Origin of the sequence: Methanoculleus chikugoensis (assembly GCF_019669965.1) — an archaeon.
Classification (GTDB): Archaea; Halobacteriota; Methanomicrobia; order Methanomicrobiales; family Methanoculleaceae; genus Methanoculleus; species Methanoculleus chikugoensis.
In genome coordinates this window covers 329,629-442,018 of sequence record NZ_AP019781.1, presented here as the reverse complement: position 1 = coordinate 442,018, position 112,390 = coordinate 329,629, and the positions used below count along the sequence as shown (strand labels likewise).

General features: G+C 61.4%; 113 protein-coding genes and 4 tRNA genes (2 of these 117 running past the window's edge). 58 read left to right on the top strand and 59 right to left on the bottom strand.

The window, feature by feature from the left end; all coding sequences use genetic code 11:
• Together MchiMG62_RS02330 and MchiMG62_RS02325 are read right to left on the bottom strand one after the other, a co-directional pair.
• On the bottom strand, positions 1-408 hold the 5' portion of the coding sequence (locus MchiMG62_RS02330; RefSeq protein WP_221057709.1) for a YbhB/YbcL family Raf kinase inhibitor-like protein. It extends 69 nt beyond the left edge of the window; only the first 408 of its 477 coding nucleotides appear in the window; it begins with the start codon at positions 406-408; its stop codon lies off the left edge, out of view.
• Positions 409-426: 18 nt separating this feature from the next.
• A complete protein-coding gene (locus tag MchiMG62_RS02325; protein WP_244987767.1) occupies positions 427-1,131 on the bottom strand; it encodes a phosphoribosyltransferase in 705 nt (234 codons plus the stop codon).
• A gap of 159 nt (positions 1,132-1,290) precedes the next feature.
• Between MchiMG62_RS02325 and MchiMG62_RS02320 the strand changes: the two genes are divergently transcribed.
• Positions 1,291-1,701, top strand: coding sequence for a ribonuclease HI family protein (locus MchiMG62_RS02320; RefSeq protein WP_244987766.1), 411 nt, complete (start codon positions 1,291-1,293; stop codon positions 1,699-1,701).
• A 4-nt stretch (positions 1,702-1,705) separates the two neighbouring features.
• Positions 1,706-2,143 (top strand): tRNA (N6-threonylcarbamoyladenosine(37)-N6)-methyltransferase TrmO, encoded by a 438-nt coding sequence (tsaA, locus tag MchiMG62_RS02315; protein WP_221057708.1) that lies wholly within the window; start codon positions 1,706-1,708, stop codon positions 2,141-2,143.
• A gap of 6 nt (positions 2,144-2,149) precedes the next feature.
• Here tsaA (MchiMG62_RS02315) and MchiMG62_RS02310 read toward each other — a convergent pair whose 3' ends face one another.
• Positions 2,150-3,949, bottom strand: a complete 1,800-nt coding sequence (locus MchiMG62_RS02310; RefSeq protein ID WP_221057707.1) for an aldehyde ferredoxin oxidoreductase family protein — start codon at positions 3,947-3,949, stop codon at positions 2,150-2,152.
• A gap of 164 nt (positions 3,950-4,113) precedes the next feature.
• On the opposite strand from MchiMG62_RS02310, the gene MchiMG62_RS02305 reads away from it, so the two are divergent.
• From MchiMG62_RS02305 to MchiMG62_RS02295, 3 genes are all read left to right on the top strand, one after another.
• The gene (locus MchiMG62_RS02305) at positions 4,114-4,428 is read left to right on the top strand and encodes a ubiquitin-like small modifier protein 1 (RefSeq protein WP_244987765.1); all 315 of its coding nucleotides are present in this window, start codon (positions 4,114-4,116) and stop codon (positions 4,426-4,428) included.
• A 138-nt stretch (positions 4,429-4,566) separates the two neighbouring features.
• On the top strand, positions 4,567-5,469 hold the full coding sequence (locus MchiMG62_RS02300) for an Mrp/NBP35 family ATP-binding protein (RefSeq protein ID WP_221057706.1): 903 nt from the start codon (positions 4,567-4,569) through the stop codon (positions 5,467-5,469).
• Positions 5,470-5,472: 3 nt separating this feature from the next.
• A complete protein-coding gene (locus MchiMG62_RS02295) occupies positions 5,473-5,790 on the top strand; it encodes a hypothetical protein (protein ID WP_221057705.1) in 318 nt (105 codons plus the stop codon).
• An 83-nt stretch (positions 5,791-5,873) separates the two neighbouring features.
• On the opposite strand, the gene glnA is transcribed toward MchiMG62_RS02295, so the two are convergent.
• Positions 5,874-7,202 (bottom strand): type I glutamate--ammonia ligase, encoded by a 1,329-nt coding sequence (glnA, locus tag MchiMG62_RS02290; RefSeq protein ID WP_221057704.1) that lies wholly within the window; start codon positions 7,200-7,202, stop codon positions 5,874-5,876.
• A 101-nt stretch (positions 7,203-7,303) separates the two neighbouring features.
• Here glnA and MchiMG62_RS02285 point away from each other — a divergent pair, with 101 nt between their 5' ends.
• The 7 genes from MchiMG62_RS02285 to MchiMG62_RS02255 all read left to right on the top strand — a co-directional run bounded on the left by MchiMG62_RS02285 (position 7,304) and on the right by MchiMG62_RS02255 (position 14,082).
• Complete coding sequence (locus MchiMG62_RS02285; protein WP_221057703.1) at positions 7,304-8,383, top strand: class II glutamine amidotransferase domain-containing protein; 1,080 nt, start codon at positions 7,304-7,306, stop codon at positions 8,381-8,383.
• Positions 8,380-9,897: a glutamate synthase-related protein gene (locus tag MchiMG62_RS02280; RefSeq protein WP_221057702.1), complete on the top strand. Its 1,518-nt coding sequence runs from the start codon at positions 8,380-8,382 to the stop codon at positions 9,895-9,897. The genes MchiMG62_RS02285 and MchiMG62_RS02280 overlap by 4 nt, the downstream gene beginning before the upstream one ends.
• A gap of 5 nt (positions 9,898-9,902) precedes the next feature.
• Positions 9,903-10,640, top strand: coding sequence for a GltB/FmdC/FwdC-like GXGXG domain-containing protein (locus tag MchiMG62_RS02275; protein ID WP_221057701.1), 738 nt, complete (start codon positions 9,903-9,905; stop codon positions 10,638-10,640).
• 5 nt (positions 10,641-10,645) lie between these two features.
• Entirely contained in the window at positions 10,646-11,665 is a 1,020-nt protein-coding gene (locus MchiMG62_RS02270) for a Coenzyme F420 hydrogenase/dehydrogenase, beta subunit C-terminal domain (protein ID WP_221057700.1), read from the top strand.
• Positions 11,666-12,034: 369 nt separating this feature from the next.
• Complete coding sequence (locus tag MchiMG62_RS02265; RefSeq protein ID WP_054847260.1) at positions 12,035-12,295, top strand: AbrB/MazE/SpoVT family DNA-binding domain-containing protein; 261 nt, start codon at positions 12,035-12,037, stop codon at positions 12,293-12,295.
• A 15-nt stretch (positions 12,296-12,310) separates the two neighbouring features.
• Positions 12,311-13,327, top strand: coding sequence for an efflux ABC transporter ATPase subunit, DrrA-related (locus MchiMG62_RS02260; protein ID WP_221057699.1), 1,017 nt, complete (start codon positions 12,311-12,313; stop codon positions 13,325-13,327).
• A 2-nt stretch (positions 13,328-13,329) separates the two neighbouring features.
• Entirely contained in the window at positions 13,330-14,082 is a 753-nt protein-coding gene (locus tag MchiMG62_RS02255; RefSeq protein WP_221057698.1) for an ABC transporter permease subunit, read from the top strand.
• A gap of 22 nt (positions 14,083-14,104) precedes the next feature.
• On the opposite strand, the gene MchiMG62_RS02250 is transcribed toward MchiMG62_RS02255, so the two are convergent.
• The gene (locus MchiMG62_RS02250) at positions 14,105-14,503 is read right to left on the bottom strand and encodes a hypothetical protein (protein WP_221057697.1); all 399 of its coding nucleotides are present in this window, start codon (positions 14,501-14,503) and stop codon (positions 14,105-14,107) included.
• 305 nt (positions 14,504-14,808) lie between these two features.
• On the opposite strand from MchiMG62_RS02250, the gene MchiMG62_RS02245 reads away from it, so the two are divergent.
• Positions 14,809-15,225 (top strand): hypothetical protein, encoded by a 417-nt coding sequence (locus MchiMG62_RS02245; RefSeq protein ID WP_221057696.1) that lies wholly within the window; start codon positions 14,809-14,811, stop codon positions 15,223-15,225.
• Positions 15,226-15,396: 171 nt separating this feature from the next.
• On the opposite strand, the gene cca is transcribed toward MchiMG62_RS02245, so the two are convergent.
• Together cca and thpR are read right to left on the bottom strand one after the other, a co-directional pair.
• Positions 15,397-16,770 (bottom strand): CCA tRNA nucleotidyltransferase, encoded by a 1,374-nt coding sequence (gene cca / locus MchiMG62_RS02240; RefSeq protein ID WP_221057695.1) that lies wholly within the window; start codon positions 16,768-16,770, stop codon positions 15,397-15,399.
• Positions 16,767-17,306: an RNA 2',3'-cyclic phosphodiesterase gene (thpR, locus tag MchiMG62_RS02235; protein WP_221057694.1), complete on the bottom strand. Its 540-nt coding sequence runs from the start codon at positions 17,304-17,306 to the stop codon at positions 16,767-16,769. Before thpR ends, cca begins: the two co-directional genes overlap by 4 nt.
• Before the next feature lie 342 nt (positions 17,307-17,648).
• Between thpR and MchiMG62_RS13345 the strand changes: the two genes are divergently transcribed.
• From MchiMG62_RS13345 to MchiMG62_RS02200, 7 genes are all read left to right on the top strand, one after another.
• The gene (locus MchiMG62_RS13345; RefSeq protein WP_305954476.1) at positions 17,649-17,810 is read left to right on the top strand and encodes a hypothetical protein; all 162 of its coding nucleotides are present in this window, start codon (positions 17,649-17,651) and stop codon (positions 17,808-17,810) included.
• Entirely contained in the window at positions 17,807-21,436 is a 3,630-nt protein-coding gene (gene nrdD, locus MchiMG62_RS02225) for an anaerobic ribonucleoside-triphosphate reductase (RefSeq protein ID WP_221057693.1), read from the top strand. Before MchiMG62_RS13345 ends, nrdD begins: the two co-directional genes overlap by 4 nt.
• Before the next feature lie 88 nt (positions 21,437-21,524).
• Positions 21,525-22,556, top strand: a complete 1,032-nt coding sequence (locus MchiMG62_RS02220; protein ID WP_221057692.1) for a DUF1786 domain-containing protein — start codon at positions 21,525-21,527, stop codon at positions 22,554-22,556.
• A gap of 273 nt (positions 22,557-22,829) precedes the next feature.
• Entirely contained in the window at positions 22,830-23,216 is a 387-nt protein-coding gene (locus MchiMG62_RS02215) for a hypothetical protein (RefSeq protein ID WP_054847267.1), read from the top strand.
• A gap of 1 nt (position 23,217) precedes the next feature.
• Positions 23,218-25,758, top strand: a complete 2,541-nt coding sequence (locus tag MchiMG62_RS02210; RefSeq protein WP_074369659.1) for an Hsp70 family protein — start codon at positions 23,218-23,220, stop codon at positions 25,756-25,758.
• Positions 25,759-25,767: 9 nt separating this feature from the next.
• A complete protein-coding gene (locus tag MchiMG62_RS02205; RefSeq protein ID WP_221057691.1) occupies positions 25,768-27,390 on the top strand; it encodes an ATP-binding protein in 1,623 nt (540 codons plus the stop codon).
• An 81-nt stretch (positions 27,391-27,471) separates the two neighbouring features.
• A complete protein-coding gene (locus tag MchiMG62_RS02200) occupies positions 27,472-28,599 on the top strand; it encodes an IS256 family transposase (protein WP_221057690.1) in 1,128 nt (375 codons plus the stop codon).
• A gap of 485 nt (positions 28,600-29,084) precedes the next feature.
• Here the strand turns inward: MchiMG62_RS02200 and MchiMG62_RS02195 are convergent, their stop codons facing one another.
• The 12 genes from MchiMG62_RS02195 to MchiMG62_RS02140 all read right to left on the bottom strand — a co-directional run bounded on the left by MchiMG62_RS02195 (position 29,085) and on the right by MchiMG62_RS02140 (position 43,315).
• A complete protein-coding gene (locus MchiMG62_RS02195) occupies positions 29,085-31,532 on the bottom strand; it encodes a tetratricopeptide repeat protein (protein WP_083608829.1) in 2,448 nt (815 codons plus the stop codon).
• Between the two features lie 403 nt (positions 31,533-31,935).
• Positions 31,936-32,451, bottom strand: coding sequence for a GNAT family N-acetyltransferase (locus tag MchiMG62_RS02190; protein WP_074369652.1), 516 nt, complete (start codon positions 32,449-32,451; stop codon positions 31,936-31,938).
• A gap of 15 nt (positions 32,452-32,466) precedes the next feature.
• Positions 32,467-33,051, bottom strand: a complete 585-nt coding sequence (locus MchiMG62_RS02185; protein ID WP_074369651.1) for a GNAT family N-acetyltransferase — start codon at positions 33,049-33,051, stop codon at positions 32,467-32,469.
• Between the two features lie 146 nt (positions 33,052-33,197).
• On the bottom strand, positions 33,198-34,691 hold the full coding sequence (locus tag MchiMG62_RS02180; protein ID WP_221057689.1) for a hypothetical protein: 1,494 nt from the start codon (positions 34,689-34,691) through the stop codon (positions 33,198-33,200).
• 233 nt (positions 34,692-34,924) lie between these two features.
• The gene (locus MchiMG62_RS02175; protein ID WP_221057688.1) at positions 34,925-35,374 is read right to left on the bottom strand and encodes a NusA-like transcription termination signal-binding factor; all 450 of its coding nucleotides are present in this window, start codon (positions 35,372-35,374) and stop codon (positions 34,925-34,927) included.
• 3 nt (positions 35,375-35,377) lie between these two features.
• A complete protein-coding gene (locus MchiMG62_RS02170) occupies positions 35,378-35,665 on the bottom strand; it encodes a 50S ribosomal protein L30e (protein WP_054847278.1) in 288 nt (95 codons plus the stop codon).
• 11 nt (positions 35,666-35,676) lie between these two features.
• A complete protein-coding gene (rpoA2, locus tag MchiMG62_RS02165) occupies positions 35,677-36,837 on the bottom strand; it encodes a DNA-directed RNA polymerase subunit A'' (protein WP_425331901.1) in 1,161 nt (386 codons plus the stop codon).
• Positions 36,838-36,845: 8 nt separating this feature from the next.
• Positions 36,846-39,494 (bottom strand): DNA-directed RNA polymerase subunit A', encoded by a 2,649-nt coding sequence (locus tag MchiMG62_RS02160; RefSeq protein ID WP_221057686.1) that lies wholly within the window; start codon positions 39,492-39,494, stop codon positions 36,846-36,848.
• Positions 39,495-39,515: 21 nt separating this feature from the next.
• The gene (gene rpoB / locus MchiMG62_RS02155) at positions 39,516-41,330 is read right to left on the bottom strand and encodes a DNA-directed RNA polymerase subunit B (RefSeq protein ID WP_221057685.1); all 1,815 of its coding nucleotides are present in this window, start codon (positions 41,328-41,330) and stop codon (positions 39,516-39,518) included.
• The gene (locus MchiMG62_RS02150; protein ID WP_221058592.1) at positions 41,327-42,886 is read right to left on the bottom strand and encodes a DNA-directed RNA polymerase subunit B''; all 1,560 of its coding nucleotides are present in this window, start codon (positions 42,884-42,886) and stop codon (positions 41,327-41,329) included. Before MchiMG62_RS02150 ends, rpoB begins: the two co-directional genes overlap by 4 nt.
• Before the next feature lie 25 nt (positions 42,887-42,911).
• On the bottom strand, positions 42,912-43,163 hold the full coding sequence (locus MchiMG62_RS02145) for a DNA-directed RNA polymerase subunit H (RefSeq protein ID WP_221057684.1): 252 nt from the start codon (positions 43,161-43,163) through the stop codon (positions 42,912-42,914).
• A gap of 78 nt (positions 43,164-43,241) precedes the next feature.
• Positions 43,242-43,315, bottom strand: a tRNA-Lys gene (locus tag MchiMG62_RS02140).
• A gap of 190 nt (positions 43,316-43,505) precedes the next feature.
• On the opposite strand from MchiMG62_RS02140, the gene MchiMG62_RS02135 reads away from it, so the two are divergent.
• Complete coding sequence (locus MchiMG62_RS02135; RefSeq protein WP_221057683.1) at positions 43,506-43,937, top strand: phosphate-starvation-inducible PsiE family protein; 432 nt, start codon at positions 43,506-43,508, stop codon at positions 43,935-43,937.
• 262 nt (positions 43,938-44,199) lie between these two features.
• Here the strand turns inward: MchiMG62_RS02135 and MchiMG62_RS02130 are convergent, their stop codons facing one another.
• Entirely contained in the window at positions 44,200-44,835 is a 636-nt protein-coding gene (locus MchiMG62_RS02130) for a response regulator (protein ID WP_214019676.1), read from the bottom strand.
• On the bottom strand, positions 44,835-45,197 hold the full coding sequence (locus MchiMG62_RS02125; protein WP_244987763.1) for a roadblock/LC7 domain-containing protein: 363 nt from the start codon (positions 45,195-45,197) through the stop codon (positions 44,835-44,837). The genes MchiMG62_RS02130 and MchiMG62_RS02125 overlap by 1 nt, the downstream gene beginning before the upstream one ends.
• Positions 45,198-45,548: 351 nt before the next feature.
• Here MchiMG62_RS02125 and minD point away from each other — a divergent pair, with 351 nt between their 5' ends.
• The 4 genes from minD (at position 45,549) to MchiMG62_RS02105 (ending at position 47,573) form a co-directional block, all read left to right on the top strand.
• Positions 45,549-46,334 (top strand): cell division ATPase MinD, encoded by a 786-nt coding sequence (gene minD / locus MchiMG62_RS02120; protein ID WP_214019673.1) that lies wholly within the window; start codon positions 45,549-45,551, stop codon positions 46,332-46,334.
• Positions 46,335-46,339: 5 nt separating this feature from the next.
• Complete coding sequence (locus tag MchiMG62_RS02115) at positions 46,340-46,537, top strand: hypothetical protein (protein ID WP_244987762.1); 198 nt, start codon at positions 46,340-46,342, stop codon at positions 46,535-46,537.
• Positions 46,538-46,599: 62 nt separating this feature from the next.
• A tRNA-Pro gene (locus MchiMG62_RS02110) sits at positions 46,600-46,673 on the top strand.
• 42 nt (positions 46,674-46,715) lie between these two features.
• Positions 46,716-47,573 (top strand): damage-control phosphatase ARMT1 family protein, encoded by an 858-nt coding sequence (locus MchiMG62_RS02105; protein WP_221057682.1) that lies wholly within the window; start codon positions 46,716-46,718, stop codon positions 47,571-47,573.
• 662 nt (positions 47,574-48,235) lie between these two features.
• Here the strand turns inward: MchiMG62_RS02105 and MchiMG62_RS02100 are convergent.
• The 11 genes from MchiMG62_RS02100 to MchiMG62_RS02050 are packed head-to-tail and all read right to left on the bottom strand — an operon-like array spanning position 48,236 to position 58,279.
• Positions 48,236-49,450, bottom strand: a complete 1,215-nt coding sequence (locus MchiMG62_RS02100) for a phosphoglycerate kinase (RefSeq protein ID WP_425331897.1) — start codon at positions 49,448-49,450, stop codon at positions 48,236-48,238.
• A 20-nt stretch (positions 49,451-49,470) separates the two neighbouring features.
• Entirely contained in the window at positions 49,471-50,097 is a 627-nt protein-coding gene (locus tag MchiMG62_RS02095) for a V-type ATP synthase subunit D (protein WP_074369637.1), read from the bottom strand.
• 6 nt (positions 50,098-50,103) lie between these two features.
• Complete coding sequence (locus MchiMG62_RS02090; protein WP_221057680.1) at positions 50,104-51,489, bottom strand: ATP synthase subunit B; 1,386 nt, start codon at positions 51,487-51,489, stop codon at positions 50,104-50,106.
• A gap of 2 nt (positions 51,490-51,491) precedes the next feature.
• Positions 51,492-53,246 carry an ATP synthase subunit A gene (locus MchiMG62_RS02085; protein WP_221057679.1) on the bottom strand — a complete coding sequence of 585 codons (1,755 nt, stop codon included), beginning with the start codon at positions 53,244-53,246 and terminating at the stop codon, positions 51,492-51,494.
• Positions 53,246-53,548, bottom strand: coding sequence for a V-type ATP synthase subunit F (locus tag MchiMG62_RS02080; RefSeq protein WP_221057678.1), 303 nt, complete (start codon positions 53,546-53,548; stop codon positions 53,246-53,248). The genes MchiMG62_RS02085 and MchiMG62_RS02080 overlap by 1 nt, the downstream gene beginning before the upstream one ends.
• A gap of 2 nt (positions 53,549-53,550) precedes the next feature.
• A complete protein-coding gene (locus tag MchiMG62_RS02075) occupies positions 53,551-54,609 on the bottom strand; it encodes a V-type ATP synthase subunit C (RefSeq protein ID WP_221057677.1) in 1,059 nt (352 codons plus the stop codon).
• 12 nt (positions 54,610-54,621) lie between these two features.
• Positions 54,622-55,200: a V-type ATP synthase subunit E family protein gene (locus MchiMG62_RS02070; protein WP_221057676.1), complete on the bottom strand. Its 579-nt coding sequence runs from the start codon at positions 55,198-55,200 to the stop codon at positions 54,622-54,624.
• Between the two features lie 11 nt (positions 55,201-55,211).
• Positions 55,212-55,460: a V/A-type ATP synthase subunit gene (locus MchiMG62_RS02065; protein WP_054847283.1), complete on the bottom strand. Its 249-nt coding sequence runs from the start codon at positions 55,458-55,460 to the stop codon at positions 55,212-55,214.
• Between the two features lie 4 nt (positions 55,461-55,464).
• On the bottom strand, positions 55,465-57,429 hold the full coding sequence (locus MchiMG62_RS02060) for a V-type ATP synthase subunit I (protein ID WP_221057675.1): 1,965 nt from the start codon (positions 57,427-57,429) through the stop codon (positions 55,465-55,467).
• Positions 57,416-57,745: a V-type ATPase subunit subunit G family protein gene (locus MchiMG62_RS02055; RefSeq protein WP_054848085.1), complete on the bottom strand. Its 330-nt coding sequence runs from the start codon at positions 57,743-57,745 to the stop codon at positions 57,416-57,418. The genes MchiMG62_RS02060 and MchiMG62_RS02055 overlap by 14 nt, the downstream gene beginning before the upstream one ends.
• 51 nt (positions 57,746-57,796) lie before the next feature.
• Entirely contained in the window at positions 57,797-58,279 is a 483-nt protein-coding gene (locus MchiMG62_RS02050) for an alpha/beta hydrolase (protein ID WP_244987761.1), read from the bottom strand.
• Between MchiMG62_RS02050 and MchiMG62_RS02045 the strand changes: the two genes are divergently transcribed.
• Positions 58,272-58,535 (top strand): hypothetical protein, encoded by a 264-nt coding sequence (locus MchiMG62_RS02045; protein WP_221058797.1) that lies wholly within the window; start codon positions 58,272-58,274, stop codon positions 58,533-58,535. The genes MchiMG62_RS02050 and MchiMG62_RS02045 overlap by 8 nt on opposite strands.
• Before the next feature lie 68 nt (positions 58,536-58,603).
• Here the strand turns inward: MchiMG62_RS02045 and MchiMG62_RS02040 are convergent, their stop codons facing one another.
• Positions 58,604-60,529, bottom strand: a complete 1,926-nt coding sequence (locus tag MchiMG62_RS02040) for a type II secretion system F family protein (protein WP_221057673.1) — start codon at positions 60,527-60,529, stop codon at positions 58,604-58,606.
• Positions 60,530-60,543: 14 nt separating this feature from the next.
• Entirely contained in the window at positions 60,544-62,154 is a 1,611-nt protein-coding gene (locus MchiMG62_RS02035; RefSeq protein ID WP_221057672.1) for a type II/IV secretion system ATPase subunit, read from the bottom strand.
• A 271-nt stretch (positions 62,155-62,425) separates the two neighbouring features.
• Here MchiMG62_RS02035 and MchiMG62_RS02030 point away from each other — a divergent pair, with 271 nt between their 5' ends.
• Positions 62,426-63,262: an RAD55 family ATPase gene (locus MchiMG62_RS02030; protein ID WP_221057671.1), complete on the top strand. Its 837-nt coding sequence runs from the start codon at positions 62,426-62,428 to the stop codon at positions 63,260-63,262.
• A gap of 41 nt (positions 63,263-63,303) precedes the next feature.
• Positions 63,304-63,954 carry a KaiC domain-containing protein gene (locus tag MchiMG62_RS02025; protein ID WP_244987837.1) on the top strand — a complete coding sequence of 217 codons (651 nt, stop codon included), beginning with the start codon at positions 63,304-63,306 and terminating at the stop codon, positions 63,952-63,954.
• A 565-nt stretch (positions 63,955-64,519) separates the two neighbouring features.
• Here the strand turns inward: MchiMG62_RS02025 and MchiMG62_RS02020 are convergent.
• The 4 genes from MchiMG62_RS02020 to lonB are packed head-to-tail and all read right to left on the bottom strand — an operon-like array spanning position 64,520 to position 69,345.
• Positions 64,520-64,783, bottom strand: coding sequence for a pro-sigmaK processing inhibitor BofA family protein (locus MchiMG62_RS02020; protein ID WP_221057670.1), 264 nt, complete (start codon positions 64,781-64,783; stop codon positions 64,520-64,522).
• Positions 64,784-66,076, bottom strand: coding sequence for a TldD/PmbA family protein (locus MchiMG62_RS02015; protein ID WP_221057669.1), 1,293 nt, complete (start codon positions 66,074-66,076; stop codon positions 64,784-64,786).
• The gene (locus MchiMG62_RS02010) at positions 66,073-67,401 is read right to left on the bottom strand and encodes a TldD/PmbA family protein (protein WP_221057668.1); all 1,329 of its coding nucleotides are present in this window, start codon (positions 67,399-67,401) and stop codon (positions 66,073-66,075) included. The genes MchiMG62_RS02015 and MchiMG62_RS02010 overlap by 4 nt, the downstream gene beginning before the upstream one ends.
• A 6-nt stretch (positions 67,402-67,407) precedes the next feature.
• Complete coding sequence (gene lonB, locus MchiMG62_RS02005; RefSeq protein ID WP_221057667.1) at positions 67,408-69,345, bottom strand: ATP-dependent protease LonB; 1,938 nt, start codon at positions 69,343-69,345, stop codon at positions 67,408-67,410.
• An 81-nt stretch (positions 69,346-69,426) separates the two neighbouring features.
• Here lonB and MchiMG62_RS02000 point away from each other — a divergent pair, with 81 nt between their 5' ends.
• The 5 genes from MchiMG62_RS02000 to thsA all read left to right on the top strand — a co-directional run bounded on the left by MchiMG62_RS02000 (position 69,427) and on the right by thsA (position 74,141).
• Positions 69,427-70,284 (top strand): ribose-phosphate diphosphokinase, encoded by an 858-nt coding sequence (locus MchiMG62_RS02000; protein WP_221057666.1) that lies wholly within the window; start codon positions 69,427-69,429, stop codon positions 70,282-70,284.
• Positions 70,271-71,251 carry an RNA 3'-terminal phosphate cyclase gene (gene rtcA / locus MchiMG62_RS01995; protein ID WP_221057665.1) on the top strand — a complete coding sequence of 327 codons (981 nt, stop codon included), beginning with the start codon at positions 70,271-70,273 and terminating at the stop codon, positions 71,249-71,251. Before MchiMG62_RS02000 ends, rtcA begins: the two co-directional genes overlap by 14 nt.
• Positions 71,248-71,703: an NOB1 family endonuclease gene (locus tag MchiMG62_RS01990; protein WP_221057664.1), complete on the top strand. Its 456-nt coding sequence runs from the start codon at positions 71,248-71,250 to the stop codon at positions 71,701-71,703. Before rtcA ends, MchiMG62_RS01990 begins: the two co-directional genes overlap by 4 nt.
• A gap of 21 nt (positions 71,704-71,724) precedes the next feature.
• A complete protein-coding gene (locus tag MchiMG62_RS01985) occupies positions 71,725-72,339 on the top strand; it encodes an orotate phosphoribosyltransferase-like protein (RefSeq protein ID WP_221057663.1) in 615 nt (204 codons plus the stop codon).
• Positions 72,340-72,551: 212 nt separating this feature from the next.
• Positions 72,552-74,141 carry a thermosome subunit alpha gene (thsA, locus tag MchiMG62_RS01980; RefSeq protein ID WP_221057662.1) on the top strand — a complete coding sequence of 530 codons (1,590 nt, stop codon included), beginning with the start codon at positions 72,552-72,554 and terminating at the stop codon, positions 74,139-74,141.
• A gap of 1 nt (position 74,142) precedes the next feature.
• Here thsA and MchiMG62_RS01975 read toward each other — a convergent pair whose 3' ends face one another.
• Entirely contained in the window at positions 74,143-74,346 is a 204-nt protein-coding gene (locus tag MchiMG62_RS01975) for a hypothetical protein (RefSeq protein ID WP_054848379.1), read from the bottom strand.
• Positions 74,347-74,397: 51 nt separating this feature from the next.
• Between MchiMG62_RS01975 and MchiMG62_RS01970 the strand changes: the two genes are divergently transcribed.
• The 4 genes from MchiMG62_RS01970 to thiE all read left to right on the top strand — a co-directional run bounded on the left by MchiMG62_RS01970 (position 74,398) and on the right by thiE (position 78,431).
• Positions 74,398-74,482, top strand: a tRNA-Ser gene (locus tag MchiMG62_RS01970).
• Positions 74,483-74,909: 427 nt separating this feature from the next.
• Entirely contained in the window at positions 74,910-76,781 is a 1,872-nt protein-coding gene (locus MchiMG62_RS01965; RefSeq protein WP_221057661.1) for a PAS domain S-box protein, read from the top strand.
• Positions 76,782-76,995: 214 nt separating this feature from the next.
• Positions 76,996-77,796 (top strand): hydroxyethylthiazole kinase, encoded by an 801-nt coding sequence (thiM, locus tag MchiMG62_RS01960; RefSeq protein WP_244987760.1) that lies wholly within the window; start codon positions 76,996-76,998, stop codon positions 77,794-77,796.
• Positions 77,796-78,431: a thiamine phosphate synthase gene (gene thiE, locus MchiMG62_RS01955; protein ID WP_221057659.1), complete on the top strand. Its 636-nt coding sequence runs from the start codon at positions 77,796-77,798 to the stop codon at positions 78,429-78,431. The genes thiM and thiE overlap by 1 nt, the downstream gene beginning before the upstream one ends.
• Here the strand turns inward: thiE and MchiMG62_RS01950 are convergent.
• On the bottom strand, positions 78,428-78,796 hold the full coding sequence (locus MchiMG62_RS01950) for a nuclear transport factor 2 family protein (RefSeq protein ID WP_221057658.1): 369 nt from the start codon (positions 78,794-78,796) through the stop codon (positions 78,428-78,430). The genes thiE and MchiMG62_RS01950 overlap by 4 nt on opposite strands.
• 92 nt (positions 78,797-78,888) lie before the next feature.
• On the opposite strand from MchiMG62_RS01950, the gene tsaA (MchiMG62_RS01945) reads away from it, so the two are divergent.
• The 6 genes from tsaA (MchiMG62_RS01945) to MchiMG62_RS01920 all read left to right on the top strand — a co-directional run bounded on the left by tsaA (MchiMG62_RS01945) (position 78,889) and on the right by MchiMG62_RS01920 (position 83,222).
• Complete coding sequence (tsaA, locus tag MchiMG62_RS01945; protein WP_221057657.1) at positions 78,889-79,371, top strand: tRNA (N6-threonylcarbamoyladenosine(37)-N6)-methyltransferase TrmO; 483 nt, start codon at positions 78,889-78,891, stop codon at positions 79,369-79,371.
• Between the two features lie 113 nt (positions 79,372-79,484).
• Positions 79,485-80,309, top strand: coding sequence for an extracellular solute-binding protein (locus MchiMG62_RS01940; protein WP_221057656.1), 825 nt, complete (start codon positions 79,485-79,487; stop codon positions 80,307-80,309).
• Positions 80,306-80,788 (top strand): tRNA (N6-threonylcarbamoyladenosine(37)-N6)-methyltransferase TrmO, encoded by a 483-nt coding sequence (gene tsaA / locus MchiMG62_RS01935; protein ID WP_221057655.1) that lies wholly within the window; start codon positions 80,306-80,308, stop codon positions 80,786-80,788. The genes MchiMG62_RS01940 and tsaA (MchiMG62_RS01935) overlap by 4 nt, the downstream gene beginning before the upstream one ends.
• Positions 80,789-80,799: 11 nt before the next feature.
• Positions 80,800-81,612, top strand: a complete 813-nt coding sequence (locus MchiMG62_RS01930) for an ABC transporter permease (RefSeq protein ID WP_221057654.1) — start codon at positions 80,800-80,802, stop codon at positions 81,610-81,612.
• A 1-nt stretch (position 81,613) separates the two neighbouring features.
• Entirely contained in the window at positions 81,614-82,663 is a 1,050-nt protein-coding gene (locus MchiMG62_RS01925) for an ABC transporter ATP-binding protein (protein ID WP_221057653.1), read from the top strand.
• A 34-nt stretch (positions 82,664-82,697) separates the two neighbouring features.
• Entirely contained in the window at positions 82,698-83,222 is a 525-nt protein-coding gene (locus tag MchiMG62_RS01920) for a hypothetical protein (protein ID WP_221057652.1), read from the top strand.
• A gap of 83 nt (positions 83,223-83,305) precedes the next feature.
• On the opposite strand, the gene MchiMG62_RS01915 is transcribed toward MchiMG62_RS01920, so the two are convergent.
• The 4 genes from MchiMG62_RS01915 to MchiMG62_RS01900 all read right to left on the bottom strand — a co-directional run bounded on the left by MchiMG62_RS01915 (position 83,306) and on the right by MchiMG62_RS01900 (position 87,069).
• Complete coding sequence (locus MchiMG62_RS01915; RefSeq protein ID WP_425331896.1) at positions 83,306-83,467, bottom strand: rubredoxin; 162 nt, start codon at positions 83,465-83,467, stop codon at positions 83,306-83,308.
• A 265-nt stretch (positions 83,468-83,732) separates the two neighbouring features.
• A complete protein-coding gene (locus MchiMG62_RS01910) occupies positions 83,733-83,891 on the bottom strand; it encodes a rubredoxin (RefSeq protein WP_221057651.1) in 159 nt (52 codons plus the stop codon).
• Positions 83,892-83,976: 85 nt separating this feature from the next.
• Positions 83,977-85,599, bottom strand: a complete 1,623-nt coding sequence (locus MchiMG62_RS01905; protein ID WP_221057650.1) for an ATP-binding protein — start codon at positions 85,597-85,599, stop codon at positions 83,977-83,979.
• Between the two features lie 87 nt (positions 85,600-85,686).
• Positions 85,687-87,069, bottom strand: coding sequence for an MFS transporter (locus tag MchiMG62_RS01900; RefSeq protein WP_244987759.1), 1,383 nt, complete (start codon positions 87,067-87,069; stop codon positions 85,687-85,689).
• A 119-nt stretch (positions 87,070-87,188) separates the two neighbouring features.
• On the opposite strand from MchiMG62_RS01900, the gene MchiMG62_RS01895 reads away from it, so the two are divergent.
• Positions 87,189-87,359: a hypothetical protein gene (locus MchiMG62_RS01895; protein ID WP_221057649.1), complete on the top strand. Its 171-nt coding sequence runs from the start codon at positions 87,189-87,191 to the stop codon at positions 87,357-87,359.
• Positions 87,360-87,411: 52 nt separating this feature from the next.
• On the opposite strand, the gene MchiMG62_RS01890 is transcribed toward MchiMG62_RS01895, so the two are convergent.
• From MchiMG62_RS01890 to MchiMG62_RS01875, 4 genes are all read right to left on the bottom strand, one after another.
• A complete protein-coding gene (locus MchiMG62_RS01890) occupies positions 87,412-87,750 on the bottom strand; it encodes a DUF5518 domain-containing protein (RefSeq protein ID WP_221057648.1) in 339 nt (112 codons plus the stop codon).
• Positions 87,751-87,812: 62 nt separating this feature from the next.
• A complete protein-coding gene (gene arcC, locus MchiMG62_RS01885) occupies positions 87,813-88,757 on the bottom strand; it encodes a carbamate kinase (RefSeq protein ID WP_221057647.1) in 945 nt (314 codons plus the stop codon).
• Between the two features lie 4 nt (positions 88,758-88,761).
• Positions 88,762-90,060, bottom strand: coding sequence for an arginine deiminase family protein (locus MchiMG62_RS01880; RefSeq protein ID WP_221057646.1), 1,299 nt, complete (start codon positions 90,058-90,060; stop codon positions 88,762-88,764).
• A gap of 5 nt (positions 90,061-90,065) precedes the next feature.
• On the bottom strand, positions 90,066-90,230 hold the full coding sequence (locus MchiMG62_RS01875; protein WP_221057645.1) for a hypothetical protein: 165 nt from the start codon (positions 90,228-90,230) through the stop codon (positions 90,066-90,068).
• Between the two features lie 205 nt (positions 90,231-90,435).
• Between MchiMG62_RS01875 and MchiMG62_RS01870 the strand changes: the two genes are divergently transcribed.
• Positions 90,436-90,636: a hypothetical protein gene (locus tag MchiMG62_RS01870; RefSeq protein ID WP_221057644.1), complete on the top strand. Its 201-nt coding sequence runs from the start codon at positions 90,436-90,438 to the stop codon at positions 90,634-90,636.
• A 126-nt stretch (positions 90,637-90,762) separates the two neighbouring features.
• Here the strand turns inward: MchiMG62_RS01870 and MchiMG62_RS01865 are convergent, their stop codons facing one another.
• Positions 90,763-91,257: a hypothetical protein gene (locus MchiMG62_RS01865; RefSeq protein ID WP_221057643.1), complete on the bottom strand. Its 495-nt coding sequence runs from the start codon at positions 91,255-91,257 to the stop codon at positions 90,763-90,765.
• Positions 91,258-91,589: 332 nt separating this feature from the next.
• Between MchiMG62_RS01865 and MchiMG62_RS01860 the strand changes: the two genes are divergently transcribed.
• From MchiMG62_RS01860 to MchiMG62_RS01820, 9 genes are all read left to right on the top strand, one after another.
• Entirely contained in the window at positions 91,590-92,540 is a 951-nt protein-coding gene (locus tag MchiMG62_RS01860; RefSeq protein ID WP_221057642.1) for an efflux ABC transporter ATPase subunit, DrrA-related, read from the top strand.
• A 4-nt stretch (positions 92,541-92,544) separates the two neighbouring features.
• A complete protein-coding gene (locus MchiMG62_RS01855) occupies positions 92,545-93,381 on the top strand; it encodes an ABC transporter permease (RefSeq protein ID WP_221057641.1) in 837 nt (278 codons plus the stop codon).
• A gap of 32 nt (positions 93,382-93,413) precedes the next feature.
• Positions 93,414-94,274 (top strand): DUF4097 family beta strand repeat-containing protein, encoded by an 861-nt coding sequence (locus MchiMG62_RS01850; protein ID WP_221057640.1) that lies wholly within the window; start codon positions 93,414-93,416, stop codon positions 94,272-94,274.
• A 65-nt stretch (positions 94,275-94,339) separates the two neighbouring features.
• Positions 94,340-95,311 carry a chemotaxis protein CheW gene (locus tag MchiMG62_RS01845; RefSeq protein ID WP_221057639.1) on the top strand — a complete coding sequence of 324 codons (972 nt, stop codon included), beginning with the start codon at positions 94,340-94,342 and terminating at the stop codon, positions 95,309-95,311.
• Positions 95,312-95,461: 150 nt separating this feature from the next.
• Complete coding sequence (locus tag MchiMG62_RS01840) at positions 95,462-97,822, top strand: methyl-accepting chemotaxis protein (RefSeq protein WP_244987758.1); 2,361 nt, start codon at positions 95,462-95,464, stop codon at positions 97,820-97,822.
• An 11-nt stretch (positions 97,823-97,833) separates the two neighbouring features.
• Positions 97,834-100,143 carry a hybrid sensor histidine kinase/response regulator gene (locus MchiMG62_RS01835; RefSeq protein WP_221057637.1) on the top strand — a complete coding sequence of 770 codons (2,310 nt, stop codon included), beginning with the start codon at positions 97,834-97,836 and terminating at the stop codon, positions 100,141-100,143.
• 31 nt (positions 100,144-100,174) lie between these two features.
• Positions 100,175-101,467, top strand: coding sequence for an ATP-binding response regulator (locus tag MchiMG62_RS01830; protein ID WP_244987757.1), 1,293 nt, complete (start codon positions 100,175-100,177; stop codon positions 101,465-101,467).
• 28 nt (positions 101,468-101,495) lie between these two features.
• Positions 101,496-102,902, top strand: coding sequence for a PAS domain S-box protein (locus MchiMG62_RS01825; RefSeq protein WP_221057635.1), 1,407 nt, complete (start codon positions 101,496-101,498; stop codon positions 102,900-102,902).
• A gap of 40 nt (positions 102,903-102,942) precedes the next feature.
• Positions 102,943-103,392, top strand: coding sequence for a GNAT family N-acetyltransferase (locus MchiMG62_RS01820; RefSeq protein WP_244987756.1), 450 nt, complete (start codon positions 102,943-102,945; stop codon positions 103,390-103,392).
• Between the two features lie 218 nt (positions 103,393-103,610).
• Here MchiMG62_RS01820 and MchiMG62_RS01815 read toward each other — a convergent pair whose 3' ends face one another.
• The 4 genes from MchiMG62_RS01815 to MchiMG62_RS01800 form a co-directional block, all read right to left on the bottom strand.
• Positions 103,611-103,847, bottom strand: a complete 237-nt coding sequence (locus MchiMG62_RS01815) for a hypothetical protein (RefSeq protein WP_221057633.1) — start codon at positions 103,845-103,847, stop codon at positions 103,611-103,613.
• A 79-nt stretch (positions 103,848-103,926) separates the two neighbouring features.
• Positions 103,927-104,454 carry a ZPR1 zinc finger domain-containing protein gene (locus MchiMG62_RS01810; RefSeq protein ID WP_221057632.1) on the bottom strand — a complete coding sequence of 176 codons (528 nt, stop codon included), beginning with the start codon at positions 104,452-104,454 and terminating at the stop codon, positions 103,927-103,929.
• Entirely contained in the window at positions 104,454-104,831 is a 378-nt protein-coding gene (locus MchiMG62_RS01805) for a cell division protein SepF (protein ID WP_221057631.1), read from the bottom strand. Before MchiMG62_RS01805 ends, MchiMG62_RS01810 begins: the two co-directional genes overlap by 1 nt.
• Positions 104,832-104,881: 50 nt before the next feature.
• The gene (locus MchiMG62_RS01800) at positions 104,882-105,379 is read right to left on the bottom strand and encodes an RNA-binding protein (protein ID WP_221057630.1); all 498 of its coding nucleotides are present in this window, start codon (positions 105,377-105,379) and stop codon (positions 104,882-104,884) included.
• Positions 105,380-105,487: 108 nt separating this feature from the next.
• On the opposite strand from MchiMG62_RS01800, the gene MchiMG62_RS01795 reads away from it, so the two are divergent.
• Genes MchiMG62_RS01795 through purF form a run of 3 tightly spaced genes read left to right on the top strand, consistent with a single transcriptional unit; the run spans position 105,488 to position 107,360 of the window.
• The gene (locus MchiMG62_RS01795) at positions 105,488-105,715 is read left to right on the top strand and encodes an LSM domain-containing protein (protein WP_011843085.1); all 228 of its coding nucleotides are present in this window, start codon (positions 105,488-105,490) and stop codon (positions 105,713-105,715) included.
• A 16-nt stretch (positions 105,716-105,731) separates the two neighbouring features.
• Positions 105,732-105,914 (top strand): 50S ribosomal protein L37e, encoded by a 183-nt coding sequence (locus MchiMG62_RS01790; protein ID WP_221057629.1) that lies wholly within the window; start codon positions 105,732-105,734, stop codon positions 105,912-105,914.
• Between the two features lie 9 nt (positions 105,915-105,923).
• Positions 105,924-107,360, top strand: coding sequence for an amidophosphoribosyltransferase (gene purF, locus MchiMG62_RS01785; protein ID WP_221057628.1), 1,437 nt, complete (start codon positions 105,924-105,926; stop codon positions 107,358-107,360).
• Positions 107,361-107,569: 209 nt separating this feature from the next.
• Here the strand turns inward: purF and MchiMG62_RS01780 are convergent.
• A tRNA-Met gene (locus MchiMG62_RS01780) sits at positions 107,570-107,644 on the bottom strand.
• A gap of 136 nt (positions 107,645-107,780) precedes the next feature.
• Between MchiMG62_RS01780 and trxA the strand changes: the two genes are divergently transcribed.
• The gene (gene trxA, locus MchiMG62_RS01775; RefSeq protein WP_221057627.1) at positions 107,781-108,197 is read left to right on the top strand and encodes a thioredoxin; all 417 of its coding nucleotides are present in this window, start codon (positions 107,781-107,783) and stop codon (positions 108,195-108,197) included.
• Here trxA and MchiMG62_RS01770 read toward each other — a convergent pair.
• The 5 genes from MchiMG62_RS01770 to MchiMG62_RS01750 all read right to left on the bottom strand — a co-directional run.
• Complete coding sequence (locus tag MchiMG62_RS01770; protein WP_221057626.1) at positions 108,194-108,541, bottom strand: 4a-hydroxytetrahydrobiopterin dehydratase; 348 nt, start codon at positions 108,539-108,541, stop codon at positions 108,194-108,196. The genes trxA and MchiMG62_RS01770 overlap by 4 nt on opposite strands.
• A gap of 557 nt (positions 108,542-109,098) precedes the next feature.
• Positions 109,099-109,668, bottom strand: a complete 570-nt coding sequence (locus tag MchiMG62_RS01765) for a flavodoxin family protein (RefSeq protein ID WP_221057625.1) — start codon at positions 109,666-109,668, stop codon at positions 109,099-109,101.
• A 1-nt stretch (position 109,669) separates the two neighbouring features.
• Positions 109,670-110,773, bottom strand: a complete 1,104-nt coding sequence (locus tag MchiMG62_RS01760; protein WP_221057624.1) for a DUF362 domain-containing protein — start codon at positions 110,771-110,773, stop codon at positions 109,670-109,672.
• Between the two features lie 93 nt (positions 110,774-110,866).
• Positions 110,867-111,862: a phosphoribosylformylglycinamidine cyclo-ligase gene (purM, locus tag MchiMG62_RS01755; RefSeq protein WP_221057623.1), complete on the bottom strand. Its 996-nt coding sequence runs from the start codon at positions 111,860-111,862 to the stop codon at positions 110,867-110,869.
• Positions 111,855-112,390 carry the 3' portion of an aspartate kinase gene (locus MchiMG62_RS01750; protein ID WP_221057622.1) on the bottom strand. The gene runs 853 nt beyond the window's last position, so the window shows 536 of its 1,389 coding nt (coding positions 854-1,389); its start codon lies off the right edge, out of view; it ends in the stop codon at positions 111,855-111,857. The genes purM and MchiMG62_RS01750 overlap by 8 nt, the downstream gene beginning before the upstream one ends.

The following is a 112,390-nucleotide window of genomic DNA, read 5'->3' as shown; positions in this document are numbered from 1 at the left end:
GGCGTCCCCGATGGCACGCCCGAACGCAACCCGGTCGGCTCCCGGCGCGAGGTCGAGCGGCCGACTAAACCCGTAGACCCGGAAGAGGAACCGGTGTGACTCACCCCGCAACGGACAGGGTCCCCGGTAGCCTACTGTGCCGAAGTCATTCGTCCCCTGCACCGCCCCGGCCGGTTCCGAAAGCGCCCCTTCGGCCGGCAGGTCTCCCGGGATCTTCTCCGTGACGGGAACGTTCCAGAGGATCCAGTGGGTGAAGATGCCCCCCGGGGCATCGAGATCCTCCATGATGAACGCGAGGTACGGTGCCCTCGCGCCGAAGACGGTGATTGACGGCGATCGATCGGCGCCGTCACAGGTGTGCTCCTGCGGGAAGACGCCGAAGCCCAGTATCACAGTTAACGGCTCCATCTTACGCTCCTATGAGGGTCAGAAGAGCTCCATGTCCCGGGCCTGGATCAGCAGTTCCTGCACCTCCAGGTCGGTGATATCGTGCCACTCCTCGTATGCCTGCGCCACCGCAAAGGTGTGGCTGGTTCGAATGTTCAAGCAGACGACGAGATCCGCCTTCCGGGCTATGAAGTTGACGGCGTGAAGCGATCCGGTGGGGATCGCCGCGATGATCTCGCGGGGAGACCCCGCCCGGGCGGCCTCGATTGCGGCGAGCATCGTGTACCCGGTTGCGAGACCGTCGTCGATCAGGATCGCCGTCCGGTTCTCGATCCCCGGCTCTTCCCGGCCGCCGGCAAACTTCGCGATCCGCTCTTTCACGTTCTTTTTAGCCTTCGCGACGGCGGCGTTCACTTCGGCATCCGAGAGGGCGAGAGCGTTCACGAGCGGGTGATTCAGGAAGACCTGTCCGTTCCAGGTCACGGCGCCGAACCCGGCCTCCGGGTTCCAGGGCACCTGCACCTTCCGCACCACCGCCATCCGGAGCGGGGCCTTCAAGGCCCGCGCCACCTCAAGCCCCGGAGGAATCCCTCCGGCAGGGATTGCGCAGATCACCGGTTCGGCGGCCATCGGGAGCGACGAGAGGGTCGCCGCGAGTCGTCTCCCGCCGTCGGTCCGGTTCTCAAAAACGCTCAGCCTGTCGCGCATCGATCTCTCCTCAATGACCCGGCCCGCATCCAGCATGCGTCCGCCCTTACCGCGCCGGGATATTAACATGTTGCGGTGGGCGGGCCGCCCGCTCCGGGGAACGATACCAATAACTCCCAAAAGATCGATGATCAACCCAGAGATGATCAGGAGAGAGACTGACCGGAGGGGACACCGCTGACAGAGACCGATGCGGTGACGCTGTATACCGACGGCGCTTCACGGGGTAATCCCGGAGACGCCGCCTGGGCATACGTGATCGTGCGTGACGGATCTGTCGTGGCCGGCCGTTCCGGTTACATCGGAACCGCGACCAACAACGTGGCCGAGTATCATGCCGTCATCAACGGTCTTGACGCCGCACGGGAGTTCACGAGCGGCAGGCTCGATGTCAGGTCAGACTCGGAACTGGTCGTGCGCCAGCTCACCGGCCGGTACCGCATCACCAAAGAGCACCTCGCCGGTCTCGCAGAGGAGGTGCGGCGGCGGATGCGCCATTTCACGGAGGTCAGGTTCGAGAGCGTCCCACGGGAGCACCCCTGCATCCAGGTCGCGGACCGCCTCTGCAACGAGACGCTCGATGCAGAGCGACGGGGGAGGCGATAGCGGCATGGCTGCGATCGAGTGCACTCCCATCGGCGTCGTCCGGTCACCCTACCGGGTCCGCGGCGACGCTCCCCGGCAGGGGCGCCTCGCGGATACCGTCGCGGAGATCCGCGTCCTCGAAACCTACGCCGCGGGGCTCGAGGGGATCGAGCGGAGCAGCCACCTCATCGTCCTCTACTGGCTCGACCGGGCGGAGCGCGGGCTGCTCTTCGCGAAACCGCCGGGCGAGACCCGGGAGAGGGGAGTCTTTTCCACCCGCTCACCCGCCCGCCCAAACCCGATCGGCTTCGGGATCGTCGACCTCGTCCGCCGGGAGGGCGACGTCCTGGTGGTCAGGGGGCTCGACGCCCTGGACGGGACCCCGGTGCTGGACATCAAACCCTACTCCCCCGAGATCGACTGCATCCCCGAAGCGACGGGCGGGTGGCACATCAAAAAGTAGATCGGGTTATGGGACAGGGACCGCCTCCTCCCCGATGCCGAGTTCGCGGAGTTTCTCCGGCGTCGGGCGGCCTTCCCGGTCCCATCCCCGGGCGCGGTAGTAGTCGTCGAGGAGCGGCTCCCGTTCCCAGACCCGGCCTTTCGGGGCACCTTCGGTGAGCGGCTCCCGGAGGAGGCGCGGTGGCAGCGTATCGTCCTCCCGGGTGCATCCGGCCTTCAGGTTGAAGACCTTCTGCATGTTCCAGATCCGCTCGCCGATCCTGAGCACCTCGCCGGCATCGATCTCGTAGCCGGTGACCGCCGAGACCATCGCCCCGTAGTCCGCCGCCCCGAGCGGGAACGAGGTGAAGAGACAGCTTCCCGACGAGTCGATGAAGGCCGTGAGGTCCTGGAACGTCTTCGTCCAGACCGCCTTTCCGTCGTTCGAGTAGGGGTCGAGTTTCTCCGGCGACCCGAGCACCTCGGGAGCGATCATGTAGCCGTAGACGTGGTCGCCGCCCCGAACCGATGTTGCGTAGGCAAGCCCGTGCCCCTGCAGCCCCCGGGGGTCGTAGGCAGGGAGTTCCTGACGCTTGACGCTCATCGAGAGTTCGGGGTGCCCGTGCCTCCTCGCGAAGCGGAAGGAGCCTTCGGCGAGTTCGTCGCCGATCCCGTCGCGGTGGCCGATCCGGCGGACGAGGTCGACCATCTGCTCCGCATCGCCGAACCGGACCTCATCGTCGATGTAACCCTTCTCCGAGAGTTCCATGGCGCAGGCGATCGTCGACCCGGTGGAGATGGTGTCGAGGCCGAGGTCGTTACAGAGGGTGTTCGCCTCCGAGACGGCGGCAAGGTCGTCGATCCCGCAGTCCGGCCCGAAGGCCCAGATCGTCTCGTACTCCGGGCCCGCCATCCGCTCCCCCTCGATCTCGACGTCGCGGCCGCACTGGATGATGCAGGTCTGGCACCCCATCTTCCCGGAGAGGATGGTCCCGGCCATCCGCTCCCCCGAGACGTTCTCCGCTGCGGGGAAGTGAGCGGTCTGGAAGTTCCGGGTCGGGAGGATGTAGTTCTCGTTGACGATGTTGACGAGGACCGCCGTCCCGAACCGGGGCAGCCCTCCGCCCGAGATAGCGTTCTCCCGGATCTTCTCCGCGACCTCGCCCTTCAGGGCAAGGAAACGGTCGCGGTCGGCGACGGTGATCCGGCCGCTTCCCCGGGCGGCAACCGCTTTCAGGTTCTTCGACCCCATCACGGCACCGACGCCCCCGCGGCCGGCGGCCCGGGATGTCTCGTTGATGATACCAGCGAATCGGACGAGGCGCTCGCCGGCGGGGCCGATGCAGGCGACGCTTGCGCCGGGGTCGCCGAGGTCTTCCTGGAGAGCCGCCGTCGTCTCGCCCGTCGTCATCCCCCACAGGGGCGAGGCAGCCCGGACCTCCGCGTGCCCGCCGTCGAGGAGGAGGGAGACCGGCCGTTCCGCCCGCCCCAGGATCACGACCGCATCGTACCCGGCACGCTTCATGCTGGTGCCGAACTTCCCGCCGGAGTTCGCGCTGGTCAACGTCCCGGTCAGCGGCGACTTCGTGACGACGTCGTACCGGGAACCCAGGGGAAGGCCGCTCCCGGCAGCCGGCCCGGTGGCGAAGACCAGCACGTTCTCCGCACCGAGAGGATCGATGCCCGGGTTCACCAGGTCCTCGAGGATGCGAACCCCGAGGCCTCTCCCTCCGATGTATGCCCGCCTCCACTCTTCGGGAAACGGCTCCTCCATCGTCCGCTCTCTCGTGAGATCGACGTAGAGGATCTTCTCTGCGTAGCCGTTCATGGTTATCACCATGCCCCCAGGGCCCGGCCAGGGCAATAAGGCTGCCGGAAGGCGCTATCGACTCATTAACTTTCGCGTTGAGGAAACCAGATACGATCCGGGCACGCGCCCGGGAGCGATACCAATAAGACCGGAGGCCCCTATCACCCGGGGTGGAGGAAGAGGTGGCGACGGTTCTGGGCGCGAACGGAGGGGGTGCCATAACGGTGAAGGTCAGGGCATTTGCCATGCTCCGCGACATCATCCCGGCCGAGCGCAATGCGGAGATCCCCGGGGGATCGACCATCGGCGACCTGCTCGCGTACCTCTCCGCCCGGTGCCCCGGGCTCGGCGACGCCCTCTTCACCCCCACCGGGGAGATCCGGGCTTACGTCAATATCTTGAAGAACGGCAGGAATATCCACTTCAGCGGAGGTCTCGAAACGCCCCTCGAAGACGGCGATACCGTCGCCTTTTTCCCTCCCGCAGGCGGAGGGTAACCCGCACACGAAACAGCATCCCGGCGGCTGATCGGGACAATTTGCCATAAACTATACCTTTTTGTGTCGTTTACCGTTAATATATAGTAGCTCCAGATCCTTCTCTAGAAGGATACTATACCGCAGAGGATACTTCCTATGGCTCAGACAAACGAATCCAATACGGAATCCTGCACCGGGAACTGCTCGAACTGCCCGTCTGCAACCAAGTGCGACGACCCGAGAAACGCCGACGCTCCGAAGGGCCTCCCACCGAAGGCCGATGTCAGCGTCAAGCATGTCGTCCTCGTCCTCTCCGGGAAGGGCGGCGTCGGGAAGAGCACGGTCTCAACAAACCTCGCCTACGCCCTCGCCAACCGGGGGTACAACACAGGGCTCATCGACCTCGATATTCACGGCCCGGACATCCCGAAGATGCTCGGGATCGAGGACGCCCGCCTCCAGTCCTACGACGGGAAGATCATCGAACCGGTCCGGGTCACCGGCAATCTCGCGGTCATCTCGATGGCGTTCCTCCTCCCGGAGCGCAACACCCCCGTGATCTGGCGCGGTCCGATGAAGATGACGGTCATCCGGCAGTTCCTCGAGGACGTCAACTGGGGCGATCTCGACTACCTGATCGTCGACCTCCCGCCCGGCACCGGCGACGAGGCGCTCACCGTCGCCCAGCTCGCTCCGAACATCGCCGGCGCGGTCATCGTCACCACCCCGCAGGACGTCGCGGTTCTCGACTCGAGCAAGGCGGCCGAGTTCATCAAGAAACTCGAACTCCGGGTGCTCGGGATCGTCGAGAACATGAGCGGGTTCGTCTGCCCCCACTGCAAGGAGGAGATCGATATCTTCGGCAAGGGCGGCGGCAAGAAAGAGGCGGAGCAACTCGGGGTGCCTTTCCTCGGCTCCATCCCGCTCGACCCGGAGATGCGCGAGGCGGCGGACGAAGGAAGGCCGTTCATCATCCGGCGTGCCGGGGCCGAGGAGAGCCCGACTTGGAAGAGTTTCGACGCCATCATGCAGGCCCTGGTGGATCAGATCGAGGAGTAAAGTATGGATTACTCGAAGATTCTTGCAGGCCGGGAGGAGCACCTCCCGATCTTCGCGCGGGTCGTCGAGGCACTCGAAGAGTTCGAGGAGTTCCCTTTCCTGCTCGAGCCCATCTACCGCGAGGCCTCGGAACTCGGGGACGACGATCTCGACCGCCTGCGGTTCGGCCTCGTCCGCCTGCAGGTCTACGCCGACATCCACCGCTACGAGGATATGGAGGCGGCCCAGCGGATGAAGTACGTGGCCGCGACGATCGAGCGGGTGCTCTTCGGCAGGCTTCTCCTCGAAGGCGAAGAGGGCGGCAAACAGCAGTGCTGCTAGCCCGGCCCACCCGAAAAAAACCATAGATACCCCCTGTTTTTCTTCACACTATAGATGCGGGAGCAATCCGCCAAAAAAAGAGTTCAGTACGTCGCCAGGTACCGGTCGAGTTCCCAGGGGTGGACCGTCGTCCGGTACGCCTCCCACTCGGCCTCGGCAACGCTCGTGAGCGCCTCGACGACATGGGGGCCGAGCGCTCTGCATATGAGATCGTCGGCAAGCAGCGCCCGGTTCGCCTCGTACAGGTCGCCGGGCAATGTCTCGATCCCGGCGCACTCCCGCTCGGCGGGCGTCATATGGTAGATATTCTTATCGACGCCTGCCGGCGGCTCGATCTTCTCCCGGATACCCTCCATTCCGGCCGCGAGCATCGCCGTGAAGGCGAGGTAGGGGTTGCAGGTCGGGTCGGGGCTGCGGAACTCGACCCGGGTACTGTTGCCGCGGGGCGACGGAACCCGCACCAGGGCCGAACGGTTCCCGGCGCTCCAGCTGACGTAGCAGGGCGCTTCATAGCCCGGGACGAGCCGTTTGTAGGAGTTGATCGTCGGGTTCGCGACCCGGGTGATGGCCTTTGCGTGGCGAAGCAGCCCGCCGATGAAGTGCATGCAGGTCCTGGAGAGTTGCCGCGGGGCGTCCGGATCGTAGAAAGCGTTCTTATCGTTCTTTGCGAGCGAACAGTTGGTGTGCATCCCGCTCCCGCAGATGCCGTAGATGGGCTTCGCCATGAAGGATGCGTGCAGGCCGCGCATCAGCGCAATCGTCTTCGCGGCGAACTTGAACGTGATGACGTTGTCGGCCGTGTGGAGCGCGTCGCTGTACTTGAAGTCGATCTCGTGCTGGCTCTCGGCCACCTCGTGATGGGATGCCTCGATCTCGAACCCCATCTCGGTGAGCGCGAGGATGATCTCGCGCCGGACGTCTTCCGCAAGATCGGTCGGCGCGAGGTCGAAGTAGCCGCCGACGTCCTGGAACTGCGTGGTCGGCCGCCCCTCGTGCATCCTGAAGAGGAAGAACTCCAGTTCCGGGCCGGTGTTGAAGACGTAGCCGTCCTTCGCCGCATCCTCCATCGCCCGCCGGAGCACGTAGCGCGGGTCGCCTTCGAACGGCGTGCCGCTGGCCTTGTAGACATCGCATACGAAACGCGCCTCCGCGTACTCCCCCGACCGCCAGGGCAGGAGGCTGTAGGTCGAGAGGTCGGGCTTGAGCACCATATCCGACTCTTCGATCCGGACGAAACCCTGGATCGACGACCCATCGAACCCGATGCCGCTGGTCAGTGCCTTCTCGGCCTGCTCCACCGGGATCGCGACGTTCTTGGGCATTCCGAGGAGGTCCGTAAATTGAAGGCGGAGGAATCGGACGTTATCCTGTTCGATGTGGTCGAGCATCGCAGAAGTGGGGTCGCGGGACATGTGGAAGTCAACTTCTATCCGATGAAATAAATACCTATTGACACAAATATTCCCAGGCAGAGTTCCAGAAACGGCAACTGAGCATACTCACCGAGGTTACCATGTGCGGCATTTTTGGTGTAATGGATAAGAGGCGCCAGATGATGGACGGCTCCGGCATCCGGGAAGCCCTTTCCATGATGAACGAGCGCGGCAGCGGCGAGGGGGCGGGGTACGTCGCTTACGGCATCTACCCCGATTACCGGGACTGCTACGCCCTCCACGTCTTCTTCGACAAAGCCTGCGAGAGCAAAGCGGTTATCGACGCAACACTGGAGCAGTGGGGAACGATCGAGCACGACGAGGCGATCCCGACATGCGACCAGCCCAACCTCCGGGTAAACTGTACCCCCTGGCGTTACTTCTTCAAGCCCGACGCTTCCCTTGCTCCGGGAAGCGCGTCGCCGGAGAAAGACATCGTCACGAATCTCGTGATGCAGATCAACGCGAGCGCGAACGGTGCCGAGGTTGTCTCTTCCGGCAAGAACGTCGGCGTCTTCAAGGCCGGAGGGTCGAGAGGACCCGGGGGATCCGGCGGATGGCCGGAGGACGTGGCGGACTACTACCGTATCCAGGACTACGAGGGCTACATCTGGCTCGCGCACAACCGTTACGCGACGAACCGCCCTGAGTTGTGGGAACGGCCCGACCCGTTCAACCTGCACGACTGGAGCGTCGTCGAGAACGGAAAGACCACCACCTATGGCGCGAACCGGCGTTACGTCGAGAGTTTCGGCTACAACTGCTCGACCGGCACCGACAGCGAGGTGATCGCCTACCTGATCGACCTGTTAGTGCGCAAGCACGGCCTTGACATCAGCCTCGCCATCCGCGCGCTCGCCCCGCCCTACTGGGAGGAGATCGACCGGATGCCCGAAGCCGAGCAGAACCTGAACCGGGCTCTCCGGTTCGCCTACGGCTCCGCGACGATGAACGGGCCGTTCACCGTCGTGGCCGCGAACCCCGACATGATGGTCGGGTTCACCGACCGGGGCAAACTCCGGCCGATGGTCGTCGGCGAGTGCGGCGACCGCCTCTACATCGCAAGCGAGGAGGCGGCGATCCGGGCGATGGAATCCGGCGTCGAGTCGATCGCGAGACCGGCTGCAGGCGAGCCGGTGATCGGGAGGGTTGCCCCATGAGCAGCAACCTTGGGAGCATGCCGCTCCGGTACCGGGTCACGATCGACCGCGAACAGTGCATGGAATGCGAGCGATGCATCGAGAACTGTTCTTACGGCGTCTTCCGGCGGGACGGCGACCGGATCCTGATCAACTCCCGGAAGTGCACCGCCTGCCACCGGTGCCTCGCCTACTGTCCCCGGGACGCCATCATGCTCGAAGAGCAGCCCTGCGACTACCGGAGCCACCCGGTCTGGACCAGGGCGGTCAGGGAGTCGATCTACAACCAGGCCAGGACGGGTAAGATCATCCTCGCCGGGATGGGCAGCGTCGCGAACCTCCCGATCATCTTCGATCACCTGATGCTGGACGCCTGCCAGGTCACCACGCCCCCGACCGACCCGCTCCGCGAGCCCGTCGAACTCCGGACCTACCTCGGGAAGAAACCGTCGAAACTCGAGTTCAGGCAGAAACCGAACGGCGACGTCGAACTCTCCACGGAACTCACGCCGAACCTCATGCTCGAGACACCGATCATGCTCGGGCACATGAGTTACGGTGCAATCAGCCTCAACGCCCACGTGGCGATGGCGCGGGCGGCAAGGGAGACGGGCACCTACATGGGCACCGGCGAGGGCGGACTGCATCCCGGCCTCTACCCCTACCAGGACCGGATGATCGTCCAGGTCGCGTCCGGGCGGTTCGGCGTGAACGTCGACTACCTGGAGCGCGGCGCCGCGATCGAACTCAAACTCGGCCAGGGAGCAAAACCGGGCATCGGCGGGCACCTCACCGGCGAGAAGGTGAGTGCGGACGTCTCCAGGACAAGGATGATCCCGCAGGGTAGCGATGCGATCAGCCCTGCGCCGCACCATGACATCTACGGCATCGAGGACCTCCCCCAGCTCGTCAACTCCGTCAAGGAGGCGACGGAACGGAAGAAACCGGTCTTCGCGAAGATCGCGGCCGTTAACAACAACGCCGAGAACGTGGCGGCCGTCGCCCGTTCCGGGGTGGACGCCATCGCCATCGACGGGTTCCGCGGCGGTACCGGCGCGGCACCGCGGGTCTTCCGCGACCACGTCGGCATCCCGATCGAGGTCGCCATCTCAACCGCCGACCAGGAACTCCGCAACCAGGGTCTCCGGAACGAGGTCTCTCTCATCGCCTGCGGCAGCATCCGTGAGAGCACCGATGTCGTGAAGGCGATCGCCCTCGGGGCGGACGCGGTCTACATCGGCACCGCGGCGCTCGCGGCGATGGGCTGCCGGGTCTGCGGGAACTGTTATCAGGGCCTCTGCCCCTGGGGGATCGCCACCCAGCGCCAGGATCTCGTGGATCGCTTGAACCCCGACGTGGCATCGAAACAGATCGCGAACCTGATCCACGCCTGGACACTCGAGATCACCGAACTGATGGGCGCGGCCGGTATCAACAGCATCGAGAGCCTGCGCGGCAACCGCGACCGGCTCCGGGGCTACATGCTTGACGAGGGGCTCCTCGATATCCTCGACGTCAAGTCGGTGGGAGCGTGAGCACAATGGCAAAACAGGTCACGATCGATGCGAAGGGAGTGCATTACACCCCCTTAAACCAGCAGATCAGGAAGGCTATCGAGGACGGGGCCGACGAGATCGTCGTCGACAACGTCCTCGGGCAGCGGTTCATCGGCGATGGTCTCCGCGGGAACGCCACCATCCGGGTCAACGGCGTCGCAGGCGGGGATCTCGCCATGTTCATGAGCGGCCCGACCGTCATCGTCAGCGGCAACGCGGAGCACGCGCCCGGCAACACGATGGACTCCGGAAAGGTGGTGATCCACGGAAGCGCCGGCGACGCGGTGGCGCACAGCATGCGGGGCGGCAAGGTCTTCGTCCGCGGAGATATCGGTTACCGGGGCGGGATCCACATGAAGCAGTACGAGACGCAGCGGCCGATACTGGTCGTCGGCGGGTCGGCACAGACGTTCCTCGGCGAGTACATGGCGGGCGGCCTCCTGCTCGTCCTCGGTCTCGACGGGGTTATGAAAGCCCGGGAGATCGGGAGCGGGATCCACGGCGGCGAGATCGTCATCCGCGGAGACGTGGACGAAGCCTGCCTCGCTGCAGGCGCAAAGAAACTGCCGCTCACCGATGAGGACCGGGCACGGATCGCCCCGGTCATCCGGGAGTTTGCGGCCGATTTCGGGCTCGATCCGGAGCCGCTCGTGAACGCGGACTACACCCGGATCGTCCCTGCGAGCGCACGGCCCTTTGCCGGGAAGTATACGTGGGAGTGATGGGCATGGAGACAAAGACATTCAAAGACCTGAAGTCGGAGGTCTGGGATACGGAACTCTGCTCCGGGTGCGGGGCGTGCGTGGCGGTCTGTCCGGCGGATGCCCTCCGGTTCGCGCCGGGGAACACCGATGCGCCGGTGAACATCGGCTACTGCAAGGCCGATAACGACGGCGTGCCCTGCGGGGCGTGCTACGCGGCCTGCCCGCGGATCGATATCGCAACGCAGGGGAAGATGCTCGGGTCCTACCAGGATATCGTTGCGGCCCGGTCGGTCTTCCCGGTTGAGCGTAAGCAGAGCGGCGGTGCGGTGACGGCGATCCTCGTCAACGCCCTCGACGAGGGGCTGATCGATGCGGTCGTCACCGTGACGAGAGACCCCTGGACGATGAAGCCGTCGTCTGCGGTGATCACCTCGTCGGACGCACTCATCAAGCATGCCGGGAGCCGCTACTCCTGGTGGGTGCCGCTCCTTGCGTCCCTCAAGGAAGCCGTGGTCACCCGGAAGTACCGCCGCATCGCCGTCGTGGGCGTGCCCTGCGTGGCGCGGGCGACCCAGGCGATCCGGGCGAGCGACCATGAACTCCTCCGGCCCTACGCGAAGGCGATCCGGCTCGTGATCGGCCTCTTCTGCACGGAGACCTTCGACTACGCGAAACTGGTCGAGGGGAAACTGCAGTCGGAGAAGAAGATCGAGCCATGGGAGATCCACCGCCTGGACATCAAGGGCAAACTGGACGTCTACCTGCAGGACGAGCGGCAGATCTCCATCCCGCTCGCCGAGCTGGAGGAGTCCGTCCGCCCCGGGTGCCACGTCTGCACCGACTTTACGGCGGTGAACGCGGACGTCTCCGCGGGTGCCGTCGGGTCGCCGGACGGCTACACGACGCTCGTGATCAGGAACGACATCGGGAGAGGGTTCGTCGACCGTGCGGTCTGGCAGGGGAAACTCGCGACCGGCGGCGCCGTCGACCTCTCCCTCATCAAGCGCCTGGCGGCGAAGAAGGCAGAGCGCCGGCAGGAATAATACTTTTTTTACTGCCACTCCGATATGACGCCGGGTAGCGAGCGGTTAACCTTCCGAAGAGACCAGCAGGCCCGGGCTGGCGCTTACTGATTCTGGGGGTGAGGACGGATCAGGGCCAGTAGGTTCCCTGTCGGCCTGTTGCGAACCATTGCCTGCCGAATCCCGGCGGAGCAAGTATTTTTCTCACTTTTTCCAGCCCCCGGCAACGCCGCAACACTCAAGTCAGGGTCAGGGGTGTACCGGAGCGAGGAGTTTATGATGTATGATAATACATACCAATATGATTTGTGTGAATTATCTGACGGGGTGAGAGGATGCCCGGGATAACCACAAAGACGCAACATGGGATATTTCAACGAGGTAACCTGCATGTTCCACAACCATCACTGCCGCCACGACCATAATGATAAAAAACACATCTTCGGAACGGTCAAAGTCGGTGAACGCGGTCAGATCGTTATCCCGAAAGAGGCCCGGGATATCTTCGACATCAGACCCGGTGATACGCTGATGGTCCTCGGCGACGAGGACCACGGGATCGCCATCGTCAAAGCAGACAGATTCCGCAGGATCGCCGAAAAAATGCTCCAGATCTTCGAGAAAGCTCCGGAAGAGCCGCCCGAAGAATGACGACCAGGTGCTCGAATGCACACGGATACACCACGCTACGGAGCCGGAGCCGTCCCGGCCATACGCGTCAATAACCTGACGAAATCCTTCGACGATTTCGTCGCCGTCGACGGGATCTCGTTCACCATCGAGAGCGGCGAGATCTTCGGGCTGCTCGGCCCGAACGGAGCGGGAAAAACGACGACGATCTCTATGCTCTCGACGATGCTCACACCCACCTCGGGCACGGCGACAGTCAACGGCCATGATATCGTGACCGATGAAGACGGTGTCAGGAAGTCTATCGGGATCGTCTTCCAGGATCAGAGCCTGGACGAAGAACTGACCGCGTACGAGAACATGGACTTCCACGGCCGCCTCTACCGGATCCCCGGGGAGGTGCGCCGGAAGCGTATCGACGAACTCCTGACCCTCGTCGGGCTCGAAGACAGGAAAGATGACCTCGTCAAGACCTATTCCGGCGGCATGCGGCGCCGGCTCGAGATCGCCCGGGGACTGCTCCATGAACCGAAAGTGCTCTTCCTGGACGAGCCCACCCTCGGCCTCGACCCGCAAACACGAAACCACCTCTGGGAGTACATAGAGCAGCTGAACAACGAGAAGGGCATCACCATCATCCTCACCACCCACTACATGGAGGAGGCCGACCGGCTCTGCGACCGGGTGGCGATCATCGATCACGGGACGATCGTAGCGCTCGATACCGCGGAGAACCTGAAATCCTCAATCGGCGGCGATGTCGTCACCATAGCCTCGCCCAACCCCGATGCAGTCATCAATCTCCTGGCCGCCCCGTGGGTTTCGGGAATCGAGGAGCACGACGGCTCGGTGACGGTCCGCCTGCAGGACGCCGACCGGCACATCCCCGGGATCGTGACCGCCATCCACCAGAACGGCATCGATATCACCTCCCTCTCGGTCCGCAAACCAACGCTCGAGGACGTCTTCCTGCACTATACAGGAAGGACGATCAGGGAGGAGACAGGCAGCAGAAAGGCGATGCAGATGTTCCGCTGGGCAGGGAGGCGGTAGGCATGGATATCATTTACACCATCTGGCTGCGGAACATCAAGCGCTACCTGCGGTCGAAGAGCAGGATCGTCGGCAGCCTCGGGATGCCCCTTTTCTTCATGCTGGTGCTCGGATTTGGGCTGAGCTCGGTCGTTCAGATCCCGGGCATGGGAGGAGAAGGGTACATGGGCTTCATCATCCCGGGCATCGTGGCCATGAGCGTTCTCTTCACATCGGTCTTCTCAGGGATCCAGGTCATCTGGGACAAACAGTTCGGATTCCTGAAAGAGACGCTCGTCGCCCCGGTCTCGCGCCTTGAGATCATGCTCGGCCAGACGCTCGGGGGGGCGACGACGGCGGTCATCCAGGGGTTGATCCTCATGGTGCTTGCGCTCTTCATCGGGCTCAAGCCCACCAGCATAACCGGGTTCTTCATCGCCCTCGGGTTCATGGTGCTGATCGGCGTGACCTTCACGGCGTTCGGCATCGCCATCGCATCGAGGATGGAGGATATGCACGGCTTCCAGCTCATCATGAACTTCGTGATCTTCCCGATCTTCGGGCTCTCGGGAGCGCTCTTCCCCATCAACAGCCTGCCCGCATGGCTTCGGCCGCTGACACTCGCCGACCCCCTGACCTACGGCGTCGAGGGGATACGCTACGGCCTCACCGGGACAGCACAGATCCATCCGCTCGCAAGCCTCGCCGTCCTGGGCGGGTGCACCGTACTCATGACCGTTATCGGGGCGTACCTCTTCCGTAAGATCCGTATCTGATGGCAGGACAGGTACCAAGGGATTACCCGGTCCCCCGGACGGCCTGCTCGGCCGCATACCCGATCCCGACCGCGATGATCGGGATACTGAGGTAACGAAGGCCGATCTGCGCCATGTAGGTGCCGGCGTCCATCCCCGAGAGAGGCAGGAGGATGACGGCGTCAAGCGCCCAGTTGATCAGGAGCCACACGCCGCCGAGCAGGGCACCTTCCCGGACGAACCGGGCGTGTACGCCCCTGATGTAGATCAGGATGAGGAAGGTCCCGAGCGCGGTGGAGAAGACGAGCAGGACCGACTTGATCAGGAAGATGTCGTAGAGCGGTTCGCCTCCCTGCGAATAGAAGGGGATTGCAAGGAGAAATGGGAGGAGCCAGGTGAGAAGGCCGAAGCCGAGGAGTTTCACCCCGGATGTCACGTTCATGGAGGTGGATGATACGCCGATGCTGATATACCGACCGGAAATGCACCGGAAGGGAGAGACGATGGTTCCCTCCAGCCGCTACGGGTAGGATGCCTGCCGCAGCCCTGCGGTCATCGCCGCCCACCGCGAAAGTCCGGCAACGGATCCGTCTCCTCTAATCTCAGGATAAGTCAACGTCGTTTTTCCATCGGGCCACAGGAAAGATAGCAACAGACTCGCGTAGCTTTAAGCGTATCGTGCAACACCGCCGGCTCAAAAGAAAGGTTTTTGATATCGTCAAGGAGAGATGCGCCTCGTGAACATCCATGGATGCAAAAAAGATCATTGCAGGGGGGTTCATCGGGGGGATAGCCCTCCTCATCGTGAACTTCGTCATCTCGGCCCTCATAATGCTTATCGCTCCCTACGATGCCCTCGCTCTGGGGGGTATGCGCCCGGCGGGCGATCCGCTGGTGCTGTTCTTCTTCGCCTACCCGTTCATCCTGTCGTTTGCGGCAGCCATCGTGTTCGACCTGGTAAAGGACGCGTTACAAGGCCCGCCGGGCAGCAAAGGGACGGCTTTCGGCGCGATGCTCATCCTGATCTACACAATACCGAGCGTCTTCATCACCGTCACGTCGATGGACTACCCGACCGGGTTCTACCTCGAAGACCTCCTCTTCGGAATTGTAGGGTTTCCCCTCATCGGCACCATCTATGCCATGATCTGGGAGCATCTTTAGCCGGCTCACCCCGGACATGCCTATCCGGGTGCCGGTCTCGGGAGAGACCCCCGACAAAGAACGGCAAGGGTATCGGAAGTCCGGGCCGACCGCGGCGCCGGGACGAGGAACCTGGCGAACGACACAGGCCGGGCAGGACTTTCCAACCGTCACCCGGTGGGCCGGACCCCTCTACCTTCCCGTCATCCTCTTGATCCTCGCAAGCGGCGACGATCGCTCCAGGAACTCCGAGAGGAACCCGGAAAACTCCTCGTCCCAGCACTCGGCACCGGCCTTCACTGTCCAGCCCTGCTTCATCGAGCGGTAGACATGCTTGCCGAGCGCGACCTCAAAGAGGGTCTTCGACCGGAGAAGGTCGCCGGCCCGGGTGAACGGGCGGGCGACCTCCACGACGTAGCGGCCGTCCTCGACGTAGGGGCCGGCGAAGACTTCCTCACCGACGTACTTCGCGAGAAACTTCTCCGCGTTCTCCCGCGACGAGAGCGGCGGGCCGATGTGCCGGCGCATCGCCGGGGCCTCCGCAGCCATCAGCTCGAAGACGAGCATGCACCGCTCTTTTCCCATGCAGACATCGATGCGGTTGGCCGGAAACCCGCTTCGCTCCAGGAGTTCCCGGATCGACTCGGCGGACTTGCGGAGCTGGGGGACCACCGTGTCGGGGGTGTAGTCCGGCGTTGCAAACGTGATGGAGAAGAGGTGCGTCCCCCGCAGAGAGAGGAGACGGGCGAAGACCTCCCGGGTGAGCGGCGGCGACGGCGACCGGCAGAAGAACGCCTCCGACGGCCCGGCGAGGTAGCCGCGGGCGAGCTCCGCGAACTCGAACATCCGCGAGAGCGAGAGCGCCGCCGCCACGTTCCGCTCCGGATCGACCGGATCGATGACGACGAGCGGGTCCTCGAACTCCTTCGTCCCGTGCTCCTCGATATCGATCACCTCCCCGGGCCTCCAGCAGGCGGCGGCCTCGAGAAGCGGGTGGAACCCCCCGTAACGGATCGTCAGGATCTCGCAGAGGTAGCCGGAAAACCCCTCGGTCATATGGTCCGAGCCGTAGACCCCGCCTGCCTTCGCGAACTGCTTCGCAAGGAGGACGTCGTCGGCGTAGTCGTCTATGTGCGCGAGGATGTAGCGGGTGTGAAACGGTGTCCGGTCCACGGCGCTCTTGATCTCGGTGGCGCTCGCAACGGCGTAGCAGGGGACGAGATCGATATCGAGCGAGTCGATCGTCGCGTTGACGTAGGGGTGCTCCGCGTACTTCTCCCGCCAGGTCGCGCCGAACTCCTCCGCGATCCGGTGCGCGAGGGCGAGCCCCTGCTCCTGCAGTTCCTCCCGGGAGAGGGCGGGGTCGAAGAGCATGAATATATCGAGATCCCGGTCGCCCCGGACGAAGGTATCGCGGGCGACCGAACCGACCATCATCGCCTTCGCCTTCCCCGAACGCTCCACCGCCTCGATCAGCCGCTCTCCCATTGCACGGATATAGGTCCGCTCTTCGGGCGTGGGGCGGATCCGCTCAAGCACCTCCTCCTCGCAGGGGCACCGGGTCACAGCGCGACCTCCGCGAGATCCTCGTAGATCGAGCCGCGGGGCGTCAGCGTGCTCTTCTTGAGTTTGATGCTCGCCACCCGGCAGGTCCCGAGCGGTTCGCGCGGGATGGACGCCGCCTCCCGGCACTGCGAGGGATGGAACTCTTTCACCCGGGCAAGGGTCACGTGGGGGCGGAAAGGACGCGTCTCCCGGGAAAACCCGAGAGGCGCGAGGAGATCGTCCACCTGCCGGGCAAGCGCGGCGCTCTCCCCGCCGTCCGTGACGTCGCACCAGATCACCCGCGGCTTTCGTGGCGGGTTGCAGACGGGGTACCCGACCGTCAGGCTGAAGGGAGCGGCCCGGACAGCCCGGAGCGCCTCGACGACCGGATCGACCTGCGCCGGATCGATCTCCCCGAGGAACTTCACCGTGAGATGGAGGTTTGCAGGGTCGACGATGGCGAGCCGTCCGGACGACCGTTTCAGGATCTCCTGGGACTCACGGGCGCGCTCCCGGAGATCCTCCGGCAGATCGATTGCAACGAACGTCCTGACCATACTACCGTACTATCGTGCTTCACCCTACAAAATGGTGATTGTCCGGCGGAGACTTGAGCGCCACAACAGAGCGCAAGGCGGCCGGGGAATCCGCCCGGCAGGAGGTTTTCGGGCATCCGCAACAGGGGTGCGGGAATATGCTCACCGATGAGAAGCAGCGCCCCGCATAGAATGAGATCTGTTATAACCGTGCAAAACGAAAATATAGTGACCGAATAATCCGGGGGTATTATCATTTCAGATACAACGCAATTCACCGTATACACACTGGAATTCTGCCCGAATTGCGAAATACTCAAAGAGTTCCTGAACTCAAAGGAGGTCCCCTTCGTCGAGTGCGACATGGCGTCCGCCGAGGCGCTGACCGAACTCCGCATGAACGGCGTGTTCGTCCAGGAAGCGCCGGTTCTGCAGAAGGGCGACGCATTCTACACCTCCGCCGATCTCTTCAGCGGCGGCGCGTTCCAGGAAAACCTTGTCGCCGACCTGATCGCGGAGGCATGAGGTTGACCCGCAAGTCGACACAGGCGACTCTATTCGGGGAGTTCGTTCCGACGTTCCCGAAGGTCAGGACATCCCGCGGCTTCCTCCTCGACTGGGACCGGAACCGGATCGTCAGGCAGATTCTGGAGGAGACCCGGCTCGTGGAGACCTTCTACGGCTACGAGGGGGCCGACGAGGAGACGGCGAAGGATATCGCCCGGAGAGTCGAGAAGAAGATCCAGATGCTGGGTCTTCAGTCGCTCTCCGGCCCCCTGATTCGCGAGATCGTCAACATGACGCTCCTCGAGCGCGGCCTCGTCCCCTACCGCAACGTCTGCACCCGGGTGGGAACCCCGGTCTTCGATGCGCACCTCATCGACGTCGGGCGCGGGTTCGAGGCGCACGACAACGCGAACCTCCAGGAGAACGCCGAGACATCCCACAAGAAGAAGGCGGACAAGATCAGCAAGGAGCAGTACCTCCTGCAACTCCCCCCGGACCTTGCGGACCACCACCTCCGCGGCGATCTCCACATCCACGACCTGGAATACTTTGGTACTCGCCCGTTCTGTATCGACGGGAGCACGGTTGTGCCCCTGCGGATGGAGAACCGCACCAGGAGTATTCGCCTTGACGAGCTCCCGATCGATGGCGATGCGTGGCTCCCGCAGGACCTCTCTGCACTCACCCCGGGAGGCTGGAGGCGGGTCGCAAAGGTGACTCGCCGGAGGGTGAAGCCGGGCGAGATGCGCCGGATCCGGACGTCCAGCGGACGAACGCTCCGGGTCACCGGCGAGCACCGGATCCCGGTGCGGACCGATGAAGGGATGGCCGTCCGTCGTGCCGACGAGGTCAGGCCCGGGGACGCCTTCTACAGAATCTCCGCGGCCGACGGTCTTCGTGGGGAGACGATCGGAACGATCGATCTCGTCCGGGAACTATCCGCATCGGTTCCGGCCGAACTCCTCGGGAACGTCTACGTCCGCGGTGCCGAAGGGATCTTCAGCCACGTGGTGCAGAGCAGGCAGGCCGCTTCATACGCCGAGATCTCGCGGGAGCTCGGCGTCGAGCACCAGAAGCAGTGGTATACGCGCGGGATCATGCCGGTCGCACTCTTTGCAGCCTTCTCTCGTCGCTACGGCATCGAGGACTACGCCGGGGTCACCATCGGGGCCGCGGGGAGCGAGCACGAACTCCCTGCCCTTCTCACCCTTACGCCGGAACTCGTTCGGCTCCTCGGGTTCTTCGTCTCGGAGGGGAACTATAACGCCGCCCCGGCGGTCGGGCAGTACAACCTCGCGATCACCGAGAACCGGCAGGCGCCCGCGATCCAGGCCGCGGCGTGCGCTGCCCTGAACACCTATGCAACGGTCGCCGGCGGCGCTCCCGACACCACGACCATCTACGGGGTCGAGGTGGAGCGAAACCGGGCGCTGCAGGTCTACTTCGGCGGAAAGGCAGCCTACCTGCTCTTCCGCTACGTCTTTGCCATCCCCGAGGGGGCAGCAGGAAAACGCCTCCCCTGGATCGTCTACCACCTGGACGACGTGCTCCTCCACGAGTTCCTCTCCGCCCTCTTCACCGGGGACGGTTCGGCATACTACCGCCCGGAAAAATCGGACTGCATCGTCAACTACACCACCGCTTCCCCGGCGCTCCGGCAGGAACTCTCGCTCCTGCTCACCTCGCTCGGGATGTCGCCGCATATCGTCGAACTCTACGGCGAAGAAGAGCGGCGGACACTCTACCGGCTCCAGCTCAACGGGAGGAAGAACATCGAGACGTTCGCCCGGTACGCCACATTCCTCGACGAACGGCAGAACCACATCGACAGGTTCCTCTCCGCGGTGAAGGGAACACGGACCGCCGAACGGGAGGAGACGGTTGTCGAGATCGGGTCCGCGGAGCCCACCGGCGAGTACGTCTACGACCTCTTCCTCGACGGCGACGGGAGCGAGGAGAGCCACACGTTCTACGCATCGGACGGCCTCCTCATCCACAACTGCCAGGATTGGGATCTCCGCTACTTCTTCTACTACGGCCTGATGCCCGACGGGAACGGGACGAAGGCCTCGGTCGCCGGCCCCGCGAAGCGGGCCGAGGTGGCGGTCCTCCACGCGGTCAAGGCGCTCGGCTCCGCCCAGACGAACTTCGCCGGCGGCCAGGGCTACTACAACTTCCTCACGTTCATGGCGCCCTTCTTCGAGGGGATGGACTACGAGGAGATCCGGCAGCTGATGCAGATGTTCGTCTACGAGATGACCCAGATGATGGTCGCCCGGGGCGGCCAGGTGGTCTTCTCGTCGGTCCAGCTCTCCCCCGGCGTCCCGACCCTCTGGAAGGACAAGCCCTGCGTCTACCGCGGCAAGGTCTGGAACGGAGAACAGGCGCCGCTCCGGACCTACGGCGAGTTCGAGCGGGAGGTCCGGCTCCTCTTCAAGGCGCTGATGGAGGTGATGCTCGAGGGCGACTACTGGGGCAAGCCCTTCTCCTTCCCGAAACCCGAGATCAGCATCGAGCCCGACTTCCTCACCGAGGACGAGGAGTTCAACCGCGAGCACCCGGATCTCCCGACCTACCAGGATCTCTACCTGATGACGTTCGAGCTCGCGTCCAAGTACGGCAGCCCCTACTACGACAACCAGATCCCCGCCTACCGGGGGGCCGGAGAGGGGATCTCGTGCTATCAATGTTGCGCGTACCAATTTTCCTCCCTCGCCGACGAGGACGACCAGTTCGAGGACAAGCTCTACTTCCGCGAGGGGAAGCACTTCTCGATGGGATCCTGGCAGGTGATGTCGATCAACTGTCCGCGGGCGGCGTACAAGGCGGAGGGCGACCAGGAACGGCTCTTTTCCGAACTGAAATCGCTCATGGACATCGCCGTCGACCTCTACCGTATCAAGCGTCGCTGGATGTCCCTCATCCGGACGAACGGCAGGATGCCGTTTGCGATGCAGCGCCCGAAGGACCCTAACACCGGCGAACGCGGCGCGATTGCCGTGGATCTCGAAGGGCTCGTCTACACCATCGGCGTCGTCGGGGTCAACGAGATGGTGCAGCACTTCACCGGCCACCAGCTCCACGAGTCGAAGGAGGCGTTCCGCCTCGCCGTCCGGGCGATGACCGAACTCGAGATGTACGCGCGCGAACTCTCGAAGAAGCACAACATGACGATCGCCCTCGCCCGCACCCCGGCGGAGACGACCGGCCAGCGGTTCGCGGTCGCCGACCTCCTCGACGAGCGGTTCCGCGACCACGCGATCAAGGTCATCAAGGGCGACGCGGATACGGCGCTCGATATGCTCGGCACGACGCTCGATCTCCCCATCTACTACACGAACGGCACCCACGTCACCCCGGCGGCCCCCGTCCCGCTCACAAAAAGGATCGAGATCGAGCACGTCTTCTTCCCCGTCGTGGACGGCGGCAACATCTTCCATATCTGGCTCGGGGAAGCGCGCCCCGATCCCCGGGGGCTGATGGAAATGGCGATGAACCTCTGCCGGACGACCCAGATCGGCTACTTCGCCTTCACCCGCGACCTGACGGTCTCCCTCAAGGAGTACCGGGAACTGAAACCGGCGCGCCAAGACCGGGCAACCGGTGCCGGCACCTCCCCGGCGGCGGACCGGGCGGATGCCTGACCGGGATCATACCTTTTTTGGTTTGCCGGGAAGACTCAGTTAGGAACTGCCCGGCAGAAGACCGCGGCGCTATGCGAGAGGCATACCCATGATCGACCTGAAAACATCACTCCTCGCCATCGATGTCGGCCGGGGCACCCAGGACATCCTGGTCTACGAGCCCGGCCGATCGATCGAGAACAGCATCAAACTGGTCCTCCCCTCCCCGACCGTGGTGACGGCGGAGAAGATCCGGCAGGCAACCCGCGCCGGGCTCCCGGTCTTCCTGGACGGATACCTGATGGGCGGTGGCGCGAACACCGGCGCAATACGCGAACATCTGGCAGCAGGCCTTCCCGTCTACGCCACAGAGGAGGCCGCTCTCACCCTCCACGACGACCCGGAACGGGTGCGAGCGCTTGGAGTCGAGATCCGCGCCACCCCACCGGGGGACGCGGAAACCGTCCGCACCACCGACTACATGGAGCAGGAACTCAGGCAGGCTCTCTCCCTCTTCGGGGTGGACTACCCCGGGAACGTCGCGGTCGCAGTCCAGGATCACGGCTACTCGCCGCACCGGAGCAACCGCATCCACCGGTTCGAACTGATGCGGGAGCGGCTGGACGCCGGGGACTGGGACCTCCTCTCGCTGGTTACCGACCCGCCGCTCGCCGACATGACCCGGATGCAGGCCGTCCGGAGCCAGGCACCGGACGCGCTCGTCACCGACACCGGCCCCGTCGCCCTCATCGGGACGCTCTGTGACCCGCGGGTGCGGCAGATGGCAAAGGACGGGGTGACCCTCGTCAACGCCGGAAACGGACACACCCTCTGCTTCACCCTGAAAGGGCGGGAGATCCACGGGCTCTTCGAGCACCACACCGGCGCGCTCGACCCCGCGAAACTGCAGGACTACATCCGGCGGCTCGCCGACGGCACCCTGACCTCAGAGGAGGTCTTCGACGACAACGGCCACGGGGCGGCGATCCGAAGACCACTCAAGACCGGTGCCGTCGTCGTCACCGGCCCGAACCGGCTCCGGCTGCTCCCGGAAGCCTACCAGGCGGCGCCCTTCGGGGACATGATGCTCTCGGGATGCTTCGGGCTCGCGTATCTCTGGAAGGAGTTTAGAAAGGCGTAAGGGGAAGCCCCCAGTTTTTAGCCGGGACGTACCTCTATAGTTACATTCCAGTAAAGTATCAGGATAATTACTCCAATTTTTAGTCATGGTGCTTGTTAATATCGCCAGTTGATCGTAACGAATGCAATTATGATCACGCAGTACTCTGTAAGAATCCCTTAAAAGAAGTAAAAAGTTTTTCAGCCACTAACGCAGGAGTGATCTGAGTAATAAGTTATTTATCTAATGTTGTTTTAGAATCACTTAATGTAAATGGTCGGGGGCATTTGTGACGTGAATGTTACCAAGAGAAATACATTCGAAATTGAGAGAAAAAATTTCATTAAATGTGCTGTTGAAGTTTGGCGTCTTCGAAATCACATTGAGCCCATTAAAGAGAAGCAATTTACAGTAATCAGGCATTCAATTTTAAACCTCTTCTATTTGTTTGAAAAAGAAGGCATTTCGTTTGTCGAACTAAAGAATCAAGCATATGATGCTGGGATGGCATTGGAAGTAATTGATATCGAGGAAAATTCGCAACTACCAAAAGGATCAGTTACTATCAAGGAGGTAATTGAACCTCTTGTCTTATTGAATGGCCAGGTTATAAATCAAGGTCAAGTTATTCTCGAAAAAGGTACGCTGGAAGACGTACCAATGTTGATCCACGAGGAGTAAGATGACTGATATGATAAATTATGGTATTGATCTTGGCACGACTAATTCAGCGATAGCAAAATTTGATGGAACAAACATCCGTGTTATTAAGAATCGCGACCAAAATGAATTGACTCCATCTGTTATAAGGATAGACAAAAATAAGCGCATTCTTTGTGGAAAAAGGGCGTATCAGACCCTTATTTTAGACCCAGAAAACGTCGCATCAGAATTCAAACGCCTTATGGGACAAAGCGATAAAATTAATTTTTCAGCAGCCTCGCTTTCCCTATCTCCTGAAGAGTTATCAGCTGAGGTTTTAAAATCTCTACTAGCCGACGTTCGGCTTCAAACTGACGAAAAAGTAGAATGTGCTGTAATTACTGTACCTGCAGCATTCGGTCAACTTCAATGTGAAGCAACGGCTCGTGCAGCAACTCTTGCTGGGCTTGAAGATGCTCCTCTATTGCAGGAACCCCTCGCCGCGTCAATCGCGTATGGCATGAAAGCGGATTCCCGGGATAAAAAATGGCTTGTGTACGATCTTGGCGGTGGAACTTTTGATCTCGCCCTTATTTCCACCAAAGATGGTAACATGTCAATTCTGGCACATCAAGGGAACAACATGCTTGGGGGTAAGGATTTCGATCGATTAATTGTGGAAACAATACTCTGGCCACACCTGGAAACTAATTTCAGATTGCCCAGTCAACAGGAGAATCCAACATTTCATCGAAGGTTGTCTCAAATACTGAGAGTAAAAGCGGAAGAAGCTAAAATAGAATTAAGTTATTCAGACAGAACAATTATCAGTATTTTTGATGTTGGAGATGATCTACAGGGCGCCGTAATTGAGGCGGATATCCCAATTACTAGAATGGACCTGCAACCATTGGTCGAACCATATATTCTAAAAACAATTGAGCTCTGTAAAAGCGCATTGAAAAACGCGAAGTTAACCACAAGTGATATTGAGACAGTAATATTGGTAGGGGGATCTACTTATATGCCAATATTACGAGAAATGCTCAAATCACATTTAGGCATTCGTTTAGAATTCTCAATTGATCCAATGACTGTTGTTGCTCGCGGTGCTGCAATCTATGCATCCACACTACCATTACCAAAACGTACCAATCTTCCTACAACTGAAAATTATTCAGAGTCTGAGGTTGTTCTCAACCTTGCATACGAACCAGTCTGGGCTGAAACAACAACATTAGTTGCTGGAAAGGTTGAGAGAAAACCCAAAGGCACTCAATCAATTGAAATATCAATCCAATCAGAGTCCAACCATTGGGATAGCGGTTGGATTCCCGTAAAAGATGACTACTTCGAGTTTGATGCCTATTTACTAGAAGATACAACAAATAAATTCTGGATCTATGCCAGAGATGAAAAAGGCAATGACCTCACTCCAAATCCAGAAAAAATAATAATCCGTCACGGATTGACTCTTTCAGAGCCACCTCTACCACATACAATTGGTGTAGAAGTTATCAATAATGACAGGAAAAAAGAGATAGATATTATCTTTAGTCGCTCAACCCCACTTCCCGCGTTTAAGAATATCACCTATACAGCGAAAAAGACATTAACCCCTGGCCTAAACGATGATTATCTTGCGATAAAGATCTGGGAGGGTGAAAACCTAGCAGATCCAGAAGCGAATAACATTGTCGGTGCGCTTAAAATCCGCTCTGAAGAGATTCGAAGGCCGATTCCTGAAGGAGCGGACATTGAAATTTCAATTGAGATTTCCACATCCAGGCTCATGAAAGTGCAGGCCTTTGTTCCCGTAATCGGTCAGTATTTTCAGGAACGAGTCTATGTCCCAAAAGAGAGTGAAGATATTGTTGTTGAGAAGGTAAAAGAGGTTGATAGGGAGATTGACAATCATCTTGAAAGAATAGTCAATTTAAATGAGTTTGCCCAAGAAGAAAGCAGTGCCAGTAATATTAAAAAAGAGTTGAATGAAATTAGAATGAAACTAGAAGAACTCACCGAGGAAAATAAAAGATACCAAAACAAAAGTTCAAACGATCCAGATGATGCAAAACGAGTGATTGAGAAGTCAAAAGAAATACGAGGAGATCTTAGCAGAATCGAGAACGATATTTCCGTTAAAAGGAAATTTTCAATCGTTTTACGAGAATTGCGAGAGTATAGAGCGATAACTCAAGAAGTTGTGACCACGTGGGGAACCTCGATAGATAAAAAAGAGTTTGAACTATTGAATTATGAAGCAGATAAAAAAGTTGACGAGGAAAATGAGCGGGCATTAATTAAAATAACCAAGGACATGGATAACTTAAGGTGGAGAATTCTCTTCGAGCAGGATTGGTATATTAGGCAAGTTTTTGAGGAGTTGTGCGAAAACAGAGAGAGTTTTGTTAACATACAAGAATCCCAACGACTGATTGCACTTGGGCAAGGTGCAATTAGTCGTGGAGATGGTGACACCTTAAAAGAGATAATCAAAGGCCTCTGGGAATTACTGCCAAAGAGTACCGTGCAAGCAGAGGAGGAAGAGAGATTTGAACCTGGAATAAAACGAAAATAATGTGTGCACATGATAAAAAACAGACCATCGTTTCCAAAAGGCAAGGAGTTCTTATCATCAGGGTCAATAGGTACTGTACGCTGTTGTTCAGATGGCCTCGAGGTCTATCAACTCGTTCATCCAATCCACAAAAATCTTTTTGGGGTAGTTATTCATTGCGAAACAGATACTGAAGCAGTTGCGACCAGTGAGCTTCACCAAAAATGGTGGATACTCCTCCAGAATATCTCAATTCTGGAAAAAACGAGGATTGCATTTCGTGATCACTTTCTTTTTTTAGCAACAGTTCAGATCGCTCATAATTTTCAAGAGATAAAAAACGGTGGAAAATTACTCACTGAAAACCAATCGATATCTCTCTTAAGAGATCTGATACGGCTATGTAAACATGCAAAAGAAAACAATTTAATTCCGATGGTTGATGAAGGATCGTTTATTCTGGCGACAACTGACGACATATCTATCATCATTCCATTATTCATTGCAAATCGATTTAACTACAAAAATCATGAATACTTACATTCAAACAGATCACTTCTCAAAATTGTATATCGATTTGCAACCGGCATCAACATTGAAGAAGAACCATCGAGATTAAAGGGAAACGATATCCCCCTACCACATAAATGGAACCCAGATATAAGTGAAAGATTTTCCCTTTTTTTGAAAACAGAGCTGCTAAAGAATAATCAAATAGAATCTTCATTAGAAACGCTTGAACATAGTCTAAAAAAGGCATTATTTGACCAGCACATTAGTTTAGAATTACCACATATCCCACAATCGTTAGGAGAAGCAGATGAATGCTGTCTTTCGAAACCACGGGGTCTGGCAAAAGTTGCTGGAATGAAGAAACTTAAGGAACTACTATTAGAAGAGGTAATTCACCCTATCCTGAACCCAGAGATCTACAAGTTATATCAGGTAAACATTCCGAACGGAATTCTTCTCTACGGCCCGCCGGGTTGTGGGAAAACGTTCATTTCAAGACAATTAGCTGAAGAATTGAATCATTACTTTATTGAGATTTCTCCCTCGGAAATAGCAAGTCCGTTCATCCATGATAGCGTCTCGAAAATACGTGACATATTCAATGACGCTGAACAGCATGCTCCATCTATCATCTTTATTGATGAGTTCGAGGCTTTTGTTCCACCTCGTTCGTTGTTAGGGGGTCATCAACAATTCAAATCAGAAGAAGTGAATGAATTTCTCTATCAACTCAATGAATGTTCAAATAAAGGAATAGTTATACTCGCTGCAACAAACGAACCGGATAGGATTGATCCCGCCATATTAAGGACTGGGAGATTTGACAAGTTGATCTATGTCGAACCCCCAGATCTTGAGGCGCGGATAGAACTTCTGAAGGTATATTTAAAGGGCCGACCACAAGATCCGCTCAATTTAGAGGGCATCGCTCTCGAGCTCGACGGATATTCATGTAGTGATGTGAAATATATCCTTGATGATGCAGCGCGAGCTGCAATGAAAGAAGGGTTGCCCATAAATTGTGATCATATAACAGATTCTATCAAGCGTAATCCATCCAGTTTATCAATGGAAATGTCTTCCAGATACGATAACATCCAACAGAGAGGGGTTGCCCCAAGGCCACGATATCCTAAGTAACTGAGGTAGCGTAACGAATCTTCTGTAAAATTGAATTGGCCCTGGATCCAACCTAGATTTGGACAAAGGAGAAACAGGGCCATGGATCCCTTAGCGTTAATCGAAGATTATCTTTCCGATCAGGAGAATGGCATGAAGAACCTCATCACCGGGTTCCTCAACCAGGTGATGCTCGCAGAGGCCCTCCAGCAGGCAGGAGCTGCCCAGTACGAACGCACTGATGCGCGGAAAGCGCATCGGAACGGCTACAAAGACCGATCCCTCAAGACCCGATACGGGGAGACAATCCTCCGGAAACCGCAGTTCCGGGAGCTCCCGTTCGAGACACAGGTCTTCGGGCGCTATGCCCGGGTGGAGAAAGCTCTGGTGAACGCAATTGTCGAATCCTACCTCCAGGGAGTTTCGACGAGAAAGATCCAGGAGATCGTCAGTCATCTGGGGATCGACCAGCTCTCCCCGGCTTCGGTCTCCCGGCTGGCCAAGGACCTCGACGACCAGGTGCAGGCATTCCTCCTGCGGCCGATCGAACAGGCTATCCCGTATCTCTTCGTGGATGCTTCCTACTACAAAATCCGGGACGGAGCACGATACGTCACCAAAGCGGTCCTGGTGGTCGCCGGCGTCCGGGACGACGGCTACCGGGAGATCCTGGGCGCAAGAATCACGGATTGTGAGAACGAAGAATTCTGGTCAGGACTGTTCGAGGAGCTCAAAGAACGGGGACTCACCGGGGTTCAACTGGTCGTCTCGGATGGGCATACCGGCATCCAGAAGGCGGCTGAAGCCGCCTTCCTCGGTGCATCCTGGCAGATGTGTCAGGTTCATTGTACCCGCGCCGTCTTGAGGAATATTCCCCGGAAACACCAGAAGGAGGTTGTAGAGGGGCTGAAGGAAGCGTATGGGAGTGAGCAGAGACTCCAGGATCTTGCCGATGACCTGAATGCCCGGGGATACCGGAAAGCAGCCAACACCATCGAGCGATTTCTCTCGGGGCTCATGAGTTATACGGCATTCCCAAAACCGCACGGGAAACGGCTCAGAACGACGAACATGGTGGAGCGGGTCAATAGGGAACTGAAACGGAGAACCAAGGTTGTAGGCGTGTTCCCGAACGAGGCATCCCTTCTCCGGCTGGTCGGATCCATCCTGATGGACATCAACGAGGAGTGGGTTATCGGCAGAAGGTATTTGACGATGGAGAAGGAATGATCAAGCAAGGAGACAGGGCTCAGGCAAATTACAGAAGATCTGAGACGTTACCGTAACTGAGTCGATTACCCAGGCAACTCATAAAGTGGATGACAATAGTTTATTTGTCCAAATTGTTACCAAACGACCGATTTCCCTTTTTGAAACCCTGTTCCAGTCATGGTGGAAATGGAAACTATATCCCCACGCCCTGACCGGATGGTCGCGCCCCGACTACTAATGGGGGGGAACCGAACCCAGATTTCTTATGCAGTGGAACATAGAGATCACAACAGGGAAAACCTCTCTCCAAAATGCGGTACTCAAAGCCACACTCTATCCAGCCGCATTCGGCCTTCGAGATGATGGGCTTATCTTATCAGAGCAAGCCCTATTCACGGATATCAGAGATTTTAGGGATGACCCCCACAAAAGCAAGTTGGGGATTAAACAAAGCCATTCTCCAGAAACTTTTACTGCGGAATTGTGACCCCGGCCTCATGTGTTTATTGAATACTCGATTGAATTTGATCTCTTATCTCCTTAATGTCTTGATCAAATTCTATTGCTAAACCCCTATCTAATGCACACACAGCATTTTGATAATTCGTGAGTGCTGTAAATGTCATTCCACCATTATTCTGCGTATCAGCGAGTTGTGAATACGCCATTCCCTTATTACACCATACATGAGCGAGTTGTGAATTAATTTCGAGTGCTCTCTCAAAACAATCAAGTGCCTCAACTTCTTTATTTGTCTCAAGTAAAGTTAGGCCTTTGAAATTCCAAGCATCAGGATCATTCGGTACAATCTCTATTAATCGATCAAATGCAGCAAGAGCTTCTTCCAATCGTCCCAAATGCCTTAGTGCTCGCCCTTTCTGCAACCAAGTCATCCAATTATTTGGATCGATCTTAAGGGAATTGTCAAGAGTATTTATTACTTCGGATTGTTCGTCTTTAACAGCAGTGACGCCGGAAATACATTTTTCAATAGATCGGACGAGATTTCCATCTTCATGCATATGATCGAGAAAGTAAGGGAGGTTAACTGCATTCCAGTGGTCACGGGCGCTTAGACTGAACCAAGGACCTTTATCATCAAATATCCTAATTTTTCCATCGGACGTGTTATGTCCCCGATAATTATCCCAGGACAAATGCTTATGTTTTCCCTCTTTCGTCACCAAATCTGTAGTACCTAACAGTTTCGATGATAACGAGATTAGGCCTTTTGATACAGGGTTGTAACTGAAATCCTTATAAAATCCTGTAAAATCAATAGCAATATCAGATATGTATATCCTTCGCCCAGATTCAAAATCCTGAATCATCTTATTAATCAGAGGGATCTGAACTAAATGGAACAGCCTACTAATAATCTCATCAAATCTATTTCGGATTTTATCGATACCAAACCAAGTTTTATCAGCGCATTCAATCATCATAATTCTTTCATCAGAAGAGGAAACACATCTCGATGAGGAGTTAATAGGACAATTGTCACTTCCAAATCTCAACCAAATTGCATAAGAACGAGTCGTTGGAACTCCATTAAAACTTTCTTCGAGTATGCCGTATTTAATGCCAGTGACATCTTGTATTTCATAACATTGGTCTTTAAAAGAGATCTGATTTTTAGAGATATTCAGATCATATTTTCCTATCTTTTCATAATATTCCGCAAATTCTTCGAATTCATGGGCATCGTTTATAACTTTAGATATTACTGCTAAATCTTCATTTATCTTCATTAAAACAGGCATATCTTTAGCATAAACCTTTGCTTCCTCTAAAATAACAGCTGCTAATTCGGAAGATTCAATTTCATTATGATAACATATAGCAATATTCCGAAGACAGAAAGCGATTTTTTCTCGTATATTCTTTGATAAATCAGAACTTTCTCCCGCTAACCGCAACAATTCTTCAGCTTTATTTAATGTGCTCATCTTAAATGATTCTAAAATCCGATCGATACCTGTCTTTTTCTCAGAAATGGAGCATGATGATTCCCAGTTTTCAGAAACTAATCTATTTACCTCATCGAGACTTTCTATCAGTTTCTCTTCCAGAGGTGCGAGAATATCATATTCGATTTCAGAGACTACTCGGGGAGGAATATTAGATGTGCGGATCAACTCAAGATGTCGCTGAAAAATATCCTCTGAGTTCGTAGCTATTGCTCTCTTCATGCAACTGACATTTGGCTTTACTAACATTCCCCAAATGTCGGTTTTTAGTGAGTTAAAATCATCAAGCGTAGCGAGAGGTTCAAAGTCAGACCGTTGTTCGATCTCCTCAAAAAAAACCCAATATCTCTCATCTTTAAAGAGTTTCGCCCATCGCTCAAAAATACGCGCCCATTGTTTAGTATTCTCTGCGTTTATATCCTGTTTAAGATAGTATGCATGACAGAGAATCGCAAGATTGATTGATGCTGACAATTCCTCAGATGTACTCCATACACTTATTGCATCAGTATATTGGCCTTTTTTTAATTTATCAAGAGCTTCAGCATCATTTTGATTAACGTTAATAAACCAAAAAAGCCTCTCACTAATGCGCAACCTTGGTGTTTCAATACAGTTTTGTGCATCACGAAGTGATCTTTCATCCCTTGGAATTCGATTCAGGAAGTCCAGTGGATCAGATATTAGAATCGGAGCGCCTAACTTCGCCCGAGTTTTTGAAGCCTGTTGAGCACTCTTTATTTCTTTTTTATGAGTATTGCTTTCAACTCCAAAAATCCTGAATGCATTAGTGTCATACATTGTTGAAATTTCTTCCTTACTGGTAGGGTGTGTTAACGACGCTGGATTTAATTTCATGGGTTGTTCAGGTCCTCGTTTAACGTCGAAAGCAGCTTCACAATTCTTACAATACAAAGGGGGACTTTCATCCCACTCGTGTGGGATCCCACACTTAGGACATTTTAAAATATGGAATACCATTGAGTGTCTATTGACCTACTTTGCGATAAATATTTAGATAGGGAAAGGTCTTCAAGTAGAGGCGCGCAGATATACACCCTTGATATTCACTCTCAAATAGTGTACTGATCTTCTGGTTCCCTTTTCTTGTTCCCTTTATCTCTACCAGGACGCTTTCGGCGCGGTTTACAATTAGATTCACATTCACTCCCATTTCCATCTTGGAATTTTTCTGGCTTCTCAAACTTCAGGCGCTCTATCCACCGTTGCTCGCATTTAACGATGCAAAAACTCCACCTACCTTGGATATGCGTCGTTACGCGAGGCCATTCAGGTATTCTCATACTCCAGATACCCTTGCTTCTAGGCAGCAAGAACACCAATACGCTCCAAACAAACCGGAGAAACCCGGAGGTACTTCTCATCAAACGATCTCTATCGTCCCCCGGATGCCCTCCAGAGCACCGGGGATCAGTTCTTTTGCCATGCACCACCCGGCCCGGGGGTCGTCTTTATGGAAGATGCCGAACATCCACGATGCGCAAAACCCCAGTCCATGATAGGTCTCGGATTCGCCGCAGAGGAAGACCGCGGTATATCCCATCTCGCGGGCGATCTGGAAAGCCCGGTCCATCATGGCGCGGGCGATGCCCTGCCGGAACCGGTCCGGGCGGACGCTGATCGGGGATAGCACCAGGGAGGTGACCGGGCCGTCGTTCGTGGCAATTACGGTTGCATACAACACAATCTGTCCTACTATGCTACCTTCTGCATCCTCCGCCACCAGCGAGAGTTCGGGGATGAACGTCTCCTTTCCTCTCAGTTCGTTCAGGTAATCCGCTTCGGTTCCATCCGAATGGGCGGTTGTGGCAAACGACCTCTTTACGAGTTGATAGACGTCCTCATAATCCGCCGGCCGCTCCTGCCGTATCGTGTACATACTAATCCCCCGGGATCAGCAGCCGACCTCAAGGACCATGTTTGCGGTCTCCAGTCTACCGTAATCGCCCTCGCCGTACCGCTCCAGGTATGTTCCGTAATAGTCAGCGGGATCAAAGTCATTACGCCGCCGAAAGCCGCACTTCTCGTACGCCCTCACGGCGCGGGAGTTTTTCACCCACGGCCGGATGATGAAGGTTCGGATACCGTGCTCTTCGACCAGCCGGTCTATCAGCATCGCTATCACGGCGGAGCCGATGCCTCTCCCGGTATATTTCTCTGAACGGAGCCACATATCGAGCTCCAGGTTCTCTATCCGCCCATCGTTGTGCGTATGCGAGATCGTCCCGACGATCTCGCCCTGATACCGTATCAGCAGATATTTGCTCTTGCCGGGAACGCTACCGAAGAACTGCTCTTCCTCGTCCCTCAACTCGGACCAATCAAAATCATCCTTCTTCTCGAGCATGGACCGCCAGATACCCGGGTCCTCAAAGGCCATCTCATAGATGAAGCGCCTGTCTGAAGGTTCGGCGTATAGTAGCGTAGTCCCGTCTCTCTCGATGTAGATTCGCCGGTCTATGGTATCCTCTCTTGCCATCGGCTATATCCCTTTGCGGCAGCGGGCGGAATATATCTTGCTACCGGGGCGGGCAGTTCCTCGACTGTTCTGGATACGTGTAGATCTGAATCACTCTTCAACGAGAGGGGAGGGGCGTGTGGCTCCACAAGAGCGCATCCCGCATCCTACGAGGAAGGCGCCCCGCCCAGCAGCCCCTGGAAGAATCCCACGATCAGGTCGAGTATCGACGGCGAGGACGCAGACCGCTCATCCGCCCCGGCGCCCCCTTCCGCAGCATAGAAAGCCGCCACATCTTCTTTCCCGAGACCGCGCAGGGCCTCGAGATGCCCGACCGCCGCGGCGGCGATCGTCTCGTGATCGACGCCCCGCGCCCACGCTCCCATCATCGTCTCCGATGGGCGGAGCGTCGAGTTCTCGACGCCCAGAACTGCGTAGAGGCCGGGAAGCAACGACGCTTCCGCCGTCACCGCATCCCCATCGGGCCGGATGGCGATCACCGGGTCGGAGACGCCCGCCGAAGGCACCTCCTGGCCGCCGGCAAGCGCGTAGGCGTGGAAGGCGAAGAGGTCCGGGTTCGACGTCAGGTTGGTGACCAGCCGCTCCTCGGCAAGGGTGAGGTTTTCAAGCGTCAGTCTCCCGGTGCGGGTAGCGACCGAGAACTCCCAGACACCGCGTTCCCCGTCCCCGAGGGATCGGACCTCACGGGTCCGGGTGATCTCGTAGACCCCGGTCTCGTCCGGCGGCGGCACCAGGACGACGTAGGCCGGGTCATCCTCCGTGATCGTCACGTTCCTCGCCTCCACCGTCACGGTGACGGTGAACGTCTCCCCCTCAAAGACCGCGCGTGGGTGTCGCCCGCCGAGACGCATCGCCGAATCGAGGAGCCAGTCGAGGTTCGCTATCTCCACCCCGCTCCGGGTGAGAGCGACGTCTTCAGGGGTCCGGTCGAGGATCACCCCGATACCCCGGACAAAGAGGCCGTCGCTCGGCACAGCGGCCACGGGCGCTATCCCGGTCTCGTTCTCCCCGGTGGGGGTATACGACGAGGAGGGGTTGACGAGGTTATGGCCGCTCTGGACAAGCGGACGATCGTGGGAGTAGTGCGCTTTCGCCATCGTCGCGCCCGGCCGCGGCGGAGCAAACCGTTCAAGGGTCGGTTCCGGGTTCGTCTCCTCCTCCGCATCTTCATCGTCGGCGAGGTCATCATCGGTCTCGTCCCCCGGGTCGGCGAGGGTATCGTCGGTCTCCGTCCCGGTGGGCTCAGAGATCTCTGTTGTATTCAGGGATGGGCCCTCCGCATCGGCGGTATCGTTGCCGCTTGCAACCGTCTCCCCGGTAAAATCCGACAGGGTCGATGTGTCCGGGGAAGATGTGGAGGTTGCCGGAACCGTTTCCGTCGAATCCGCTGCCCCTTCGGGCGGCGTCGGGGCATCCCCGGTAGCAAGGGAATCGGGCTCCCGCTCCTCGACGGTTTTCTCCTCCCCCTCATCAGGCGCCGGACTCACCGCAGGCGTGACCGGCACTTTATTGACGACGGGCTTCTCGCCCGGTAGATCGACGGTGCCGTTCTCGTCGGACCCGGCGAGAGCGACTGTGAGAAGGGCGGTCATGAGAATACAGAGCACCAGGGCCCCGACGATGAGAAGATATCCTCTCAACGAGACCACCCCGGGCATACGGGAACCCCACGCACCCTCTTCGCCGGCTCTACCGCAGGCGGCACGGGGCACACTATCCGGGCGGGAACTCCGTTCATGGGAGTCTCATGGAGCACACGCCGATATAAATAATTTACTGGCGGGAGCGCGCTCGAAACCCCCCTGCAAATCGCCTGGAGGGAAACTGCCTACCTGCCGGCCGGGATATTGCCGGACGACGGTAAAAAAAGTTTTCAGGCAGAATCGTTCTGCATCAGCTGGACATCGGCGATGTCATGCTGTCGCTGTGCGAGAACTTTCGCCTTGAAGATATTCTTCCCCGCTTTGCCGATAGCAAGGCCCCGGTCCTCGTCCCGGACCTCGATGAGGGCGACCTGCTGATCCTCCTCGTCCGTATCGAAGTCGATGCCGGTGACCTGGGCGGGCAGGAAGCAGTTCCGGAGGAACTGGCTCGGGTCGGCGGAGTATTCCACGACCTCGATACGCTTCCCCATCACGTCGGAGGCCTTCTTGATGCTCGACCCGCCCTTCCCTATAGCGAGTCCCATATCGCCGGGATTGATCACGAAGATGATCCGCTCGTTGCGGTTATCAACGATGCAATCGCGGCTGCCTGCGCCGGTAAGGCTCTCGAACTGGGAGATGAGGCGCATGCACTCCTCAGTCAGCGTGACCTGTGGCATCGTCTACACTCTCGCAGCATTCAGGATATCGGATTCGCCCGGCTCGACCACGGCGAGCGCACTGACGACGTACGGTCTGCCGCAGGCTTTCCCGAGCTGGACACTCGAACCTTCGTAGACGTAGACCGGGATATCGATCTCATTCACCAGATTTTTAACGGATTCCGGGCTGTTCCTGGCCACCACAATAAGTTTGGCCTTGCCTTCTTCGATGGATTCCAGGGTCTTGTTTCGACCCAGGAATACGGTACCAGTCTTCACGGCTTTGCGTAGTGAAGCATTAAAGTCCATTATGATTTCTCCTAGATTTTCAGGTTTATGGGTTTTGCGATGAGTTTCACATCACCGGTGCCAAGTTGGATAGGCTGACCCACGATCACGTTCTCGGTGACGCCGTTTAATTCGTCCACCTCGTTCGCGATTGCAGCATCCAGCAGATGGTTGACCGTCACTTCGAATGCAGCCCGGGAAAGGACACTCTCTTTCTCACCGGCGATACCGTGACGGCCGATCTGCTTGACCTCGCCGTCCATGCACATCATATCCGCGACGAGCATGATATGACGGACATCGACGCTGATACCCTGTTCGTTCAGGGTACTTAAGGCCTCCTGGATGATCGCATTCCGGCCGGCCTCGATACCGAGCACATCGGCGATCTCGCTGATGTTGTTGCTCCGGGTGCGGGAGGTATCGACTCCTTCGACTTCGAAGACATCTTTTAGGTTGGAGCCCTCAGTATAAAGGATATACTCTCCGCCCTCCTTTCTGACGACGACCCGCTCGATATCGTCGATACCCTGGACGATGACATGCCTGACGTGCTCCGCGAGCTGGAAGAGGTTCTGGTAACTCTCCTGGTTCTTCGGAGTGAACGTAAGCGAGACGCTCTTCGGGTCACCTTCAACGTCAAAGTCGCGGAAGTGCCGCTTCTCGCGGATCTTCCTCGGCGCCGCCTCAAGGATCTCGTCGATCGAGATCTTGCGCCGGTCGCAGACCGCCTTGTTTAACAGGACGAGAACCTGCATGTTCTCCATGTCGATGGTGATATCCCCGAACTCGTGAAGCGGCGCGGCCTCGATCTGCCAGCTCACCTCACGGGCGCGGTCGCGGTTGAACGCCCAGTCGTCCAGCAGGTAGACCGCCATCGTGGGGGTGCTCGGCTCGCGCCGGGCGTCCATGATCTCGATCAGGCGGGGGAGACCGAGGGTAACGTTGATCTCGGCCACACCCGCGTAGTGGAAGGTACGCATCGTCATCTGGGTGCCGGGCTCGCCGATAGACTGCGCCGCCACGACACCGACCGCCTCGCAGGGCTCGATCCGGCTCTTCTGATACTCTGAAAAGACCATCGCGAGGATCTGCTCGAACTGCTCCTCGGTGACGTCCCGGTCCGCGAGACTCGCCTTGAGGTCCTCCTGCGTCCGATAAGGCAGATCGAGGGCATCGATCCGCTGCTCCATATCGCTGTTCATTTGACCTCCTCCTTGAGCACGCTCTCAACGATACCCTTCACGTCCACCGGGGCGCCGTAACTGCTCCTTGCGGGGTCGGTTCCGTCCTCGCCGTAGCGGAACTGGATGATCCGGCCGCCCGTCGTCCGGACGGTGCCGTCGTACGCCACCTTGAGGTCCTGCAGGGCGTTGATCATCCGCCGCTGGAGATACCCGCTCTGCGATGTACGAACCGCAGTGTCCACAAGACCTTCACGCCCACCGATGGCGTGGAAGAAGAACTCGGTGGGAGAAAGCCCGCTCTTGTAACTGTTGGCGATGAACCCGTGCGCCTCGGCGCCGCGGTCGTTGCGCCGGAAGTGCGGTAGCGTCCGGTCCTCGTAGCCACGCATGATCCGCTCGCCACGAACCGACTGCTGCCCGAGACACCCGGCCATCTGTGTCAGGTTCAGCATCGAACCCCGGGCGCCCGAGACCGCCATCACCACGGCGCTGTTGTCCATACCGAGGTGCCGGCCGGCGATCTCACCGGTGCGGTCACGGGCCTTGCCGAGCACCTGCATGATCTGCATCTCGAGCGTCTCTTCAAGTGTCCGGCCCGGCATCGGTTCGAGCTGCCCCTCGTTGTAGATCTTGATCCGGCGCTCGACGTCGCTGATGGCGCCCTTGAGCACCTCATCGATCTGACCGTACTCGGTCTTGGTCAGGTCTTCGTCGTCGATACCGAACGAGAACCCTTCGAGCATGATGCCCCGGATCGAGAGTTTGGTCACGTCGTCGATGAACCGGGCAGCCCGCTTCATGCCGTGCTGCCTGATGATCCGGTGCAGGATCTGGCCGTCGAACGCACCGATCCCCTTCTTGTCGATGGTTCCGGAGACCAGGTCTCCGTTGATGATCCGGATGAACGCATCGTTCTCGCACATCTCACGCCGGCAGGTCTCGCAGTTCTGGCACGACGAGGCCCGGAAGACCATGTTCAGGTTGTCGGGGAGAACGAGCGAGAAGACCTGTTTGTTCGTCCAGAGGGGGTTGCCGTTCTCGTCCAACCGGTCCGGCTCAGGCAGGTGCTGGAGATCCAGGTGCTGGGTGAGGTAGAGCACGTCCTCCCTGGTGAAGTGCTGAATCCGGTGCGTCAGGAGGAAGATACCCGAGATATGGTCGTGGATACCCCCGATGATCGGGCCGCCGGTCCTCGGCGAGAGGATGTTCGACGAGACCGAGACCAGGATCTCGGCCTCGGCCCGCGCCTCCTCGGTCTGCGGGATATGCAGGTTCATCTCGTCGCCGTCGAAGTCGGCGTTGTAGGGCGGGCAGACGGCCGGGTTCAGCCGGAAGGTCTTCCCGTCCATCACGACGACCCGGTGGGCCATGATGCTCATCCGGTGCAGCGATGGCTGCCGGTTGAAGAGAACGATATCCCCGGTCTTTAACTGCCGCTCCACCGTCCAGCCCGGCTCGATCATCTCGGCAACCGTCTCCAGGTTCGCATCCGAGAGACGCATCCTCCGGTTGTCCGGCCGGATGGCGTAGTTTGCACCGCAGGGCGACCGGATGGTGGGGCGCTCGGGGCCGTTCAGGACGTACTGCCGCATCTCCTCGAGGTTGAACTGGGTCACCCGGATCGGAAGCGTCATCTCGTTTGCGATGGCAAGCGGGATGCCGACTTCGCCGATGGAGAGGTTCGGGTCGGGGGAGATGACCGTACGGGCGGAGAAGTTGACACGCTTACCGGAGAGCGAGCCGCGGAACCGCCCTTCCTTCCCCTTGAGACGCTGCGAGAGGGTCTTTAAGGGGCGGCCGCTCCGGTGCCGGGCGGGCGGACATCCCGCCACCTCGTTGTCGAGGTAGGTGGTGACGTGGTACTGCAGGAGTTCCCAGAGATCCTCGATGATCAGCTGGGGCGCGCCGGCGTCCTGGTTCTCCTTGAACCGCTGGTTGATCCTGATGATGTCCACGAGCTTGTGGGTCAGGTCGTCCTCGGATCGCTGCCCGTTCTCCAGGATGATCGAGGGGCGCATCGTGACCGGCGGAACCGGGAGAACCGTGAGGATCGTCCATTCCGGGCGCGCGACGTCCGGGTTGACCCCGAGAGCCCGGAGGTCTTCGTCCGGGATTCTCTCGAGGCGCGCCCGGATGTCTGCCGGGGTCAGCTTATGCTCGACTTTGCGCCCCTCCTCCACGAAGACCTCGGAGAAGGTGGTGGGTTTCTCGAAGTTGATCTTGAGCTGCTGCTCTCCGCAGTGGGGGCAGACCCGCTCTTTCTTGATGTCCTTCTCGGAGACGATCTCACCCGCGAGCTCGTTGTCCTCGGGGCCGATGATCTTCTCGACCTCCTCGGTCGTCATCAGCAGCCGGGAGCACGATCTGCAGGTCACCCGGAGCAGTTTCCGGATCAGCCGGGTGTACCCGACGTGGATGACGGGCTTTGCGAGCTCGATGTGCCCGAAGTGGCCCGGACAGTCGGCTGCCTTCTGGTCGCAGGTCTTGCACCGGAGACCGGGGTCGATGACACCCAGGTTCAGGTCCATCAGGCCCTGCGGGTAGGGAAACCCGTCGTCGTCGTAGGTGTCCGCCCAGATGATCTTTCGAACGCTCATCTTGCGGATCTCCTTCGGGGAGAAGAGCCCGAACTCGATCCTTCCAACACGTTTTGGACTGGTCATAGTTTGATTGTGCCCCCTCTCTTACACCATATCGTCGAGTCTCAGGCGGGGAGCAATGCCCATACTCTTCATCTCGTCGAGGAGGAGCTTGAAGGCATAGCTCATCTCGACGGGGTAGATATCGGTCTCGCTGCCGCAGGCAAGGCACCGCGTCACCTTCCGCTTCCGGTCGACCATCGCCACCATACCGCACTTCGCGCAGACCCACTGGGTCACCTTGTCCGACTCGTCGAGGAGACGCTCTTTCAAGGCCATGGCCGCACCGTGGCCGATCATCACGTCCCGCTCCATCTCACCGAACCGGAGACCGCCCTCGCGGGCACGTCCTTCGGTCGGCTGGCGGGTGAGCACCTGCACGGGACCGCGCGACCGCGCGTGCATCTTGCTCGATACCATGTGATAGAGTTTCTGGTAGTAGATGACACCGACGTAGATATCGGCCGCGAACTGCCGGCCGGTGGTGCCGTCATACATGACTTCACGGCCGTTGTGCGCAAACCCGAGCTCCTTGAGCGAATTCCGGAGGTTTGCCTCGCGCTCGCCGCGGAACGCGGTCGCGTTGATCCGGCGGCCCTCGAGCGAGCCGACCTTGCCGCCCAGCATCTCGAGCATGTGCCCGATGGTCATACGGCTCGGGACGGCGTGGGGATTGATGATCAGGTCGGGCGTCATGCCCGACTCGGTGAACGGCATATCCGCCGATGGCTGGATGAGCCCGATGACGCCCTTCTGACCGTGCCGGGAAGCGAACTTGTCGCCGACCTCCGGCACCCGGAGGTCACGGGTCCTGACCTTCACCAGCCGCGAAGAGTTCTCGCCCTCGGTGATGATGACGGTGTCCACGATACCGTGCTCGTTGCTCCGCATCGTGACCGAAGTGTCGCGCCGCTTCTCGACGGCGATGAGCTCGCTCGTCGGCTCTTCGAGGAACCGCGGCGGGGAAGTCTTCCCGATCAGCACGTCTTTCTCGCGGACGACCGTCTCGGGATTGATGACGCCGTCGACGTCCAGGTTCGCGTAGAACTCGGCGCCGTGCGCACCGGAGACCTCTTCGTCCGGGATCTCGATCCGGTCGACCTGGCCGCCGGGATAGCGCCGCTCTTCGCCGTCGTAAGTGCGGAAGAAGTGCGACCGCCCGAGGCCGCGGTCGATGGAGGCCTTGTTGATGATCAGCGCATCTTCAATGTTGAACCCTTCATACGAGATGATGGCAACGACGAAGTTCTGGCCTGCGGGCCGGTCGTCAGAGCCGATCGCGTCCGAAGTCTGGGTGAAGGTGAGCGGCTTCTGGCCGTAGTGGAGCATGTGCCCCCGGGTATCGGGCCGGAGTTTCATGTTCGCTGTCCCGAACCCGAGCGCCTGCTTGACCATCCCGGCGCCCATGGTGACACGGGGACTGGCGTTGTGCTCGGGGAACGGGACGTGCGCCGCACCGATCCCGAGGATGAGCGAGGGGTCGATCTCGAGATGCGTGTGCTCGGGAGTGAGATCCCCCTCGTTGATGGCGATGAAGAGGTCCTCCTCCTCTTCGGCATCGACGAACTCGATCGCGCCCTTCCGCACCACATCCTCGAAGACGATCTCGCCGTTCCGGAGACGCTCGATGTCGTCGTCGCTCACCTGCGGAACGCCGTCCTTGACCACGATCAGCGGCCGGCGCGCCCTGCCGCGGTCGGTATGGATGATGACGTCGTTGTTGAATTCCTTGTAGGATACGTTGACCTCGGAGGAGATCTCGCCGCGCCGGCGCATCTCGCGCATCCGCCCGACCAGTTCCCGCGGGTCGTCCACGAGCCCGATAAGGGCTCCGTCAACGAAGACACGTGACTGTCTCATGCCGTCTCTCTCCGGAGGGCGATGACGCCCATATCATACAGAATGTTCTTCACTTCCTCTTCGTTCATGACGCCCTTGCTGATCTCGACCATCTGGGCGAAGTTCTTCACCAGTCCACAGTTCGGGCCCTCAGGCGTCTCACTCGGGCAGATCCGGCCCCACTGGGTGGGGTGCAGGTCACGGGCCTCGAAGTGAGGCTGCGAGCGGGAGAGCGGGGAGATCACGCGCCGGAGATGCGAGAGCACCGCCATGTGATCCACCCGGTCGAGGAGCTGCGAGACACCGGTGCGCCCGCCCACCCAGTTGCCGGTGGCAAGCGGGTGCAGCAGCCGTTCGGTCAGGACGTCCGCGCGCACGGCGGTCCCGATCGAGAGGTCGCGGTGGCGCATGCTCGCCCGCTCGAGCTGGTACTTCACGTCGCGCGTCAGGCGGTTGAGCGAGATCCGGAAGAGATCTTCCATCAGGTCGCCGGCAAGTTTCAGCCTCTTGTTCGAGTAATGGTCCTTGTCGTCGATCCGGCGCCGGTCAAGCACCAGGTCGAAACAGGCCTCGGCCATGCGACCGAGGAAGTGCGCCTTTGCGAGACGGACACCCTCGACCGCCGACCGGTAGCCGGGGTCCTCCTCTTTCAGGCCCACCGGCATCAGGTAATTCAGGTGCGGGAGGAGGTAGTTGTCAAGGACAAACTCCGCCCGCTTGCGCTGGTAATCGCGGGTCTGGTTGGGGGCGAGTTTCTTGCCGACGTACATGACGCCTTCGTCGACGGTGTCGCACTCGCTCTCCTCCAGGTTCTGCATCATGAAGGTGAGGATCTCCTCGTCGGTCGAGACCGCCTCCACGATGTCGTGGTCGCCCTGCAGCCCCAGCGCCCGCATCAGGTCGATGAAACGAAGGTGCCCGGCGACCGAGGGGAACGAGACCTCAAGCAGGTTTTTGCGGTTCCGCTCGACGATCACGAGCGCGCGGTAGCCCCGGTACTGCGAGAAGACCTTCGCTACGTAGATCCGCTCGTTGTAGCGCTCGGTGAACTCGGTCATGATCTTGTTCGAGGCGAGATCCTCGAGCGTCATCAGCACCCGTTCCGTGCCGTTGACGACGAAGTAGCCGCCGGGATCGAGGGGGTCTTCACCGTGCTCGATCCGCTCGGGATCGCTCATGTTGTAGAGGTTGCAGGCGGCCGAACCCACCATCACCGGCAACTGCCCGATGGTGGTGACGATCGGGTCCTGCGCTTCTTCGCCCTGGACAAGCGTCATCTCGAGTTGAATGGGTGCCGCATACGTGAGGTTTCGAAGACGCGCCTCGCTCGGGAAGAGCTCGGACTGCGACCCGTCCGCCTCACGGACAAGAGGCTTTTTCACCTCGATCCTGCCCAGTTCGACCCAGACGGCCTCCTTCCCTTTCCCGCGGGTCTCGATATCGGTCTCGATGACGCGCTGCTCATCGACGACTTTCTGAAGGTTGTGCAGGAGGAAGTTGTTATAGGAGTCCAGCTGGTGGCGTGCTACGTGCTCCCGCGCAAAATATGCTCTCGACAAAACACTTCTATCTAACAGATGGATCAGCTCCCGGCCTTTGAATTTATTTCTTCGGTCTCTTCACAACGAGCCTGTAGGCTTCGGCTCTGCCTGCGGTGCGGCTGTCGCGAATGATCCGGATGACGTTCCCGACCTCGCCCCCAATAGCCTTCGCTGCAGGATCGTCGTGGTAGATTTTCGGTAATTGCTCTAGAGTTATATGGTACGTCGCAAGAAGGTCGGCGACCTCTTCCTCGCCCATAATCTGATGGTCCGGAACCATCTCGTGGCTGCGTACGTCAAGTGAAGTGCCCATCACCTACACCTCACCGACGAAAAAGTTGCGTATCAGATACATCACCTTGTTAAAACCCATAGACATCGCCCATGGCAACGGGCCCAAGGGGATTTGAACCCCCGACCACCTGGTTAAAAGCCAGGCGCTCTACCTAACTGAGCTATAGGCCCCGCGCGTACTGCCATCCAGCATTATTACAATGCGAGAATAGTATAAATAACTTACTTGCGGGCGTATCATATCATTCGCAGTCTAACGATATAAACCTTTCAATTATCAACCCGCTGCAGACCTACCGGAATGTTTAATGCTCCTCAAAGATTCTGTTTACATACATATTCCCGCAAATCAGGGTGCCCCATGATCTCCGCTAAAAATCGCCTGGAAAAGGCCATATCCGCCATATCATGGGTAACGCTGAGCATATACCTGCTCATCGCCGCTTCGCTCTCCCTGCTCGCGATATTCTCGTTCTACGACGTCATCATTCAGGTAGCGGCGCTTATCCATACCGATAATATGACGCAGGGCATACTCGAGGTTCTGCACGCGCTCCTTCTGACCCTCATCATCGTGGAGATCCTGGAGACGGTGACGGCGTATTTCAGGACCAACAGGGTACTCGTGACGCCGATCCTGATTGCAGGCATCACCGCAATGGTGCGGCGGGTGCTGACCTTCGGGGTCGAACACCTCGACCCCGTCGATATCGGGATGACGCTCGCGGCGATTCTCGTGCTGACGATCGCGATCGTCTACATCGGGAAGCAGGAACGCGCGGATAGTTACTAGTGCCGGGTCAATCATTAAACGTCGAATAGACCCATAATAGCGCTTGTTGCCGCCTAAATCTATAAACCCCACACTGTCACCTTTCACATCCTTCGCCCTCTTTTGCGTGAGGCGTTGCTCTCTATCACTCCTCACGCGAAGAGCGACGGATATTCCTAAAATACGATGGCACGATGCACCAGGGGCAACAGAAGGGAACCCTAATCAGGCTTAAAATCGATTTATCTGGGGGCAGAGCCGTCAAACCGGAGAGCGAGGTCGATCAACGCGCCTCAAAAAGACCTTCAAACTGGGTGCGAACCTGATTCAGCCGCTCTTCCTGGATCTTGATGCTCGCCGCCATGCTCTTGATCGCCCTCGTGATGTCTTCACCCATGCCCGCCCGGGTATCTTTGATGCTGTAGGTTGTCTCAAGGATCTTTAAGAGGCGGCGATTGATATCGACGCTCTTTGCGAGACGTTCGTACTCGTCGACGAGTTTTTGGTCCACGCCGGCTTCGCGCGCCCGCTCGATATTGGTGGCGATTGAGTGCCGGCGTGCCAGCACGTGCTCGATGGCCTCGTAGAGCTGGTGATGGGTGGTTGGCTTGAGGATGTAGTCCTCGATGTAGGGGCCGTATTCGTTCGCCTCTTCGGGCGTGAGGGGTTTTGCGGTCAGCATGAGGACGGGGATATGCCGCAACGCGGGGCTGGTCTTGATCCGCTCGAGCGTCTCCCAGCCGTCCATCGGCTCCATCATGATGTCCAGAAGGACCAGGTCAGGGGGGGTCGCATTCAGGACCTCAAGACACTCCCCGCCACTGAAGGCGGTGATCGGCCGATAGCCACCACGCTCCAGCATGGTGACAAAAACATCGACGATCATGGGGCTATCGTCGACAACCAATATCGTATACATCATGCCTCCTCCTCTCCGATCCTGGCTGCTATGTCCAATAACTGTCTCTGTACTGTTGGGAGATCTGCCGACTTATCAATTACCGCCGTGATCAGAGTGGCCTCCCCGACGCTCACGATGAGGATTGCAGCGTCGGCTGAGGAAACGGCGACCAGGCACGGCCGCTCTACGTCAACGCTGCCGCAGGCAGCCTCCGCCGACGCGAGGACCGTTGCGCACATTGCCGCGAAAAGCGACGATGTAAGGTCACCTTCCGGGAAGTGTTTACCCAGAATTCTGCCCTCACTGGATACGAGAGCGCATGCGGTAACACCGACGACCGACTGGATCTCATCGATGTACCTCCGGGCACTCTCTCCCATAAAGGGATGACGGCTCATCATACTGACCCCAAAATATCTCAGTGAGATATCTTCTTCGCATCATATATGAATATCGAATCTGCATTGCATCAAATCGCCTTGCTAACTCGCTTTTGCCACGCATAACGCGGGGTCGCGGTCTCCGAGGGGGAAAACTCTGTTGTCGCGGAGCCGACCATCTCCGCGGCATGTGAAACCAGGTCGTGAAGGTGTTCCGGACCGTTTCCAGTCAGAATGACCCCATAAAAAGTACCTCTGCCTTCAAAAACGATATTTGTGCTCTCCAATCTTACGAGGCAAATAAATAAGTTTATGTTTTGGAACTACGATCTATCCTTGAGACGGTTTTGGATGATCAGGGCCTACGCTATCGCCTCCGGAAAAGGCGGAACCGGAAAGACGACCGTCACCGCAAATCTGGGAATAGCACTGGCACAGCACGGCAGGGAGACGTGTATCGTCGACACGGATGTCGGGATGGCCAATCTCGGACTGATATTGGGGCTTGCAGAAACCCCGATCACGCTCCACGAGGTTCTGGCAGGAGAGGCGTCCATCCGGGATGCGATCTACGAGGGGCCGTACGGCCTCAAGGTAGTACCCTCGGGTCTCTCGCTCCAGGGGTTCCAGAACGCGAACCCCGAACGGCTCAGGGACGTGATCTGCGATCTCACCGACCGTTGTGATTTTCTGCTTCTCGATGCACCCGCCGGAATCGGCACGGATGGCGTCATACCGCTCACCGTGGCAGACGAGGTTCTGCTGGTCGTGAACCCCGAACTCTCATCGATCGTGGATGCTCTGAAGATCAAGATCCTGACGGAGACGGTCGGCGGCACCATGGGAGGGGCTATCCTCAACCGGGCGACACTGGAAGAGACCGACATGAACCGGAGGAAGATCGAGAAGACGCTCGGCGTACCGATCATCGACACGGTGCCCGAAGACGCAAACGTCCGAAGGGCGGCGGCGGCAAAGACACCGGTCGTCATCAGTTCACCAGGCTCCGAATCATCGAAAGCGTTCAGAAGAATTGCAGCCACGTTGGCGGGCATCCCCGTTCTGGAGGAGCCGCACAAGGTGCAGGAAGGATTTGTCGAGCGGCTCGCCCGCGCACTATTCAGGAGGGAACCATGATACCTATGGATATTAACGCAGTCATGATAGTCCTGCTCTCGGTAACCATCGTCTGTCTGCTGTTTATCATGTACGTGATGTACGTGCGCATCCAGCAACTTCTCAAAGAGGTCGAAGCATTGACCGGCAGAATGGAGATCACCGGCACCGAACTGGAACAACTGACAAAGAGCGTCGAGGAGTACAAGAAAGCGCGCGGATAGAGGATCACTCCTCCCCCGCAAAGCGAAGATATATCTGTAATTCGAGCATATGTAGTAGGGAAGGGGCCATAGGGTAGCCTGGCCATCCTAGGAGACTGGGGGTCTTCTGACCTGCGTTCAAATCGCAGTGGCCCCATCTGACCATTTTTTCTCTGTCCCCGACAGAATTATCCGTAGCATGAAGTTGACTGCAGACTGCACGGATTGCCTGATCAGCCGGGTCGAGTACGAGAGCCGGCTCTGCATCGACGATTCCCTGCGCGTCTCCGAGATCGTCGATGCGTGCCGGAACCTTCTTGAGCGCATCGCTGCCGATCCGGTGCCCGCACCCGTCATCGCGAGCCGGGTACACCGGCTCGCCTACCGGATGATCGGCGATCCCGACCCCTACCGGTCGTTGAAGAAGGGCAACAACGCCGATGCGGCGGCTGTCTGCCGGGCGGTGCGCGGGGAACTTGCGACGTTCCGCGACCTTGCGCTTGCGTCGGTCATCGGCAACACGCTGGATTACGGTTCACAGGCGCATACCGTCACGGATAACTTCGTCGAGTTCTTCCGCCGGGAGTTTGCGGCGGGGCTGACCGTCGACGACACCGCCGCGATCGAGAGGCTCGCCTCCCGGGTGGTCTACCTCGCCGACAACTGTGGAGAGATCGTCTTTGACGCCCTGTTCGCCGATTATCTCAAGAGGAACGGTGCGCACGTCGCGTTCGCCGTCCGGGGAGCCCCGATCTTAAACGACGCAACGATGGAGGATGCCGTGGCGCTCGGGCTCGACCGCCGGGTCGACCTGCTCACCCCCACCACGGACGGCATTGCCGAACTCGGGCTCAACCGCGAACACGCCCCGCCGGCGCTCGCCGACGCTCTCGACCGCGCGACGCTCGTCATTGCGAAAGGCATGGCGAACTACGAGTCGCTCTCCGACGGCCGCGATCTCCCTCCCGTCGCCTACCTGATGTCGGTGAAATGCGGCCCGATCGGCGCGGATATCGGCATCCCGGTCGGCTCCCGGGTCGCCCTCCTCCGGGAGTGAACGCCGGCACCCGCACCGGATCCGGGCGTCACCCGACAGTCGCCTATATAAACACCCACGCAAATTTTTTCCGGGATAATGACAGCTCTTCCGGTTAACGATGCCTTATAGCATCCCCATTTAATATTTTGAGACATATATTCGTCCCAATATTTACTGGAAAATAATATATATTCCCCATGATAATACTGAAGCGGGGAACTACCACACCCAGCATTCACCAGTCAATCAATTCCATCAGCAATCACCACAACCATCTGCACAATCAAACTCTACAACCAACGATGCAAGGGTTCGGTTCAGGGGCGCCCGTGCCCCTGAACCAGCGTTCAGCAATCACAAGCAAGATTACACCGGGCTACGAAACGTTCGGGTGTGGCCCCCCACCCCCATATTATAGGTCGATTCCACTTCCCTTTTCTCATCACCCCGATTGCAAAAACTCGCTCCGAAGTTGTTGTGTCGGAAACGTCCCCAATGAGCCGGAGCATTCACAGTTTCGCATGCTCCGGCGGTGAAGAGAGGAATGCAACCTCACGTAACGATACAACGGAAGAACAACAGAAAACCGGAGAAAAGATAGGGCCGACCTGCACCGCCGGTGCTTCTGCTCCGGCTCCGGCGACCCGTCGCAGTTCGCACCCCGGCGGTGCTCGTGCCTCTCAGCCGAAGATCTTCCGGGACATCTCCAGCGCCTCGATGGCCGGCATCTTCTTCCCGGTCAGGAACTCGATCGCCGCCCCTCCGCCGGTGGAGATGTGCGTAAACTCGCTCTCGAGGCCGAGCCGCTCGATGGCCGCGCCGGAATGCCCGCCGCCCACCACCGAGAACTCCACGGTCGACGCCGCCCTCAGGAGCTCGAAGGTGCCGACGGCGAACTGCTCCTCCTCGAAGAGGCCCGCCGGTCCGTTCACCACGACCGTTCCCGAGTCCGAGATCGTCCTGGTGAGGCTCCCGATCGAGTCGCTCCCGATGTCGAGCACCTGGGCCTCCTCCGGGACGGCGTCCAGGGGGTACTCGACCCGCTCGCCGTCTTCGCGGACGGCGACCGAGTGCGGCAGAGAGAGCCGGTCGCGGTAGGACTCGAGGAGGTCTTTCGCCTTATCGATCTCAGCCCGGTAGCCGAGGTCGTCGATCAGCCGGGCCGACGGGCGCCCGATATCGTGGCCCGCCGCAAGCAAAAAGACGTTTCCCACCACGCCGACGACGATCACCCGGTCGGCCGTTCCTCGCGCGAGGACGTTCTCTGCGACCGCTATCGAGTCGTCCACCTTCGTCCCGCCGAGCACGAAGGTGACGGGACGCGGGGCGCCGGAAAATACCCGGGAGAGGTTCGCGACCTCCTTCTCCATCAGGAGACCGGCCACCGACGGGAGCACGAGCGGCAGCCCCACGATCGACGGCTGCGACCGGTGCGCCGTGCCGAACGCATCGTTGACGTACACATCGGCCATCGATGCCAGCCGCCGGACGAGGAGGGTCTTCTTCGCCTCCTCGGGCTTCAGGGTCAGGTTCTCCTCGGCGGCAAACCGAAGGTTCTCGAGCATCAGGACATCCCCGCGCTTCGCGCTCCGGATTGCATCCCGGGCGCACCGCCCGAAGATGTCCTCCACATACGTCACCGGGCGGCCGAGCAGCCGCTCCAGTTTCGCCGCATGCGCCTCAAGCGTCGTGAAATCCTTCTTGCCGGGCCTGCTCTGGTGGGTGAGGACGACAAGCCGCGCGTCCTCGAGCGCCTGTACCGTCGGCAGGTGTTCCCGAAACCGTTTGTCGTCCAGGATCTGGTTCGAGGAGGGATCGATGGGCGAGTTGAAATCAACCCGCAACATCACCGTTCCCGTCAACTTCCCAGTATCTGCGAGCGTACCGATCTCCACCGGGTATCACCAGTCTCTCTTCAGGCACTCCGTGCCTTAATCTTTTTCAGGCGGAAGAGCTCCTCACGTTCCATCTCGTCGAGCCGCATCTTGATGAAGTCCCGGGCCTCGGAGAGTTCGGGGATCACCTTGAACTCGAGCGCGTTCACGCGCCGCTTGGTGCTCTCGATCTCGTCGAGCAGCCGCTTCATCGTCGTCTCGATCTCGGCGGCCTCGATGATCGCCTCGAGCAGATCCTCGAACGCCTCCGCGGTCTCGTCGATGACGGCGGAGGTGCCGAGCATCCCGTAGCCGCGGTCGAGCACGCCCTTCCTGACGGACGACGCCTGGATCTCCGGGACGACGACACCCATGATGTTCTTGCTTTTAAGGGAGATGGCGGGGCTTTCCGCTGCCGAGAAGGCGGCGGCCTTCACCCCGATCGCGCCCTCGACGGTCTCCGCAAGGGCGATCATCTCCATTGCATGCTCGTAACGCTCCAGGAGAGCGCCGCGGCTGTCTTTCGCCTGTTGCAGCACCTTGAAGAACTCCAGGATCAGCCCATCGCGCTTCATCTTGAGGATGTTATAGCCGCGCTCCGAGAGTTTGATCCGTCGCTTGACGTTGATCAGCTCAGATCGGGTCGGCTTGATATCTCGCAGCGCCATGGATACTTACCCCTGTGCCTTCTTCCGGTACTTCGGGTGGTACTTCTGGATCAGTTCGCGGTCGATACGGACGAGCTGCTCTTCGGGCAGCGTCGCAAGGAGTTCCCAGCCGAGATCGAGCGTCTCCTCGATCGACCGGTCTTCGTAGAGGCCCTGCCTGACGAACCGGTCCTCGAAGAGGTCGGCGAACTCAAGGAACATCCGGTCGCGCTCCGAGAGCGCGTCTTTCCCGACGATGGCGACCAGGCCCCGGAGATCGTTACCCTCCGCGTACGCCGCGTAGAGCTGGTCCGAGACCTTCTTGTGGTCTTCGCGGGTGTGCCCCTGTCCGATACCGAGGTTCATCAGACGCGACAGCGACGGCAGCACGTTGATCGGCGGGTAGATACCCTTCCGGTGCAGATCACGGTTGACCACGATCTGGCCTTCGGTGATGTAGCCGGTCAGGTCAGGGATCGGGTGAGTGATATCGTCGCCCGGCATCGTCAGGATCGGGATCTGGGTCACCGAGCCCTTGACGCCCTTGATGATACCCGCACGCTCGTAGATGCTTGCAAGGTCGGTGTACATGTAACCCGGGTAACCGCGCCGGCCGGGCACTTCCTCACGGGCCGCGCCGATCTGACGGAGCGCCTCGCAGTAGTTGGTCATATCCGTCAGGATGACCAGCACGTGGTAGCCGAGGTCGAACGCCAGGTACTCGGCGGTCGTGAGCGCGAGACGCGGCGTGATCGTCCGCTCGACGGCCGGGTCGTCCGCGAGGTTCAGGAAGACGACCGAGCGCTCGAGAGCGCCGGTCTTCTCGAAGTCGGCCATGAAGTAGTTGGCCTCTTCCCGGGTGATACCCATCGCCGCAAAGACCACGGCGAACTCTTCGGTCGAGCCGGGCACCTTCGCCTGCCGGGCGATCTGGAGCGCCACGTCGTTGTGGGGCAGACCCGATGCCGAGAAGATCGGGAGTTTCTGACCGCGGACGAGGGTGTTCGTCCCGTCGATCGTCGAAATACCTGTCTGGATGAAATCCTCAGGCGACGACCGGGCGTAGGGGTTGATGGCCGCACCGGTGATCTCGAGCCTCTTTTCGGGCACGATCTCCGGGCCGCCGTCGATCGGTTTGCCGCCGCCGGAGAGGATACGGCCGAGCATGTCCTTTCCGACCGGCATCTTGATCGTCTCGCCGGTGAACCGGATGCCCGAGTCCCTGCCGATGCCGGCAGTGGTCTCGAAGACCTGGACGACCACGATCTCGTCGCTCGTATCCAGCACCTGGCCGCGCTTGACCGTGCCGTCGGCGGTCACGATGTTGACGAGTTCGCTGTAGCCGACCGGCTCCGTCTTCTCGACGAATACCAGCGGCCCCGCAATCTGTGCAACCGTTCTGTACTCCTTCATGGTCACACCGCCCTCAGCGCGTCGAATTCAGCTTCCATCTGTTTCATGATCTTCTCAAGCTCGGGCTCGTAGTCCCTGATGAACTTGATCTGGGGGAGCTCGTTCTTGCTCTTCACGCCGATGACCTGCTGCGGGGTCGCGCCGCCCGCCTGGGCGGTACGCGCGAGGTCGGCGTAGTGCTTGATCGCCTTCATCATGTCGTACTGCTTGGACATCGGGCAGAACGTGTCCACCGCATCGTAGGCGTTCTGCTGCAGGAAGATCTCACGGATCATCCTCGCAACCTCGATGGTGACCTGCTCCTCGTCGGGCAGGGCATCGGAACCGACCAGCTGGACGATCTCCTGGAGTTCGGCCTCCTTCTGGAGGACGCCCATCGCCCACGCCCGGAGCGGGTTCCACTCGGGCGAGACCTCCTTGTCGTACCACTCGCTGAGCGCGTCGAGGTAGAGCGAGTAAGAGTTCAGCCAGTTGATCGCCGGGAAGTGCCGGCGCTGCGAGAGCTTCGCGTCCAGCGCCCAGAAGACCTTGACGATACGCAGGGTGTTCTGGGTGACCGGCTCGGAGAAGTCGCCGCCGGGCGGCGAAACCGCGCCGATGACGGAGACGGACCCGCCCTCACCGTTCAGGGAGGTGACACGGCCCGCACGCTCGTAGAACTCCGAGAGGCGTGCCGCAAGGTACGCGGGATACCCTTCCTCACCGGGCATCTCCTCAAGACGGCTCGAGATCTCACGCATCGCCTCCGCCCACCGGGAGGTGGAGTCGGCCATCAGCGAGACGTCGTAGCCCATGTCGCGGAAGTACTCGGCGATCGTGATCCCCGTGTACACGGACGCTTCACGGGCCGCAACCGGCATGTTCGAGGTGTTCGCGATCAGCACCGTCCGCTCCATCAGCGGCTTGCCGGTCTGCGGGTCCTCGAGTTCCGGGAACTCCGTCAGAACCTCGGTCATCTCGTTGCCGCGCTCCCCGCAGCCGATGTAGACGACGATCTCGGCGTCCGACCACTTCGCGAGCTGCTGCTGGGTAACCGTCTTGCCGCTCCCGAACGGGCCGGGAATGGCTGCCGTTCCGCCCTTCGCGATGGGGAAGAGACCGTCCAGGATCCGCTGACCGGTGATCAGCGGGACGTCGGGGTTCAACTTCTCCTTCACGGGACGGGGCACACGGACCGGCCAGCGCTGGAGCATCGCGATCTCGGTGCCGTCCTCGAGGACGCAGACGGTCTCGTCGACCGTGAAACTGCCGCCCGAGATCTTCTTGACCTTACCGCCCTTCGACCGGGGCGGGACCATGACCTTATGGACGATGTTCGTCTCCTGGACCGTGCCGATGATATCGCCGGCCTTGACTTCGTCGCCCTTCTTCACCGTGGGCACGAACTCCCACTTCTTCTCGTGGGAGAGGCCGGGTGCCGAGACGCCGCGCTCGATGAAGTTGCCCATCTTGTCCACGAGCACCTCGAGCGGCCGCTGGATCCCGTCGTAGATACTGGTCAGCAGCCCGGGCCCGAGTTCAACAGCGAGCGAGAGACCGGTGTTTCCCACCGGCTCACCGGGTCTGATGCCGGCGGTATCTTCGTAGACCTGGATGATGATGTTCTCACCCTGGATCTTGATGACCTCCCCCATCAGTTCTTCATTGCCGACCTTCACCACGTCGTACATGTGTGCGTCGAGACCGACAGCAGTGACGACCGGCCCTGAAATCCGTTTCAGGACTCCCTGAGCCCTTTTTTCGTTTGTTTTTTCCATTACTTCCACAGATCAACACCCACCGATCTCTTGATTCTCTCTCTCATCGACAGGCCGCCCTCTTCTCCGCCGATCGCGATCACCGTCGGCTTGACGGAGTTCTCGAGGGTGGTGCGAAGCCGCAGGGGGATCCGCTCCATGTCGCTGCCCTTCAGCACGAGAATGCCGACGTCTCTGTCCTGGAGCACCCGGTTGATCTGCTCGACCAGCCGCTCGCCGGTCTCGGCCGCGTACGTCTTCCGGACACCCGCGAGCCTGAAACCAAGGATGAATTCACCGGTACCGACAACTGCGATCTCCATGCTTACATCACCAGGTAGCCCTGTAACCGCTCACCAGGGAGGCCGGCCTCCTTGCCCCGGGCGAGGGCGCGAAGGTTCGCGACCTCGTACTTCTTCTCCTCCAGGTAGACGAGCACGGGCAGGATCGAGAACGGATACCGTTTCGACATCCGCTCCATCTGCTCGAGCTGGACCCGGGTCAGCGCAACCTCGATCCCGTGGAGCGCGGTTTTGCCCCGGATTGCCTCGAGCACGTTCAGGAGCGGGGGCGCCCTCACCTGCCTCTTCACGGCGTCGATGAACTCGTCCCGGTCCTCGATCCCCGAGAGCCGCTGCAGTTCCTCCACCGAGAACGAGCCGCCGGGGATCATCAGTTCCCGCACGTCCTCACGGACGTGCCCGGCCCGGAGGCGGAAGAGGTTCTGGATGTTCCTGGTATCGATCTCGAGCTCGATGTACTTCAGGAAGATGGCCCCGCCCTTGACGCCTTCCCCGGCATCGGCGATGAGCCGCGCGTAGTAGCCCTTGTAGAGTTCGTTCTCCAGGTGGGCGAACGACCCGGTCTCCATCGCACGGGGGAGTTCCCGTTCGAGGACGGGGTAGAACCGCTCGTCCTTGAGCGCCTCGACGACCCGTTCCGGCGACTCCTCGGTGAGGAGACGGTCGAGAGCGACCTTGTCGAGCCTGCCGGCCGGGACCAGGACCTCCTTGATCTTGCCCGCCGGCATCTCCTGCATCTTGCCGCGCAGGATGGTGACGACGTTCTGGATATCCCACCGGCGCAGGTAACTCGCGGTGAAGTGCTTCAGTTCACCCGGCACGAGTTCCAGGATGCTCTGGTACTCCTTCGCGAGGTTCCAGCTCAACGCCACCTCGACGAGGTTGATGCCGGAGAAGGAGGTGCCGAGTTCATCGATCTCGGACCCGTAACCGCCCTCGGCGCCGATGAACCGGGTGATCTCAGGCAGGCTCATATTCAGCATCCGGAGATAATCTTCCCGCGGTATCAGCAACGACCGCCGCACCCGCATGCGGGTGCAGGCGTAGATGTAGGTTGCCGGTCCGCTACTTACCCCTGCCATGTATGAACCTCCTCATGCAAACAGGATATCTGACGCATCCTTCAGGCCGGATTCCCATACCTCGTCCAGGAACGTGCCGTAGCTGTAGTCGATCTGCAGCTCGCCGTCGGTGCTCTCGACGATGACGCCGCCGGGGATCTCGACGGGCGCGCCCACGGTGTAGCCCGAGAGGGTTTTTTGCCGGGAGATGATCGCCTCGACGACCGGGACATCCCGCTCGTTTACGTGCACGACACCTTTCTTGATCTCCTTTGCCGCTCTCTTCAACAGGTCTGTGAGCGCCTTCTCCTGGAACTCCGCAGGGAGATCACCGACAGCAGCGAGCGAGGCCGAATAGACCTGGTCGAGGAGCGTCTTCTGGGCGTTCAGGACCTGTCGTTTGACGACGAGGTTCGCCGCGGAGACTTCCTGGTTGGTGGTGCGGGCGGCAACCCGGCCCGCCTCCTCTTCGGCCGAGAGTTTGATCTCGGCGGCGCGGACCTGTGCGTCCCGGAGGATCTCCTCGACTTCGGCCCGGGTCTCCGCCCGGACCGCCTCGACCTCCTTTCGCCCTTTCTCCCGGATCTCGTTCACAACTGCTTCGAGTCCCATGGTTCACTCCATCAGAACAGAAGCAGCAGTGCAACCACAAGACCGAAGATGACAATGGTTTCGGGAATGACCGTCAGGAGCAGCGCGAGACCGAACATATCGCGGTTCTCTGCCGTCGCTCCGACCGCAGCGGAACCGATCCCCATCTCTGCAACACCGGCACCGATGCCGGTGAGACCGACAGCAAGACCTGCGCCGAGCGCTTTCATTCCCAACTGCGATGCCTGTACCATTTCAAGAGTCATAACAACATCTGCCATTTCTTTATTCCTCCGTAAACTTTGATTTCATACCAAACGGGTTGTACTTCCTGCCTCCACCTTTGTAGAACTTGGTGAAGAACTCAACATAGTGAAGACGAATCGAGTGCAGACCGCCGCCAAGGAGGCCGAGTGCCGTGTTCAGCACGTGCCCCACCAGGAGGACGAGAATGCCGAAGATAACGATGATCACGCCGACCGGGGTGATCGCTTCAAGCTGGGGCTGTATCATCATGCCAATCGCGATGAAGTTGACCACCATCGCGATTGCGACCGAGGATAAGCCCACCGCCACGAGACGGGCGTAGGACAATACGTGACTGATGATCGTCGGAAGTTCGACGACCTCGAGCGGGTTCTCCTGTGCGATCCCGAGGATGCCTGCCACCAGAAGGACGGCTCCCGCCACGGCGGCGGCGTTGAGCCCCATGACGGCGACGGGAAGACCCGTCAGGTCGGGCATCATCGGGATGGCGTAGAACGCCCAGATCATGATGAGGATGCCCCACATGGTGCCGAGCCACCCGGCGTTGGCGATTGCCGCTTTTGTCGCGTGCTTTCCGTGGTAAATCCTCCGGGCGTTGACCATACCGAGGATACGCCCGAGCGTGATGTGCAGGATACCGATCCAGATAGCGACGATCATGAGTTCGGCTACCTGGGGGCCGTGACCGCCCGCGGCTCCTCCGATGTTGAGGTGCCGGGAGAAGATCAGCGCCGGCCACGGGAGCGAGGACCCGAAGATCTCGCTGTAGAGAATCCCGAAGATGATGCTCGATATGCTTGCGTAACTGAGCACCTTGAGAAGCATCCTTCCTTCGTCGCCTTTCACGATCTTCCGGAGCCCGAGACTCAGGGCAAGCAGGATTGCCCCGTATCCCACGTCGCCGAGGATCAGCCCGAAGAAGATGGGAAACACAATGGCTACCATCAGCGTCGGGTCGAGCTCGGAGTACCGCGGCCGCGCGTAGATGTCCATGAGCACCTGGGTCGGTGTGGCGAACGACGGGTTCTCGTACTCCACCGGAACCTTCGCGTCGTCCTCGACTTCCAGTTCCTCGATGTAGATCCTGCCGTTGGTCGCCTTCTCCAGTGCTTCCCGGATCCTGTCCGCCCGGTCGTCGGGCACCCAGCCTTCGGTGATGAAGGTCTCCTCCGTGGTAGCAAACCGCAACGGGGCTTCCGCCCGCTCTACGTCAGCCGTGAGTAGTTCGTCGCATGCTACCAGGAAGTCGGTATGCCTCTCCCGAACTCCTGCAATCTTCTCGTTAATCGCGGCGATCTCGTCACCGATCTTCTGGGCCTCATCGACGTGAACCTTCAGGCAGTCGGCCGGAGCCCCGGTCTCATCCGGGACGGGGATCGCCTGGAACCCGGCGTCGAGAAGCTTCCGCTCGACCTCTTCGCGGTGCTCGTTCTGCACCACGACGACGATCATGTTGCCGGCCACCGTGTCGGAAAAATATTTCTCATGGGGGACGTCGAGATCGACGTCGTGCGCGATGTGCCCGGTAAAGACGGTAAACCGCATATACCCGCGGTAGAGTTCCAGGTCCAGGGGGATCGCGGCAAACGGTTCCAGTTCGCGCGCACGCTGCTCGTGCTCCTTCTGCCGCGCCTCCAGGTGTGATCGTGTTGCGACGAGACCTTCCGCCTCCTTCTGGACGGCGGGAAGATCCGTCTGGATCATCGCCCTGACCTTTGATGCAGGGATCTTCGCCCTGACTTCTACGCTGTCCGGGTCTATCCCGCACGCGTTCTCGATTGCCCTGACCTTGATGAGCGCCGAAGCCGCATCGCTCGCTCCCGGGAGCGGGTGGCCGATGGATAACGCCTCAGGTGCCTCGCTCTCCGGCACGAAGTCCTCGATGTGATAGACGTTGTGCCGGTAGAGTTCCCTGATGACGGTATCAATCTCACCCTTCGGGGCCGCGATGAGCAGCCGGCGCATCCGTTCAGGCCTTAACATGCAGCTGCTCCTTAAATCGCGTAACAATAAAGTCTACAGCTTCTGCAAGGTTCTTGTTCCCTGTTGCTTTCAGCGCCTCTGCGCGCGCTTCACCCTCCTTAATAATCTCTGCATACCTGTTCTGCGCCTGGACCCGCGCCTCGGCAAGACGCTGATTCCTGTACTCTCCGGCATCGTTCTGTGCCTTCCGGACCAGGTTTTCAGCCTCCAGCTCGGCATCCGAGAGGCTTTTCTTCCTCTCCGCCTGCGCATCACGGATCATCGCCTGATACTCTTCTTCAGTCTCCCTGATGCTTTTCAGGACATCGATCTTCATCAAACCCTCCTTCTCACGGCGTATGAATATTTGATGAAATTGAGCATATATTTATTGTTGTTTGTCCGCTGAGGATTTTTCCGCATTCAGATGCTTCACCTTAGCCCCGGGAGGCAGGTTTCCAATCGCGAGACCCCCGGGAACCCCGGCAAGCGAGAGCCCGGAGAACTCCGCCGACGAGCAGAGCAGGTGCTGCTCGGGGTGGGTTCCGCGCCGAATATCGCAGGCTAAAAGGATCGCCGGGGCGACAGAAACGACCATCGAGAGCCGCTTCGAACCCGGATGACCTTTAGGAAGGACAACAAGCGGTATGTGGTAGCGCCGGACAAGCTCGAGCATCAGGTGTGCCTGCTCGATGGGCCCGCCTTCCGGCATGGAGACCGCGACCAGATCGTCGGGGTCGACCGCCTGACAGTATTCGTCGTCCGGGGCCTCGATGAAGAGCGTAAACCGTGAGCCGGCTTTCGCCACAAGCAGAAAAGAGCGTTCTCCCCGGATGATGAGAGGTTCGCCGCCGAGGGGGACGGTGATCACGCTCGCCCCGGCGGGGGATACCCCGGAAGCGCCGTTTTCAGAGTTCTTCGACATCTTCGGACTGGCAACTCGGGCACATCGGCCGCTTACCTATGCCCTTGAACCGCTCGCCGCACTCTTTGCAGCGGTAATTCTTGCCTTTTACTCGCTCGTTGAACTCAATGTCGACTGGTCCACCGACTGTACACATCTGGCATCACCAGGAGAGAGTGGGGGGCAGAGGATAAAACCCTATCGCGGCACCCCGGGCGGGTAGCGGAAGAGAGGGGGTTGGCCCGGCGGAGGGAGCACCGCATTGCCCGGATGCCGTGAGCTATCGCGACCCTAGATGACGACGGTGAAGACCACGAGCGCGATGATGAGCATCACGGCCGCGTGCTTGACGCCCGCCCGGAGCGACCCCTCCCCCATCTGCCCGGCGATCAGGCCGGAGAAGAGCGCCTGGATAAGGCACCCGTGGTAGAGGAGGCGTTCGAAGGTTATGATCGGGGTGTTCCCGAGAGGCACCGGGCCGGCGACCAGATCGCCGGCAGCGAGGGCATTGATCTCGGCGAGCACAGAGAGGAACTGGGTATCGATGACAGCCACGACGAAGAGGAAGACGATGAAGACCAGGTAGACGATGGCGGTGTAGATGAACATCTCGGACCGTCTCTCGCGCTTGAGGTTCTCCGAGATCGCTGCATCGCGGGCTGCGATGTTCAGCACTTCGCCGATATCGCCGGTCATCCGGCTCGCCGTCGTGATCAGGGTGACCACCCGGGCAATGGTGGGGGTGCGTATCCGGACCTCGAACCGGACAAGCGCGTCCTGGACGCTCGCACCCCAATCGATGTCGCGCTGGATCTTCCTGATCTCGTAGGTCAATACACCGAGATCAGCCTTTACGAGGACCTGGATCGCCTGCGCGAGGGTCAGACCCACCTGGTTTATCCCGGAGAGACGGTGCAGGAACTCGGGGATGCTCGCCTCGAGATCCATCACCTTCTTTCTCCAGAGCTGGTGAAAGATGCCGAAGGGAAGGAGGACGATCAGCAACGCCACGATCAGGTGGTCGTCCAGCACGTCGATGAGGATCTCGAGATCGGGATAGGCCGGGGTCGCGAGGAGGGTGAGAAGGACGTACGCGAGCGCGGCCGGCACCGTCACGTAAAACGTCCGGTTCGGCTCGATGAGGAACGCCCGGAGGGGGTGGCGCAGGAAGGATCGGAACGCCTTCATCTTATCGTAGTGCTCCAGTCTCCGGAAAAGCGGCTCGTTTCCGGCCTGCTTATCGACCCGGACGTCGTCGAACTCATGGAGCCATCTTGCCTCCGTATACTTCTCGACCGTCTCGGTCTTGATCGAGACGGCATCGATTGCAAGGATGAAGAAGAGCGATCCGACCGGAACGAGGAGGTAGATGACGATCGAGAGCTGCATCACGGGAGCGCTGCTCACAAAACCCATGACGACCATGACGATGATGAGGAAGAGCGGGGCCGCGACAAAGAGCACCACATACGACTCGGCCGCCATCTGGAGCGTGGAGAGGAAGGTCTTCTGCTCGAACCGGGCATCCTCCTGGTACATCCGCACCCGGGTTTCAAGGAACGCGAGTACGTCCCCCCCGCTCTCGATCACCGAGATGAGATCCTGGACGAACTCCTGCAGTTTCTCCGACGGGGTCGTCTCCTGCAGATTTCTGAGTGCCGTGATCAGGTCGTAGCCGAAGTAGTCGGTGTCCCGGACGACCCGCCTGAACTCGTGAACCACTTCGCCGTAGATCGCCGCGTTCTCGCTGATCGACCGGAATATCGTCACCATCTGTGCGCCGCCCCGGCGCAGGGCATACATGTAGGAGACCGCGTTGTGCAGCAGCAGGTTGATCCGGGTCGCCCGGTTCTTCTTCACGAGAGACGGGTAATACAGGAAGAAGAGATAGGCTGCATCGGCGGCGAGGACGAAGATGACGGCGGTTAGAACGACCTGGAGGATCATGACCGTGGTCCCGGTCAGTGCGAGCGCCGGTATACCGAGACGAAAGATGTTATGGATCCCGATATGGAACTGCGGAAGCGAGAGGAGATTCATCACGAGATATCCTGATGCGGCGCAAAAGAGGCCGAAGAGCCCGGACGCGAGGAATGTGCGCAGGAGGTAGCGGTCAAGCGTAATCCCCATGTTCGCCGCGACGAGGGCGTTGTGGAGGTCGCGGTAGCGCAGGGGATCCCCCTCCACTCTCCGGCGGATGAAGCGGCGGAACTGCACGCAGGAAGGCGGCCTCACCGGATCAACTCACCAAGGTCGTCAAGGGAGGCAAGCACGCGGTCGCGCTGGACCGTCCAGGTCTGGATGATCCGGGCAACCGCCCGGTAGTCCCTGATGCCCTGCTCATGCATCGCAAGCAGGACGGTTCGCCGGATCCGGAGTTCTTCCTCGAGCCGGCTCCGGCTCCAGCCGCGATACTCCATGATCTCGGTAAATATCCGGGATCGCCCGGAATAGGAGAACGTATCGGCCACGGGGTCGTACTCGAAGACCGTGTTCACCTGGAAGTTCCCGGTGAGGGGGTCGATCCCGGTGAGCTCGACGATCTCACGGCACCTTCTCACGCGGTCGCGCCCCCGGTGGGTGAGCGCCTGAACCGATATGACGTCGAGCGCCTGGAGCATGTTCCTCGGCACGTTGAGCGGCTCGCTCCCCAGGCGATGGATTGCCGCATCGACGTCGCTCGCGTGCATCGTGGAGAACGTCGTGTGCCCGGTGTTCATTGCCTGAAAGAGCGTCTGGGCCTCGCTTCCCCTGACCTCCCCGACCAGGATGTACTCGGGGCGCTGCCGCATCGCGGCCTTGAGGAGCTCGAACATCTCGATGACGGTGGTGCCGGTTCCTTCAGCGACGGTATCCCGCGTGACGCTCGCAACCCAGTTCTCGTGGTAGAGCGTGATCTCCCGGGTGTCCTCGATGGAGACGATCTTTGAGAGAGGGGGGATGAAGAGGGCGACCGCGTTGAGTGAGGTGGTCTTTCCCGACGCCGTGCCGCCGACAAAGAGCAGACTCTTGTTGTTCTCAATCGCCATCCAGAAGTAGACGATCTGGTCGATGTCGAAGGTGTTCGATTCGATCAGTTCCACGGGCGTAAACGGCGTCTCGCGGAACTTCCGGATGGTAAACGATGTTCCGCGGGGGGTGACTTCGTTGCCGAACGCAAGCTGCAGCCTCGAGCCGTCGGGGAGGGTCGCGTCCACGAGCGGGCTCCCTATGGAGACGTGCTTGCCCGAACGTTGGGCGAGCGTGATCGCGAGTGAGTTCAAGGCCGGCTCATCGAACCGAATCTTCGTCCTGATGTTCTGATACTTCCGGTGGTAGAGGAAGAGAGGGATCTTCGTGCCGTCGCAGGAGATATCCTCGATCCCGGGATCTCTCATCAGGGCGTCGATACGCGACCAGCCGAGGAAGTTGCGTTCGAGGTAGTAGCGGATCCGGAATATCGAAGTGTCGGGAAGAGCGAGGCCGTACTCCGCGAGCAGGTCCTGTATCTTCCTCGCGAGGACTGCCCGACGGTCGGTGGCCGGGTCGTGATCGTCGAGGATCAGGACGTCACGAAGGTCCGCAAAGAGCCTCTCAAGGAGCTCGTACTCGAGGTCCGAGAGCACCGGCTCGAAGAGAAGGTACTCGACCTGGTTCGTCTCTCTGTTGCGGGCTATCACGACGAGCGCGAGCCCCTCGGTGACCCAGTAACGCTCGAGTTCTTCGTAGGCTGAAGAGAGCTCCGCTTCCGCGAGGAATCCGTGCGCCTCAGGGTTATACTCGCCGGGAGGGACGCCACGTCTCCGGGAACGGAGAACGCGTTCAAGAAAGCGGGCAGCCGGGTTATCGCTCTCCGATATCATCGCGACATCCGCACCTGAAACAGGCCCGTAAAAATCTTCGCAACCCCCGGATTACTGACGGATTTCTGCATGTTCTCTGTGACCCATCTGTTGTGAGTTCCAATCCGGGGTCGCGATGCCCCGGAGCTGCCTGAGATACTAGGGGATGTGGCGGCGAATAGATATAAATATGCTTTTTCTTCGCGATGGCGCCCCTGGGGGGTTATAGATTCTCCGGGTGTTGCGCAGAACCAGAACGCTTTAATCGTTTTCCTTATATAGACAATGTGATATGCACGACGCTCTCCAGGTACGGGTGCCGACGGGTATCGCCTCGCTCGATCCCGTGCTGGAAGGAGGCGTTCCGCCGGGATCGGCGGTGCTGCTCCTCGGGGAGCCTGGTGCCGGCAACGTCGAATTCGTGCAGACGTCGCTCATACGGCTCTCCCGGCTGAAGCGGGACGGGGTGGCCGACGAGCATCTCCTGCTCCCGGAGTGCATCTCGTACGTGACGTTCACCCGGATGCAGGAGGATATCCTGAAGGAGATAGCCCTCTCGTTCAATCCTGCTCTCTATGATCGCCTCGGGAAGGAGATCGTCTTCCACGACCTCTCGGAGCTCTACTTCGACGCCAGTATCGTTCCCCCCGACTGGTATGGGGAGGGAAGCGTTATCGAACGTCTGCAGAAGAAACAGCGCAAAGAAAACGGCGATGTCCTTGCAGAACTCGCCCGGGCGATCGATCAGTGCCCCAGGAACAGCCTAATTATCCTTGATTCGCTCACCGATATCGCGCCGCCGCTCAACGAAGGGAGACGCTGGCATGCATTCATCGCCTTCCTGCGCGGGTTGCAACGCGCCGCAAAGCGCCGGAACACCACGATCTATCTTCTGCTCACGTCCGGCATTCTGGACAGAAGAAGAGAACTTGAGATCGCCGACTGCGTCGACGCCACGATCCTCTTTCGCTGGGAGGAGAGCGGTGCACAGCGCCGGCAGCGGGTTATGTACTTCGAGAAGTTCCGGGGCGTAATGCCCCGCCTCGAGGCCAGGAACCTGGTGAAGTTCGCCGTCTCGATCTCGGCGACGGAGGGATTCGAGGTGCAGAACATCAGGATGGTGGTATAACGGCAAACCGGGTGAGTTTCGGAGTTGAAGGGCTGGACGCGATGCTCTCGGGGGGACTTCTCGAGAAGAGCATCTGCGCGATCGTCGGCACCTACGGCACCGGAAAGACGTCATTCGCTCTCCAGTTCGCATACGAAGGACTCTGCCGTGGCGAGAAGGTGATCTACATCAGCCTCGAAGAACGGGAGGAACTCCTCCAGGCCACCATGGCGCAGAAAGGGTGGGACATGGAGGCCTTCGACGACCGGTTCTACCTTCTCCGGCTGGATCCGACCGACTTCAATCTCGCGGTCAGCAGCATCAAGAGCGAGCTCCCCGCTCTCATCGAGAGCACGGGAGCCTCAAGGGTGATCATCGACCCGATCTCTCTCTTCGAGGGGCTCTTCGAGGACGAGGCCGACAGGCGGCAGGAGATGTTCCGGCTCATCGAGGTGATGCGGGACGAAGACTGCACCCTTGTGCTGACGAGCGAGACCAGCCCGGCAAATCAGTACGGGAGCAGGTACGGCCTCGTGGAGTACCTGGCGGATACGGTGGTTCTCCTCCGGTATGTCCGCTCCCGGGGACTCACCGAGGTGTACCTGGTCCTCGAGGTCGTGAAGATGCGCCGGTCGCCCCATTCCCGGGAGATCAAGCCGTTCGAGATCCTCCAGAACGAGATTATGGTCTACTCGGAGGCGAGTCTGTTCTAATAGCGACGGGCCGAACGCGACCGGCCGAAGGGCGGGAGTGTGAGCACCGTTAGGTGCGGAGGAACGGCGTTAGAAGGGTTGCGATGCTGAGGGCAAGGAACCCCTACAGGGCGGCAAGACGCGCCGGGACGTTGAACGGGTCACCCGCGGGTTTCTGTCAGCACCCCCGCGGCAACAAGCGGATACAGGGCCATGATGACGGCTGCAAAGAGCGCACCCGCCCGGGTCGGGGCCACGATTCCAGAAGAATCACGGCAGGGGATATGGGTTTCTGCCCGGATGTTCCATCCGTCGCTCTTCACGTGAGGTGCATCGCTATCCTTACTGGGCTTCTACCGGCCCTGTATTTAAGGTGGTCTCACGTGAAGCCGCGAAGGACGACTTTCCCAAAGGGTGCGATGGCCCGCAGGGCCGGAGCTTGAGAAACCCGAAAGGTTTCAGACAGGAGTTCGAGCACCGTCAGGTGCGAAGAACGCGAAAAAGTACTATCAACACCTGCCTGGACTTCGCGGCTTCGCGTGAGTTGACGGAGCATCAAGAAGCAAGAGATGATCGGGAGGCCCTCTCAGATCGTGATCCCGACAAGGTGAAGCAGGACCAGAACCAGAGCGCCCGGCAGCCCTCCGAGGGCGCAGATGAGGATCGTCACCAGGTTGATCTGGATATCGGGTGCCCCAAACCAGCTGAGGACATCGAAGTAGTTCAGGAGCCAGAGCGTGATGAGCCCGGCGACGGCGTTGATGACGAGCGTCATGGCCTTCTTCATGAGGTAATAGAGCGCCGCGGCTATCGCTACGGCAAGAAGGATGGCAAGGATCTCTTCCATCATCTATTTACCAATGATCTGCTGGTTATTTAACCGTATTGATGGAATCGTCAGCCGTCCGACGCGTCTTGAGTCATTTCCGAGCCCCCCGATACCCCCGAGCATCTCAAAGACGTTCCCGGAGAGCATCGCCGTCCGGATGGGCTCGACCGGTTCCCCGCCCTCCATCCAGAAGGGGTTCGAGATCTCCACCGAGAAGTCGCCGGAGAACGGGTTCGCGGTATGGGCGCCCACGACGTCGTGGATCCAGATCGCCCGCTCGTCGCCGGGCTCTTTTACCTGCGGGCCGTCGATGAAGAGGTTGTGCACGCCGATCCCGGGGCCTTCGCTCCCGAAACGGACGGCGCTCCCCGTGCTCCCCTCGCCGTAACGGTAACCGGTCTTGAGATCGTAGGCAAACCGCCGCAGCACCCCCTGCTCCACGAAGACCAGGCGGCGGGTCGGGACGCCCTCCGCATCGAAGGCCGTGCTCCCGAGGCCGGGGGCAAACGGGTCGTCGTAGACGGAGAGGCGCTCGTCAAAGACCTGTTCGCCGACCTTGTCCGCAAGGAACGACCGGCCGGCCTTCACGTTCCGCCCGGAGAGGGCCGGGAGGAGAACCTGCCCGAGGAGGCTTGCGGCCGCAACCGGGGAGAGGACGACGTCGTAGCGCCCGGTCTTTATATCGCGGCCCCCGAGGGAGCGGGCGGCAAGCGAAGCAGCCTGTTCGCCGACCGAACGGGCATCGATATCGGCGAGGAACGGGGAGGCGTCGAACTCATAACCCGTGGACTGCTCCCGGATCGTCTCGAGGGAGACCGCCGCCACCGTCCGGTCCATGCCGTAGAAGACGCCGCTCGAGTTCGCGACCGCGAGGTACGACCGGGCGAGATCCGCGCCCCCGCCGACGACCTCCACCGGGTGCTCCGCGGCACCGGAGAGGAGTTCGCCGACCATTCGCGCCGCATCCTCCACCGCGACGACGAGATCCCCGTCGGCCGCGGAAGGGGTGCCCGCGAGATCGGCCGGTTTCGGGAACCCTCCCCACTGCTGCGGGGTGGCGAGCCGGCCGCTCGCGAGCGCCGCGTCCAGGCATTCCTTCCACCGGTCGGGGTCGCTCGTGGCCGAGAACCCGATCCGCCCGTCCTTGACCGTCCGGACGGCCACGTTCCAGGCTTCCGACTCCTCGGCGTTCCCGAGGATCCCTTTCTTGATCTCGGTGGCGACGCTCAGTCCCCGGGCGTAGAAGACCTCGACCTCGTCGGCCCGACGTTCGCCCTCCCGGAGAATCCTCTCGATCAGGTCATCGCCGTTCATTCGCCGCGCCCCCCGATGGTTGCGTTCTCGAGCAGGAGATGAGGCGCGCCGTCGCTGACCGGGACGCTCTGCCCGCCTTTCCCGCAGTATCCCGGGCTCATCTTCCGGTCGTTTCCTATCAGGACGATGTTGTGAAGCGTGGAGAGGATCTCGCCCGAGAGCGAGACGTCCCGGACCATACCGGCCTTCTCACCGTTTTCGATGAAGTAGCCGTACTCCGCGTTGAACTGGAAGACGCCGCGGCCGGGGTCGACCTGCCCGCCCCTCGATCCAATCAGCAGGATGCCGTCCCGGCACTCCTCGAGGATCTCGTCGTAGGCCGCGTCGCCGTTCTCGATGAAGGTGTTGCTCATCCGGACGATCGGCGGCGCTCCGTGCTCCGACCGGGCGTGGCCGGGAACCCCGTTCCCGACCGCCGCGAGGGTCTCGCGGTTGTGGAGATAAGAGGAAAGGATGCCGTCGCGGACGATCTCCGTCCGCTCTACCGCGACGCCCTCGGCGTCAACGGGGATGAACCCGAACTCGGGGAGGGAGGGGTCGTCGACGATGACGAGCCCCGCACAGCCGATACGTTCGCCGATCTTCCCGCCGAGAACCGATGCGCCTTCGCGGACGAGGTCGCCCTCGCTCGCGTGGCCGACCGCTTCGTGGGTGAAGACGCCCGCAAGCTCCGGGTCGAGCACCGCCCGTTTCGTCCCGCCCTTCGGGATCTTCGCGTCGAGCAGGGATACCGCGACCTCGCCCGCTTTCCGGCCGAACTCCTGCTTGTTCCGGAGGTTGAACCCCGTCGTGATGTGGTCGCGTTCGCTCCCCATCTGCATTACTCCGTCTCTGGAAGCGATGGCGACGACCGAGAATCCGGACCGGACGGCCTCGTAAGAGTACTCGTTCCCGCTCGAATCCAGGAACCGGACCGCGTCGATCCCCTCGGTGTAGCGCGCCCGGGTGTTTCCCACGCCGGCAACGCGTGCCGCCTCCTCGATCCCGGCAAGCAGCCGGGTCTTCTCCTCGAGATCGACGTCCCGCGGATCTTCCCCGAGAGGAGGAACCGGGAGCACCCCGCGCGGCGCGTCGGCAAGGTCGAGGTGATCCTCCGTGACGGCCGCAAGACGCGCTGCCGCCTCGACGAGGCGCTCAACCTCGCGTTTCGAATCGATATCGACGTGATCGCGGGTGAGGACGCCCCATCCTTTCGATCCGAGCACCCGGATCACGGCTTTGTCGAAAAATGAAGTGCCCGCGGACTCGACCACCCCGTTGTCGATATCGACCAGGGTGATTTCGCCGCGTACGCACCGGATATCGTAGTAGCGTACTTCAGCCATAACCCATCAGACCATGGAACGCCCGACGTTCGGATCGAAGAGACCGGTCGGGTTGACCGCCAGTTTCCGGAGCTTCGAGAGGAACCCGTCCCGGTTCTCGGGGACGAGCGCGTTCTGAAGGACCTCCTCGATGTGATCGACCGGCACCACCTCGACCATCGTGCGGTAGCGCTCCTCGATCAGAACATCGTCGAGGTTCGACCGCGGGATGATCACCTTCCTGATCCCGGCTTTTGCCGCCGCCTCGATCTTGTAGGTGACCCCGCCGATGGGGAGGACGTCGCCCCGGACCGAGAGAGAGCCGGTCATCGCAACGTCCTGGCGCACCGGGATATTCTCGATGGCGCTGATCACCGCCGTCGCCACGGTCACGGAGGCCGAATCGCCCTCGACACCGCCGTAGGTGCCGATGAACTGGACGTGGATATCCATGTTCCGGATATCCTTCCCTGTGAACTTCTTGATCAGGGCACTGACGTTCGTTATCGATTCCTTGGCGATATCTTTCAGCATACCGGTCGCAATGACCGTGCCGGCCGCTCCCTGGATCGGGGTCACCTCGGCCATGATGGGAAGCACCGAGCCCGAGTCGCTCCCCATCACCGCAAGCCCGTTCACCCGGCCCACCCGGGTGCCCTCGATGACGGTGATGTCGTAGTCGCGGCTCCGCCGGATGTACTCGTCGGAGATCTGGTCCTCGATCGAGCGGGACGCCGATTTCGCGGCGAGGACGTGCTTTGCCGTGGTGAACTCCGCACCCTCCTGCCGGGCGAGGTCGCCCGCCACCCGGATCAGCCCGCCCATGTCACGAAGTTTCAGGGTCAGGTGACCCTTCCGGTTCGAGCGGCGCCGGGCCTCGCGGAGCACCTCCAGCATGGCCGCGCGGTCGAAGTGGGGGATCTTCCCGTCGTTCTTGACCTCCTGCGCGATGAACCGGAGGAACTTCTTCCGGTTCTCCGGGGTGTCCTCCATCGTCTCGCGCATGTAGACCTCGTAGCCGTAGCCCCGGATACGCGACCGGAGCGCCGGGTGCATCCCCTGGATGGCGTCGAGGTTGCCCGCCGCGATCATCACGAACCGGCAGGGAACCGGTTCCGTCCGGACCATCGCGCCGCTCGAGCGCTCGCTCTGGCCGGTGATCGGGAAGGTGCCCTCCTGGAGCGCGGTCAGCAGGTTCTGCTGGGAGTGGGGGGTGAGGGTGTTGATCTCGTCGATGAAGAGCACCCCGCCGTGCGCCCGGTGGATGGCACCTCCCTCGACGCGATCGTGGGACGGCGTCTCAAGCCCGCCGCTCTGGAAGGGGTCGTGCCGGACGTCGCCGAGCAGGGCGCCCGCGTGCGAACCGGTGGCGTCGATGAAGGGCGCCGTGGTGTTCGGGTCGTGGGATATCAGGAGCTTCGGGACCATCGCCTCCTCGCGGGGCATCGAATACTTCAGCGCCATGAAGACGAATGCGGCGGCAATGATGCCCATGAGCCACTGGTAGGTGATGATCGCGTAGCCGATGATACCGATGATGAGGAGCATGATGAGGGTGCTCCGCATCTGGATCTTCTTCCGCGCCTCCACCTTGTGGGCGTTCACGATCTGCTTGCCGCGGCCGGAGGGGACGGTCCTGATGATGGGGTTATTGTTATCCTCGGGGTTCGGGTAGACCAGAATGTCCTGTAGTTCCTCTTTCGGGAGGAGCTCGGCCATCGCCTTCGCCAGCATCGATTTGCCGGTCCCCGGGGTGCCGATCATCATCACGTGCCTGCGCTGGACGGCGGCCTTCCGGATCACCTCGACGGCATGCTCCTGGCCGATGACCTGGTCGATGAGATTCGGGGGTACGTCGATATCCGACGATGCGCTCAGCTCAAGGCCGGAAAAGACATCCGTCTCCTCCAGTTCGTCGTTCGTGAGCTCAATGTTGGGAATTTCTGGTGTTTGCGTCGAATCCATCGTCGAGTTTACCTCTTTGCTGCACTGGTACTTATATAATTTATTCATCCTCGTTCAAATACTTTCTACCAAAGGTGTTTCATGAGAATAATCAGCACGGAACGGTCCCAGGTTCTCGCAGCCCGCGTCGCCGAAAGACTGGGAATCTCACTGGTCGAGACGAAATTCACCCGATTTCCCGACGGGGAACTGTATCTTAAGTGCGGAGAACTGGACGACGAAACCCTGATCGTCAGCAGCATCGTGGACAACGATATGTTCATGCAGACTCTTCTTGCTATCGATGCCGCCGATCATTCGAAGAACACGCTGGTGGTCCCGTATCTCGGCTACTCCCGGCAGGACAAACGTTTCTCCCCGGGCGAACCGATCAGCGCCCGGGCCGTCGCACGGGCCCTCTCGACCGGCATCGAGCGGGTCTACGTCGTCAACATCCACGACCCGGGCGTGCTGAGCCACTTCGGTGTCCCGGCAAAGAACGTCACCATCGCTCCGGCCGTCGGCGGCTACATCGGCGACCTGCGCCTGAAAAATCCCCTGATCCTCGCCCCGGACGAGGGCGCGATCGACTTCGCTTCAGGCGTCGCGGCGGTCGGCGGGTGGGATTGCGATCACCTCGAGAAGACCCGGCTCTCGGGCGAGGAGGTCAGGATCGCCCCGAAGACCATCGATGCGGCCGGCCGGGACGCCGTGATCGTGGACGATATCATATCCACCGGCGGAACCCTCGCGACCGCCGCCTGCATGCTCCGGGAGCAGGGAGCCGCGTCCATCCACGCCGCCTGCGTCCACGGGGTGCTCACGAGCGGCGCCTACACCCGCCTGCGGGCGGCGGGAGTCTCTTCGGTCGTCTCCAGCGACACCTACGAGAACGCCTCAAGTTTCATATCGGCTGCAAGCGCTATCGTCACCGCGATCAAAGAAGATGCTCACCGTTGACGGATCACACCTCGAGGGGGGCGGGCAGATCCTCCGTCTGGCGGTCGCCCTCTCGGCGATCTCCGCCGAACCGGTCACCGTAACGAGGATCCGGCAGAACCGGAAGAACCCCGGGCTCGCTCCCCAGCACATCGCTGCAGTCCGGGCGGTCGCCGGGGCCTCCGACGCGGAATGCACCGGCCTCACACCGGGAAGCCGGGAGATCTCGTTTACCCCCGGCCGAATCCGGCAGGCGGACCTCGCGATCGACCCCGGCACCGCCGGGAGCATACCCCTCATCGTCCAGGCGTGGCTCCCGGTCGCCCTCGCCGCCGGCGGGAGCATCACCGTCTCGGGCGGGACCGAGGTGCCGTGGAGCCCGACCATCGACTACCTGGAGCATGTCTTCGCGCCGGTGCTCCGCCGCGCCGGGGCCTCGATCGAGATTACGGTGCTCGATAGGGGGTATTATCCCCGGGGAGGGGGACGGGTGCGCGTCAGGGTGGAGCCGTCCCGCCCGGCCCCAATCGCGATCCCGGAGGGGGAGGGCTGCGGGATCGTATCCTCTTCGGCCGGCCTCCCCGCGCACGTCGTGGAGCGCCAGGCAACGGCCGCACGCGATCTCCTGAACCGGGAACTCGATCTTCCCTGCACCGCCGTCCTCGACCCCCGCGGGGGCGGGGCGAGCGTCGGGAGTTCGGTCACGGCATGGAGCGGTGCGAAGGGAGCCGTCGCGCTCGGGAGGCGGGGGCTTCCCGCCGAAGAGGTGGGCCGGACGGCGGCACGGGAACTCGCCGGCGAGTGCCGCAGCCCCGGCACGGTCGACGTCCATCTCGCCGACCAGCTCCTCGTCTACCTTGCCCTCTACGGGGGCGAGTACAGCACCCATACCCTCTCGATGCACGCAAAGACCGCAGGCTCTCTCCTCTCCGAGTTCGGGTACGCGATCCGGTGCGAGAAGAACGACATCGTGAGGTTCTCCGCATGACGCTTGTCCTCGACGCCTCGGCCTTTTTTGCGGAGATCCCCCTCGACGGCCCGATCGCGACCACGCCGTCGGTCGTCGCGGAACTCACCGACACCCACGCGAAATGCCGATTCGAGGCTCTTTCGGCTGCGGGGCTCAGGGTTCGGGAGCCGCGCGAGGAAGACCTCTCGCGGGTTGATGCGGCCGCGCTCCGGACGGGAGATGCCGGGGTGCTCTCCGGAACCGACCGGGATATCCTTGCGCTCGCGCTGGAACTCTCGGCCGTCCTCATCACCGACGACTTCGCCGTCCAGAACGTCGCCCACCGTCTCGGCATCGAGACCCGGAGCATCAGGCAACGGCCAGCCCGGCCGATCCGGTGGCGCTACCGGTGCAGCGGGTGCGGGCGGTACTGGAAGGAGCCGGGGGACTGCCCGATCTGCGGCGCATCAATCAAAAGAAAACTTAAATAATCACCCGGATATCTTTTCTTCATGTCCGCGCTCGAAGAACTGATCACGAAGGCAAAAGCGCTCCAGGCAGAAGGGCACACCCCCGGCCAGATCTCCGACGAGCTGGGTCTCTCGATGGAGACGGTCACCTGGCTGCTCACCCAGCAGAAGGGTATGGAGGCGCCAAAAGACGTCCACATCGACTGGGCGGCGGTAGGGAGCCACGGCGTCCTCTTAAACGACATGGCAATGATGATGCTCAAGCGCTTCCTCTACCTGGCGGAAGGAAGCGTCGTACGTGCCGTCGACGACCTTCCCGACACGGTCGTCGGCGTCGCGCCGTCGGGTGCCCCGCTCGCCACCCTCATCGCCGCAGAGGAGGGGCTGAAACTCGCGGTCTACCTCCCGGCGAAGCACAGCCGGAGCGAGACCCCCACCGGATCGCTCTCGGGCACCTTCTCCGCGATCACCGGACAGCGGTGCATCATCGTCGACGATGTCGTCACGACCGGGACGACGCTCTCCGAGACGATTGCGTTCCTCCGGCAGCACGGGGCCACGCCGATGGCGGTCTGGTCGCTCTTCGACAAGCGGGGCGTCCGGGAGGTCGAGGGGGTCCCGGTCCACTCGCTCTTCGTGATATCGAGGCTCGGGTGAACGACACGCCATTTTTTTCGATACGCCCGGATCGCGCTCCGGCGAGAGCGGTGAAACGGATTGCACCCTCTCCGGGGGATCCCGGCGCGTAGCAGCGCTGACGGATGATGCATCACCGCCGTTCGGCCCGGACGTCCGGGGAAGGGCGACCCCCATCGAACGATATATATAGAACCTCTGAACAAACCTAACGAGCAAAGGAGGATTATACAATGCTTGCTGGACAGCCCATCATTATTTTACGGGACAATGTTGAGCGCACTCGCGGATTCGAGGCGCAACGCTCGAATATCATGGCTGCAAAGGCAATTGCAGCCGCCGTTCGGACGACACTCGGTCCCAGGGGAATGGACAAGATGCTGGTCAGCTCCACCGGCGACGTGGTGATCACGAACGATGGGGCAACCATCCTGCACGAGATGTCCGTGCAGCACCCCGGCGGCAAGCTGGTCGTTGAGGTTGCGGAGACCCAGGACGACGAGGTCGGCGACGGCACCACGACCGCGACCGTGCTCGTGGGGTCCCTCATGGAAGAAGCGGAGACGCTGCTCGCCCAGGAGGTTCATCCCACCATCATCGCGAACGGTTACCAGCTCGGCATGGAGAAGGCTCTTTCGATCCTCGAGGACCTGGCCATCGCCATCAGTGCCGACGACCGGGAGAACCTCATCAAACTCGCCGGAACCGCCATGACCGGAAAGTCCATCGAGGCGATCAAGGACCGGATCTCCGGCATCGTGGTGGACGCGGTGCAGCAGGTCGCGACCGAGACCGGCCGGGGCACCTACACCGTGGACGAGGACGATATCAAGATCAAGAAGCAGGTCGGCGACTCGATGGACGACGCCGAACTGATCCGGGGCATCGTCATCGACAAGAAGCGCGTATTCGAGCAGATGCCCGATAAGGTCACGGACGCTAAAGTCGCCCTGCTCGCCCAGCCGCTCGAGATCACGAAGACCCAGGTGAAGTCGAAGATCAAGATCACCTCCTCCGACCAGCTGAAGGCGTTCTCCGAGCAGGAACGCGAGTCCCTCCGGAAACTTGCCGGGCAGATCGTTGCCGCCGGCGCGAACGTCGTCCTCTGCCAGAAGGGGATCGCCGACGCGGTGCAGTACTACCTGGCAAAACACGGCGTCTACGCCGTCGAGGACGTGAAAGAAGAGGATATGAAGTTCGCCGCGAGAGCGCTCTGCGGCACCATCGTCAACAAGCCCGAGGAACTCACCGAGGAGACGCTCGGCCACGCCGAAGCAGCCGAGGAAGTCCCCGACGCCGACCTGACGATCATCTCCGGGTGCGAAAACCCGAAGGCCGTCACGATCCTCCTGCGCGGCACCTCGCAGCTCCTGCTTGACGAACTCGAGCGGGCGGTCTACGACGCGGCCCGGGTCATCCAGGACGCCATCGAGGACGGCAAGTTCGTCGTCGGCGGCGGATCGGTCGAGACCGAACTCCAGATGCGCATCCGCGACTACGCCGCAACCGTCGGCGGCCGGGCCCAGCTTGCCATCGAAGCGTTTGCGAACGCGTTCGAGGTCATCCCGAGAACTCTCGCGGAGAACTCCGGGTTCGACACCATCGACAAGGTCGTCGCACTCCGGAAGGCTCACGCCGACGGCGCGAAGTACGCCGGGCTCAACGTCTACACCGGCGAGATCGTCGACATGTTAGAAGCCGGGGTCATCGAGCCCGAGCGGGTGAAGACCCAGGCGATCAAGAGCGCGACCGAGACGGCCATGCTCCTCGTCCGTGTCGACGACATGATGATCACCCAGACCGGAAAGCCAGCCGCACAATAAGTCATCCGCGCGAAGAGGCCAGGAAGATCCCGCCTTCTTCCTCCGTTATTTCTTCGTCCTGCGGAACGCTCCGTCCGCGACGGAATATCAGCGCCGTATCCGGGTTGAGCCCGAAGGAGAGGAGGGCTGTCTCATACGTGTCGCCCGGCCGCCCGCGGTAGACCAGCACGTCGCCGTCCGGGATAAGGGTGAGTCGACAGAGCATATCTCGATACTATTATAGTCGTAGAGCCTAAATACTCTAGGCTGATTCTGTGCCGAGGTAGTCTAGTCCGGGAAGGCGGTGGCCTCGAAAGCCACTGGTGCCTGGCACCTCGGGAGTTCAAATCTCCCCCTCGGCGTCCGTTTTGAGAGTTCAACGTTCCAAGCAGTCCATCGCAGTTCCCTGTACGCAATGTTAGCAGACAGACCTCTTCAGCATCGCCCGCGCCGGAGTCCTCGGCTCGGCTATCAGGGGTGAAGGAGACGGTTGCCCTTCCGCAGACAGTCAAGACTGAGAACTGAACATGAATGGATGATGAGGTAGGATCTTCCGGGGGTTCCCCGGCGCCTCATCCCCCGAGAGATTCAGACTCCTTTGCCTTATCCTCCCGGGCTCTCCGGCACAGGTCCAGAAACTGTGCACCCGGAGTCCGAAATACCCTGAAACACCGGTACCGCTGCCGGCCGGGGGTATTTCCAAACGATGATATTTATGAACTTGATTAAACTGTATTGATATATGGCACCCCTACCCGGGGCTTCCGCACCGATCAATGGAGATCTCCCGTGTACCGCTGCTTTGACGAATTCGACGATGCTGTCGCCATCCTCGACCGGGACAACACCGTTGTGCGGCTGAACCGATCGTTTCAGGAGACGTTCGGGATCGGCAATGACGCTGCCCGTGGCATGGAGATAGGCGACCTCATCGCCCGCCACCTCGCACCGCTCTTCGAGGAGGGGAACTCTGCCGGGAGGTTAATCGACGCGTTCCGGAACCGGGAGGAGGTGGCGCACGGGGCTTACCGGATGCGAACCTCCAGCGGCGAGGTGTGCCGTTTCTCGCTCTCGTGCCGGGCGATCTCCGGCGAGCCCTGCGCCGGGGAGAGGCTTGTACGGTTCCGGGAGAACACTCCCGGGCGTAAGGAAGAGAGGGCACGGATCAGGGCCGAGTCGGTCTTTGCCACCGTCGGGGAACTGGTGCCCTACGGCCTCTGGGTATGCGGGCCGGACGGCGACGTGCTCTATCTCTCCGCCTCGTTCCTCGAACTGGTGGGAAGGACGATCGAGGAGTGCCGGCACTCCGGATGGCTGGAGTGCATCCCGCTCAAGGATGCTGCGGCAGTGCGCTCCGACTGGAGACGGTGCCTCGATACGGGATGCCGGTGGGATCGCGAGTTAAGGATTCCGGATCCCGACGGGGAATGCCACATCATCCTCTCCCGGGGAGCTCCTGTCCGTGACAGGGACGGGCAGATCGTCTTCTGGGTCGGGATCAACCTCGACATCACCGCGAGAAAACAGGCCGAGCAGCTCACCGCCGTCCGGGCGGCGCAGCAGGCAGCCGTCGCGGACCTCGGCCAGTTCGCTCTTGCAGGGGCCGAACCTCCCGAACTGATGAACGCCGTGGTCCGGGTGGTGGCGGAGCGTCTGGGAGTCGAGTACGCCAAAGTGCTCCGGTACCTGCCCAGAGAAGATCTCTTCATCCTCGAAGCGGCAGTGGGGTTCGGCGGAGTCCAGATCGGTACCGAGAAAGTGAACGGGGGAACCGATTCCCAGGCGGGATACACCCTTCTCTCCCACGAGCCGGTGATCGTCGAAGATTTCGACGCCGAGACGCGGTTCCGGGGCCCGGCCCTTCTGCGGAGGGAGGGTATCGTGAGCGGCATCAGCGTCATTATCCAAGGTGACGAGGCGCCGTACGGGGTGCTCGGCGCCCATACCCGGACCCTGCGCAGGTTCACCCGGGACGACATCAACTTCGTCCAGGCGGCCGCAAACGTTCTGGCACAGGGGATCAAGCGAAAGGCGGCCGAAGAGGCGCTCGGCAAAAGCGAGGAGAAGTTCCGCGAGATAGCACAGCGGAGTTTCGATATGATCTATACCTGCTACTACGACCGGGGGATCACCTACATGTCCCCGGCCGTGACCCGCATCCTCGGCTATGCCCCCGCCGAACTCATCGGCTGCAAGTGCCGTGACTACGTCAGCCCCTTGTCGCTCGCCGAATGGGAGGAGGCACAGAAGAAGATGGCCGGAGGCGAATCGATAGAGGGGCTCGAAGTCGAGTTCCGCCGAAAAGACGGGACGGCGGCCTTCGTCGAGCTGAGCGAATCCCCGATCGTGGAAAACGCAAAGGTAGTCGGCGTCCAGGCGACCGGCAGGGACATCACCGAGCGGAGACAGAATGAACGTCTCCGGCAGCAGGCGTTCGAGCAGATCGAGAGGAACATCGAGCAGTTCGCCGTCCTCGGCGATCACATACGCCAGCCCCTGCAGGTGATCCTCGGCATGGCCGACCTGACCGACGATCCCAGGACGTCGACGGTCATCCACAATCAGGTCGAGCGGATCAACGAGTACATCACGCAGCTGGATCGGGGATGGGTGGAGTCGCGGGAAGTTCGTGCGTTCCTCCGGCGGCACGAACAGGATTGACGTCCGGCCGGATCGTCGCCATCGGCCCACGACAGGCCATACTATGGCTCCGTTTCAAGGAATTGTCGTCCGGCGGCAGGGTGCGCGACCCTGTGCGGGTATCGCACAAATTGATGGGACCTGCGGATCCGGCTACCGGTTTTATGCAACTGCCCGGGAAACACCTAAGGTACCTATGCCGGGCAACATGAACAAAGGTATATCGGCACGCTTCATGAACGGCGCCATCCCCGCCGCTCTCCTCGCCGCCGTGCGGTCAGGGCGGCCGCTCATCCATCACATCACGAACAGCGTCACGATCAACGACTGCGCGAACATAACCATCTGCACCGGGGCCGCCCCGGTGATGGCAGAGGCGCCCGAGGAGGTCGCCGAGATGGTCGCCGCCGCCGGCGCCCTCGTCCTGAACATCGGGACGCTCTCCGCTACGCAGGTCGATGCCATGCTGATTGCCGGGCGCCGGGCAAACGAACTCGGCATCCCGGTCGTCCTCGACCCGGTCGGCGTCGGGGCAACCCGGTTCCGCACCGAGACCGCCCAAAGAATCCTCGACACCCTCGATGTCGCCGTCCTGAAGGGCAACGCCGGGGAGATCGGTGTCCTTGCCGGGACGGGCGGGAGCGTCCGGGGTGTGGACTCCGGCGGAATTGCAGGAGATCCCATCGAGACGGCGCGGGAGTGCGCCCACCTCACGGGAACCGTCGTGTCGATGACGGGGGCGGTCGACGTGGTTACCGACGATAGCAGGGTCTTCCTCGTCAGGAACGGCAACCCGGCGATGGACCGCCTCTCGGGGACGGGGTGCATGGCCTCCTCGATCACCGCGGCGTTCGTCGCGGTCGCGGACGATTATGCAGTCGCGTCGGCCGCGGCGCTCGCGGCCTTCGGCCGGGCGGGAGAAAGGGCCGCACTTGAGGCACGCGGCCCCTACTCGTTCAGGACGGCGCTCTTCGACGAACTTGCCGCCCTCACCCCCGACGACCTTGCCGGGCACGCGCGGATCGAGGAGCGGTAATGGCATATGATCTCTACGTGATCACCGACGAGGGGATCGGCCAAGGGCGATCCCACGCGGAACTTGCCGCCCGCGCCGTCGCCGGCGGCGCGGACGCGATCCAGCTCCGCGACAAGACCCTCTCAGGCCGGGATCTCTTCACGGCGGCTTCCACCATCCGCGAGATCGCCTCCGATGCCGGGGCGCTCTTCATCGTGAACGACCGCCTGGACGTCGCTCTCGCGGCGGGTGCCGACGGGGTTCACCTCGGCGAGAGCGATCTCCCCATCGGAGAGGCGCGACGGCTTGCACCGCCGGGGTTCATCATCGGGGCATCGGTCGGGTCGGTGGCGACGGCGATCCGCGCCGCGGCGGAGGGGGCCGACTATCTCGCCCTCAGCCCGACGTTTGCGACCGGATCGAAGGACGACGCAGGCCCGGGGCACGGGCTCGCGACGCTCGCGGAGATCCGGACCGCGGTCGCCCTCCCCCTCGTCGCGATAGGCGGGATCACCGCGAAAAACGTCGCTGACGTCATCGCCGCGGGAGCGGACGGGGTCGCGGTGATCTCGGCGGTCGTCGGACAGGACGACGTCACCGCCGCCGCCAGGGATCTCCGCGCCCGGATCGTCGCCGCAAAAGCAAACCAGCATTAATCCATCGTCCCGGCCACCGGAGAAGCAGGCGTTCGCTGGTGGAAGGCCGCCCGCCACCGGCCCTCGGCCCGGGCATACACCGTCGATACGAAGAGTATCTGCCCGCCGAAGGAGACAGTATACGCGAGGACGGCGCTCTCCTCCCCGAGGGGCACGACCCTCGGATCCATGATGGCGTACTCCGGAAGTTCGTTGGGGTTCTCCACGAGATCGCGGAGGATCCCTTCCCTGTCCAGGATGCCCCGGGGACTGACGACAAGGGCCTCCGGCGCGAGATAATCACGGTAGAACTCCACGTTCCGGGTGTCGGCAGCCTCCCAGGCCCGCTTCTCGATATCCAGCAGAGCCGCTAACAGATCTTCCATAAAGAGCACGTGGACGCATGGGGCGCTAATAACCGTTTCCCATAGTCAACCCGGACGCAAACCCTCTTCTCCCCCCGGAGAGAGGGATACCTATGACCGGGATAACCTTCACTCCCATCGGCACCGTCCACTCCCCGTTCAGCGACCCCCGCGACATGCCGATCCAGCCCGTCGGCGCCCGGGGCGTCCGGGGGACAGTCGAACTCGACCCCGCCTATGCCACCGGCTTGAAAGACCTCACGGGGTTCTCCCGGATCATCGTTCTCTACCACTTCCACCGCTCGGAGGGCTACGCGCTCGAAGTGGTGCCGTTCCTCGATACGACACCCCACGGCGTCTTTGCGACCCGGGCGCCCCGCCGCCCCAACGCGATCGGTCTCTCGGTTCTGCGGCTGGTCGCCGTCGAGGGCGCGACGCTCCATCTCGATGACGTGGATATCCTGGACGGCACCCCGGTCCTCGACATCAAGCCCTACGTCCCGGCGTTCGACGCCTACCCCGACGAGCGGTCCGGGTGGCTGGCCTCAACCTCGGAGGACGCCCGCACCAGGCGCTCGGACGGCCGGTTCTGCTGACTTCGGGAGGAGAGCAACATTTAACAGGGGGTAATTGAGGTAAAATCATTTAACATAACTAAAAAGTAAATGAAACACCTTTAATATCGACAGACGGGTACTGTATGGTATCCATGACAAAACGAGCAATTCCACTGATCGCCATCGTTCTCTTCGCCGCCCTCCTCTGTACGGCCGGCTGCACCACCCAGCCGCTGGTCACCGGGGAGAACGCCACCCCAGCCGTAGCGGACACCTCGCTCCTCGTCTACTCCGGCGCAGGCCTCAAGAAGCCGATGAGCGAGATCGGAGAGGCATTCACCGATAAATACGGCATCGGCGTCGAGTATACCTTCGCCGGTTCGGGGACGCTCATGACCCAGATGGAACTCTCCCGGAAGGGCGACGCCTTCATCCCCGGCGGAACGCCGGACTACCGCATCGCCCGGGAGAAAGGGCTGGTCGGAGAGCCGGGGTACGTCGCCTACCACGTCCCGGTGATCGCCGTCCAGAAGGGCAATCCGCACAACATCACGTCGGTCGACGACTTTGCCCGGCCCGGGCTGAAGATCGCGCTCGGCGGCGTGAACTCGACCTCGATCGGCGGGGCCGGCGACAAACTTTTCCGGGCGCACGGTATCCGCGACGCCGTTGAAGCGAACGTCGTCCTCCGGGCGCCGACGATCAACGAAGTCGTGGTCGCGATGAACATGGGCACGGCCGATGCCGCGCTTCTCACGCTGGACCAGATCAACCCCGAGAAGATGGATGCGATCGATCTCCCACAGGAGGACAACCTCGCCCTCATCGTTCCGATAGGAGCGACCACCTTCACAACGCAGCCCGACGCCGCTCAGGCGTTCGTCGAGTTCGTCACCTCCGACGAAGGCAAGGCGATCTTTGCAAAGCACGGGTTCCCGACCTACCCCGACCCGGCGTACGCAGGGATCGAACCATGAGCGGTGCAGAGTACCCCTGCAGGGCCATCGGGATCGCCCGGACACCGTTCTCCGATCCGGCCGCCACCCCGATCCAGGCGGCCTTCTCCACCGCCCGCGGGACGGTGGAGGTCTACCCTGAGTTCCGGGACGGTCTTGCGGCCCTCGCGGAGTTCTCCCACATCATCCTCATCTATCAGTTCCACCGGGCCGCCGGCGAAGAACTCAGCGAGCGAGCGCTCATCGACGGTGCGGAGCCGCACGGCATCTTCGCCACCCGGCACTTCAACCGCCCGAACCGGCTCGGCATATCGGTCGTCAAGATCGTCGGGATCGACGGCACCACGCTCACCGTCGAGGGTGCCGATCTCCTGGACGGGACTCCGGTCCTCGACATCAAGCCCTATATCCCGGCGTTCGACTGCATCCCGGGTGCGACCTCCGGGTGGGTGACGCCTCAACACGTCGGGCGGATCAGAAATCAGAGCGCATCCATCTAGGTTGGTCGGTCGTGCCCCCGAACCAAGATGCCCTCCCCTACCCCACGCCGTTCAAGGCGCTCTTTCTCGCCGCCCTTTCCGGCCTGATCGCCTACATGGTCGTCGTCATCGTCGGCCTCGTGGCCTATCCGCCGCTCCCGGCCCTCCTCGATAGTCTCGCATCCCCCGAGATCCTCTTTGCCGTCGAACTCTCGCTCGTCACCTCCGCGATCTCCACCGCCCTCTGTGTAACCGCCGCCGTGCCGGTCGCCTACTCGCTCGCCCGGTTCTCGTTCCCCGGCAGGAGGATCGCGAACACCATCTTCAACATCCCGCTCGCCCTCCCGCCCCTCGTAGCGGGCGTGGCGCTGCTCATCTTCTACGGCCCTTCAACGTTCGGACGGATGCTCTCCGCCTGGGGGCTCGACGTCGTCTACACCCCGCTCGGCATAATCGTCGCCCAGTTCTTCGTCAACCTCCCCTACATGGTCCGGGTCACCCGGTCGGCCTTCGAGACGATCAATCCCCGCTACGAATATGTCGCCCGGACACTCGGCTGCACCGAGTGGGGTGCGTTCCGCCAGGTCACCCTGCCTCTCGCCCGAAACGGCCTTATCGCGGGCCTGGTCATCACCTGGTCGAAGTCCATCGGCGAGTTCGGCGCGGTCCTCATGCTCGCGGGGGCCACGCAGATGAAGACCGAGACCCTGCCCATCGCGCTCTTCCTGAACATGTCGACCGGGGATCTCGACCTCGCCATCGCCGCATCCGTCATCCTGATCGTCATATCGGTGGCGTCGCTCTCCGTCTTCGAACGGTACTCCGGTACCCGGGAGGTCTTCTGACATGCTCGGGATCGCCGGACTCTCCAAACGCCTCGGGGATTTCACGCTCACCGATGTGAACCTGACCGTCGCGGACGCCGAGTACTTCATCATCCTCGGCCCGACCGGCGCCGGGAAGACGATACTCCTTGAGACGATCGCGGGGATCTACGCTCCCGACGCGGGAACGATCACCCTCGACGGCCTCGATGTGACCGCCACCGACCCGAAGGACCGGGAGGTCGGCATGGTCTACCAGGACTACATGCTCTTCCCCCACCTCACGGTCGCGGAGAACATCGGGTTCGGCCTCCTGCAACGTAAGACCGAACCCGCCCGCATCCGGGAGAGCGTGCAGGAGATCGCAGGCCTCCTCGGGATCGGCCACCTTCTTGAACGCACGCCGGGGACGCTCTCCGGCGGCGAGCAGCAACGGACGGCGATCGCCCGGGCGCTCGTCCTCCGGCCCCGTGTCCTGCTCCTCGACGAACCGCTCTCGGCGCTCGACGCCGTCACACGGGACCGGCTCCGGGAGGAACTGAAAGCCGTTCACCGGGCGACCGGGACGACGGTCGTCCACATCACCCACCACTTCGAGGACGTATTCGCCCTCGCCGACCGGGTCGCAGTGATGCAGGACGGAAGGATCGTCCAGACAGGCACGCCCGACGAGATCTTCCGGAGACCCGCCACCGAGTTCGTCGCCGCCTTCACCGGCATGGAGAACGTCTACTGCGGGGTATCACGCGTCCGGAACGGGGAAGCGGCGATCGACCTCGGGGAGATCGTCGTCCGGACGGTCACCGCGATAGAAGGCGACGTCTGCGTCGGCATCCGGCCGGAGGAGGTGATCCTCTCCCGCCAACCGTTCGAGTCGAGCGCCGCGAACACTTTCCAGGGCACGGTCACGGCGATCCGGCATAACGGCGTCTTCTCGCGGGTCGTCGTGGACACAGGGCTGCCCTTCGTCGCCGTCCTGACCCCGCAGAGCGTCGCCCGCCTGGGCCTCGTCGAGGGGGAGCCGGCCTACGTCACCTTCAAGGCATCTGCGGTCCACGTCTTCAAACGGTAGCATTTATCCGGTCGCCCGGCGCAGGGGCGAACCGATGGAGACCGACGAGATCCGGGAAGAACTCATCTTTGCCGCCCAGGAAGCCGCCCTCGCCGAGCGGTTCGGGATACCTGCCGAGGCGCTCGTCCCCCTCCTCTTCTCACTGTGCTACGGGGGCGACTGGAGCTACGCCGCGGAGGGTCTCACCGCCATATCGGCCGTGAAGAAGACCACGGTCTACGATGATGAACGGCTGGTCGGCTACTCCCTCGAAGAGATCTACCTCTTCGTCGACCCGGTACTCCTGCAGCGGGAGGGAACCGTCTACCGGCTGGAGAAGTGCGGCAGCGCTCCCGCACGGCTGCTCGTAAAACGGCCCTACCGGGTACGGCTCGGCGCCAGCCGTGTCATCAGGGCGACCGTTCACCCGCTTGAGCGGACGATCCGGACTGAAGACCTCGGTGCCGTGGAGATGGCGTTTACGGGCTCCACCGCCTACGGGATCGACCACGAGATGGAGCACCTCGCCGGGCGCGAGATCCACGGGGAGGGGCTCCGGACCTTCCGGTGGGGTGGTTGACAGGCCACCCCTCGTGGCCTCGCGCTCAAAAAGACTTCCTGCCCTCTCAAACGCCGGATCTTCGTGGGGCTCGGACCTGTCCCTTACGCCTTCCGGAACAGGTTCTTCTCCGCACCGCACCGGGAGCATGCCCAGTTCTCGGGCAGATCTCCAAACTCCGTGCGGGGCTCGATGCCGTGGCCGGGCTCGCCGGCCCTGGGGTTGTAGACGTAGCCGCAGAGTCCGCACCGGTATGAATCCATCATCTCTTCACCTCACCGCCCCGACCGGCCGCAACGTCGACGGGGGCGCGGCACCATGTACCCTCGTGGGGATAAGTACTCCGGTCAGGGGATCGGGGGATAAGGTTCCCTGCCGGCAGAGCCGTCACGGACGAATCGCTCTTCGAGGCGGGAGATCCACGGAGGGGACACGGGAGTTCCGGTTCAGGCGGAAAAAGAGGGAGCAATACGACAATCGGCGCGTATCGCCGGGATAAAAGACCGGAATCCGGTCAAGAACGGCTCTCCCTTAAACCTTCTTAAACCGGCTCTTCGGCGCACCGCACCGGGGGCACTTCCAGGTCTCGGGCAGGTCTTCGAAGGCCGTGCCGGCCTTGACGCCATGGTCGAAGTCGCCGACAGCAGGACTGTAAACGTAGCCGCACAGCGTGCAGCGGTATGAATCCATTGCTTCCTCACCTCTCCGCCCACCGGCCGCGAGGGCGGCAGGACATGAGATCTCGTATACTCCTGCGTGAGGATAAGCACTCCGGTCACGAGCCCGGAAAGAGCAGCTCTTTCCCCGTGCAGCCGTCGAGAACGATCGAGCGGTCTCCCCGCTCCGAGGCGAACCGGATCAGGTAGACCGGGTAGTAGATCGTATCGAACCCCACGATCTCCGCCGTCGGCTCGAGCCCTTTGAGGATCGTCCGGAGCGACGACTCCGTGGCCCTCGCCTCGAGAGACTCCCCGCGGAGGGGCTCCATCGGGAGGTCGCCTGACCCCGGACGGAGAGCGGAGAGCGCGGGGACATCTTCCGCGAGCAGGGGGACGTAGACCGTCGTGTCGCCCACCGTCTTCATCTCCGTGACGAGTTTCGCACCGGTAAGGCTCTTTATCGCCTTCTTCACCGCAGCCGGCGGGAGATGGGTGTCGGCCTCGATCTCGGTCAGGGTCGAGCCGCCGTTCGCGAGCCCGGCAACGACCCTCACCGCGGCCTCATCGAGCCCCAGGAGCTCCGAGAACCCCGGCCGGACTTTCAGGCCGCGATCCATCTCGACGATGCAGCCGGTAAACCCGTCGATGACGAACGACGCTGTTTTCGTAGATCTCCGGAGCAACCCGCCGATGTAGCGGATATCCACCCGGTGGAGCGGCCGGTAGACCCGTTCCCCCGAGACGATCCGCTCTTCGGGTTCGAGAACAAAGAACCGGCGTTTCCGCCTGGCCTTCGCGATATCGAGCGCCTCCTCGCGGAGCAGCACCGGGATAACCGCATTCGCGGCTGCCTGCGGTGCTTCTGCCGGTTCTTCCCGGAGGAGATCTTCGGGGCCGCACGGTTCGGTGCGGGCCGGTTCCACGCGGGCGGGCTCTGCCGGTCTGGGCTCGGTCGGCCTGACCGGCCGTGCGGGCACGAGCCGGGGTGTCAGCCCCCGATGCTCGCAGAGCCGGTCGCGAAACCGCATCCTCACCTTCTCGCGGGAGAGGCCGCCCATCACGAAGAACTCCCCCGGCTCGAGTTCCGCGAGTTCCGCGACCTCTTTACGGGACGAAAAGAAGAGGCTGACCGCTTTTAAGTCGTTCTCTATCGAGAGTTTCCCGATGATCTGGTTGTTGCACTGCGAGAGGACGTTCTTCGTCACGAGCGACGGGCGCTGGGTCGCGACCAGCATCCCGAGCCCGCGTTTGCGCCCCCGGCGGGAGATCTCCTCGATCTTCTTGATGGAGTCGCCGGACTGGGGGATGAACTTATCCGCCTCCTCCACGATCAGCAGGAAGGGTTTCTTGAGCCCGCTCTCGAGATCGTAGAGGATGTCGGCGAGGAGAGCCACCTTCTCCTGCATATCGGTCTCCGAGACGTCGAAGATCACCGCCGTCCGGGAACAGATCGCGTTCTGCATCAGTTCCCGGAGGTTCGCCCGCTCGATATCCACGTCGCAATCGTCGCCGGAACCGATCCAGAGGAGGTGGAACCGGTCCCTGAGCGAGGAGTACTCCCCCTCCGTATCGATGAGACAGAACCCCACCCGCGCCTGCAGGAGCTGCTCGCAGATGACCGCGATGCTCCAGCTCTTCCCGGCACCGGACTGCGCGATGATACAGGTTCTTCCCGTGACCAGTTCCTGGGCGTCGACGGCGACGTCGCGGTCGCCGTCCTTCCCGATGACGATCTCCATCCGCTCAAGATGATCACAGGGCGGCGGGAGGTTTAACGCTTCCTTTTCATTCCAGGAAGGTTTGTTCGGAGGATTCGGCGCCTTCCGTCAGCATTTGTTCCTGCGGAGCGAGAGAACAACTCCGAAGGCCGAGAGGACCGCGAGCGCGAGGAAGATCAGGTGCAGGCTCAGCAGAAAGTCCGGGAACACCGCCGGCGTGACGATGGTCGACCCCATGACGACCGCAAAGACCACGAGAACCGCTCCCATGCTGAGCATCATGCCGAGCGACCGCATCATCGCCGTCATCGCGGAGGCACACCCATAATCCCGCTTCGTGACGGAGCCCATGATGGCGGTGGTGTTCGGGGACGAGAAGATCCCGACTCCCACCCCCAGCAGGACCAGAAGGGCGACGATCGCGGCGATCGGCATCGTCGGAGAGAGGAAGGAGAAGCCGAAGAGGGCCACGGCCGAGAGCGCCATCCCCACCGAGGCGACGAGCCCGGGCTGTATCCGGTCGGCGAGGCGGCCCGAGATCGGGGCGACGAAGACCTGGATCACCGGCTGGACCAGAAGCAGGGTGCCCGCGGCGATGGGTTCGTAGCCCCGGACGTACTGGAGGTAGAGGGAGAGGAGGAATCCGACCGCATACGTGGCGCTGTAGTTGATCAGGGCGGCCCCGTTCGAGGCGGCAAAGACCCGGTTCGACGCAAGCAGCGGGACCGGGAGGAGGGGAGAGGGGTGCCGCTGCTCCACCCGGAAGAAGGCCGCCCCGAGCAGGACGGCCGCCGCGAGGAGCGCCACGCCGGTCGGGGTGGTCACCCAGGCCAGGCCCAGGAAGAGGCAGAGGATCAGGGCGGAGGAGAGGACCATCCCGGGAATGTCGAAGTGCTCGTGCTGCTGCTCGTTCAAGAACGCCGGGAACTTGTTGGCGTAGAAGAGAGCCGGGACGGCGAGGAGCGCGGTCATGATGAAGATGCTCCGCCAGCCGAAGAACTGGGTCAGGGCACCCCCGAGGAACGGCCCGAGCGAGAGCCCGGCGTAGACGGCGGTGACGTTCAGCCCGATGGCGGTGCCGCGTTCGCCGGGCGGGTAGAGGTGGGTGATCAGGGCCACGCTGTTTGCGTAGATCATGGCGCCGCCGGCCCCCTGCAGGAAGCGGAAGACGAGGAGCAGTTCGAGCGTGGGCGTGAAGATGGTAAGAAGGGAGCCGGCGGTGTAGACGACGACCCCGAGCAGGAAGACGGTGACCCTCCCCCATGAGTCGCCGAGCCTCCCTGCCGGGAGGAGGAAGATGACCGACGCGAGGAGATAGGCACTGGCGACCCAGGCGAGCATGGCGGCGTCGGCGGAGAACTCAGCCCCGATAGCCGGCAGGGCGAGGTTGATCGCGGAACCCGTGAACGGGTTGAGGAACGTGACGACGGTGATGAGGATCAGGATAAACCTTCGCGAATATGGTTTCTCCTCGTCCTGCTTCACTTCCATCCCCCACACCCCTGCCGGGAGCGTATAGATAGGCATTGACACTTCGCGCAAATAAAGACCGGCTATCGTTCGTTTCGGAGCCGTGCAGTACCTTATGGGTTTCTGCCCCCAGTATCCTCGTGAAGGTGCCCGCCCCACCCCCGGAGACCCGGCAGGATCTCCACGACTTCTCGATCCGGCCCGTCCTGCTCTCCGGCACGGTGAGGCTCCGGGAGGGACTCGGGGAGAACGGGCGGATGAAGAGGATGACCATGCGGCCTACAAGCGTGGAGATAGAGGAGAAACCCTGATGAGAAGAGCCGGGGAGGCTGCCCTCCCCGGTGTTTGTTCCGCGTTACCGCCTTACCGCCGGATCGCCCCGGCGATGGCGCCGCCGATCAGGGAGAGAAGACCCTGGTAGACGAACGCCATCACGATGATGACGAGCGACGTTCCGAGGCCCGCGATGAACCCGAACGCCCCGAGGAGAACCGTGCCGCCGATGAGAAGCAGCGCCGCGATGACGATGGCGCCGAGGATGCCGGCAAGCAGCCCGGCCTTTGCACCGTTTCCTATTCCGCCCCGGACCATCCAGCCTGCGACGAACCCGCCGATCAACGGTCCGATGACCGGCAGCAGGAAGCCGAGAACAAGTCCCACGAGCCACCCGACGATGACGCCGGTCCAGAAGTTATCCGCCATATTCTTCCATCACCGCCGGGGATTCGGAGACGTGGTATATAAGCGTTGGGGCAGGTGACCGGTCACGGGCGGATCCGGGTTCCCGCCCGCCCGGAAAGCGCCCGGAAGGCACCCTCCAGCGACGCGATGGTCGCCCGCTTCCCGCCGGCCTCGAGGAACCCGAGAGCCGCCTCGATCTTCGGCCCCATCGTCCCGGGCGGGAACTGCCCCGCCGCGAGGTGACGTTGCGCTTCGCGAACCGTCATCTCCCCGATCTCCTGCTGGTCCGGCCGCCCGTAGTTCAGGGCGACGCGCTCGACATCGGTCAGGATCAGGAGGTCTTCGGCGCCGACGAGCCGGGCAAGGAGGGCCGCGGTGAGGTCCTTGTCCACGACCGCCTCGACGCCCCGGAGGGTGCCTCCACCGTCCGCAACCACCGGAACGCCTCCGCCGCCCGCGGCGATCACGATCGTCCCGGCGGAGAAGAGGCAGACGATAGCCCGCTCCTCCACGAGGGCGACCGGACGCGGGGAGGGGACGACCCGCCGGGAACCCTGCCCGGGGATCCGGACCATCCGCCAGCCCTTCTCGCTTTCGAGCCTCCTCGCCTGCATCGCGGTGTAGAACGGGCCGATGGGTTTCTCGGGGTTCGTAAATGCCGGATCGTCGCCGTCGACCAGGGTCTGCGTGAGCACCGTCGCGACCGGGCGGTCGAGCCCGGCCTCCCGGAGCGCCTCCTGCATCGACTGCTGGAGCATGTAGCCGATCATCCCCTGGCTCTCCGCCCCGCAGACGTCGAGCGGCATCGGCGGGAGGGTCTCCTTCGCGAGCTCGTTTTTGAGGAGGATGTCCCCCACCTGCGGCCCGTTTCCGTGGGTGACGGCAACCGCATAGCCTTCGCCTGCGATCGCTGCGATCTGCCGCGACGCCTTTTGCACGTTCGCGAACTGCTCCTCGGCCGTCCCCGTCTCCCGGTGCTGCAGGATGGCGTTGCCGCCGAGCGCGATCACCACGGCTCTCCCCGGCATCCCATCACCCCCGCTCCAGCGTGCAGGTCATGCAGTGGGGGCCGCCGTAGCCCCCCGTCAGGTTCTCAAGGTGCAGCGGGAAAACCTCGATGCCGTGCCGGGCGAACTCCGGCTTGTGCGGGAAGATGCGCCCTTCGTTCATTATCCGGCGGCAGTCCTCCTCCGCGTGGCGTAAAAGCCGCCCGTAGCGCTCCGGGTCGCGGGCGGCCTTCCGCTCCAGGTTAAGGAGCACCGTCTGCATCACCCGTTCCCCCTCCACCGCAAGGATGCTCCCGTCCCGGACGCAGAGGACGTTTGCGGCGTAGGAGAGCTGTTCCAGGATCGAGAGATCGATCACGGAGAACCCCTTCGACTGGATGTAGTCGTAGAGGGTCGTCGTCTCGCCGGACGGCTCGTAGCCCTCGCCCGACCGATAACAGACCTCGAGGCGCGCCCTCCGGAGGAGGAACTCCGAGCCGAGCACCACACCGCTTCCCGCGACGTTGAAGTAGGTGTCGAGGTGCATGTCGACCATCGGGTCGGGCCGGTCGCCCGGGATGAGCGGGTGGCCCGGCTGGTGGACGATGCCGATCTCGTCGAACCCCGGGGCGAGATCGAGGAACCGGGATACTCCCTCGCGGTTCGTCCTATCCCCGGTGCCGACGAGGGCGAACTCCCCCATCGGCATGAAGTCGCCGCCCTCGAACGTTCCCGGCTCCTCGACCGTCCCGGCGATCGGGATGCCGAGGATATCCCAGAGGAACCGGGTGATCTCGGGCTCCCTTGCCCGCTGCCGTTTTGCCGGCCGGCCGACGACGAGACCGCGGGCGGTCGCCGCCTGCTGGTCGCGCATGAAGTAGAGGTTTGCAAGCGGGCTCTGCCCGAGGATACGGACATCCACCCCGCCGCCGGCACCCCTCCCGCCCACGTCGATGATCGGATTCAGGAGCAGGAGGGTGAAGAAGTGCAGCGAGTCCAGGGCATCGGCGTTCTGCTCCATGCTTCGCCGGGCTTCCGCCACCTCCCTCCTGCCGCCCCGGACGGCGACGGTCTCGTGCGCCCAATCAACGAGCCGCCGCCGCACCGCCGGATCGCGGTCGGCGGCATCGAGAATCGTCTCCTTGAGCCGCAGCACCCGAACCCCGAACTCCTCCCCGAGCGTACGCTGGAGGGAGTCATGCTCGCGCCGCGCCTCGTAGCGGCTGAACGCCCGTTCATAGAGCGCCGCATACGGCTCAAGCAGCCCGAAGAACATTTCGATCCCCGGGCGGTGGACGGCCACCGTCCGGAGCCGCTCCCACTCCGCACGCACCCCCGCCGCCATCCGGCTCACCTCTCCCTCCGGGGAGCGGCGAAGAAGTACGCGATCATCACCCCGACCGCCGTCGCCGCCGCGAGCACCCAGTTCACCCGGCCGCCGAGGGTGAAACTGATGCCCGCAAAGACGATGAACGCAAGCATACCGTAGAGGAGGAGTTTTACGTATCGCTGCATCGGAAGAGTTTCCTCTCCCGGAGGACGGATAAACCTGTCGTAGGCCGGGGCCGGACTACGGGATCCGGGAAACGGTGCAGGAAAACCGGTGCCGGGGCTTCAGGTGCGCCCGTACCCGGCCGGGAAATAAAACCACAAAAAATATCACCCGGAGAAACAACCCACACTCAAACCAGTGTTCTATCCGGCACACGGAGGTGTCCACATGAGGATCAGACCGTATAAACCCCCCATCTCGACGACCGCAAAGCCGTTTCGGGTAGTGCGGAGACTGCAGCGCAACCCGACCTACACCCCGCTCAGGATCGGGCCGATGATGAACGCCGCCATCCTCGCGGCCCTCTCGGCGACATCCTCCATGTCGGGGCTGACCATCGGGGTCTGTATGCGTCTCGTGGGGCTGTGATACGCTCCGGACGCGGAACCGGATCTGTTTCCCTTCTTCCCACCGGAGATCGCACTGTTAGCCTGTGCCGTCCAGAAACGGCGTCCTGACGGAACAGAGTTCGAGAAGGCGCAAAGGGGAAGACAGTTACAAGCCGATAAGATCCATCGCCCAGAGCCCGAACCGGACCATCCCCGTCCGCAACGTGCCGAGGAGGTTGTTCCCCTCGACCGTGGCCGTGCCGTTTTGCATCGCCGCCCGGAAGGTGTCGAACGGCCGGTCGGAGACCATGACCTCCTCCACCGTCGCGGCGTCGGTGGTCACCGTGGCGATCGGATCCGGGCAGCCTTTCGCGTCGAACTGGACGATCTTTTTGTCGTGAAACGTGATCCCGATGACCAGCACGCCGTCGGGAGACACGACGTAAAGGTTGACCTTCTCATCCGCAAACGGTCCGGTCACCCATCCCGGCAGCCGGCCGGCGTACTCATTGTAGGTCAGGGTATACTCCCGCATCGCGAAGAGGAGTTTCACCTCCGCCGGGGTCAGGTCGGCGTTCTCGACCACGAGCGCACTCGCCGGCACGGTGAGCGCCAGCGCCGCGAGGAGAAGGACGAGGACCATCCGGGCACCCGGGGTCATCGAACACCCCCCGCCCGCGCTCCGCGCTCCGGTGCGCCGGCCCGGGGAGCGATGCTCTGCGCGGAGCGAGCCCGCTCATCCCCTCCCCGGGTCGGCAAACTGCTGCCGTACATGCCGTCTCCGAGAATGGATGGCCGATTCTGGTATTTCAGGATATCTATCCGGCCCGGCTGCCGAAGGGACGCCGCGACGTATTTGCCGCTCCGACCGATACCCCGAAGATACGGGGGGACTGCACGGGTTCACGCACAGGCCGCCGCATTCCGGGAGGAAAAAGGAGATATGACAGCACCGTACATGAGGTTTAGAAGTGCGGAAACGGACGACAACCGATGGGAGGGGACAATATCATCGAGGTGCGAGACCTCGAACATGCGTTTGGCGACTTCGCGGCGGTTCGCGGCATCAGTTTCACCGTCAGAAGAGGCGAGATCTTCTCTTTTCTCGGCCCCAACGGCGCGGGGAAGAGCACCACCATCAACATCCTGACGACCCTCCTCCCTCTCCAGAAGGGTACGGTGCGGGTGGCCGGGTACGACGTCGCACGGGAGTCCGGGGAGGTCAGGAAGGCGATCGGCATCGTCTTCCAGGACGACGTGCTCGACCGGGATCTCACTGTTCAGGAGACGATGGAGTTCCACGGCCGGCTCTACAGCATCCCCCGGGAAGAACGGCGGCGGCAGATCGGCGACCTGCTCCGGGTCGTCGAACTTGAGTTCAAACGGGACGAGCGGACAAAGAACCTCTCCGGCGGCATGAAACGGCGGCTCCAGATCGCTCGCGGCCTGATGACCCGGCCCGAGGTGCTCTTCCTGGACGAGCCGACGCAGGGGCTCGATCCCCAGACGCGGATGCGGATCTGGGACTATATCCGGCAGGTGAACGGGGCCGGGACGACGATATTCTTAACGACGCACTACATGGAGGAGGCCGACATGCTCTCCGACCGGATCAGCATCATCGACCACGGCAGGATCGTCGTCACCGGAACCCCGGCCGAACTGAAGAACGCCCTCGGCGAGGATGTCGTCTACCTGGAGACCGACGACGACAGAAGGGCCAGGGATGCCCTCGAGGGGATCGAAGAGATCCGGTCGGTCACGGATTCGACCCGCGGCCTCTCGATCACGATATCGGCCGACGGGAGTCACTGCCTTCCGATAATCGTCGATGCGGTGCGCGGTGCCGGGATTGGGATCTCAAGCGTGAACCTGAAGAAACCGACGATGGACGACGTCTTCGTCCACTATACCGGAAGAGAACTGCGCGACACGGGGGCATGAACGGATGGCATGGGAGTTCCTTACCGTCTACTGGCGGGAGATGATCCGGTTCGTCAGGTTCAGGACGCAGCTCCTCTCGTCGCTCCTGCAGCCGGCGCTCTGGATGGCGTTCTTCGGCGTCGCGATGTCCTCGAACTTCAGCCGGTTCACCTCGACCGTCCCGGTCCCGGCGGGTGCCGTCCCGGTCGACTACCTCACCTTCATGGCCGCCGGGGTGATCGCGATGACGACCCTCTTCACGAGCCTCTTCGGCGGGATCAGCCTCCTCTTCGATAAGAACTGGGGGCTGATGCGGGAGATGCTTGCAAGCCCCATGCCCCGGACGCATATCATGCTCGGGGTCAGCCTCTCGGGGATGACGAAGTCGTTCATCCAGGTCGCCATCATCATGGTCTTCGGGTTCCTCCTCGGGGTCGAGTTCTTCCCGGGGTATTCGGCTGCCCGGATCGTCCTCTCGATCCTCGGCATATTCGCGTTCGTCGCTGCCTTCTCGCTCGGGTTCCTGCTCTTCTCCTCCGCCATCTCGATGCGCCTCGAAAGCCCGGAAGGGCTGCAGGGGATCATCACCCTTCTCACCCTGCCGCTCTTCTTCGTCTCGAACGCCCTCTACCCGGTCCAGGCGTTCCCACCGCTTTTGCAGGCGCTCTCGATCTACAACCCCCTGACCCACCTGGTCAACGGGATCCGTTACTTCGCCCTCGGAAACGATTTCTTCGCCGTCGGCGCCCGCTACACCTCCAGCACGGTCGACGTCCTCGGGTCGTTCGCGTACCTGGCAATCTTTGCGGCGGTGATGTACCTCCTTGCCCGGCGGACGTTTGAGAAGGCCGTCGTGACGTAAGGGTAATCTCCTATGAAGCAGAGAGGATGAGCATGCAGGGAACCGTATACGCGGTGCTGGCCCTCGTCGTCCTCGCCACCGCCCTTTCCGGATGCACCGGGGTGCCGGGCCTCGAGGAGACGGAGCAGTTCGACCGGACGGTCGCGGTGGAGCCCGGGAGCGGTATCGTCGTGACCAACCGCAACGGAAACGTCGCCGTGAACGTCCGCGAGGGGAATGACGTCGGCATCACGGCGGTCAAACGATCCGTATACGGCCGGAGCGAACTCGATAAGGTCAGGATCGAGGTGACGGAGGGCGATCCCCTCAGGGTAGAGACGGTGCATACCGGGTTCAACCCGCGGGTGAGCGTCGACTACACGATATCCCTGCCGCCGACCGTCGTCCTGCAGAGGATCGAGAGTTCGAACGGCGGGATCGAACTCGCGGGAGTGCGGGTTACAGAGACGGAACTCCTGACGTCGAACGGCCGGGTGATCGTGCACGACGCTCCCGGCGGCGATCTCGCGGCGACCTCCTCGAACGGCCGGATCGAACTCTCGGGCGTCGAGGGCTACGTTACTGCGACGACCAGCAACGCCGGGATCACGGTGGAGGACTGCGGAGGAGTTGCAGGGCTCTCGACCTCGAACGGAGCAATCTCCGCCAAGATTCCCGCCGTCCGGGGGGACGTGACGATATCGTCGAGCAATGCCGGCATCACGCTCAGGTTTGCCGGGGATCTGGATGCCCGGCTGGCCGCCACCACCTCGAACGGCAGGATAGCGGTTCACGATCTTCTGCTCCAACTCGAAGAGTCGACGGGTACCTCGGTCTCGGGAACGCTCGGCAACGGGGGGCCGACCGTCACCGTCACAACCTCGAACGCCGGCATCGACCTCTTCGGCCCCTGACCGGCGCGCCTCCCCGTAACCTTTTATCCCCTCCGCACATACCTTCGAGCATCCGATGATCCGCCATGACGCACCTTCTGTTCTTTACCGTTGAGGGGATACCCTGCGCTCTCCCTCTCGCCGAGATCCGCCAGGTTGTCGGCATGGTGGAACTCCGGCCGGAGACCGGCAGACGCCGCGGGGGAGCGGGAACCATGAACCTGCACGGCAGAACCGTCCCGGTCTACTCGCTCCGGAGTCTTCTCGGGCTCGCCGAGCGCCCTCCTCTCCCCACCGACGTCCTCATCATCGCTCACCCCTCCGGAGAATGCGTGGCCCTCTGGGCGGACGGGGTGCGGGGGGTGCAGGAGAGCCGGGTGCAACTCCCGCCCGACGCCTCCTCCTCTCCCGGCGTGCTGCCGACCGAAGAAGGAGAGATCATCGTCCACGATCTCGGCGCATTCCTTGCAGCGGAAGAGATCGCGCACCACCTCCTCCCGGACGGCGCGGCCGTTGCCGGGGGGGCGACACCGCCTCACGACGCCGAAAAGGCCGGTGAGATCCTCGCAGAACGGGCGCGGGCGGTTGCGCGGCCCAAGAAAGAGAATGGCGAGACCCCGTTCTCGGAACTCCTCACGTTCAGGCTCGCGGGTCAGGAGTACGCCATCAAGACACAGTACATCCGCGAAGTCTTCATCATGCACGAGATCATCCCGGTCCCCGGGGTTCCCGACTTCATCGTCGGGATCTGTGCCGTCAGGGGCGAGATCATCTCCGTCGTCGATCTCCGCGCACTTTTCTCGATCCCGAAGCACGGCCTGACCGACCTCAACCGGGTCATCGTCCTCTCCGACGGGACGATGACCTTTGGAGTTCTTGCAGATTACATCACGGACATCTACATCCGGCCGACCGACCCGTTCTCCCCCGTAGAGCCCGACACGACGCCTATCGAGCAGCGTTACCTCCTGGGCGCCATAGACGGATCGGTGATCGTCCTCGACGCGGCCGCGATCCTCGCCGACCCCGCGATGGTGATTGACCAGACAAGAAAATAGACCGGTTTTATCTCCCTATTAGCTCTAACGGGAGCCCTGGGCGTCATTCACAGGACAGATCATTATTTAACCCGGAGTGCGCATCAATCTATTAAGTCGTCGTACAAGAGCGAGTGGAACGGAGGTAGCATGTTCACATTTTTTTCAGACATGAAAGTCGGGACGAAGATCCTCGTCATCTGCCTATTTCTGGCGATCATCCCGACGCTTATGCTCGGCATAGTGGCGTATACCAGTTCGAGCGGTGTGATTAACGAGCAGATCGAGACGCTGCTCGAGACGCAGGTGCACGACGCGCGGGGATGGACCAACGACGTCTACAAACTCACGCGCAACAAGGTGAACAGCGACCTCAACGTCCTCCACGAGAACTTCTACGCCCGGGGCACTCCGGAGGTCATCGACGGGAAACTGACGCTGGTGGACGGGGACAGCAACCCGTACGTCATCAACGACAACTTCGAGATCGTCGACCAGGTCCAGTCGCTGGTCGGCGGCGCGGCGACGGTCTTCCAGGTCTACGACGACAATGCCGTCAGGATCTCCACGAACGTCATCGGAAACGACGGGACGAGGGCGGTCGGGACCGAGCTGACCCAGAACGTCTACGACGTCGTGGTGAACCAGGGAGAGACCTACTACGGGAGCAGGGACCTCTTCGGCAAGCGCTACGTCACCGCATACGAACCGATAAAGGATAGCCGCGGAAACATCGTCGGAGTTCTCTTCGTCGGGACGGAGGAGCAGGAGACGCTCGACGTCGTCAAGTCGAGCCTCAAGGAGACGGTCATCGGCAGAAACGGCTACATGTTCGTCATCGACAGCGCCGGGCAGGTTCTCGTGCATCCGTCCCTCGAGGGCGAGAACTGGGCCGGCGAAGAGTTCGCCAAGGAGATGCTCCAGAACAAGGTCGGGGTCATCCGCCACCAGATCGACGGCACCGATATCATCGACGCCTATACCTACTACGAACCGCTCGATTGGTACATCGTCTCGCGTGCCGAACTCTCCGACTTCACCGGGCCGATAGACACTATCAGGAACACGATCGTCGTCGTCGTCCTCGCATCCATCGCCATCGGCGTCGCGATCGCCATCCTCTTCGGCCGCTCAATCTCCGATCCCCTGCAGCAGGTCGTCCTGATGCTCAAAGAACTCCGCAGCGGACACCTCTCCGCCCGGCTCAACATCAGGCGTCAGGACGAGATCGGGGTCATGGCCAGGACGATGGACGAGTTCGCCGGCGATCTCCAGACGAACGTCGTCGGGAACCTCAAAAAGATCGCTCTCGGCGAGTACGTCCAGGAGTTCCCGGTCGCCGACGAGGGCGACGAGATACGTCCCGCGCTCGCGATGATGGTCCAGTCGCTCGACCACCTTCACAAAGAGACGCTCAAACTCACCGATGCCGCCCGTGCGGGCGATCTCTCCATCCGCGGCGATGAGAAAGCGTTCCGCGGCGGCTACCGGATGATCATCGCCGGGTTCAACAAGACCCTCGAATCGATCACCGAACCGGTGAACGAGGCGATGCGGCTTGCGCGATTCTACGCTTCCGGCGACTTCACCGCCCGGTTCGACGAGAAGATCCCGGTCGCCGGGGAGTTCGTCGCCTACCGCGACGCCCTCAACACCATCGGGATCGAACTCTCGCGGCTGATGAAACTGATCAGCGAGGAACTTTACGAAGGCGTCTCGGTTCTTTCGCTCGCTTCAAACGAGATACTGGCGGTCACGAGCCAGCTCTCCGCGGCCAGTTCACAGACCGCTGCAACGGTGAACGAGACCTCGGACTCGGTCGAGAGCGTCAGGAAGAAGACCGAACTCGTGAACCAGAAGACGAAAGGCGTCTCGGAGAAGGCGATGCGGGCGCTGGATGTCTCAAAGGACGGCCAGAAATCGGTGCGGGAGATCCTCGAGGGCATGAACCAGATCCAGCGAGAGATGGATATCGTCCGGATGAACGTCATCCGGCTCTCCGAGCAGAGCCAGGCCGTCGGCGAGATCATCGCGACCGTGACCGACATCTCCGAGCAGTCCAATCTGCTCGCGGTGAACGCCTCCATCGAGGCCGCAAAAGCCGGAGAGTTCGGGAAAGGGTTTGCGGTCGTCGCAAACGAGATCCATAACCTTGCCGAGCAGTCGAAGAAGGCGACCTCGAACATCCGGGCCATCCTCACCGATATCCAGCAGGGAGTCACCTCGACCGCGGTCTCGACCGAGCAGGGGATCCGGTCCGTGGCGGACGCAGCCCGGTTGACGAACAACGCCCAGGAGGCGATAGAGGTGCTCGCCCGGTCGATAGCCGACTCCTCGCAGGAGGTCATCGAGATCGCCTCCTCGATCCAGACACAGGCCTCAGGGATAGACCAGATCTCACGCGCGATGGAGAACATCCGTGACGCGGCACAGAAGAACCTCGAGACCACCCACAAGGCGGAGAAGACCGCCGAGGACCTGCACGAGCTCGGCGCCCGCTTAAAGAGGATCACCCAGCAGTACCGGGTCTAGCACGATCTGCCATGACCGGATCGGACGACGTATTTCGTGCCCGTCTCCTCGAGACGTTCCGCGAGGAGGCGGACGGGCACCTTGAAGCAATCACCGAGGGGCTGATCGCGCTTGAGAAGGCCGGGCCGACGCCCGATCTGGTCGAGCGGATTTACCGGACGGTTCACAGCCTGAAAGGAGCGGCACGCGCGGTCAACCTCCGGGATATCGAGTCCATCTGCCAGAACCTCGAGACCGTCTTCTCCCTTGTGAAGCGGGGAGAGTACGTCCCCGGAGTGGACGACTTTGATCTCTTCCACCGGGCAATCGCGGTCATAAAAAGTCTCCTTCAGGGAGAGAGACCCGACGCCTCGCCGGCGGAGATCAACGCGGCGCTCCGGGCCGTCCCCGGCAGGAAAGAGACGGTCCCGAGCGGTTTCCCGGAAGATCGACCGGCCGGAACGGGTCCGGCCTCCGGGGAGAACCACGCGCCCGAAATGCCGGGTCCCTATAACGGCAGCGAGCAGGGAACCGACCGGGGCATGGTGCGGATTGCCGCCCACAAACTCGACCGGCTCACCGCCGGAGCCGAGAGCCTCCTCACGACCCGGCTCTTCATCACGCAGAGGATACGCGAACTCGAGGAGATGGCGACCCGTTTCTCCCTCTGGCAGTGGAACTACTCCCAGGCGTTCAACGACCTGCAGGCGATCCGCGGGAGAGCCTTCGGGGAAGAGAAGGTGGCGATTCCTCCCGATCTTCTCCTGCCGCTCCAGCGAACGGTCGAGTTCCAGGAGTACAACCGCGAGTTCATAACCAACCTCCAGCACGATATCGCCACGCACCTGCGTTCCATGGAGATCGACCGGTCGGCACTCGAGACGAGCACATCCGAGATCTCGGACCTCGTCCACGATGCCGCGCTGCTCCCGGCTTCAACCATACTCGCCCCCTTCTCCGCGTTCGTGAGAGAGTTCTCCCGCACCTCGGGGAAATCGGTCGACCTCGCGATCGAGGGTGGCGAGATCGAGGTCGACCGCCGGATCCTCGATGCGTTGAAGGACCCCATCACGCACCTCATACGGAACAGCATCGATCATGGCATCGAGAGCCCTGAGACCAGAAGAGCAGAGCAAAAATCCGCCACAGGCACCGTGCGGATTCGGGTCTTCCCCCGATCGGGGAGCCGGGTCGGCATCGAGGTGGCCGACGACGGCGCCGGCATCGACAGCAGCGCGATCCGGAGGACGGCCGTCGAGACCGGGGTGATCACGGCGGATGAGGACGCAACCCTCACGGACAGCGAGGCGATCTGGCTCATCTTCCGATCGGGGATGACCACGAGCCGGATCATCACCGATCTCTCGGGGAGGGGGCTCGGGCTTGCGATCGTGGAAGACACCGTCTCCCGTCTCGGGGGAGAGGTGACGGTCTCCTCGACCGTCGGCAGGGGGACGGCGATCACCCTGACCGTCCCGGTGAGGATGGCCACCCTCCGCGGGCTCCTCGTCCGCTCTGAGCGGCAGGTATACGTCCTCCCGATGCAGCAGGTGAAGCAGGTTCTCCGGGTTCGCCCGGACTCCCTGGCCATCGCGAAGGGGCGGCCGACGATCAGCCTCGGGGGAGAGACGATCGAGGTCATCCGGCTCACCGACGCCCTGGGCATCCCCTCGTCCTGCCCTGCCGGGGAGGAGGAGCGGCCAAAGCCACTCGTCATCATCGCCTACGGGGCCGGGCAGATCGCGGGCATGGTCGACGAAGTGATCCGGGTCCAGGAGATCGTCGTCCGGCCGCTCGGCAGCCAGCTCATCTCTGTGCGGAGGATCGACGGGGCCGTGACCCTCGGGGACGGGCATCTGGTGCTCGTGCTCGATCCGCTCGAACTGATCCAGGACGCGATGCAGGCGGAACGGCCGGTGCCTGCACCCGTGCTCCCGCAGGCGACACAACAGCGGATCCTGGTTGTCGACGACTCGGTTACGTCGCGTGCCCTGCTGCAGGCGATACTCGAAGGAGCCGGATATCAGGTGGAGACCGCTGTCAACGGGCTCGACGCATTCGCAAGGCTTAAGCAGCATGAGTTTGATATGGTCGTTTCAGATGTTGATATGCCTCGGATGAACGGTTTTACGCTCACCGAGAAGATCCGGGCCGAAGGCGGGCAGGTTGCCCGGATCCGGGTGGTGCTCGTCACTTCGCTCGGTTCACCTGAAGACCGGGAGCGGGGAAAGGCGGTCGGGGCGGATGGATATATCGTCAAGAAGAACTTCGAGGCGGAAGAGTTTCTCAAGATAGTCCGGCGCCTGATGCGTCGCCGCGAGGGAGAGAGAGAGGAGCGATGATATGGAAGAGAAGCATGCAGGAGGAACGAGAATGCGCGTTCTGGTGGTAGAGGATAGCAGGACGCAGGCCGAGTTCATCCGTTACGTTCTTGAGACGGAAGGATACGACGTCACCCTGGCCGCCGACGGCACCGAGGCGATACGGCGGATGGAGGTCGATACGCCCGATATCGTCCTGACCGACATCATGATGCCGGGGATAGACGGGTACGAACTCTGCCGCCGGATCAAGCAGCAGAACCCGGATACACCCGTCATCCTGGTTACCAGCCTCTTCGATCCCGCCGACGTGCTGAAAGGGCTTGCATCGGGAGCGGACAATTTCATCGTGAAACCCGTCGACCCGGAGCATGTCCGCTCCCAGATCGAGGCCGTCATGCGGGTGCGGGAGATCTCCGAACCGGAAGATTCTCCCGCCGGACTGGAGATCCCCTTCGCCGGCAGCACCTACACCATCACCGCAGGACGGCTCAAGATCCTGAACACCCTTCTCTCGACGTACACCATCGCGGTGACGAAGAACACCGAACTCCAGGAGGCGCAGGAGCAGTTGCACTCCTTGAACGAACAGCTCCAGGAGGCCGTAGCGGATCTCTCGCGCAGCAACGAGAGCCTGGCCGCCGAGAACCAGGAACGGCGTCGCGTGGAGAAAGCGCTCGCGGATGCCAACCGGAAACTCCAGCTCATGGCAAGCATCACCCGCCACGACCTCTTGAACCAGCTCGCGGCGCTCTGGGGGTATCTCGACCTGGCCCAGATACTGCGCGAGCGGGAGCCGGCAAACGCGTGGCGCCACGTCGATAGCGCTGCCGAGATGGTGAACCGGATCAACAACACCGTCCGGTTTACGGCCGAGTACCAGAAGGTGGGGTCGGCGGCTCCGACCTGGCAGGAGATCAGGACGATTGTGGAGCGGTCGGAGAAGTACGTCTCGACGGGCAAGGTCACCCTTGAGAACGCCGTTCCGGCGGGGGTGGAGATCTTCGCCGACCCGCTCATCGAGAAGGTATTCTCGAACCTTATCGATAACGCGCTGCGTTACGGGGAGACGATCACCACCATCACCTTCAGCCTCAAACAGGATGGAGAGACGTACACCCTCCTCTGCGAGGATGACGGGGTGGGGATTCCTGCCGACGAGAAGGAGAAGATTTTCACCTATGCGCACGGCATGAACACCGGACTCGGCCTCTTCCTCGCGCGGGAGATCCTGGCCATAACCGGGATCTCCATCCAGGAGACGGGGATCCCCGGAAACGGAGCACGATTCGAGATCCTCTGCCCGGCAGAAACGATCCGCGCTCCCGGCCGGCAGACCGGATGATCCGAGACGATAACCGCAGGCCTCCCTCATGAACTTCACCGACATTCAGACCGCGCTTGTCACCGATACGCGCAACCGCATCGCGATCATCGCCGGGATAGCCGTGCTGACCCTCGGCGGGAACCTGCTCGCCATGGTCCTCGGCACACCGGAGAGCCTTCTCCCTCTTCCCACCCTCCCGCTCACCATCCCGATCATCATTGCGAGTTACTGGTACCCGCGGCGAGGCATCCCCGTCTCCGTCTGCTTCGCATCCGTCTACGCCGTCACGACCTACTTCCTCTCTCCGCCGGGCCCCCTGCTCGCGTACACCATCCTCCTGCGCGCGATCCTCCTCGTCCTCATCGGCGGCGTGGTTGCGTTTCTCGCGACGAAACTCCGGGAGTCCGAGCAGCAGATGAACCAGATCATCGAGTTCCTGCCCGACGCGACCTTCGCCATCGACCGCGAGGGGAAGGTCATCGCCTGGAACCGCGCGATCGAGGAGATGACCGGGGTGAAGAAAGAGGCCATGCTCGGTCGGGGGGGCTACGAGTACGCCGTACCCTTCTACGGCGAACCGCGGCCGCTGCTTGCAGACCTGGTTCTCCACGGCGATCCCGAGACCGGGTACCCGTCGGTCAGGAGGAGCGGCGACGTCCTTGTCGCGGAGATTCATACCCCTCTTCTCAGGGGCGGGCGGGGGGCGCACATCAAGTTCGCGGCGACCGCGCTTCTCGACCGGAGCGGAGAGGTCACCGGGGCCATCGAGTCCATCCGGGACGTCAGCGACGAAGTGATGACGGAGGCCGCACTGCAGAACGCCAGCCGCCAGCTCAACACGCTCACGGGGATCCTGCGCACCGACCTGGCGAACCGGCTCGCGGTCCTGTACGGGCATCTCTCGGTGGGCGTGATGAAGTTCGACGATCCCGCGGTACTCTCCTTCATCGACGACCTGAACAATGCCGCAAACGGGATCCGGCGGCGGATCGAGATCTCCCGCGAGTTCCGCAACATCGGGATGTCGCCGCCGGCGTGGATCCCCGTGCAGCAGACTGTCCGGAAGGCAGCCGCCACCCTCTCTTTCGGGAGCGTCTCCCTCGATGCGTGGACGGAACGGCTCGAGATCTTCGCCGACCCCCATCTTGCGACGGTCTTCACGCACCTCTTCGAGAACTCGCTCGCTCCGGCGACGAAAGCGAGCAGGATCGTCGTCACCTACCACCTGCGCCCGGAAGGGTGTGCGATCGTCGTCGAGGACGACGGGACCGGCATCCCGGACGCAGAGAAAGGAGATCTTTTTGGGCAGAAGGCGGAGAGTTACGGGCACGGGCTCTTCCTCGCCCACGAGATCCTCGCCATCACCGGGATCGCGATCCGCGAGACCGGAACGTTCGGGACGGGGGCGAGGTTCGAGATCCTGGTGCCGCCCGAAGGATACAGGGTGGTATGAGGCTATCGGGATGATAACGGCTGTTATTTCAGGAAACGGGATGGCGACAACCGGGATCCGGCCGGAGGTTCGTGAACTGACGAGCGCGGAGTTCCCCGCTGCAAACGAGGTATGGCGCGATTACCACGGCACAACCGGCGAACCCGCACGGGACCGGATCTTCGCGACCTTCCTTGCAGGGCAGATCGTCTCTCTCGCCCGGTGCAGGAGGCATCCCGACGGCCTGGAGGTCGACGGCGTCTTCACGCCCGATGCCTGCCGGAAACAGGGGTATGCCCGCATGGTGATGAACGCTCTTGTTGTGGCCTGCCACAACGACGACCTCTACATGTACGCGGTCGAGAGCCTCGCCGGGTTCTACGCGGGGTTCGGGTTCATCTCGATACCGGAACGTGACCTCCCGCTCAGTATCCGGGAGCGCTACACCTGGGCGGCGGGGAACATGGAAGGCGCCGAGGTCCGGCCGATGTTCAGGAGAGCCGGGTTGTAACCCGGCGCCTCACGGACTTCCACCGCACTCGCACCTCCGGTGCTCGAACTCCGGCCCTTCGGCCTGTCGTTCGGTAGAGGGGTGCCAAAACTCTCTTTCGAATCCTGATGACTTCTCAAACTCCGGAGGTTGTCCATCGCCATCCTGCGGACAGTCGTCCTCCGGAACATCGCACCCTTCGGGAACGTCGCAAGTCGCACCTGAAGGTAATCAGGCACTCACGCCCCGCCGCCGCGCTCCTCGAAGTAGCGCAGCGCCTCGGGAACCTGCGCCCTGACCGTCCGCAGGAAGTAGTTCGTGAGGTCGGGATCGGCCACCAGGAACGAGTGCTGCATCGCCCGCTCGGTATCCTTGGTGAGCCCGCCGCGCTCGTCTATCTCCGCTCTTATGTCATGGACGGCGTTATCGACGTCCTGTTCGCTCTCCCACTTCAGTACCGATATCGTTCGTGCCATTGCTCTTCACCTCACGGCGCTGCCGTATGAGGAGAGGTTCTATTTCAGGTTAACCCTCGCGGGATCGGGAAAAAAAGGGTCAGGCGTCTCCCGGATCGAAGAGCACCTTTTCGGCTTTCTCGCTGACGAGCGCGCTGTTCCCGGCAGGATCCTCGAGGGTGACCGTGAACGGGAAGGCCACCTCCCGTGCGGCGGCGATCGTCTCCATCATCCTGAGTGCGGCCGCCCGCTCGTCTTCGCTCTCGGGATCCGCGAGGACCGTCTCCACCGCCTGCTCGAAGCGGTAGAGGATCCCCTCGATATTGGTGACGAAACCCTCGCAGGCGGCGCCGGGTTCGACCGCGAGGCCGAGTTCCGGGATCTCGATCTTCCCTGTCGTGCTCCGCGCCACCCGGATGGCAAGGTCGCCGGGCTCCTCCACCCGCACCGTCCACCGGACAGGGATGCCCTCCCCGAGGATGATGGTGTCGGTGTGCCGGTAGCCGCAGGCGTCGCAGGCGATAGAGACGAGCAGGAGGTCGGGAAAGTGGGGGATGTCGAGACGGTGATGGACAATCCGGATCTCGCTCCCGCAGGCGGGGCAGGTTCCCGGATGGGACTCCCGCACTAGAGGCCCCCGCCGATCTTCTCGCGGGAGACCTTGACGGACATGGGCGTGATGACGACGTACTTCTGCTCGCCGAGGCCGACGATGTCGCCGTTCACGTCCTTTGCCACGTCACGAAGATCCTTTAAGACCCGCTCGAACGTCACCTTGTCCATCTTCAGCCGCCCGATGTCGACGATGACGATATTGCCGTTGTAAACTTCGTCTTTGACGCGGGGGGTATCTTTGAGATCGGCGATGGTGGCGATCTTGATGTACATGGATGCCGGCACTTCTTCGTTCGATCCCTCGTAAGAGGCGAGATCGAGCTCCATGTAGTCCTCTTCGTTCCGGGCCGGACTTTTGCCGAGGATGCTGTCAAAGAGTTTTTTAACCATAGAAAAATTGAGGAATGAATTTTATTTAATAGTATCTATTATTTTCACCGTCAGATCTCCAGATTCCAGAGATCGTCCCCGACGTAGTGGACGCTTTTGACGGACTTGCCCTTCTCCTGCTGCTCCATATCGGCTGCATCCAGGAGCGCAATCCCCACAGCAAGCGGTTTTCCATGCCGTTCCTCGACGACCTGCACCGGGTGCCCCGCACGGATGTCCGGCGAGATCGATATGATCCCGGGGCGCATGGCATCCGCGCCGTTTGCTACGAACCTGACCGCGCCGGAATCGACCACCACCCGCCGCTCGGGGATAGGGTGCTCGACGAGACCCCGCAGGGTCGGAAAGGTCCAATCGTCGGTTCCCATCAGGAGGGGCTTTTTGTCGACGAGGTAGATCCCGACGGGAGCATCCGTCTCCACCCGCTCGATCCTGTCCGACCGGAAGAGGTCGGCGGATGCCCCGATCTCGCCCGTGAGCCGCTCGAGAAGTTCACTGATCTGCGATTTCCGGATAACGTGGCGTTTTTTAACGGTAATCTTTGGCATGTCTTGAAACCTCGGGGTGCGCTGACGTTCGCGCAGCAACGCGGTTATATTTAAGTAGCTTCCTCACTCAAATATATTACTCCAGAATGGACGGCAAAGGGTAATCATATGACGCCAAGACCGTTGGATATTTTAGATCAGGTACTGAATCGTCAGCCCGTCATCATCAGCCTGAAAGGTGGGAGGGAGATCCGGGGGATCCTCCAGGGATACGACGTTCACATGAATCTGGTACTGGACAAGGCAGAAGAAGAAGTGGACGGCGCGGCGCAGAAACTCGGCACGTTGATCGTCCGCGGTGACAATGTGATCTACATTACCCCTTCAGTCGAATAACATTAGGTGAGAGAGCATGTCAAAAGGCACACCATCGATGGGCAAACGCCAGAAGCGCACTCACATCGCCTGCAGGCGATGCGGCAAGATCTCGTTCCACGCACAGCACAAGGTCTGTGCGGCCTGTGGATTCGGCAGAAGCCAGAGAATCCGCAGTTACCGCTGGACGGAGAAGAAGGCAAAGGTACCGACGCATTAGAGTTGCATCATGTGTGGTATCGTTGGCATCGTCGATGCTGGCGGTGTCTCGTTTCCGCTGTACTACGCCCTGTACGCTCTCCAGCACCGGGGGCAGGAGAGCGCAGGGATCTCTACTTTTGAAGGCACGACCCTGCACACGCACAAAGCCCAGGGGCTCGTGGCCGAAGTCTTCAACAGCCAGACCCTGCAGGATCTGCCGGGGAACGCCGGAATCGGACACGTCCGCTACCCGACAACCGGGTCGAAGGTCTCAGAGAACGTTCAGCCGTTCAATTTCCGGTACCGGGGCCTCAATCTTTCGATCGCCCATAACGGCAACCTGGTTAATACGGCCGAACTCCGCGAAGAATACGAACGCCGGGGACAGATCTTCTGCACCACGACCGATACCGAGATCATGGGGAACATCATCGCCGATGCGCTCCGGACCTCGAAGAGCATGGAGGATGCCGTTCTGCTCTGCATGCGGCGGCTGCGCGGCTCCTACGCCACCGTGGCCCTCCTGAACGACACCGTATACGCCTTCCGCGACCCGCTCGGCATCAAACCGCTCTGTATCGGGAAACTCGACAACGGCTACATCGTCGCGTCGGAGAGCGTTGCGATCGATGCACTGGACGGCACGTTCGTCCGGGACGTGCGTCCCGGCGAACTCGTCCGGATCGACGAGTCCGGGCTCACCTCGATCCAGATCGCGACCGCGAACCGGAAGGCGTACTGCATCTTCGAGTACATCTACTTCGCCCGCGCCGACTCCGTGATAGACGGGACGCTGGTCTACGACGTCCGGCGGCGGATCGGGCAGAAACTCTACGATACATGCCCCATTGAGGGCGACACGGTCTGCCCGGTTCCCGACTCCGGGATCGCGTACGCCGCGGGCTACGCCAAGCAGTCCGGGATCCCGTTCCTCGAGGGGCTGATGAAGAACCGTTACATGGGCAGGACGTTCATCATGCCGACCCAGCAGCAGCGCGAGCGGGCGGTCCGGATCAAGCTCAACACCGTTCGGGGAAACCTGAAGGATAAGCGGGTGGTGCTCATCGACGACAGCATCGTCCGGGGGACGACCTCCCGCCGGATCGTGAACATGATCCGGGATGCGGGGGCCGAAGAGGTCCATCTCCGGGTCGGTTCCCCGCCGATCATCGCCCCCTGCTACCTCGGGGTGGATATGCCCACCCGCACGGAGCTGATCGCGAGCGGCAAGGAGGTCGAGGCGGTGCGCAAGAGCATCGGCGCGACGTCGCTCACCTACATCCCGCTCGAAGACCTGGTGGAGGCGATCGGGTGCGGCGAGCGGAACCTCTGCACCGGGTGCCTGACGGGATGCTATCCGGTGGAGATCAACAACGAGAAGAACTGCCACTGCATCGTGGACTACGGGGCCGGCACCCACCAGTCCGACCTCTCGACGTTCAGGGCCGGAAAGGGACGGACGTAAGCGGTCGTTCCGGATCGCCGTTCTCTTTCTCCGGCACGACGAGATTTTTTGTTCCGTCCGGACTCGTTCGAGTCCGGACCCCTTCTGCGCGGCTCACAACCCCTATTCCAGGCGGAGCGGCCGCAGGCATGCGTTTCGTCCGGGGAAAACCTGAGGTACAGGAGATGGATAACGCATAAAAACGTGCAAAAACGCAGAATCGTCTTTCATAGCGAGGGATGGATTTGAACCATCGATCTACGGGTTATGAGCCCGCCGGGATATCCTGACTACCCCACCTCGCTTCTGACCTGTGAGGTATATGCATTGTTTTTTGGGAGATATATATCTTTGTGCGGGCCGGACCGGCGCGGGTCCGGGGTGCCGGTGCCCGGCGCAGGGCTAACCATTTAATATGAGCGAGCGGCATACTTCCGTCATATGGAAGGAGAGAGGCCGCTTGACGACGAACTGCAGCGTCTCCGGGAAGAACGTCTCCGGAAACTCGAAGAACGGCTGACGGGTACGCCGGGCGGTGTCATCGAGATCGCCGATGGTGCGCTCCAGAAGATCCTGCAGGAGCACCCCGCTCTGGTCGTCGACGTCTGGGCGGAATGGTGCGGCCCCTGCCGGATGGTGGCCCCGGTCGTCGAGGACCTTGCGCGTGACTTCGCCGGCAGGGTGACCTTCGGCAAGTGCAACGTCGATCAAAACCCCACGATAGCAGCGAGTTTCAGTATAACGGCGATACCCACGCTCCTGTTCTTCGCGAACGGCATGCTGGTCGACCGGGTGGTCGGCGCGCTCCCGAAAGAGGCCATCAAAGCACGGGTCATGCGGGCGTTCGGCACCGGCTAGAGGAACGCGCCCTGCCGGCACCGGAGCCACTCGGAGAGCCGTGCGGCCATGACGAAGTCGTTCCGGGAGAGTCCGCCGATGGCGTAGGTATACCAGGCGACGTCCACGTACCTCGCAGCGTGGATACCGAGGTCCGGGGGATGGTTCTCCCGCGCGGCAAATTCGGCGACCTCGTTGAGGAACGTCACCGCTTCATCGAACCCTTTGCAGGAGAACCGGGCGGTAAGCCGCCCGTCTTCGAGCGACCAGTCCGGGACTTCCGGCAGGAGGTCGGCGATCTCCCGCCGGGTCAACGGTGCCGTATCCGCGACATCCGGGACGATCGCCTCAGACGAAAGATCCATACTGATCCCTCATCGGAGAGGATGAAAAAGGTTATTCTCCGGAGCACCGGTGCTTGAAGACTTTCAGGTTGCTTGAACTCCGTTAGGTGCTCGAACTCCTTTCCCGCACCTTCGGTGCTCACGCTCACTGTGTTCGCGCCTCGAAGACCTCCGGTCTTCTCAAGCTCCGTTCCTACGGAACGTCGCACTTCGCACCTGACGGTGCTCGAACTCCGGCCCTTCGGCCTGTCGTTCTTCGCGGCTTCGCGTCCTTCGCGTGAGGCCGTTTTGGTGCTCAACCCAACTATCTCACGCGAAGTGCGAGCGCAGCGAGCTTGAGCACCGTAGGTGCGAGCCGCGAAGAACGCGAAGATCAGGTTGGTTGGGAGTTACTCCCCTTCGAAGCCTGATGGCTTCTCATGCTCCCTCCCCACAGGGGAGGTCGCACTTCGAAGACCTGATGGCTTCTCATGCTCCCCCCCACAGGGGAGGTCGCACTTCGAAGACCTGATGGCTTCTCAAACTCCGGATGCCCCACCCCTCGCACTTCGCATGAGTTGATGTCAGTGGGCTGCACACTAGCGCAACTTCTTGATCAGGTATGCCACGTTCTCGGCGAACCGCCGGACCGTTCTCATCCCTTCTTCGTCGCCCAGGGCTTCTCCCGGCGTCCTCCCGAAGACCATGTTCCAGTAGGTCGAGCCCGGCACGATCATGTCGTTGATGAGGTAAAACATCAGCAGCTCCTGGAGCGTGGCGGTATGCCCGCCCCGCCGGGCCACGGCGATCGGGCCGCCCACCTTCCGCGAGAGGAAGGAGTCGGACGACATCGAGACCATCCCGATCCGCTGCAGGGCCGCCGTGACGTCGCCGCGGGCGGTGCCGAAGTAGACCGGGGTCCCCACGATGAACCCGTCGGCCTCCCGGATCCTCTCGATGATCTCGTTCAAGCCGTCATCGAGGGAGCATTCCCCTTCGGTGCAGAGCCCGCAGGCGGTGCAGGAGAGGATACGCATCTCTCCGAGCATGACGGTCTCGGTCTCGACACCCTCGCGCTCGAGGACCTTCGCGCACTCCCCGAGCACCTGTGCGGTGTTCCCCTCGCGCCGGGGACTCCCGCAGAGCAGTACAACTCTACCGGTCGACATCTCACACCTCGATCAGCCGGTAGGTCTCTTCCCCGAGCCCGATCCCGGCGGCGTAGGCGAACTGGTACCTGCCGTCCGTGTAGTCCCAGATCCCCTTAAACTTGTCCTCCCCAGGAGCGAAGTTCCCCGCAAGCAGCGTCCGGGAGAACCCCTGCTCGCTGTTGACGAGGTCGAAACTCGCGCGGTCGATCGCGACCGGGTCGGTGGAGGCGAGGATCCCGATGTCGGGGACGACCGCCGCGTCGCTCCAGGAGACGCAGTCGCAGTCCGGGGTGATGTTGAGGAGGAAGTTGATGTAGCCGACCCTTCCGGGTTTGCCGCGGACGGCGCCGAGGGCGTACTCGCAGAGCCGCTCGATGAACGGGCGGATCTCCGTCGTCCAGTCGAACTCGATCGCGCCCGTCGGGCAGGACCGCATGCAGTCGCCGCACCCGACGCAGTGCTCCGGGTTGAGCACCGCCCGCCCGTCGGCGAGGGTCATCGCCGCCAGGGGGCAGACCGTGGTGCACTTCCCGCACCCGCCGCACCGCTCGATCTCCACGAACGGCCGGCCCGCGTGCTGCTCCGCCTTCCCCGACGGCGGGGCGCAGCCCATCGCCAGGTTCTTGATCGCGCCGCCGAACCCGGCAAGATCGTGGCCCTTGACGTGCGAGAGGACGATCATGCTGTCGGCGTCGAGGATGCTCCCGGCGATCCGGACGCGTTCGAAGTGCTTTCCGCCGACGGCGACCTCCCTCCAGTACCCGCCGGTGAGGCCGTCGGCGATGATGACCGGGGCGCCGGCCACCGCGTAGGCAAACCCGTGCTCGATCGCGGTGACGGTGTGGCGGACGGCGTCGGCCCGGCTCCCGGCGTAGAGGGTGGCGGTATCGGTGAGAAACGGCTGCGCTCCACGCTCTTTTATCTTATCGACCACCTGCCGGGCAAAGAGCGGGTGGACGTAGGTGTCGCACCCCCGCTCCCCGACGTGCAGCTTGACGGCCGCGAGATCCCCCGGCCGGATAGCCCCGTCAAACCCGGCCGCGTCAAAGAGGCGGCGGATCTTCGCGATTTTGCTTTCGTGCGGACCCCGTGCCCTGAGGGCGGCAAAATAGACGTCTGCCATCGATCCATGCTCCCTTGCGGGTACTTTCCGGCTGCCGGAGGATAAGAATTGCGCCGGGTCCCGGTAACCGTTCAAAAAGGGGGAGAAGGGGTCTTATCGGATCTCCACACCCTTCAACCGCACGCCGGGCTCCTCCGTCACCTCGCCGACCACCCGGGCGTCGGGGACGATTGCCCGGATCGCGGCGACGCTCTTCTCCGGGGCGACGAAGGCGTAGCCCATGCCCATGTTGAAGGTCCGGTACATCTCTGCGTCGCTGATCTTCCCGGCCTCCTGCAGCCAGGAGAATATCTCGGGAACCTCCAGGGGGTCGGTGATGGAGAACCCGTACTCCGAGAGCCGCTTGAAGTTCAGGAGGCCGCCGCCGGTGACGTGGCACATCCCGTGGATCTCGCAAGCCTCAGCCACCCGGAGCACCTCGGCATAGATCCGGGTCGGCGTCAGGAGCTCTTCACCGAGGGTCTTGCCGTTCGAGAGACGGGTATCGTAGGATGCGCAGTCCTCGACGACTTTCCGGGCAAGGGTCAGGCCGTTGCTGTGGATGCCGCTCGAGGGAACCCCGACGATCACGTCGCCGGGAACGATCCCCGCGCCGGTGACGACCTTCTCCTTCTTCTGGACCCCAAGACAGGTTCCCGCGAGGTCGAGGCCGTTCACGAGCCCCTTGAGGGTCGCGGTCTCGCCGCCGACGATGTTCATGTTCGCAAGCCTCGCCCCCTCGTTCAGTCCTTCGCCGATCTGGGCCATCTTCTCCGGCGAGAGGGCGTCGGTCGCGATATAGTCGACGAACGCCACGGGCTCGAGGTTCATCACGTAGAGGTCGTTCGTGTTCATCGCGATGCAGTCGATCCCGACGGTACTCCAGTCCTCGAGGGCGTCGGCGACGAGCATCTTCGTGCCGACGCCGTCGACGGCGAGCGCGAGGACGTACGGCCCGCAGTCGATCAGCCCGGCGAAGTGCCCGACCTTCCCGAGCATCGAGAAGTCGCCGGATCTCCGGTAGGTGAGGGAATCAATCAGCGCCCGGACCGCCCGGGCCTCGAGGTCGATGTCGACCCCGGCTTCACGGTAGGTATGTTCTTCAGTCATCTGAGTTCTCCGATAGTCGGAATTCATCGTGCAGCACCTGCAAGGCACGTTTCCCGTCCCCGCCCTTCACGACGAAGGAGACGTTCACCTCGCTTGAACCCTGCGAGATCATCATCATGTTGATACCGGCCCGGCCGATCGCCGAGAAGATTCGACCGCCGGTTCCCGGCGTGCCGGCCATTCCCGCACCGACGACCGCGAGCGCGGCGACGTCCCGGTCGTAGGTGACCTCGCGCACGACACCCTGTTTCACGATCGGGTTGAGGGCGGCGATCGCGGCGTCCAGGTGCGACTCGTCGATGATGAGGGAGATGTTCGCCTCGCTCGAACCCTGCGAGATCATCATGACGTTCACCTCCCGCTCGGCGAGCGCGGAGAAGATCGTCTTTGCCACGCCGGGACGGCCGACCATCTGGGCGCCGTTGATGTTGACCAGCGCCACCTTCTCGATAAGAGCGAGGGCCTTGACCACCCGCTTCTCCTGGTGCTTGTCCCGGAGGACGAGGGTGCCGGGGACTTCGGGCCGGA

Bases quoted from the DNA above. Each gene is read 5' to 3' on its own strand.
- MchiMG62_RS02325 (WP_244987767.1), bottom strand. From the start codon at position 1,131: ATGCTGGATGCGGGCCGGGTCATTGAGGAGAGATCGATGCGCGACAGG.
- tsaA (WP_221057708.1), top strand. From the start codon at position 1,706: ATGGCTGCGATCGAGTGCACTCCCATCGGCGTCGTCCGGTCACCCTAC.
- MchiMG62_RS02310 (WP_221057707.1), bottom strand. From the start codon at position 3,949: ATGAACGGCTACGCAGAGAAGATCCTCTACGTCGATCTCACGAGAGAG.
- MchiMG62_RS02300 (WP_221057706.1), top strand. From the start codon at position 4,567: ATGGCTCAGACAAACGAATCCAATACGGAATCCTGCACCGGGAACTGC.
- MchiMG62_RS02295 (WP_221057705.1), top strand. From the start codon at position 5,473: ATGGATTACTCGAAGATTCTTGCAGGCCGGGAGGAGCACCTCCCGATC.
- glnA (WP_221057704.1), bottom strand. From the start codon at position 7,202: ATGTCCCGCGACCCCACTTCTGCGATGCTCGACCACATCGAACAGGAT.
- MchiMG62_RS02285 (WP_221057703.1), top strand. From the start codon at position 7,304: ATGTGCGGCATTTTTGGTGTAATGGATAAGAGGCGCCAGATGATGGAC.
- MchiMG62_RS02280 (WP_221057702.1), top strand. From the start codon at position 8,380: ATGAGCAGCAACCTTGGGAGCATGCCGCTCCGGTACCGGGTCACGATC.
- MchiMG62_RS02275 (WP_221057701.1), top strand. From the start codon at position 9,903: ATGGCAAAACAGGTCACGATCGATGCGAAGGGAGTGCATTACACCCCC.
- MchiMG62_RS02270 (WP_221057700.1), top strand. From the start codon at position 10,646: ATGGAGACAAAGACATTCAAAGACCTGAAGTCGGAGGTCTGGGATACG.
- MchiMG62_RS02265 (WP_054847260.1), top strand. From the start codon at position 12,035: ATGTTCCACAACCATCACTGCCGCCACGACCATAATGATAAAAAACAC.
- MchiMG62_RS02260 (WP_221057699.1), top strand. From the start codon at position 12,311: ATGCACACGGATACACCACGCTACGGAGCCGGAGCCGTCCCGGCCATA.
- MchiMG62_RS02255 (WP_221057698.1), top strand. From the start codon at position 13,330: ATGGATATCATTTACACCATCTGGCTGCGGAACATCAAGCGCTACCTG.
- MchiMG62_RS02250 (WP_221057697.1), bottom strand. From the start codon at position 14,503: ATGAACGTGACATCCGGGGTGAAACTCCTCGGCTTCGGCCTTCTCACC.
- MchiMG62_RS02245 (WP_221057696.1), top strand. From the start codon at position 14,809: ATGGATGCAAAAAAGATCATTGCAGGGGGGTTCATCGGGGGGATAGCC.
- thpR (WP_221057694.1), bottom strand. From the start codon at position 17,306: ATGGTCAGGACGTTCGTTGCAATCGATCTGCCGGAGGATCTCCGGGAG.
- MchiMG62_RS13345 (WP_305954476.1), top strand. From the start codon at position 17,649: ATGGCGTCCGCCGAGGCGCTGACCGAACTCCGCATGAACGGCGTGTTC.
- nrdD (WP_221057693.1), top strand. From the start codon at position 17,807: ATGAGGTTGACCCGCAAGTCGACACAGGCGACTCTATTCGGGGAGTTC.
- MchiMG62_RS02220 (WP_221057692.1), top strand. From the start codon at position 21,525: ATGATCGACCTGAAAACATCACTCCTCGCCATCGATGTCGGCCGGGGC.
- MchiMG62_RS02210 (WP_074369659.1), top strand. From the start codon at position 23,218: ATGACTGATATGATAAATTATGGTATTGATCTTGGCACGACTAATTCA.
- MchiMG62_RS02205 (WP_221057691.1), top strand. From the start codon at position 25,768: ATGATAAAAAACAGACCATCGTTTCCAAAAGGCAAGGAGTTCTTATCA.
- MchiMG62_RS02200 (WP_221057690.1), top strand. From the start codon at position 27,472: ATGGATCCCTTAGCGTTAATCGAAGATTATCTTTCCGATCAGGAGAAT.
- MchiMG62_RS02195 (WP_083608829.1), bottom strand. From the start codon at position 31,532: ATGGTATTCCATATTTTAAAATGTCCTAAGTGTGGGATCCCACACGAG.
- MchiMG62_RS02190 (WP_074369652.1), bottom strand. From the start codon at position 32,451: ATGTACACGATACGGCAGGAGCGGCCGGCGGATTATGAGGACGTCTAT.
- MchiMG62_RS02185 (WP_074369651.1), bottom strand. From the start codon at position 33,051: ATGGCAAGAGAGGATACCATAGACCGGCGAATCTACATCGAGAGAGAC.
- MchiMG62_RS02175 (WP_221057688.1), bottom strand. From the start codon at position 35,374: ATGCCACAGGTCACGCTGACTGAGGAGTGCATGCGCCTCATCTCCCAG.
- MchiMG62_RS02170 (WP_054847278.1), bottom strand. From the start codon at position 35,665: ATGGACTTTAATGCTTCACTACGCAAAGCCGTGAAGACTGGTACCGTA.
- rpoA2 (WP_425331901.1), bottom strand. From the start codon at position 36,837: ATGGAGCAGCGGATCGATGCCCTCGATCTGCCTTATCGGACGCAGGAG.
- MchiMG62_RS02160 (WP_221057686.1), bottom strand. From the start codon at position 39,494: ATGACCAGTCCAAAACGTGTTGGAAGGATCGAGTTCGGGCTCTTCTCC.
- rpoB (WP_221057685.1), bottom strand. From the start codon at position 41,330: ATGAGACAGTCACGTGTCTTCGTTGACGGAGCCCTTATCGGGCTCGTG.
- MchiMG62_RS02145 (WP_221057684.1), bottom strand. From the start codon at position 43,163: ATGGGCACTTCACTTGACGTACGCAGCCACGAGATGGTTCCGGACCAT.
- MchiMG62_RS02135 (WP_221057683.1), top strand. From the start codon at position 43,506: ATGATCTCCGCTAAAAATCGCCTGGAAAAGGCCATATCCGCCATATCA.
- MchiMG62_RS02130 (WP_214019676.1), bottom strand. From the start codon at position 44,835: ATGTATACGATATTGGTTGTCGACGATAGCCCCATGATCGTCGATGTT.
- MchiMG62_RS02125 (WP_244987763.1), bottom strand. From the start codon at position 45,197: ATGGGAGAGAGTGCCCGGAGGTACATCGATGAGATCCAGTCGGTCGTC.
- minD (WP_214019673.1), top strand. From the start codon at position 45,549: ATGATCAGGGCCTACGCTATCGCCTCCGGAAAAGGCGGAACCGGAAAG.
- MchiMG62_RS02115 (WP_244987762.1), top strand. From the start codon at position 46,340: ATGGATATTAACGCAGTCATGATAGTCCTGCTCTCGGTAACCATCGTC.
- MchiMG62_RS02105 (WP_221057682.1), top strand. From the start codon at position 46,716: ATGAAGTTGACTGCAGACTGCACGGATTGCCTGATCAGCCGGGTCGAG.
- MchiMG62_RS02095 (WP_074369637.1), bottom strand. From the start codon at position 50,097: ATGGCGCTGCGAGATATCAAGCCGACCCGATCTGAGCTGATCAACGTC.
- MchiMG62_RS02090 (WP_221057680.1), bottom strand. From the start codon at position 51,489: ATGAAGGAGTACAGAACGGTTGCACAGATTGCGGGGCCGCTGGTATTC.
- MchiMG62_RS02085 (WP_221057679.1), bottom strand. From the start codon at position 53,246: ATGGAAAAAACAAACGAAAAAAGGGCTCAGGGAGTCCTGAAACGGATT.
- MchiMG62_RS02080 (WP_221057678.1), bottom strand. From the start codon at position 53,548: ATGGAGATCGCAGTTGTCGGTACCGGTGAATTCATCCTTGGTTTCAGG.
- MchiMG62_RS02075 (WP_221057677.1), bottom strand. From the start codon at position 54,609: ATGGCAGGGGTAAGTAGCGGACCGGCAACCTACATCTACGCCTGCACC.
- MchiMG62_RS02070 (WP_221057676.1), bottom strand. From the start codon at position 55,200: ATGGGACTCGAAGCAGTTGTGAACGAGATCCGGGAGAAAGGGCGAAAG.
- MchiMG62_RS02065 (WP_054847283.1), bottom strand. From the start codon at position 55,460: ATGGCAGATGTTGTTATGACTCTTGAAATGGTACAGGCATCGCAGTTG.
- MchiMG62_RS02060 (WP_221057675.1), bottom strand. From the start codon at position 57,429: ATGTTAAGGCCTGAACGGATGCGCCGGCTGCTCATCGCGGCCCCGAAG.
- MchiMG62_RS02055 (WP_054848085.1), bottom strand. From the start codon at position 57,745: ATGAAGATCGATGTCCTGAAAAGCATCAGGGAGACTGAAGAAGAGTAT.
- MchiMG62_RS02035 (WP_221057672.1), bottom strand. From the start codon at position 62,154: ATGATATCGGAGAGCGATAACCCGGCTGCCCGCTTTCTTGAACGCGTT.
- MchiMG62_RS02030 (WP_221057671.1), top strand. From the start codon at position 62,426: ATGCACGACGCTCTCCAGGTACGGGTGCCGACGGGTATCGCCTCGCTC.
- MchiMG62_RS02025 (WP_244987837.1), top strand. From the start codon at position 63,304: ATGCTCTCGGGGGGACTTCTCGAGAAGAGCATCTGCGCGATCGTCGGC.
- MchiMG62_RS02020 (WP_221057670.1), bottom strand. From the start codon at position 64,783: ATGATGGAAGAGATCCTTGCCATCCTTCTTGCCGTAGCGATAGCCGCG.
- MchiMG62_RS02015 (WP_221057669.1), bottom strand. From the start codon at position 66,076: ATGAACGGCGATGACCTGATCGAGAGGATTCTCCGGGAGGGCGAACGT.
- MchiMG62_RS02010 (WP_221057668.1), bottom strand. From the start codon at position 67,401: ATGGCTGAAGTACGCTACTACGATATCCGGTGCGTACGCGGCGAAATC.
- lonB (WP_221057667.1), bottom strand. From the start codon at position 69,345: ATGGATTCGACGCAAACACCAGAAATTCCCAACATTGAGCTCACGAAC.
- MchiMG62_RS02000 (WP_221057666.1), top strand. From the start codon at position 69,427: ATGAGAATAATCAGCACGGAACGGTCCCAGGTTCTCGCAGCCCGCGTC.
- rtcA (WP_221057665.1), top strand. From the start codon at position 70,271: ATGCTCACCGTTGACGGATCACACCTCGAGGGGGGCGGGCAGATCCTC.
- MchiMG62_RS01990 (WP_221057664.1), top strand. From the start codon at position 71,248: ATGACGCTTGTCCTCGACGCCTCGGCCTTTTTTGCGGAGATCCCCCTC.
- MchiMG62_RS01985 (WP_221057663.1), top strand. From the start codon at position 71,725: ATGTCCGCGCTCGAAGAACTGATCACGAAGGCAAAAGCGCTCCAGGCA.
- thsA (WP_221057662.1), top strand. From the start codon at position 72,552: ATGCTTGCTGGACAGCCCATCATTATTTTACGGGACAATGTTGAGCGC.
- MchiMG62_RS01975 (WP_054848379.1), bottom strand. From the start codon at position 74,346: ATGCTCTGTCGACTCACCCTTATCCCGGACGGCGACGTGCTGGTCTAC.
- thiM (WP_244987760.1), top strand. From the start codon at position 76,996: ATGAACGGCGCCATCCCCGCCGCTCTCCTCGCCGCCGTGCGGTCAGGG.
- thiE (WP_221057659.1), top strand. From the start codon at position 77,796: ATGGCATATGATCTCTACGTGATCACCGACGAGGGGATCGGCCAAGGG.
- MchiMG62_RS01950 (WP_221057658.1), bottom strand. From the start codon at position 78,796: ATGGAAGATCTGTTAGCGGCTCTGCTGGATATCGAGAAGCGGGCCTGG.
- tsaA (WP_221057657.1), top strand. From the start codon at position 78,889: ATGACCGGGATAACCTTCACTCCCATCGGCACCGTCCACTCCCCGTTC.
- MchiMG62_RS01940 (WP_221057656.1), top strand. From the start codon at position 79,485: ATGACAAAACGAGCAATTCCACTGATCGCCATCGTTCTCTTCGCCGCC.
- tsaA (WP_221057655.1), top strand. From the start codon at position 80,306: ATGAGCGGTGCAGAGTACCCCTGCAGGGCCATCGGGATCGCCCGGACA.
- MchiMG62_RS01925 (WP_221057653.1), top strand. From the start codon at position 81,614: ATGCTCGGGATCGCCGGACTCTCCAAACGCCTCGGGGATTTCACGCTC.
- MchiMG62_RS01920 (WP_221057652.1), top strand. From the start codon at position 82,698: ATGGAGACCGACGAGATCCGGGAAGAACTCATCTTTGCCGCCCAGGAA.
- MchiMG62_RS01915 (WP_425331896.1), bottom strand. From the start codon at position 83,467: ATGATGGATTCATACCGGTGCGGACTCTGCGGCTACGTCTACAACCCC.
- MchiMG62_RS01910 (WP_221057651.1), bottom strand. From the start codon at position 83,891: ATGGATTCATACCGCTGCACGCTGTGCGGCTACGTTTACAGTCCTGCT.
- MchiMG62_RS01905 (WP_221057650.1), bottom strand. From the start codon at position 85,599: ATGGAGATCGTCATCGGGAAGGACGGCGACCGCGACGTCGCCGTCGAC.
- MchiMG62_RS01900 (WP_244987759.1), bottom strand. From the start codon at position 87,069: ATGGAAGTGAAGCAGGACGAGGAGAAACCATATTCGCGAAGGTTTATC.
- MchiMG62_RS01890 (WP_221057648.1), bottom strand. From the start codon at position 87,750: ATGGCGGATAACTTCTGGACCGGCGTCATCGTCGGGTGGCTCGTGGGA.
- arcC (WP_221057647.1), bottom strand. From the start codon at position 88,757: ATGCCGGGGAGAGCCGTGGTGATCGCGCTCGGCGGCAACGCCATCCTG.
- MchiMG62_RS01880 (WP_221057646.1), bottom strand. From the start codon at position 90,060: ATGGCGGCGGGGGTGCGTGCGGAGTGGGAGCGGCTCCGGACGGTGGCC.
- MchiMG62_RS01875 (WP_221057645.1), bottom strand. From the start codon at position 90,230: ATGCAGCGATACGTAAAACTCCTCCTCTACGGTATGCTTGCGTTCATC.
- MchiMG62_RS01870 (WP_221057644.1), top strand. From the start codon at position 90,436: ATGAGGATCAGACCGTATAAACCCCCCATCTCGACGACCGCAAAGCCG.
- MchiMG62_RS01865 (WP_221057643.1), bottom strand. From the start codon at position 91,257: ATGACCCCGGGTGCCCGGATGGTCCTCGTCCTTCTCCTCGCGGCGCTG.
- MchiMG62_RS01860 (WP_221057642.1), top strand. From the start codon at position 91,590: ATGGGAGGGGACAATATCATCGAGGTGCGAGACCTCGAACATGCGTTT.
- MchiMG62_RS01855 (WP_221057641.1), top strand. From the start codon at position 92,545: ATGGCATGGGAGTTCCTTACCGTCTACTGGCGGGAGATGATCCGGTTC.
- MchiMG62_RS01850 (WP_221057640.1), top strand. From the start codon at position 93,414: ATGCAGGGAACCGTATACGCGGTGCTGGCCCTCGTCGTCCTCGCCACC.
- MchiMG62_RS01845 (WP_221057639.1), top strand. From the start codon at position 94,340: ATGACGCACCTTCTGTTCTTTACCGTTGAGGGGATACCCTGCGCTCTC.
- MchiMG62_RS01840 (WP_244987758.1), top strand. From the start codon at position 95,462: ATGAAAGTCGGGACGAAGATCCTCGTCATCTGCCTATTTCTGGCGATC.
- MchiMG62_RS01835 (WP_221057637.1), top strand. From the start codon at position 97,834: ATGACCGGATCGGACGACGTATTTCGTGCCCGTCTCCTCGAGACGTTC.
- MchiMG62_RS01830 (WP_244987757.1), top strand. From the start codon at position 100,175: ATGCGCGTTCTGGTGGTAGAGGATAGCAGGACGCAGGCCGAGTTCATC.
- MchiMG62_RS01825 (WP_221057635.1), top strand. From the start codon at position 101,496: ATGAACTTCACCGACATTCAGACCGCGCTTGTCACCGATACGCGCAAC.
- MchiMG62_RS01820 (WP_244987756.1), top strand. From the start codon at position 102,943: ATGGCGACAACCGGGATCCGGCCGGAGGTTCGTGAACTGACGAGCGCG.
- MchiMG62_RS01815 (WP_221057633.1), bottom strand. From the start codon at position 103,847: ATGGCACGAACGATATCGGTACTGAAGTGGGAGAGCGAACAGGACGTC.
- MchiMG62_RS01805 (WP_221057631.1), bottom strand. From the start codon at position 104,831: ATGGTTAAAAAACTCTTTGACAGCATCCTCGGCAAAAGTCCGGCCCGG.
- MchiMG62_RS01800 (WP_221057630.1), bottom strand. From the start codon at position 105,379: ATGCCAAAGATTACCGTTAAAAAACGCCACGTTATCCGGAAATCGCAG.
- MchiMG62_RS01795 (WP_011843085.1), top strand. From the start codon at position 105,488: ATGACGCCAAGACCGTTGGATATTTTAGATCAGGTACTGAATCGTCAG.
- MchiMG62_RS01790 (WP_221057629.1), top strand. From the start codon at position 105,732: ATGTCAAAAGGCACACCATCGATGGGCAAACGCCAGAAGCGCACTCAC.
- purF (WP_221057628.1), top strand. From the start codon at position 105,924: ATGTGTGGTATCGTTGGCATCGTCGATGCTGGCGGTGTCTCGTTTCCG.
- trxA (WP_221057627.1), top strand. From the start codon at position 107,781: ATGGAAGGAGAGAGGCCGCTTGACGACGAACTGCAGCGTCTCCGGGAA.
- MchiMG62_RS01770 (WP_221057626.1), bottom strand. From the start codon at position 108,541: ATGGATCTTTCGTCTGAGGCGATCGTCCCGGATGTCGCGGATACGGCA.
- MchiMG62_RS01765 (WP_221057625.1), bottom strand. From the start codon at position 109,668: ATGTCGACCGGTAGAGTTGTACTGCTCTGCGGGAGTCCCCGGCGCGAG.
- MchiMG62_RS01760 (WP_221057624.1), bottom strand. From the start codon at position 110,773: ATGGCAGACGTCTATTTTGCCGCCCTCAGGGCACGGGGTCCGCACGAA.
- purM (WP_221057623.1), bottom strand. From the start codon at position 111,862: ATGACTGAAGAACATACCTACCGTGAAGCCGGGGTCGACATCGACCTC.